The sequence below is a fragment of the Desulfobacterales bacterium genome (assembly GCA_034003325.1).
Classification (GTDB): Bacteria; Desulfobacterota; Desulfobacteria; order Desulfobacterales; family JAFDDL01; genus JAVEYW01.
The window spans coordinates 1-115,343 of the sequence record JAVEYW010000005.1; the positions used below are offsets into that span (position 1 = coordinate 1).

A 115,343-nucleotide genomic window follows, 5' to 3' on the forward strand; every position below is an offset into this window, starting at 1 on the left:
TTTTGAGCATTGTTCTCTCCTTTTTTTGAATTTTTTACTGATACAAAAGAACAATGTATTTATAGCATAACAGATTGTATTTTTAAAGTATTAACGCATTTAAGTTCCTTAAGGAAACGGCATTGAGAATAGCTATACTGCAAATTCAAATCAGAGTTGATGCTAGTTGGATGCCACATTCTATTTGGCGGGTAGAAAACGGAGGTAAATGATGAAGATGGGACAAGATAGTTATTATCGGGGCGGCTTAACAATAGCACGTCTGACTGTGCGGTGCCAATTGCTTTGTGTCGTAGTTTTGGCGATAGCCATATGCACCGGCTGCATAAGTTCACATGTGCATCAAACGCAAGCACGTGAATTGGTCGGCGCGATTGATGATTTGCTTGTTTCGGAGAAATTGTGCAGAGATAGGAATGATTGCACACATAAGCAATATTTTTTTATACGCCCTTCGACAGTCATTGAGATCACCGTATACGGCATCACGGACCGATCAATAGCAAAAAAGATAATTGGCCTGTGTATCGATGCACATGCAAAGTACCCAGAAATACGATATGAGCTAGAAATGTATACTCAAACGAAAGAGGAAACCCTCAAAGGGGAACCCAAAACAACAATACTTCAACTGATCTTGAAAAAGGAGAAATAGTTATGCCGCAGATTCAAATTAGAGCTGATGCTGAGGTGGTGCCACATTCTTTTCTTATGGCTTGCTGCTCCGACGGTAGCGAAGATGGCTTTGGGCTGATATCCCTACACGTCAACGTACCCGTCACTTCATCTCCAACTAGAAGAAGGTGCTACTCATTATTTGGTGAATGATTTAACATTCCGAATTAATTTGGCAATTACAAGTTGACGGAGAAATTAAATGATCGCTATTCACAAAAAGGTATTTCATCAACTATTACTATATTTAATTTTGGTGATTGGGCTTACAGGATGCGATGCATTCAGCGGAATCCCTAAGCCGCCGTTGTCCGTTCTTTTTGCCGTCGAAAACGCCGGCAGTCGTATTTCTTTTAAGTTCGATATCTCCAAAACAGACTTCTATGCAATAAAACTCCGGTATTTTTGTGATAAAAATTTACGTGACGATGTTTGGAAAAATATTGGGGGGCCAGTAGAAGATAAATCGGGAAAACGGGTTGAGCCCGGTGCGCCAATCATCATCCGAATTCGATTGGTTCAAGAAAGCAGCACGACGGACTCCGGTTTAATTGATAAGGAATTTGCAGCGCCGAAGCTTCATTCTTGGGGCGATTGCGAGTTCGATGCACGCCTTACATACCTTAAACTCGCCCCGGGGCGTTATACCTTAACTGCTGAAAGCTTGAAGGATGCTCCGGGGCTTAAAGAGATTAGAACTGAACTTCAAATTACTAAGGCCTATCTGGGCAAATAAAGGAGAAAAATTTGCATGGCATATACAGTAACGGTTTACGTCGCAATTGCCGGTACCCCGCTCAGTGATGGTACGGCATCTCGCTATGATCATATAATGGAGGTATATGATGAAAACAGGGCAAGATAGTTATTATCTGGGCGGCCTGACTATTATAGCCCGTCCCAACGTACGCTGCCAATTGTTGTTGGCCGTAGTTTTGGCGATAGCCATATGCACCGGCTGCATAAGTTCACATGTGCACCAAACGCAGGCACGTGAATTGGTCGATACTATTGAAGATTTGCTAGTTTCGGAAAAACTGTGCGGTGATAAGAATGATTGCGTAGATAAGCAATATGTTTTTATACGCCCTTCAATGGTTATTGAGATCACTGTATATGGCGTCACGGACCGATCAATCGCAAAAAAGATAATTGGCTTGTGTATCGACGCGCATGCAAAGTACCCAGAAATACAATATGAGCTTGAAATGTATACTCAAACGAAAGAGGAAACCCTCAAAGGAATACCCAAAACAACAATACTTCAACTGATCTTGAAAAAGGAGAAATAGTTATGCCGCAGATTCAAATCAGAGCTGATGTTGCCTGGATGCCACATTCTTTTCTTATGGTTCGTCACCCTGACGGTAGCGAAGAGGGATTTGGACTTGTTCCTCGCGATGGCTGGCCCATTGACGCGGGTCACATCCAAGATGATACTAAACATCCTTACAACAAAACATCTCCATGGATGGATATCAGCGACAAACAATACAGCGACTTGATGGATCGCATTAACCATGATCGGCAAGATCCACCTAATTATAACTTTTTTACTGGCGATCAGTGTAACACATGGCTTAAAAGTTTGCTGAATGATGCTGGAATAAGTCCCGAACCTAATACAATTGCATTTCTTGCCACTCTTCTAAACAATCCTTACATCGATGCCGCAGCTTTTGCGATGTTAGACTACTATCTCAATTCTTTCAACGCCTCCAACCTCCTTGTAAGCCCTATTGTCCTTGATCTTGACAAGGACGGCATTGAGACGAGGGCACTTACCGGAGGCGCATACTTCGATCATGACAAGAACGGTTTCGCGGAGAAGACCGGCTGGGTTTCCTCCGATGATGGGTTACTGGCGCTGGACAGGAACGGAAATGGAACTATTGATGATGGAGGGGAAATTTTCGGCAACAACACTCTTCTTGGCAACGGCCAGAAGGCGACAAATGGCTTTGCGGCACTGGTGGAGCTCGATGAGAACCTTGATGGTAAAATCGACAATAGTGATGCGGCATTTTCTCAACTAAAGGTTTGGCAAGATACTGATGGTAACGGTTTATCGACATCTGACGAATTAAGAACCCTGACCGATTTGGGCATCAAATCGATTGGTACTGGGTTTACAGCATCTACTTCCGTCGATGCAAACGGTAATACGCTCGGACAGACTGGCAGCTTCACCTGGAATGACGATACCACATCCACCGCCACCGACGTTTGGTTTGCTAACGACCCTTTGTTCACTATAGCCAACGAATGGCTTGATGTTCCCGGCGACATCGCGGCTCTGCCCGAACTCCAAGGCTTCGGGAGTGTTTACACGTTACGCCAGACGATGGTACGGGATACGAGCGGGCAGTTAAAATCTCTTATTCAGCAGTTCGCGTCGGCGACAGACATCACGGCATGTTGCTCCCTAATGGAACAAATTGTCTTCAAATGGGCTGGAAGTGACGGGGTAAATCCAACGAGCAGGGGGAGTAATATTGATGCCCGACGTCTTGTTGCAATGGAACATCTTTTCGGACAGGTTTTTGTCGGCCCTGCAGCTTACGGCTCTGGTGGCTCTGGTGTCGGGATCACCGATCAGTCTTTAATTGATGCCGCAAATCCCGGCCCTAATGCCGCTAATTCCCTCGATCAGACTTTCAAGGGCCTTCTTGACTTATTCTACGCCCAATTGATGGCGCAGACGCAACTGAAGGATCTGTATGATGATATTATCTATACCTGGGATGATACCACGGATAGTATCACCGCTGATGTGGCAGGGGCCGAAACGGAACTGCTTAATCGCCTCAGCGCCGATCCGGTATCCGGGAAACACTTGCTTGAAGAATTCGTGCGTTCCTTAACAATTTTGAATACCAATGGACATTTCAACATCCCTCAACTTCGCGCGGACTTGGGCGCAATCAACTCCGAATATTTTACAATCATAGACGGCGCGGGGAAAACCAAAATTCAAGGCACGGTAAATGACGATATTCTCTCCGGAACTGCTCAAGAAGAATATTATATTAATGGTGAAGCAGGCCATGACAGTCTCACAGGAGCTTCTTTTGCTGACTTTCTGGTGGGCGAGGACGGCAATGATGTCATCAATGGTGCAGCAGGCAACGACCTTTTATACGGTGGAGCGGGCAACGATTCTATTTATGGCCAAGACGGCAACGATACGCTGTTTGGCAATGAGGGAGATGATATTCTCGATGGTGGCAATAATGATGATACGCTTTCAGGCGGAGACGGAAACGACATCCTCAAGGGAGGAACGGGCAATAACCAAGTAAATGGCGGTGCTGGAGACGATAGCATTAATTGTGATTCCGGAAATGATCAGATAACAGGTGGCCAGGGCAACGACACGATTTGGGGCGGCCGTGGTGATGATTCGTATATTTTCAACAAGGGCGACGGTCAGGACACGATCTATGATTCTTATTACAATTACGAAAGCAGCTACAACAGCTCTTTTAAGGCCGGGAGCGACACGCTCAAATTCGGAGAAAACATAACACCGGAAGATGTTGTTATAGGACTTTCAGAAAACAAGAATCTGATCGTACAGTTTATAAGCAGTCCTGGAGACCGGATAACGATCAGGGATTGGATAAATGGGAGCAACCGGATAGAGAAATTTGTATTCAGCGACGGCACGGAATGGGGAATCAATCAGATAGCGGCAAGAGTAAACGGAACGGAGGGTGATGATTCGATATCCTGGTCTGTATCCGGGGCAACTATAAAGGGGCTCAGTGGAAACGACATCATAACGACCGATGCGTATGACGACACATTGGAAGGCGGCTTCGGTAACGATGTAATCTGGGGCGGCCGTGGTGATGATACGTACATTTTCAACAAAGGCGACGGGCAGGATACGATCTATGATTCTTATTACAATTACGAAAGCAGCTACAACAGCTCTTTTAACGCCGGAGCCGACACGTTGAAGTTCGGGGAAGACATAACCCCGGAGGATGTTTTCGTGGGGCTTTCAGAAAACAAGAATCTGATCGTACAGTTTATCAGCAGTCCTGGAGACCGGATAACGATCAGGGATTGGATCAATGGGAGCAACCGGATAGAGAAATTTGTATTCAGCAATGGGACGGAATGGGGAATCAATCAGATAGCGGCGAAGGTAAGCGGGACGGAGGGTGATGATTCCATATCCTGGTCCGTATCCGGAGCAACTATAAAGGGGCTCAGTGGAAACGACACCATAACGACTGATGCGTATGACGACACATTGGAAGGTGGCCTCGGCAACGATGTAATCTGGGGCGGCCGTGGCGATGATACGTACATTTTCAACAAGGGTGACGGGCAGGATACGATCTATGATTCTTATTACAATTACGAGAGCAGCTACAACAGCTCTTTTAATGCCGGGAGCGACACGCTGAAATTCGGAGAAAACATAACACCGGAAGATGTTTTCGTGGGACTTTCAGAAAACAAGAATCTGATCGTACAGTTTATCAGCAACCCCGGAGACCGGATAACGATCAGGGATTGGATCAATGGGAGCAACCGGATAGAGAAATTTGTATTCAGCAACGGGACGGAATGGGGCATCAATCAGATAGCGGCGAAGGTAAGTGGGACGGAGGGTAATGATTCCATATCCTGGCCCGTATCAGCGGTAACAATAAAGGGGCTCGGCGGGAACGACACCATAACGACCTATGCGTATAACGACACATTGGAAGGCGGCCTTGGCAACGATGTAATCTGGGGCGGCCGTGGTGATGATACGTACATTTTCAACAAGGGCGACGGGCAGGACACGATCTATGATTCTTATTACAATTACGAGAGCAGCTACAACAGCTCTTTTAATGCCGGGAGCGACACGCTGAAGCTTGGTAATGGGCTTGTAAAAAATGAAATAGGCATATTTAACAGCGGAACAAATCTAATAATTAGTTCTGGTGAAGATTCCACGGCAACAATACGCAACCAGTCAAATGCCAACAATGCTATAGAAAAATTCGTGCTTTCAGATGGTTCGTATCTGACTTCCGCTGATGTGAACAGAATAATTCAGGATATAACAGCTTTTGCAAACAGTTATGGGATTTCTATGGCAAATGTTGATGACGTAAGAAACCATCCGGATCTGATGAATATTATAACGGCAAGCTGGAGAGCTCCGCAGGCTTAATCAGAAAATATTCTAAAAAAAAAGAGGGGGCTTTAATCCTAATAGCAGTATAATCAAGTCCCTTCTTTTTTAGCTGGAATTTCAGTGTTTATTAGATCACCATGATATGGTAATTTTTCAAAACTCATGGCATGTTGTTCACGAAAATGGATCAATCCTTAAAATGCCATATGTATTCAGTTGGTTGAAATTTAAATTCACTTGACCTTGGCCGAACTGAAACGGTCTGAAAGAGGCTCAACGGACTAAAGAAATAAATATGTCGCCTTATTTACTGATTGTTACAGCTGTAAAAGAAGAAGCCGCCTTGCTGGCGGCCACCATTGAGTCGCCGCGAAGCGTTCGGGCCGGTCAAAGAGAAATGACCGCTGGTGTTCTGGTTGATACGCCGGTAAACCTGCTGGTTGCCGGTCCCGGGCAGGTCAACACGGTTCAGGCACTGACATCGGCCATAGAATGGCAACGACCGGCAGCAATTCTTCAAGTTGGTTGCGCGGGCGGATTTAAACAGGCGGGGATTAATATCGGAGATATCGCAATCGCCTCCGAGGAAATCGATGCCCATCTGGGGCTTGAGCCTGAGAGGCCGACGGAAATACCGGTCGATCCGTTGCCGTTTTCGATCGGGTGTTATGGTGGATTTGAAATCAAGAATCGCTATGCGATAGGTGTTGAATTGACTCGAAAGGCACAGTCCGTTATCAGTCGGAAAATGGCCGGGATGAATATTACGGTCAATCTCGGGCCTTTTTTGACCGTTTCCACCATTACAGCCTCGGACCGGCGGGCTGAGCAGTATTTTGATGCCTACCAGGTGTGCATGGAATCCATGGAAGGCGCAGGCGCTGCCCATGTGGCCCTGCATTATGGCATTCCGTTTTTAGAAATCAGAGCCGCCGCTAACGTTGTGGGCAAAAGAGAGCGGAATCACTGGAACTTGCCTCTGGCATGGGAAAGAAGCCAGGCGGCGGTAATGACCTTGCTCAAAGGGGGCATTTTTTGATGAATCGACCATTGACGCTTGGCTATTCCACCTGCCCGAACGACACCTTTATTTTTTATGCGCTGGCGCACCAAAAAGTGAATCTCAATGAATTGACCTATCAAATTACCCTGGCGGATGTGGAATCGCTCAATCAGCGGGCAGCCGCCGGACAATTGGATATCACCAAGTTATCCTTTGCCGCGATCGGGCATTTGCAGGAAAGTTACGGCCTTCTTCATTGCGGAGCGGCTCTGGGGCGCGGCTGCGGACCCTTGATTGTGGCAAAGCCGGGAGTAGAATTGGCGCAACTGGGCGATACGCCGGTTGCCGTGCCCGGCGCATGGACCACCGCCTGCTTATTGTTGAATTTGTTTTCCCCGCATCCGGTCCGGACGAAGGCCATGACCTTTGATCAAATTATGCCGGCGATCAGAGCGGGCGAAGTTGAGGCGGGGGTGATCATTCATGAGGGCCGTTTTACCTATCGGGAATACGGGCTCACTTGCCTTCTGGATCTAGGGCAGTGGTGGGAAACGCAAAGCGGTTTTCCCATTCCCCTTGGTGGCATCGCGGTGCATCGAAGTTTGCCCGAGGCGGTGATTCTTAAGGTGCAAAATACGTTGAAAGCCAGCATTGACTATGCGAAGGCAACCCCCGAGAATGCGGCGGATTACATCACCCGGCATGCCCAGGAGATGGCGCCGCAGGTAATTTCCCAGCATATCTCACTCTATGTCAACGAGTTTACACAGGATTTGGGGGCAGAAGGCCGGCTTGCCATTAAAACGCTGTTTCAAAAAGCCGCTGAAAAAGGGTTGATGCCTTTTCCCACGTTGCCGCTGTTTGCCTGTTAAACTATTTTTTAATCGGTCAGCAGGTCCTCCAGAATTGAAGAAACCTGGAGCATGTCGATTTGCGGCCGCAATTTCCCCCTTATCGAGTCTTTTCTGCTAAGAATCAACAAGCCCATCTGTTCAGGCGTTTTCGCCGGTGCCCCGTGTGATCCCTTAATCAGGGAAGTATTCAAGGGGATCGATTTTGTCTTCGGATCAAAGAAAAGCTCAAGGGGGTCGTATCCCGGTTTGCGGTGAATATCGACAGTTCCGGCGAAATCGGGCGCTTTTTCGAGGGCGTGCCACCAGTAATAGGCAAACCACCGGTCTGAAGCGGATACGGCAATCAGTTCCCCAGATCGGGAATGATCCATATGATAGGTTGGTTTATGCGCCGCATCGATAACAAAGTCGACACCGGGGGTGCCAGCCAGAAGATTGTAAACAGCCGGTTCATCCGCCATATCTTTAATGTAAATATGAGCAATCTGGTGATCCACCATGGCAAAGGCGCGGCTCATCTCTATATCCAGATACTCCCCGCCTTCTATGTCACGAACCGCTAAAAACCCGGCATCCCGCAACAGCCGGTTGGGCAAAATGGCTTCGGAAACATCGGTTAATGCATACTCCGACAAAACCGCGACAGTTGAATCTTCGGTTATCCCGAGGTGGTCCATTTCATCCAGAAAACTTCCGATCAGTTGATCGGCGACTTGAAGATCCCGGTAGACCGCATCATGTTCCGGGCCGAATCGCTGGCAGGAATAATCTAAATGCGGGATGTAGATCATCATCAGATTGGGCCGATGTTTTTGCAGAATGGAAATGGCGGCTCGCGTGATCCATTTCGAGGATTCAGGCGAGGCGAGCGGTCCCCAATAATTCATCAGGTTGAAAGGCCCCAATTCCTCGGCCAGGGCCTCATACAACCCCACGGGCTTGGAATAACACCACTGAATCATTTTATGTTCCGCATGAATCGGTTTAGGCGTCACTACGAAATCCGCCTGCGCATGAAGGGTGTTTTGCCAGAATAATACGGCGGTTTTAAGGTCCGGCGATTTTGTTTTGATTCGCTCCCATACCGGAGTCGCCTGAAGCAAGGATCGATACTGGTCCCAGAACCCGACTTCCATCCGCTCCCGGTCATAAAGGCCGTTTGCGATCATGCCGTGATGATTTGGGAAAGTTCCGGTGACCAGACTGGCTTGCCCCGGCATGGTGAGGCAGGGAAAAACGGGATTAAGCGTTGCGGTGATGCCGGTCGTCATCAGACGGGAAAACGCGGGCAGTTTTTCAAGATAAGGCAAATATTTCTGAGAAAGACCAACGACATTGAACACAAAGAGATACTTGGACATGAATCACCTCGAGAAATTTTCAGTTTAAAACCGGCTCACGTCATATAGAATTTTCTTGAAACATAGAGCCCTGGTGCGATCAATAGCCAGACCACCAGCGCCTCGTGAAACGGCCGAACCCCGGTGACGAGAATGCCGTCCAGAACAATCAGGGAAACGAGCAGCCATTTCATGGTTTGCTGATAATCTTTCGGTGTCTGCCGAATCAACAGCCGCAGAACCGCAGTAGAAAGGACAAGGATCACCGTCAGCATCGAATAAAGTCCGGCCGGATTGGGAAGTACGCCCATAGCGAACAGAATCTTATAAATGGCAAAGACACTTGCGATGCTAAGGGATGACACAATGACCGCCAGGGGATTTTTTCCGCTTGATTCGCTGCCGCTCAGCACCGTGACGCCGAAAATATAAACACCGGTTAACAGGGGGATCGCCAGGGACGTGCCATTCAAGGGCAGTACGCTGAATCCCAACAGGAGATTGAGGTACCGGCAAAAGCCCATGTTTGCCGGCGCTACCCAAGGAATTTTTTTTACCCCGCCGTCATACGCAACAATGGCCGATGCCAGCAGAACGGCAATCAAAAAACTTGTCCGCCGCGCGGCATAGGCAAACAAAAGGCCGCAGCCCAAGCATGCGATTCCCGTTATCAGGGCCACTTGCAGGGGAACCTGGCCCGAGGGGATGGGCCGATCCGGTCTTTCAATGGCATCGACGCGATAATCAAAAAAATCATTCAGCGCCATACCCGCGAAAAAGAAAAACGAGGTGCTTAACATGAGAAGCGCGAGAACCGGTAAATCTGACCAACCCGCCCCCGCCATCAGAAAGCCTGCGACAATATCGGCATGGGCCGTAAACACCCCCGGCAACCGGACCAGCTCAAGGTAGCTGCAGAACTTTCTATTCATATCCGCAAACGTCTTTAAGATACTGCCGGGATTTCCGGGCGATTTGCGGCGCGCAGTCCTGGTAGGTGTAAAGTTCCACCGTTACGAACCCCCTATAGTCAATTTGCTCGATGGCTTTCAGCACCTGCTTGATGTCGATACCACCTTCGCCGAACATCATATGCCGGTGCTCGCGGCTTGCAGGAATGTCCTCGATATGAAAATGCCCGATGAATTCTTTCAACGCGAGCACCTTTTCGACCGGATTTTCTCCGACACAATACGCATGGCCGATATCAAGATTAAGGCCGATGCGGTCTTTTCCGAAAGCGTTCGCAAACGCGAGAAACTGGTCCGAGGTCTCGATCAGCAGGTTCGGTTCAGGCTCGATCAGCACCCGAATGCCTTTTTCTTCCGCATACGAGACGGCGCGGGAAAGGCCCTCCATGAAAATTTCCGTGGCGATGGCTCGATCCATGCCGTCCAGCGGGCCGCCCGGCTCGGTGGAGATGGTCCGGGCGCCCAATGCAGCCGCAATATCGATGCATTTTAAGGTATGAGCCACCCGAAGCGCCCGGTAGGATTTGTCCGGTTCGATCCAGGACGGGTGCAGAAAATCCTGAATTGCGCACATCATAAAGGCGCTGATGTTGGACACGGCCAGCCCGTTTTCATACAAAAGCGCCCGAATCGATTTCAGCTCGTCCAGCGAGACATCTTCCGGCCACAGGTGTGGCCGGTCGCACATGATCTCGATTCCCGAATAGCCCGCATTGGAAATAAAGCGAATCGTTTCCGATAAGCTGTGTTTTTTAAACGCATTGGAACTAAAGGCGAAATTCATATTCAGTCAGAAATCCTTACCATTAGATACAGTATCTTGCCGCCGGACCTCAGTTCACCTTTTTTAAGGGAATTATATTGGGTTTTTGCTCTGATGCCCGGTGAGACGCGGCATATTCAATCAGCATCTGGAATTGTTTGTGCATATCGTATTGCTCAACCCCTTCCGGCGATTTGAAAAAGCTGGCCAGATGTTTCATCAGTCCGGTCTCATGATTTTCTTTTGCAAAAATGCCGAGCCGGATCAGATCGAGCACCAATGGGGCCGCCAGTGCGGAATCGCATCCCTGCCAAGTGAACTGAAGGCTCATTTTTGTATTTAAAAAACCTTCAAAGTGAATGAAATCCCATGCCGTTTTACGGTCGCCCAAGGACGGGACAAAATCGATAGCGACTTGAGAATGAGGTTTATAGCCGAGAATTTTTGACAACACCTTGTCCTTGCTGGTTACCTTGCAGGACTTGTTTGAGGGGTTGGACAACACCCGTCCATCCATGTTTCCGAGCATGTTGTATCCCTGCCAGCTCATTACTGAGAGGTTCCGGTAGGCAAACATGGGAGCAAGAACGGATTTGACAAGGGTTTCTCCGGTCTTACCGTCATTGCCCATTATCGGAACCTTTCGGTTTTCGGCCAGCTCAATTAAGCCTGGTACCATTGCGCTGGCCGAAGGGGTGAAATTGACATAACTACACCCGGCATCGATGGCGGCATAGGCATAGAGCGTTCCTGCCCGAATAGCCTCAAATTCATTGTTTTCGATAATCTCCGTTAAGCGGGCAAGCGTGATGGTGCTGCTGTCAACCGACAAAAGCGGCTCGGTGGAGGATAGGTTAACAACTGCAATGTGTTCAAGTCCGTGCCGTTGCTGAAAATTTGAGATATCACGTTTCAGGCGTCCGATGGTTTCTCTGATGCTTTCCGATGGTGCTGTAATGTTGGGATCCGCCAGGTCGGAGATTGCCTGGCCGCTGTTCAAGGTTGTGCCGGCGAAGATATTGGCGGAAATCAAATCCAACGCATTTTCGATGTAATCAAGATCCCGTCGGGCGATCGGGCCGATATCGGACAGAATTTGGTGGATGATTCCGGGTGCTATGTTGCCTCGGATATCCCACCCTCCGAAAACGAGATCTTCCGGCGGTGTCAGGTTAAGATGTGAGAACGCATCCAACGCCGTGACCATGCCGGTCGGCTGGCACAACCTCTTTTTGATGGCAAGGGTACCAACCATCAATGTGGTAGACAAGTGGCCACGGGCTCCGATAATCAAAACGCCAATTTTTTTTTTCAAAACAAACTCCTAAATAGTGCTGATTGGGATAGTTGCCTCTTCGGATAATCTGGTCAATCTTAAAGTTGTAAAGATGGTCAATCTTAAAGTTGTAAAGATGGTTAAGAGAATATTCTACGACAACCTTAATCCACGCAACGATTTGTTTGCAAGCAAATGCACCCCAAGTGCATTGCTCGTAGCCGGAGAATTTTAGGGGGATAGGGGGGTAATACACAGTGGGGATGCTGTGTATTACCCTGAAAAGGGAACTGCCAAATCTTAAAAGCAATAACTGTGCCTGCATTCATAAGAAAATGGGCGAAAATCATTCCGGGATATTTAACTATAGTCTCTCTAACAATAAAGAAAATTATAACCAACTGTTATTTTAATAAATAAGTAAGTCTTTGGGACGGTGGTTGGCGCACCCGGCATCCTGTTCAGTTATAGAGCCGGAAATTAAACCGTACTCTCGAAAATAAATATGTGAATAAAAAGTGTCAGTAAATGGGCAAATAATGTCATTTATTATGAGCCGGTTTTAAAAAAAGAGAAGATGGATCATATCATCCACCATGGCACGGCAAGAAGGTGCCCTTTCAGTTTCATTGGTTTTTCAGTCGTGCAGCGGACTTTCACCGAACTTTTTCAAGCACCCCATGCCCGTTCCTTTTCGAGGGTCGGTCTCAGGTGGAATTTCGGGTTTTGGCCGAGAAAATAACACGGATTGTTATAAAAAACGGTTTCGATATGGGACGCTGAATGCCCTCTTTTTCGCATTTCAAAAATAGCATCATGCAAGGTGATCGGGTCCGAAGGGCCCCAGTCACCGGATGCATCCACCATTATTTTTTCAAGGCCGTAGATTTCAATGGTGTCCACCACGCGGGCCGGAGAGTTTTTGGTGACCGGGTAGATCGTCATGGATGCCCAAAAACCGGCGTCCCTAACCATACCGATCGTATGTTCTTCGCAATGGTCAAAGGCCACTTTTTCTGGATCGACCTTTCCATGGCCGGTCAGGTAGTCGAGCATCATCTTGGTGCCTTTTAATTTATCTTGCAGATGTGGCGTATGAATCCAGATAAGCTGGTCCAGTTGAAGGGCCAACTCCACCTGCTCGGCAAAAACGGTCATCTCGTTGCGGGTGTTTTTGTTCAGCCCGATTTCACCGATGCCAAGGGCGGTGGGTTTGCTCAAAAATTCGGGGATAAAGGCGATCACTTCTCTGGCAAGAGAAAGATTTTCCGCCTCTTTCGGGTTCATGCAGATGAAGCAGTAATGTTCAATGCCGTATTGAGCGGCGCGGGTTGGCTCAAAAACGGAGATATGCGTGAAGTAATCGTGAAAGGCCTGCGCGGAGGTCCGGTCGTAACCGGCCCAGAACGATTGCTCGCAGCAAGCCACGGTATGCATTCTGGCCATCCGCTCGTAATCCTGCGTGGTTCGAGCGATCATGTGAATATGGGGTTCAATGACTTTCATATTATCCCTCTTTCCAAAAGGTTAATGCCAGTCTAATCTCGGCATGGCTCAGTGACCAATGGCGCGTGAGGTCCGCTGAACCGATTGGTTAACTGAGAATGTTTTTTGTCTGCGTTTCCCTGCGCTTGAATTGGCAAGGGAAAGGCAGACCCGCCTTAATTCATTAAGTTAGCCCGTTGAGATACCAACATCGGGCCACAATTTTTTCTCACACCTGGTCCGAAAAAAGCTTAAGGAACTGCTCTGACCGGTTTCTGGTACCGTGTTTGAGAATTTCGCATGCAGCGATCAGTTGTTCAATTCTAGGGTCTGCCATGGCGGCGGGTCCGCCTTGCGCCCTTTCGATTCGATCTAATATTGCCGCTGTTTCGAGTAGATGGGATCTGGCATTTAGAAAGTACATATCAAGAAGCTTTGATGCCGTGTGTGGGGAACCGAGTTCTGATATTGTTGAATTCGTCGTCATGTGCTCCCTCCATTTTTCATAACGCGGTTGTTTTTCGCTGATGTAGAATTGCTCTTATAGGTACCCTGACTCTGTTGTTACCATTCTTTCCAAATATACGATAATCCGCCGAAAGGCAAATATTGAGCGCGCAACGATCGCGCAACAAGAAGCACTCGTGACTTGATTCATATCGCCTCCCAAATTGAAATATTATCACCCACATTACATTGGGAAAAAAAGTAAATAAAAAGCTATGGAATAAAGTTCATAATAATGATTAACGGAGATGGAAGTTTTTTATAAAATCAAATAATATAAATAAGTTATTATTTTTTTAGTTGGAGGAGAATGTGGCACTAAAATTGCTAATAGCCAAAGTATCATTCAGGAATATATCGGTTTATTGGCAAAAATAACAAACCGATAGCGGGACGGAAAAAGTTCAAAAAGATGCAAAACTTGGCTTTGAACGATAAGGGGTTTTGATTGGGGGTGATAAAGAAAAACCGGGGATGAATGTATCGATATGGTTCTATCAGTTTGACTTAGACAAGGGGGTCTATGTTTTTTGGCCGAGCAACAGGGGTATAAAAGAAAGGGGAACTGCATATGAAAATTAAAAAAGTTTTTTTAGCAATCACAGTGGTCATGCTGTGCCTCGGTATGACGCTTCCTGCCATGGGAGTTGTCACCAACTTTAGCCAGGATGTGAATACGGCAATTGACCGGGGGCTGGCCTGGCTGGAACCCTACTTTATAGCGCCGCAACCAGGTGGCGGCTTCTCATCAGAAGGAACGAGTGCCGTCGGGCTGGTCTGTTTGGCGCTTCTTGAAAAGCGAGTAAGCAATGACCAAAATGCTGAGGCACAGGGATACGCGAATGCAAATGCGGCGGATAAGGTCCGGATTGACAATCTCATTCAATACATCATAACCAACCATACGAATGTCGGGTTTTATGCTTATCGTGATGGTGGCAACATGATGGCCCTGTCAGTTTTTTTACGCACAGGAGGGGGCCTCACAGGAGAAGCAGGAAAGCCGTCCCAGGCCGCTGCACTGAACAGCCTAAATATTATATTTGACAGAGTGAAAGTTGTACAAAATGCTGCGGGTTACTGGTATTATTATGGTATTGGCGGCAATGATTCATCGACAACGCAGCTTATTGTTGCAGGGCTTGCAGCGGTGCGGGCGGTCTATAGCGATCCCCTGTTTGCGGATGCAGGGCGCCTTGCCGAATTGAACGCGCTGACCGCAAAATCAAGAACGGCTTATATTACCAATGCACTGCCGGGAAGTTCCTTAGGCGGCCCGCTTACCCCTGACGAACTTGGGCACTCATATAATTCGGGCGGATATTCTACACCACAACAGACCGCATCCGGACTCTGGATTCAACTGGTCGGAGGCGCGGATCTCAATGACCCCACAGTTCAGTCTTATTTGCGTTGGTTGTATAATCGCTATAATTATCAAACAACTGCAGCCTACAGCCCCTGGGGGTCGCATTCTTATTATTATTTCCTGTGGTCTTCATCAAAGGCCTATACTTTTTTGGAAACCTCGGGTGTGGTGCCCAACTCTCCAAGCAGCCTCACGCCTGCCAGCATGGGCACTTTGCCTGCGGGTGATTACCCCGCCTATGCCCCCAGATTGGTTCATCTTGATCCGGCGACTGTTCCGCGGCCCGCTGTTTTTGGTGCAGGGGGGGCAGGCTATTATGCCGATCCGAACGAACAACCCCGCTGGTATTTTGATTATGCCTATTCGCTTATCGCTAGCCAGAATGCTGCTGGGCAATTGTACCTCGGACAAACGTACTGGAATAATTACAGTGCGCAAGCGTATGCCCTGCTTGTATTGCAGCGCTCCGTCGGCGGCGGGTGTCTGGACTCTGATGGGGACACGGTCTGTGATGCCGACGACAATTGTGTACAGGTAGTAAATCCCAATCAGGAAGATGCGGATGCCGATGGCGTAGGCGATGCCTGCGACAACTGTCCTGATGTTGCCAATCCGGATCAGTTGGACTCCGACGGAAATGGCGTAGGCGACGCGTGTGAATTGATTCAAGCGATCTGCGATGTGGATGGTGACGGTGATATCGATCGTGAGGATACGAATGCGATTATGAGGATGCGAAACCAGCCGGCGAGCGGTCCGGGTGATCCGATGGATGCGGACGGCGACGGTATCATCACCCTTAAAGACGTCAAGCTCTGTATCCGCCTGTACACCAACTAAAACCGCTTAACCACGGCCGCAAATCGATTTCGCTCAGCATGACGGGATTAATTTGCGGCCGTGCAAAGATAAGCAATAACGCAACAAACGGAATCAGGAGGTATAAAATCATATGAAAAAACTAAGCATGGTATTATTAACGTTGTTTTTAGTCATCGGGTTATCCGGCACGGGTAATGCGGCACTGATGGGGGATTTGTTGAACGGCACTTCAATCACGGTCGGGGATAAGCTTTTTGATAATTGGGCCATCGAGGTGCTGATTGATGACGCTGGTACTTTCGATCCGACGGGCATTGAAGTTATCGGGATTAATGATAACCCCTTAAACCCGGGGCTTAGCTTTCTATCAAACGGTGCTTTTTATGTAGAAGATGGCGATTGGCTTGATATTGAAATCAGCTTTAAGGTGACCGTCCTGAATCCCTCTCTTTTTATTAACGGCGTTACTCTCGATTTTTCGGGTATTATGACGATATTGGGTGATGCGACTTGGGGCTCTCTGGCAATCGGGGAAGATATAGCCACTGATGCATCATTACTGAGCCCCTTTGGTGGTGATGTGACATCCTTTGATCCATGGGTTGAATGGGATCCAGGGCTAGGGATTCAAGATTATCCAGATTCAGCGAATTTTAATCCGCTATCGGAAATTTGGGTACGGAAAGATATTTTTCTGATCAGTTATGAGGGCGGTACGGTTGACCTAATCGATTTTACGCAGCATTTCTCACAAACTCCGGTTCCCGAGCCGTCCACCATGTTGTTGCTGGGTTTCGGTTTGGTGGCGCTGGGAGGATATGTGAGAAGAAAAAGACAATAAATTCTTTTTGCAGCCAATTGCTACGATTTCAGAAGGGATGTGGTTGAAAATCCGCATCCCCTCTGGTTTTTTTAAGCAACGAATTAAGGACCGCGATTTTCAGCCATGACAAGCCACCAGCCTGCCCGACGCCGCCTATTAATTCAGATCTTGATGCTTTTAAGCGCCATTTCGCTTTTTTGTTTGCCGGCGCACAGGGGAAGCGCGAGTGCCTCCTCGCTTGGTATCGAAGTGAAAGGGGCTCTTATCGATATTTAGGCGGACCATATGCCGGTGATAGAAATCCTCAAATCCCTCTCCGACAAGATGGGCCTTCAGGCGGCGGATCATGATTTCGCTACTTGAATCACAGTCTTTCCCAGGCCGGAGCACCGCATCTTTCGGCAAAGGAGCTTAAAGCCACTTTAGTCGATCATGCCGCCGGAAATCTCAGCCTGCTTAATGCCATGGCCGCGCAACTGCGGGTCGTTGCGGCTTAAAAAAGAGCTGTCTGTTCTGGGCGGAAAATTGTTTTTAGAGGTCTTTTCGAGGCAGCCATCCAAATGAACTTTGATTTTAAAGAACTCAAATCGAAAATCGCTATCGATCAAGTCCTTCGGGCTTACGGGCTTAATCGATCCATTCGGCGAACGCGGCGGCGATGGTGTCGGCATAGAGCATGCCTTTCGGCGTCAGGGCGCAGGTTTGGTTTGTGATGGAGAGATAGCCTTCGATCGACATTTTTTCAAGAACGGTGCGGAATTGGTCGGCGAACCGGACATTAAACCGGCGGTTGAATTCTTCCATCTGCACGCCATCCGATTGTCGCAATCCCAGATATATCGTCTCGATCATGAGTTGCTCGCCGGAAAGCGTCTCGGCCTCAAATGCCGGCGGCTGACCGCTGTTAAGGCGCTCGATATAGCCGGTTACATGTTTGAGATTCCATTTGCGTTGCGGTGGTAAGAAGGAATGCGCGGCAGGTCCGAAACCGAGATATGGCGCATGAAGCCAGTATTTTTGATTGTGCCAGGAACGGCGGGTTTTTCCTTTGGCGAAATTGGATATTTCATAATGTTCATAGCCGGCCGTGCTCAGCGTCCGGTGCGTGACACTAAACAGTTTAGCGGCAAGGTCTTCGGATAGGGGATGAACCCTGCCGTCGCAACGGTATTGGTCCAGCGGTGTTCCCGGCTCAAAGGTCAGCAGATAGCAGGAGAGGTGGGCCGGTTCAAAGGCCAGGGCGCCGGCGATTTCATCTTGCCATTCTGTTTCGGATTGCCCGGGCAGCCCGAAGATCAGATCCAACCCGATGTTGTCAAACCCGGCGGATATGGCCCTTTTAATGGCGAGCCGGCCTTCGTCGGCCGAATGCACGCGGCCCAGAAATCGAAGGTTGTCCTCGCAAAACGATTGAACGCCGATATTTAGCCGGTTGACGCCGGCATCCCGGTACATTCGAAAATGGTCGTGCGTGAGGGTGCCCGGGTTGACTTCGATGGTTATTTCAGCTTCGGGTTGAAGGGGGAGCGTCTCTTGCACCGCTTCGATGAGTGACGCGATGGCCGCCGGCGGCAAAACGGATGGCGTGCCGCCGCCGAAATAAAGAGTGTCAAATAAAAGTGAATGGTTATTGGCCAGTTTGATTTCCCGAATCAGGGCGGAAACAAAGCGTTCCATGTCATGCCGGTCCGTGATGGAGTAAAAATCACAGTACCGGCATTTTTGAATGCAAAAGGGAATGTGAATATATATGCCTGCCAGGGGGGGGGGAGTGCCCATTTTTATTTATAGCCCTCGAGGATTTTTCGGCTTCGCTTTACTGCGCATAAATCCCCGCACATGGTGCATACTTCCCGGTCAATCGGTTGGGATGATTCCCGGTAGGCGCTTGCCTTTTCGGGGTCCATTGCCAGCGAGAGCATTTTTTCCCAGTCGAGATTCTTTCGGGCCTCGCTCATTTGAATATCCCAATCCATGGCGCCGGGAATGCCTTTGGCGATATCCGCTGCGTGGGCGGCGATTCGGGTGGCGACAATGCCTTCCTTGATGTCGTTTAAATCCGGCAGACGCAGGTGTTCCGCAGGGGTTACGTAACAGAGAAAATCCGCGCCGGCCGATGCCGCCAGTGCGCCGCCGATGGCCGAGGTGATGTGATCGTATCCGGGCGCCACATCCGTGACCACGGGGCCCAACACATAAAATGGTGCGCCGTGGCAGAGCTTTTTTTCGATCTGCATGTTGGTCACCACTTCATTTAGCGGCACATGACCCGGGCCCTCGATCATGACCTGCACATCCCGTTCCCATGCCTGCAGGGTCAGCTCTCCCAGAAATATAAGCTCCTGAATTTGCGGCGCGTCCGTTGCGTCTTTGAGGCAGCCCGGGCGAAGACCATCGCCCAGACTCAGGGTAATGTCGTATTCCCGGCAGATCTCAAGCAGCCGGTCAAAATGTTCATAAAAGGGGTTTTCCCGTTGGTTTTCTTCCATCCATTCGAGCAGCACGGACCCGCCTCGGCTGACAATATGGGTCAGACGGGGGTTTTTCCGAATTCGTTCCACCGCTATTCGGTTGAGTCCCGCATGAATGGTCATAAAGTCCACACCGTCCTGGGCATGCGCCGTCACCACATTGAAAAAATCATCCACCGTTATGTCTTTGACAGTTTTCCCGTAACGGGCTACCGCGTCATAGACCGGCACCGTGCCGATCATGACCGGGCAGAGCTCAACCACCTTTCTTCGAAACGCCCGGGTATCGCCGAAGGTGCTTAAATCCATGATGGCGTCGGCCTTCATGTCGATGGATGCCTGAACTTTTCTTAGTTCCAGATCAATATGGCAACAGTCTTCGGAAACGCCGAGGTTGACATTGATCTTAGTGGTCAGCCCCAACCCGATACCGCCGCCGATAAGCGAGGCATGGTTTTTATTGGCTGGAATCGCGATCTTGCCGCTCGCCACCCGTTCCAGCAGGTCGGTTTCCGTGATTTTTTCTTTTGCCAGGACATCCTTCATCTGAGGGGTAAGAATGCCCTTCCTGGCGGCATCCATTTGGGTGGTGTATGTCATGATGGTTTTTCTCCTTGATTGTGGACTTATTCCAAATCCGTCCGAATTACGATTGGTTGCGAGTGCATCAATTTCATTTCGCGTTTCTTGGCGCGGGGGTGGTCTTTGGCGATAACATCAGTCCTCGGACATCGCCGAGATGAGCCCTTTTACCTTGCCGCTGATATCCGCCGCGCCGACGATGTCCGTCACCAGGCAGACTGTCCGGGCGCCCCGGCGGCGAACCTCGCGTATGTTCGTTTCTTTTATGCCGCCAATCGCCACAAAGGGCATGGGCACATGGGTGACGACCCATTCCAGATACTCAAGGCCCACCGGCGCACATACATTGTCCTTGGTATGGGTTTCATATATCGGCCCGACTCCGATATAGTCCGCGCCATCGGCTAAGGCAGCCCGTGCTTGCACCGGAGAGTGGGTGGACAGCCCGATCACCTTATCGCCCACCAGTTTTCGGACCTCGGCCACGGGCAGGTCATCTTGACCCACATGCACGCCGTCGGCATCCACCAGCATGGCGATATCGATAAAATCGTTGACGATAAACATGACCCCATGATCCCGCGTTATTTCGCGGAGCCGGCGGCATTCCTCGTAAATCGTCCGAATGCTTTTATCGGCATGCTTTTCCCGATATTGAAGTACCGATACGCCGCCTCGAATCATCTCCAGGGCGACCGCCACATTGGACCTGCCGTTGGAGAATTTTTCGGCGGTAATTCCGTAAATTCCGGTTGGTAATGGTGTTGGCATGCTTACTCCCAGCTATATTAATTCCCAGTCCTTAAATACCGGTTGAAACCCCTGATCTCGGATGGCCTGAATGATTTGCGCCGCATCCCGCTGGTCCGTGATTTCAAACTGGGCCGTGCTGCTTTCCATGGGTTTGGTATAACCGCCTACGTCCGTTCTGGAGCCGGCGGACATGCGGGTAACGCCCAGGAACATAAGCCGGTCCCTGAAAGCGGCGGACTCCCGGGTAGAAATGGTGATGCCCGCCCGGGGCAGAAACAGCCGATAGGCCAGAATAAATTGAACAAAGGTCTTATCGTCTACCGAATGGGACGGAATGAAACCGCCTTCTGCGGTGTTCATGCGCGGCAGCGACAGGCTGATCTCGGTGTTCAGGAAGTTGTCTTCAAGGTATTTGGCGTGCAGGCCGGCCATAAAGGCTTCACGCCGTATTTCACCCAGGCCGAAAAGCGCGCCCACGTTGATCATGCGAAAACCGGCCTTCGCGCCTCGTTCCGGTGTATCCAGCCGGTATTGATAATCCGTTTTTTTCCCGGCCAGATGGACCTGTTTATAGATATCGCGATCATAGACTTCCTGGTAAATTGTCATGCCATCCACGCCTGCGGCCTTCAGGCGGATATATTCGTCCGTATCCATGGGAAACATTTCGATGGATACCGAAGAAAAGCGTTTTTTAATGATCTGAATGGCCGCTTCAATATAATCGATGGGGGTTATTTCCCGGTTTTCACCCGTCAGCACCAGAATATGCCGCATTTCAGTGCGCGAAATGGCCTCGGCTTCCGCTTCGATTTCATCCAGGGTCAATTTTTTCCGACGAATGTTGTTGGTGCGATTAAACCCGCAATAAACGCACTCGTTGCTGCAATAATTTGAAATATACAATGGAATGTAAAGCTGAATGGTCCGGCCGAAATATTGAATCGTCAGTTGCCTTGCCTTTTGCGCCATCGGCTCGAGATGGGGGAGGGCGGCGGGCGACAGCAAGGTTAAAAAATCCTGCCAGGTCAGCTTGTCCTTTGACAGGCTTTGCACCACCTGCGTATCGGACACGCTGTTAAAAAAGCCTTTAAAATCAAAAGACTCAAATTGTAATACCCTGCCATAAAATGACATTTATAGTTATTCCCTTGGTTGCACGCCGCATTTTTATAAGGATAAAAAACCGGTCAGGGGCGAAGAGGCCACCGCGGTCTTGCGCGCTTCTCTCATTTTGGCCAGAAAGGCCATTCGGCCGGCCGCAACTGCCATGGAAAAGGCTTTGCCCATGGTCGCCGGATCCTCGGCGGAAGAAATGGCCGTATTGACCAGGACGGCATCAGCGCCCATTTCCATGGCGGCGGCCGCATGGGATGGGCGCCCGATGCCCGCATCCACAATAACCGGTACCCGGCAGTTTTCAATCAGCATTTCGATCAGCGCACGGGTCTCAAGCCCCCGGTTGGAGCCGATGGGCGCGCCCAGCGGCATGACCGCAGCCGCCCCTGCGTTTTCCAGCTGCCTTGCCAGCGGCAAATCCGGCAAAACATAGGGCAGGACCGTAAAGCCTTCTTTTGCCAGGATTTCGGTAGCCAGGAGGGTGGCATGATTGTCCGGCATGAGGTATTTAACATCCGTGATGATCTCTATTTTAATAAAGTCGCCGCATCCGGCTTCTCTTGCGATGTGGGCGATTCGAACGGCTTCCTGCTCATTGCGCGCGCCTGACGTGTTGGGTAGTACGGTTACATAGCCGGGAATGAAATCGAGAATGTTTTCGGTTTCAGAGTTGAAATCAATGCGCCGCAAGGCCACGGTGATCATTTCGGAGCCGCTGGCTTCGAGCATTTTCGGAATCAGCGATTTGGCGGCGAACTTCCCGGTACCAGTCAGCAGTCTGTTCTTAAGGGTTTTGTTCCCGATTTTTAACAGGTCGTTTTCCATTCTATTCATTGATCAGCCGCCCCCGACAAAGCTTAGTACTTCCAGGTTATCGTTTTCTTCAAGCCAAACGGTATCCCAGTCATCTTTTTTTATAATGCGGTAATTGTGCTCCACGACCAAGCCTTTGCCGCTGAGCCCCTTGAGTTGAATAAACGCAAGAAGTGAGCAGGGCGTTATGTCTTCAGGGCTGCCGTTTACCGTCACCCTCATTCGGCGTCCTCCTGTAAAATAAAAAAGCCGTTCACCTGCAAAGGCGAACGGCTTTCAACTATTTTAAAGCATATCGGTGTTGAATTAAAATAATTTAAATAGCCGCTTCCCTTCGCCGGCATTACCCGGATCAGGTTCCAAGGGTTGAATTCTTATCAAAAATTCTTCTCAGCTTTCCAGCACCCCTAGCGTGTCTTGCTTCTTCCTATGAAGTCCTTCGGTGTTTGTCAATGATTGATTTTTTTTGCCATGAAAATTTCTTGACAATTGAAAATAAAATTAGGTAATGTCGCATTTGCTACACAAAACGTTGAGGGAGCGACATACTATCTCTGAAACAGCGGAAACAAAGGAACGCAGAATGCAGGAAGCCGTCATTGTCAGTGCCGTTCGAACGCCTATCGGCAGTTTTAATGGAAGTCTAAAAGCCATGGGTGCCACTGATTTGGGCGGGATTGTTATTGCTGAGGCCGTGAAGCGGGCGGGCATTGCAAAAGAGGTGGTCAATGAGGTGGTCATGGGGCAGGTTTTGCCGTGCGGCAGCGGGCAGAACCCGGCCAAGCAGGCAGCGGTCAAGGCCGGTATGCCGGATGCTGCCGAGTGCCTGACGGTGAATAAGGTATGCGGCTCAAGCCTTAAGGCCGTGATGCTGGCCGCTCAAGCCATTGCCGTGGGAGATGCGGACGTAGTGGTGGCCGGTGGCATGGAAAGCATGACCAATGCCCCGTATTATCTTGAGAAAGCTAGATTCGGTTATCGCATGGGCGCGGGTGCTCTTCAGGACCATATGATTCATGACGGGCTCTGGGATATTGTGAATGATTTTCACATGGGCATGAGCAATGAGTTGTGCTCGGAAAAATACAACATCTCGCGCGAGGATCAAGACCGCTTTGCCGAAGAATCCTACCGCCGGGCGGTGTTGGCGGTTGAGTCCGGCATATTTGACGAGGAAATCGTTTCGATTGAGATGGCCCGCCGAAAGGGTGAAATAAAACTGTTCAGCCGGGATGAATGCCCCAAGCCGACCAGTTATGATGCCCTGGCCGGAATGAAACCCGCCTTTAAATCAGGGGGTGTGGGTACGGCCGGAAATGCTTCGATCATCAGTGACGGCGCGGCAGCAGCTGTGGTGATGTCCCGGGCCAAGGCCGAAACGCTGGGGTGCCCCATTTTAGCCACGATCGGTGCGCAGGCATCGGCGGCGATTGAAATGAAATATGTACTGGTTGCGCCCATTTGGGCAATACCCAAATGCCTTGCAAAAGAGCGCATTCACAAAGACGATATCGATTTATACGAAATTAACGAAGCGTTCAGTGGCTCGAGCGTGGCGGTGCTTCGAGAGTTGGGCCTCGATCCGGCAAAGGTCAACGTCAACGGTGGTAGCGTTGCGCTGGGTCATCCCATTGGCGCCAGCGGGTGCCGGGTTCTGGTGAGCCTACTTCATGAAATGATTCGACGGAATAAACGCACCGGCCTTGCCTCTTTGTGTCTCGGGGGAGGGGAAGCGGTCGCGCTAATTATAAAAAGATGAAACCAAATAAATACGGGGACGGTTGAAAACAATGGATGTTAAAACATTTGGGGTAATTGGTGCCGGTCAGATGGGCAATGGGATTGCGCAGGTTGCGGCGATGAGCGGACTGGCCGTAATCATGAGCGATATCAAGCAGGAGTTTGTGGACAAAGGCATCGATACCATTGCCAAGAACCTTGGCCGCAGTGTTGCCAAGGGGAAGATGGCGGAAGCCGAAAAAAATGAAATCCTGGGACGAATCAAGCCAACCGTCGAATTGAAGGATATGGCGGACGCGGATTTCGTGGTGGAAGCCGCGACGGAAAACGAACCCGTCAAGTTTAAGATTTTCCGCGATCTAGAAGTGATTTGCGCGCCGCAGGTGATTCTCGCCTCCAACACCTCTTCGATACCCATTGGCCGGATTGCGGTTCAGACCCGTCGACCCGATAAGGTGATCGGCATGCATTTCATGAACCCTGTGCCGGTGATGAAACTGGTGGAAGTGATTCGCGGAATTGCCACGTCGGATGACACCTTTCAGACCACTTTGGATTTGGCGCTTAAATTCGGCAAAACACCGGCGTCGGCCAACGACTATCCCGGCTTTATCGCCAACCGGATTTTGCTGCCCATGATCAACGAGGCGATTTTTGCGCTTTATCACGGTGTGGGGACCAAGGAAGACATCGATACGGTGATGAAGCTGGGAATGAATCACCCCATGGGCCCGCTGGCATTGGCTGATTTGATCGGGCTTGATACTTGCCTGGCGATCATGGAAACTATCTACAACGGATTTAAGGATTCAAAATACCGGCCCTGTCCGCTGCTGGTGAAATATGTCGAAGCAGGATGGTTGGGACGCAAGACGGGAAGAGGGTTTTACGAATATAACGAATAAGCCGGTGCTGATTCGGCTTTTTTGAAAATAAGTCGTTTTTTTTAACAAGAGATCTCGTTTTTCTAAAAAAGTTGTGTTAAGGTCGCAATTCGCCTCATACGATGGGATGAATTACGGCCTTTTTTTATTTGGGCGAACCAAAGTGGATTGCCTTTTTTTTCAGATAGTTGTCTAATTACATGGCCATCGGTGGAAAGGCCCGCGATATAAAATGAGCGAACGCTCGGTTTGGTGGATATAGAAAGGAGTCAGGCAAGATGTCGTTTAAGCACAGCATTGATGGGTTACGATGCAAGGGCTGCGGCTTGTGTGTCGAGATATGCCCGAAACACGTTCTGGAATTATCCAAAAAGGTCAATATCAAGGGATATATGCCGGCCTATCAGGCGCGGCCCGAAGATTGTATCAAGTGTTCGGCTTGCTGCATCATGTGCCCGGATGTGGCCATTACCATTGAAGAAATAGAGGATGAGACTGCGGAATAACCGGAAGGAAACACTATTTATGGGCAAAGTATTGATGAAAGGAAACGAAGCGATCGCCGAGGCGGCCATTCAAGCGGGGTGTTTGAATTATTTTGCTTATCCGATCACCCCTCAATCCGAGGTGGCGGAATATCTTTCCAGGCGGCTGCCGGAAGTGGGGGGGCGCTTTTTGCAGGGAGAGAGTGAAGTGGCGGTGGGATATATGATTTTTGGCGCTTCCGCTGCCGGAGAAAGGGTGTTTACCACTTCCTCGAGCCCCGGCATCAGTTTGATGAGCGAGGCCATCAGTTATATTGCGTCGGCGCAGTTGCCGGCGGTGTTGGTCAATATTGTCCGGGGAGGTCCGGGGCTGGGTGGCATATTGCCTTCCCAGGCCGACTATTTTCAGGCAACCAAGGGCGGCGGACACGGGGACTATCGACTGATTGTCCTGGCGCCGGCGAGTGTTCAGGAAGCTGTTGACATGATGATGGTGGCTTTTCCATTGGCGGAAAAATACCGTAATCCCGTAATGCTGCTGGGTGACGGGCTGATCGGCCAGATGATGGAGCCGGTATCTTTCCCGGACGGTCCTGCCGTTGCGCCGAGCAACAAGGACGAATGGGCCACCAACGGCATGGAAACCCGAAATAGCGATAAACGAAACCTGGTCAGAACTCTTTTTCTTGAGGCAGAGGCGCTCAGTGCGCATAACGAGATGCTTCGGGATAAATATAAGCTGATTGAACAAAACGAGGTTCGGTATGAACTCTATAATATGGACGGGGATTATCGATTGCTGGTTGTGTCTTTCGGTACCATGAGCCGGGTTTGCCGGACAGCCATTGATATTCTCAAAGAGGCCGGAATTGAAGTCGGCATGCTACGTCCGAAGAGTTTGTGGCCGTTTCCAGTTCAGGCCATTCGTGAGGCTGCAAGCAAGAAAAGTTGTGTGGGGGTTGCCAGTATTGAGATGAATATGGGTCAGATGATCGAAGACGTGGATCGTAGTGTGCAGGGCCGGTGCCCGGTCAAATGGTTCGGCAAGGCAGGGGGGGATATCCCTACGCCCGAGCATGTGGTGGATTTTCTGAAGGGAATGCTCGATTAAGGCGCATTTCGGTCTCCACCGAAGGGAATAGATAAAATAAGGAGCATGATAAGATGGGCAAAGCATTTCATAGACCGCAAACCCTCACGGAAACCCCTACCCACTATTGCCCGGGCTGTACCCATGGCATAACGAACCGGCTGGTGGCGGAAGTTATCGATGAGCTGGGGATTCGAAAACGCACGGTAGGAGTTGCACCCGTGGGGTGTGCGGTATTGATGTATAATTATCTGAATTGTGATTTTCAGGAAGCGGCCCACGGCAGGGCGCCGGCCATGGCCACGGGGATCAAACGGGTGCGACCGGATTTGATGGTGTTTACCTACCAGGGCGATGGGGATTTGGCCAGTATCGGGTTGAGCGAAATTATTCATGCCGCCAACCGGGGGGAGAAATTCACCACCATTTTTATTAATAACGCCGTGTATGGCATGACCGGCGGTCAGATGGCCCCCACGAGCCTGCCCAACCAGAAAACCACCACGTCGCCATTGGGGCGCGATACTCGGGATATCGGAATGCCGCTGCGAGTGTCCGAACTGCTCGCCACCCTGCAAACACCAAGCTATATAACGCGCCAGGCTGTTTTGCGACCCAAGTACATCGTTAAGGCGAAAAAGGCCATTAAAAAGGCCTTTACCTATCAGATGGAGAATCGTTGTTTCAGCCTGGTGGAAGTTATCAGCACCTGCCCCACCAACTGGGGCCTAACACCGGTGAAAGCGCTTGCGTGGGCCGAGGAAAATTTACTGCCCTACTATCCCTTGGGTGAATTCAAAATGCCGGAATAACAGGAGGACAAACGTATGCAACAAGAAGTGATGTTCGCCGGATTCGGCGGTCAGGGGATATTGCTTATCGGCAAAATTCTGGCATCTGCTGCCATGGAGAGCGGTTATCAGGTGGCCTGGGTCCCTTCTTACGGTCCCGAGATGAGAGGAGGAACCGCCTATTGCACCGTGGTGATCAGCGACGGGGTGATCGGGTCTCCGGTCATCAAAAACCCGAGCCATTTGATCGCTATGAACCGGCCGAGTCTGGAAAAATTCATTCACACGGTCAAGCCGGGCGGCGTGGTCTTGATTAACAGCTCGATTATCGATATTGGTGCGGGCAGGGCGGATGTGGATGAGTTAAAGGTGCCCACCAATGAGATTGCAGCGGCTGCCGGCAGTCCTCAGGCCGCTAATATCGTCGCATTGGGTGCCTTTGTCGCCAGAAGTAAGATTATTGAGTTTGAAGCCATAAAAAAGGCGGTCAAAAAAGAGTTTTCGAAAAAGGTCAAATTGATTCCGATGAATATGGATGCATTGGAACGCGGCCGCGAGGTTGCATTGCAGGGGAAATAACGCGTTTATTGCGTTGTATAAAAAGGCAAGGCTAACCCGGCTGTCACCCTGGCGGCCGGACCGGGCGTATGGGAGAATCGTTATGAGTGTGCAACTGACCAAAGAGCAACTCATGATTCAGTCGATGGTTCGGGAGTTTTCCAGAAAAGTTATCGCTCAAACCGCTGCGGAGCGGGATCAAACCAAAGCCTTTCCGGCAGAAAATATTAGGCAGATGGCTGAGTTGGGGCTGATGGGAATGATGGTGCCCGCAGCATATAACGGCGAGGGCGCCGATACCGTCAGTTATGTGCTGGCCCTGTCCGAGATTGCCTATTCCTGTGCTTCCACGGCGGTTATCATGTCGGTTCATAATTCCATTGTCTGTGATAGCCTTTATCGTTACGGTACGCCCGAGCAAAAAGAGCGGTTTCTCAAACCCATGGCCAATGGCGAGATTATCGGCGCTTTTGCGCTGACGGAGCCCACTGCGGGTTCTGATCCGCTTCGGCAGGAAACAACGGCCGAGCCGGCTGGCGATATCTATGTGTTAAACGGAACGAAACGCTTCATTACCTCCGGTAAAAACGGTGGGCTGATTATTGTGACGGCCAAGACAGACCCGAACCTCGGTCATAAGGGAATCAGTGCCTTTCTAGTTCCGCAGGGGGCGCCGGGAATGAGCGTTGGCCACATGGAAGATAAAATGGGGCTTCGGGCTTCGGATACGGTGGACTTGATTTTTGATAACTGCCGCATACCCGCGGAAAACCTGCTGGGCAAAATCGGGGATGGATTTAAAATTGCCATGACCGGTTTGGACGGGGGGCGTATCGGTATTGCGGCTCAATCCGTTGGTTTGGCGCAGGCCGCTTTTGACGAGGCGGTCAAATACGCGAAGCAGCGTGAGCAATTCGGGCAGAAAATCTCCAAGTTTCAGGCGCTCAGGTTTATCCTTGCGGATATGGCCGTTGACATTGAGGCTGCCCGGCAGCTCATGTTTTTGGCGGCTGCCATGAAAGACAGGGGTGAAAACGTAACCCTTCAGGCGGCCATGGCCAAACTTTACGCATCCGAGATGGTCAACCGAATTACCGCCAAAGCGATCCAGATTCACGGTGGGTACGGTTTTACCAAGGATTATCCGGTGGAGCGGTTCTACCGGGACGCCCGGGTATTTACCATTTATGAAGGAACATCGGAAATTCAACGGGTTGTGATATCCAATCACCTATTAAAGGATAAAAGGGGATAGCGGTCAGGCGCTTATGTTGATGACGGCATCATGTAAAATCGCAGATAACCGGAGATATTTTTAGAAAATAAGCGGGATGCAAATTGTTGACAACTTGTTTATAACGCTTTTAACGTATTGATTCGATTTGTTAAATTTTTCATAGGCGCCCAGTGGCAAATTCTACAGGCCATTGGAAGGTATTGATTAGAAAATATATATAAAAAAACAATTAATTGCGATATGTTTAAACCAATGTCGTTAACGTTTCATAACGGTCATTATTAGGGCTTGACTGAGAAACGCCTTTGGCTTATCTACTTCTCGAACACGATTCGTTGAATCGTGGTTGCCCATCCAGCTCCACCAGATCCAGATAGATATAGATTTTTTTTCGGTTAATTGGCCCAACGGGATATTTCCCGCTTTCAGACACAGCATCAATAGTGTGCGCCGTTCGGGCAGAGGGCTTCTCCCCGGGCGTTCTGATCCGCTATGCAGGAGAGTGTCACGGGATAGTGCAGACAGATGGATTTCCACTAGCTCTTTTTGGTCAGTTCCTATTATGTGAAGTCGCAGACGACCCGGAAATATGATTTTGTTGATGTTTTTTGAGGCTGAAGCAGCCGCACCAGCGTGAATGGATCGACCGACGACAGTCACCGATTTCCTGCAGAATGCTCAAAATGCCAATCGGGCTTCAATACCGCAGACACCCGGATGGCCCGAACGGCGCCTTTACTTAACCCCGCTGATTATTTTTAAACCTATGGCGGGCTGAACGCCTTTGCTTCTCACCGGCGATAGACGGCATTGATCATCATCCCTCGGAAATAATTCTATAGATTCTCTTGCTGTTTCATGTTAATCGAAAAGCGAAAAAATCATTTTTAAGCGCATTGAAATTGAAGCGGAAAGCGCCGTCAACGGGCGACGAAGATGTATATCATGGTTGACTTGGGTGTTGATATCGGCGGACTTAAACTGAAAAACCCGGTGATGAGCGCCTCGGGAACATTTGGGTACGGCCGCGAGTTTGAAACGCTTGTCGATTTAAATCGATTGGGCGCCATCATTGTTAAGGGGATTTCCTTGTTGCCCGCAAAGGGGAATCCGCCGCCGCGAATCGTGGAAACCCCTTGCGGCATGTTAAATGCGATCGGTCTTGAAAATGTCGGGCTTGAAGCGTTTATACAAGAGAAGCTACCGTTTCTGAAAACCATTTTCACCCCGGTAATTGCCAATATTTACGGCCAAACAGTGGCGGCTTATGCCGAATTGGCCGAACGGCTTGATGCTCAGGATGCAGTCGCGGCAGTTGAAGTCAATATTTCATGCCCGAACGTCAAAGCGGGCGGTGTGATCTTCGGCGTTGATCCGGTTGCGGCCTATGGTGTCATTGCTGCGGTTCGGAAACAAACGAAAAAGCCTGTTATCGCCAAACTTTCTCCGAATGTGACCGATGTGACGGAAATTGCGCGCAGGGTGGAAGGTGCCGGCGCCGATGCAATTTCCCTCATTAACACGCTTACCGGCATGGCGATTGACATTTATTCGAGAAAGCCGGTGCTGGCCAACATTACGGGTGGGCTTTCCGGTCCGGCCATTAAGCCGGTAGCGCTGCGAATGGTCTGGCAGGTTGCTCAAGCGGTTAAGGTGCCGGTGATCGGCATCGGTGGCATCATGACGACCCGTGACGCCCTGGAGTTTATGATCGCGGGCGCCAGCGCGGTGCAGATCGGTACTGCGAATTTTATCAACCCTCGGGCAACGATGGAAATACTTGATGGGATCACCTCCTATCTGATACAAATGAATATAACAGCGGTAAGGGAGTTAGTCGGTACGCTCAGCGTGTAGCCATCCGGAATACCTAATTGAAAGGAGATGGGGATGAATTTCAAATCATTTAAGGATATCATAGAGTTCGCGGTTGAAAGGGAAAAGGAAGCAGAGGCCTTTTATCTGGAGGCTGCCGAGATGGAGTCTATGAGTGGTCTTAAAACGCTGCTGAAGGAGTTTGCGCTTGAAGAACGAAAACATCAGGCCATGCTTAAAGGAATCGAAAAAACGAATCTTGCCGGGTACAAATGGGAGTGGATACCGGACATCAAACGCAGTAATTATCAGGTGGATGTCCCTTACGAGAAGGGAATGTCCTATCGGGATATTCTCATTCTGGCCGGAAAGCGCGAAGAAAAAGCCCTTGCGCTGTATAATGAGCTACAGGACCGAGCGGAGTCGCCGGATGTGAAAAAGGTTTTCAAGGCCCTGTGTCAGGAGGAGGCCAAACATAAACTCAAATTCGAAACCCTGCTGGATGATTATATGGCCAAGATGGGTGATTAGCAACAGAATGTAATCATACAAAATCCCCGGTTTCCCGGGGATTTTGTATGATCTTGCCGGTTACAACCCTTGCAGGTCGCTTACCGGATTGGCTTTTAAATATTCCATACGGTTTAACCCGTTAATATAGGCCTTGGCGCTGGCGATGATAATGTCTTCATCGGAACCGCGCCCTAGGGCAAGAAGCCCATTTTCTTTCAAGCGGACAATAACTTCGCCCAGTGCATCCGTCCCCTCGGTGAGTGCGCGAATCGTAAATCGAAGCATGTCTGATTTCGCACCGGTAAGTTCCTTGATGGCGTTGAAGACGGCGTCAATGGGACCGCTGCCGAACTTCGCCCCCTTTACCGAATGCTGATTAACGCGCATTTGAACACTAGCCATGGGCATCACGGTCGTACCGCTGGTGATGTGCATGTATTCGAGTTGAAAGGCATCCGTGGTTCGCAGAATTCCTTCGGTGACGAGCGCTTCGAGATCCTCGTCCATGACATGTTTTTTCTTGTCCGCCAGATCCTTGAATTTTTTAAATACGATTTTCAGTTCCTCATCGGAAAGATCGTAGCCCATCTCCTTGAGGCGATTTCTCAGGGCATGACGCCCCGAGTGCTTGCCCAGAACCAGCCTGTTCGTGCTCAGACCAATCGTTTCCGGTTTCATGATCTCATAGGTCATGGGATTTTTGAGGACGCCGTCCTGGTGAATTCCGGACTCATGTGCAAAAGCGTTGGCACCCACGATTGCCTTGTTGGGCTGAACGATCATGCCGCTGATCATGCTCACCTGACGGCTGGTGGGATAGATCAGTTCCGTGCGAATATTGGTGCCGATCGGGAAGAAATTGGGCCGCGTGTGAAGCGCCATGACGACTTCCTCCAGGGAGGTATTGCCGGCCCGTTCTCCGATGCCGTTGATCGTTACCTCGGCCTGCCTCGCGCCGGCTTGAATGGCTGCCAGTGTATTGGCGGTGGCAAGTCCCAGATCGTTATGGCAGTGAACACTGAGCACCGCTTGATGTATATTGGGTGTGTTAGCGATGACATATTTGACCAGATTGCCGAACTCTTCGGGAATGGCGTAGCCAACCGTATCCGGCAGATTGACCGTGGTGGCGCCGGCCGCAATGGCCGCTTCAAACACGCGGCAGAGAAAATCCCGGTCCGTTCTGGAGCCGTCCTCGGCGGAAAATTCGATTTTGTCTGTGAAGGATTTGGCGTATTGGACCGACTCCACGGTGGTTTTCATCACCTCTTCACGGGTCATGTTTAGCTTATACTTCATGTGCAACTCGGAGGTGGCCAGAAAAACATGAATTCCAGGATGTGCTGCATGTTGGACTGCACCCCATACGCGATCGATGTCCTCTTTTGAGGTGCGGGCAAGGCCTAGAACGCAGGTTTTTTTGAGTTTTTTGGCAATCTGGGAGACAGCCTCGAAGTCGCCTTCGGATGCCGCCGGAAAACCGGCTTCTATGATATCTACGCCCAGTTTTTCCAGTTGGGCGGCGATTTGCAGTTTTTCCGCGGTATTCATGTTGGCGCCGGGAGATTGCTCGCCGTCTCTTAATGTCGTGTCGAAGATGATGACGCGGTCTTGGTTCATGCTATTTTGTCCTTTCGATGGGGTTGCTGATCAGCGGTGCCGACCTGTATTTGACTTTGTTTCAATATCCGGTATTCGACCTTCCATTATCGACCGCATCGTGGAAGCATCGGCCGCAAAGGAAAAAGGACTTTTCCCTTTGCGGCGTAGGACCTCTCTTTGACTTTCGTCGTGCTCATGTGGGTTTCTGCTCTTTTGTGATCGGCCTCTGCGCCGCTCATCATATCAAGCGGGCGGAAAGCCAGGGTTAACATCATTGGCCCTGCGTTTTAAGAATTTACCAACGATGGCGATTCAACTGCCGATGAGTTTTCCACAGCCAGCAAGTCTTTGGACAGCTTGTACTGAAAACTGTCTGAAAGTGCCTGCCAGCTGGCCTCGATAATGTCGGTGGAAACGCCCGTGGTGGTCCAGATATCTTCGTGATCTCTTGAATCGATAATAACCCGAACCTTGGCCGCTGTGGCGTCTCTGCCGTCGATAACCCGCACCTTGTAGTCTACCAGTCGAAGGGCATCTAACCCCAAATGTGGATAAAATTTCTTCATGACTTTTCGTAAGGCATTGTCAAGCGCGTTGACCGGCCCGTCTCCTTCGGCGGTTGTCATTTCCTTCTGGCCTTCGACCGAGACCTTGGTAATGGCATGAGCCCAGGCGTGCTCATCCCGGTCTTTTTCCATGGAGATTCGATAATTTTCCAGCGTGAACAGCGGCTTGAATTGGCCCGTCAGCTTTTGAAGCAGAATTTTAAGGGAGCCGTCTGCCACGTCAAACTGAAACCCTTCCTGCTCAAGCCGCTTTATTTCATTGACGATTTCACGACTGTCCACGCCGTTGCCTTCCAGCGAAACGCCCAGCTCGCGGGCTTTGTATTCCACATTGGTTTTGCCGGACATATCCGAAACGAGCACCCGTCGGGAGTTTCCCACGATGCCCGGCTCCATATGCTCATAAGCCTTTGGCTGCTTGACGATGGCGCTGACATGGATGCCGCCTTTATGGGCAAAGGCGCTACGGCCGACAAAGGGTCTCGAATTCAGCGGCGTCATATTGGCGGTTTCGCTGACATATCGGGATACTTTTTTTAAGGTGGCCAATTGGTCCAAGCTAACGCACGGTCGATTCATTTTACAGCATAAAATCGGAATGATAGAAGTCATGTCGGCATTTCCGCACCGCTCGCCGTATCCATTGATGGTGCCTTGAACCATGACCGCGCCGGCCCGTATCGCTGAGATCGTATTGGCGACCGCAGAAGCGCAATCATTGTGCGCGTGAATGCCGAGCCGCACCCCGGCGCCGGGTTTATGGGGTGTTTGGTGGTCGGCCAGGGCGGCATGAACCCTTTGGACGATTGTTTCGATATCATAATGCAGCGTGCCGCCGTTGGTGTCGCATAGCACCAGAAAATTCGCGCCGCTCTCAATGGCCGCGGCCAGGGTTTGCATGGCGTAGTCCGGATTTTCCTTGTACCCGTCAAAAAAGTGCTCCGCGTCATAAATGACTTCACGATCCTGATCTTTCAGGTAACGGATGCTCTCAGAGATCATTTTCAGGTTCTCTTCAAGCGTGTTGTTCATGATCGCCACATGTAAATCCCAGCTTTTTCCCACAAGGGTGACCGCTTGCGTACCGCTGGCGATCAGTGCTTGGAGGTTTTCGTCCTGTGCGGGGGTGATACCCGGTCTTCGGGTCGCGCCAAAGGCGGTGATGCGGGCTTGGGAAAAAGCGGTTTTTCGCGCCAGTTCAAAGAATTGCATGTCCCGGGGGTTGGAACCCGGCCAGCCGCCTTCTATATAATGAATCCCCAATTCATCCAGTCGCTTAGCGATATTGATTTTTTCCTGAGCGGAAAAGTTGATGCTTTCTCCCTGAGTGCCGTCTCTCAAGGTGGTATCGTACAGAAAAATCGGTTCCATTGCTTTCTCCCGATGTTGATTTCCCGATCAGGCCAATAGGCCGGGTCGGACTTGCCGTGAAAAAAAAACCGTTATCAACTGAGGGGCTGATAACGGTTTTGGTCTTGTTCGGTCGGTATTAATTTTAAGCCATTATCAACCCGTTTCCCCGCAGCAAATAAGATCCTTTGCCGCGAGGTAACTAATAAGGTTAAGCAGATTAATAATGACGATGGCTTTTTTCATCCCATTTTTCCAAAGTAATTAATTTTTTGATCAATACCACGTAAAGCGATAATGTCAAGTTGTTTTTAATGAATACGTCCGCCGGCGAGAAGATGGACATTTGTTCGGTAAAACGATATAGACCAATCGCTGCACAGGAATGGGGTAACGCTGAAATTTGCGGGAGTGTCATGACGGATTGGGACAACATTGATGCGGGTGAGATTGCAAAGTTCGAATCGATGGCGGCGTACTGGTGGGATACGAACGGCGTTCTTAAATCCCTGCACGATATTAACCCGCTTAGATTGAAATACATCGATGATCGCTCACCGTTATACGCAAAACGCGTCTTGGATGTCGGTTGCGGCGGCGGCATTCTGGCTGAAGCCATGGCCCGGAAGGGAGCGCGGGTAAAGGGTATTGACATGGCCGAGGGCCCGCTTCAAGCGGCCCGCGATCATGCCGCATGGGGTGGTTTCGAAATTGGCTACCGGCAATCAACGGCTGAAGCCTTTTCCCGGAAGCATGCGAATGAATTTGATATCGTTACCTGTTTTGAACTGCTGGAGCATGTGGAGAATCCGACTTCCATTGTGGCCGCCTGTGCTCGGTTGGTGAGACCGGGCGGGGATGTGTTTTTTGCCACGCTGGATCGGAATCTCATTGCCGGGCTGTTTGCTATCATTGGCGCGGAATATGTGCTGCGGTTGATTGCCAGGGGAACCCATCAATATAGAAGGTTTGTGAAGGCCACCGAACTTAAGCACCTGGCCGGGGAGGCGGGACTAACATGCCGGAATTTGACCTGGATGAATTATAACCCCTTTACAAAACGTTATTTTCTCGGCAAAACGGGCCGGGTGAACTATCTTATCCATTTTACGAAATCATTCTGAGCCAGTTTCAAAACGCCCCATTTCGGCCGACCTCTGCGTTGCGCTCAAATTTCAATCCTCAAAAATACTTCATGTATTCCTCCGGTTGAAATTTTCGCGCGCCTTGACCTCGACCGAACTGGAACGTTTTGAAAATGGCTCATTCTGAATTCAAAATGTTAGCTATCTTTGGATAAAAGCTCGGCAAGTGCCTTGCCTGAGGCATAGGCTTCCTGCAGAAATTCCGGGTAGCGGTTGATTTCCCCTTCTGAATCGATGCCGCGATAGGTGAGTGCACGCCAAAGCTCCATATCCAGGGTGTCGAAGAAATATTTCATGGACAAAACAAGACCATCGAAGAGTTTTTTCCCCTTGGTGGCGCCAAGGCTGATGACGAGCCCTTTTCTTTTAAATTTCCGTTGGCTATAAGGCATTTCATCAATCCAGTATTTCCTTACCCATTGGGACTGGAATCGATCCATCATGGCCTTGGTGTGCGCACTGACGGAATAGAAAAAAACCGGCGAGGCGATCATCAGGCCTTTGGCCGAAATAATCTTATCGCGCAAGGCTTGAAAGTCATCTTTGATGGCGCATTCCCCCTCTTTTTTACAGGCATAAATTTCAAGGCAGGGGGAGATCTTAAGATCCCGCAGCACCACTTCTTCAACGGATGCGCCGGCATCCCTGGCGCCCAGGACGGCTTGTTTCAATAAAGCCGCTGTGTTTCCTTTTCGGCGCGGGCTTCCATAAACGGCAACGAGCAACGGGGGCATCGATTTTTCCTCAAGTTTCAGATCATTTTTCCGATAACGCAATCGACCGTATGGCCGCTTTTGTTACTTTGTTGTTATTTTCTCAAATTCCGTGCAAACGTTCAAGAAGATTTTCCCACTTGTTTTGTTGAGGCTTGACAAAGCTTGCTGAATATTGGAAAAATCCGCAATTGGAAGCGTGAACGCTGTAACGCGGCGCTGTTGTGACAGGGCGTATCTTGGGGATTGATTGAATCCGCGGATTTCGGAAGTACCGATCAAAACGCTTCGTCATGCGGATATAGATAGGGCAGCCGAATAGAAGGGGTGTTTACCGGGTCAACGTGCGTGATGGAGATTCCCTCATAGGCTTTGATGCCATAATTTCAGATGTTTTTAATGTGATAAGATATATGAGGTGTAAATGTCCCCGGAAGCCGGACGTCGCAGAAAGAGGACGGGACAATTGATCAATGGAGATCAGGGCAAAATCCTTTTTGTGGATGATGAAGAGAGTATTCTTGAAATCGCCAGGGAGTATTTTGAACAGAAAGGGTACCCCGTCATAACCGCCGGCAACGGCTTTGAGGCGGTAAACATCCTTGATCATGAAAAAATCGCCTGCTGTTTTACGGATATCAATATGCCCGAGATGGACGGACTGGAACTGGCCGAACGTATTCGGGCTGTGGATAACACCATTCCGGTTGTTGTCATGACGGGTTATCCCTCGCTGGACAACACCATTCGAACACTTAGAAACGGCGTGGTTGATTTCCTGGTTAAGCCGGTCAGTCTGAATCAAATGGAGCTCTGTCTGCGACGGGTGCTCAGGGAGCGCCGGTTGTTCGTGGAAAACCTAATCCTGAAAAAAGAGGTGGAAGGAAAAGAACGGCTCGAAAAGCTGAATCAGGAGTTGCTCTATAAAGTTGAGGGACTCAACATTTTGAATAAGATACTCAGTGATCTTGCTGTTGTGGGTTCCAACCAGGAGGTGTTCAGCCGGGTTGTCGATATGACATTGGAAATTACACGCGCGGATGAAGCCCGGTTCTACGTAATCAATTGGGCTTTAAATACCCCGGTTGAGGTGGCGGCCGCTTTTTCGCCTCGCAGGCGCAAAGATGGCGGCGTGGGTTTAAGCGAGTTCCCCGGTAATGAGTTGAATTTGTCTCCGGGGACTGACGAAAAAAACGAACTCTCTCAACTAATCGTGGAGATTGCCGCAGATGAGATTCCCCTTCTGATCTCTGAGAATACGGGCGCGCGCGGGTTGCCCGCCGACATCCGCTCCTTTATGATCGTGCCGCTTAAGATCCGAGAAAAAATATTTGGTGTTCTGACTGCCGCCATCACCCACAGGGCGCGCCGGTTCACCGAGAAGGAACTCTATTACCTTTCTTTTTTGACGCAGAATGCGGCTCACAGTATCGAAAATATAGCGCTGTATGAGAATATTTATAGCAATTTATTTGCCACGCTGTACGCCTTTGTAAAGGCCATTGAGGTTCGCGATCCATACACCAAGCAGCACTCTACACGGGTGACGGAGATTTCCCTTCGTCTGGGAAAAGCCATGGAATGCAGCCCCGAGGAGCTGGACATTCTGAAATTTGCTTGTCCGCTGCATGATATCGGAAAAATCGGCATTCGGGATGCCATTCTGCTGAAGCCGGGCCGGTTAACGCGCGATGAGTATCAGAAGATCAAGGAGCATCCTTTGCTCGGCGCGGATATCGTCGGTAGATTGGGTATGTGGGGTCGGGAACAGCAGATTATTCGATACCATCACGAACGCTATGACGGTACCGGATATCCGGAGGGGCTTCGCGGTGATACGATTCCGCTGCTTTCCCGAATTCTTTCTGTTGCAGATGCGTATGATGCCATGGCATCGGACCGCGCTTACCGCCAAAAAATGGATCCCGAGCAAATTTTGCGGATTATTGAAAGCGGTGCCGGCACTCAATTTGACCCGAAGGTAGTTTCGACTTTTTTGTTGCTTCATCATCATGGGAAATTGGAGGATATCACCGGTGAATCGGATTTATAACGCCGGCTGTATGTTGGGACATGCCGTTACCGGTCTTTCACGACAGGTTGCCCTCCTATTGATTAAATGAAAACATTCTTAAGGATTTACAGAACAAACGCTGAATGATATAGACGCGAACAGCGCTTGAGCGCATCTTGTTTGTTATTTTTCTTGTGAACTGAATTGATAGCGGCTGCTCGCCATCGCACACTGTGCCATGGGCGAGAAGGCAATTGCCGGGGATGGATATGGCGGATACCGTTAGACGTGAGCGAAGAGAATACGTCCGGGCAATGATTTCCACCAAAGCGAGAATCACGCGCGTTGACCCGTCCCGGGTGGGTGCTGTACCGGGGCTTGCCGCGGTTCTGCCCGATGAAAGCGTGGTGCGCCCCGGGAAAAAGGGCGAGGATTCATCGGCTGCCTCACCACCTGCCTGGGCGACTCAAATCGCCCGATATCTTCTCAGAATTGATGAGAAGCTCGATCGGATTATTGAAAAACTGGGGTGTCAAGCGCCGGAAGCGTTGGGCCCGGCCATTGTCGATACCGTCAATATCAGCGGCTCCGGAATCGTTCTTGTTCTTTCCGAGGCGGTTGAGATCGGCCAGATACTGGAAATTTCGATGAATTTGCCAGGCTTTCCGTTGGGCGTTTTTGAAGCCTATGGTGAGGTGGTTCGGGTTGAAGATAGAAAGGGTAAGGATAAAGGATTGTTTGACGTGGCCCTCAAGTTTCTTTATATTGGCGAGACAGATCGCGAACAACTTATCGCCTGCTCATTTGCGGCGCAACGGAAAGCCATTCGACAAGTTTGCGACCTCGACTGACGTGAATTAACGCCACAAGCCTTTTTTTGCTTAACATGACTGGAATTCGAGAGAGGAGTCGGAAATGATACCCGTGGCGGAAATGAACAAGCGAAGGAGAGTCAGGGTCGATTTTGCGACGCGAATCCTAATAGACTTTGATCACTCCGGAATTCAGCTGACAGGAGACTCCAGAAACCTCAGCACGAAGGGGATTTACATTTCGACGACGGAGAATGTGCCGTTAAATGCAACGTGCCGTGTTCAGGTGTTTCTGACGGGAACCATCGCGCCCCATTCGCTCACCATGGCAGGTACTGTCGTTCGTAAAGAGTCCGAAGGGGTCGCTATCCTTTTTAATTCAATTGAATTAGATAGTTATATAGAGTTGAAACATATTGTTCGTTATAATACAGAAAATCCCGATGAAGTGGTTTGAAACGGCCTGCGTTTCCAAACCGTTGAACGGTATTTCAGCGTGCCACCGGCCCGCGAGGAATCCGCTGCGGATCGAGTCGAGTTTGATGCGGATATAAAGGAGAATGTCCAATGGATGCTGGTCTGATCAATCCGTTTATTAACGCCACGTTGAACGTTCTTGAGACCATGGCTTTTATTAAAGCACAGGCCGGAAAGCCTTTCTTGAAAAAAGATGATATCGCCAGAGGGGATGTCAGCGGTATTATCGGTATTACGGGTGAGGCGCATGGAACCATGGCGGTAACATTTGATGAAGGCGGAATCCTGAAGGTTGTCTCCAACATGTTTGGAGAAGAAATGACGGAGCTAAACGCTGAGGTGGCTGATGCGGTCGGCGAGTTGACGAATATGATATCCGGCCAGGCCAGAAGAGAGTTGGAAGAAAAGGGGCGAATGTTTGATGCCGCCATTCCTTCCGTGGTTACCGGGAAGGGCCATCGGATTGTTCATATTACACAAGGGCCCAAAATCGCGATTCCTTTTAAGGTTGAGGGTGGGTCTTTTACCATCGAAATTTGTCTGGATGTCGCATAATACACCGTGCCTCCCGGTCGGGTTATTGCCGGTGCATGTTGATAGGATAGAAATAAGATTCGGAGCTGTGGCTCCAACAGTGAAGGGGAGGACCCATCTATGGATTTGTCCATGAAAGTTCTTATTGTGGACGATTTTGCAACAATGCGTCGAATTATGAAGAACATATTGAAACAGATTGGTTTTACGAACATCATCGAGGCGGATGACGGCACGTCGGCGATAGAGGAGCTTAAGAAAACCTCCGTGGATCTGATTATTTCAGACTGGAACATGCCGAAGATGACCGGTCTTGAATTGCTCAAAACGGTTCGAAGCATGGATGGACTAAAAGACCTTCCTTTTCTAATGGTGACGGCCGAAGCGCAAAAACAAAATGTAATTGATGCCGTACAGGCCGGAGTTTCCAATTATGTGGTCAAACCCTTTACAGCAGAGGCTATCTCTGAAAAATTAAAGAAAATTTTTGGGTAAACCGATTTCTTGAACGGAATACCGGCTGCACCTTTCCGTTGTTCCGTGCTACCTTTTTATCTGCAGATACCCGAAGGAAGACATGCCTAATATTCTTGTCGTTGCGGATGCCGATACGGTTGCGCTTATAAAAGGGGTCTTCAGCGAAGAATCTCATCATGTGGTGGGCATTCGGGAAAAAGACCGTGCCATCGGCTTGCTGGATGATGATGCGTTCGATGTGGTTATAACGGATTGTTTAGATTTTTCCGGCGCTGGATCGTTCGGCCCTTCCTTGTTGGATGATTTGGTTTCGAATCATCCTGACATTCCTTGTATTGTTTATGCAAAAGACGTTTCTGTCAGGCATTCCGTGGAAGCAATAAAACGGGGTGCTTTTGATTATCTTACTACGCTAGACCCCCGGGAGGCGATTCGGTCGGTTGTTGATAAGGCGACTTCTCGCAGCGGCGTCGCGGGGTTGCGGCGTCGAAAGGAAGATCAAACACCCGGCTATCGGTTCGGTGAATTGGTCGGTGAGAGCCCGGAGATGCAAAAGGTATTTAAGACCATTGATAAAGTGGCAAAATCCGAAAGTACCGTTCTGATCACCGGAGAAAGCGGCACCGGTAAGGAATTGATTGCCCGGGCCATTCACTACAATAGCCATCGGCAACACAAGCCGCTGATTGTCATCAATTGCGGGGCGATTCCGGGCGAGTTGCTGGAGAGCGAATTATTCGGTCATGAAAAGGGCTCCTTTACCGGTGCGCACCGAATTCGTATCGGACGGTTTGAACTGGCCAATGGCGGCACTATATTCCTTGATGAAATCGGGGATATGAGCCCGGATTTACAGGTGAAGTTGCTGCGGGTGTTGCAGGAACAGACCTTTGAGCGGGTCGGCAGTACCAAAACCATACAGGTGAATATTCGCGTTTTGGCGGCCACGAACAAGGATCTGCTCAGTTCCATTGATGAAAAGAAATTCAGGGAAGATCTTTACTATCGCCTCAATGTCATTCCGATAAAGGTGCCGCCGCTTCGCAGCAGAAAGAGTGACATTCCCCTTTTGATCAATTTTTTTCTCGCTCGGCTCGGGGGACGGCGTCGATATGATAAGAAACGGGTGAAACAGTTTTCAGAACAAGTCCTCGAGGCCATGATGAAATATGACTGGCCGGGAAATGTCCGAGAATTGGAAAACCTCATGGAGCGACTTTCCGTGCTGGTTGAAGGCGATATGGTCGAGTTTTCCGATCTGCCGGAAAGTATTCGGGGGGCTCAGACTTGCCTGTTCCCCTCGCTGACTTCCACGCTGGAAAGCGGGTTGGGGTTTAATGAGGCCGTTGATGAATATCAGCGAGGGCTCATCCTTCAAGCATTAAACCACACCCATTGGGTGAAGGCCAAGGCTGCAGAGCTGCTGAAAATCAATCGCACCACCTTGGTTGAAAAGATTAAAAAGATGAAGATCGAACCGCCCGATATCAGCCAATTCCCTCAGTGGTAAAGTAGCATCCACTCATTGTCAATTGTTTGACGATATGCGTCGGAATGGGGCGTTATATCAGCGAACCATCTGCGCCTGCTTCTTTCCCCGTTATGCGACAGCTTTTTTAAAAGCTATGAATTTAATAAGTTAAACCTTAAGTGAGCCGGATGAAAACTTTCGGTTCCCGGTATTTATTGGGCTTTAACGTTTTGGCCTGCAGTTTGCATACCTGCAGTTTGCATATTGGCTCCATGCATATCAACCATCATGGTCTCTGGCATGACTTAAATGACTTATTTCACCAAAGTGGATCAATCAACCCCTTGCGGCAAATTGCAATTCAACGCTTGTATGCGAAGTGGATTGTTCGCGTTGGCATTGGCGTTTTTCTGCCTGTTTGCCGGAACGGGCCGGGCGACTGTGACCATGCCGACCATCTCGCAGATCAGCATAATGCCTAATTCTGCCGGAATAAAAGTGGTGCTGGATAGGCCGGCGCCATTTCGGGCGGTGTTGGTGGATTCGAAGGAAGCCTTAATTGCATTTAAAAACGTGCAACTTTCGAAAAAGGTTCAAGAGGTTGGGGAAAACGGGGCACTGCATAAGCCGGTGAAAATCGATCGTTTGCCCAATGATGTTGTGGCGCTTGTTGTTGTTACCACTCGTGAAATGCGCGAGATTCAGGCGTCGTGGGACAACAATGCCAATACCATGATAGCGCGGTTTATTTTTGCAGGGGGCGAAATGCGACTGCCGGATAAGGTAAGAAAAAAGGCTTTTAAGAAGCCCGAAAATTTAAAGAATAAAAAAAAGGAATGGGTCGTGCCGGTGAGCGATCTCCTTGGAGCGGGCCAAGAAACCGGGGCAATCGATCCTTCAAGCGTCTCGGAAGTTAACGCAACATCCACCGCGGATGCCGAAGTCGCGCCCGCGACGGCGGTCGACCGGAGATTCGAACTGAATGTGCCCGTCGCGCAAATCCTGGCCAAAGAACCGGCGTCCGATATAGATGTCATGAAGGGCGATATGGACGATTTGCTTTTGATGATGACGGATTCACCCTGCGGGGGAAAGCTGGACATTCAAGGGGCGTTACGAATGTGCAAGCAAAAGGATTGGCGGCAGGCGTTTGATCTTTTAAACGAGGGGATTTTCGCCATTAAAGAAGACGCCTGCCTTGAGCGGGCATACTTTCTTAGGGCTTATGCTTTTTATTTAATGAATCTGGGCGTGAATGAGGGATTATATCCTGAAGTGCTCAATCTTTTTCAGGAGTCTCTCAGTTATTATCCTTCCTCTGTTTATGCGCCTTTCGCCCTGACAGGCATGGGAAAAACCTACAAGGCATTAAAAAATTTTGAGGAGGCCAAAGGGTATTTCAAGATTATCCTTGATACCCACAAAGAGTATTCGGGGAAACCGGAAGTGTTATATGAGTTGGGCCGAATTTATTATGCTGGTAACAAGCCGGAATTGAGCATTTCGATTTTTAAGGAATTTTTAGCTGAGTATGCTGAAAATCCGTTAGCCCTTGATGTTACGCTCGAACTCGGGACAGCCCTTTATGATTTAAATCGCTATTCCGATGCGTTGGAAATGCTGAACGCAGTGTTGGCGAAAGACGTCCGAAAAGCGTTTGAAAATGAAAAATTATTGTGGCTGATCGGAAACTGTTACTATCAATTGGGTAAATTCGAGGATGCTAGAAACGCTCTCACCAAGGCGGTCAATCTTTTTCCCGCCGCCGAATCCAATTCGACCAGCCTCACTCGAATCGGAGACACTTATCGGGATACCGGGCAGCCGGAAAAGGCGAGCAAAATTTACCAACTTGCGATGGATACCTATCCAAAAACGGACGGGTTTATTATCGGCGCTATTCGCAAAGCCGAACTGCTATCGGATCGCTCTGAAAAGCAAAGCATTTTCAGAATGATTATTGAAGGGTATTCGGCGCATCCCATGGCGGACCTGGCCGTGGTGAAGCTGGCGGATTTGTACCAAAACGCTGGCGAATATCGAAACAGCATAGAAACCATTCGGCCGTTGGTGATCGCTCGGCCCAACGCGTTGATTGAAGAGGCCGTTTTTATCATGCAGGCCGCCTTTGAGGGGCTGCTGTCGGAAATGCTCAAGTCAGACGCTTATCCTGAAATAGTGGTGTTGCACCAAAAAGATGGGGCTTTTTTTCGACGGTTTAACAATCCGAATATCTTTAAAATGCTTGGAGAGGCGTATTTAAATGGACATCTTCACACGGAGGCGGCAACACTTCTCAAGAAGGCGGCGAAATTGTACGGCGAAGACGCGCCAGCCGAACTCAGCTATGAATTGGCAGTGGCCCTGCAAGCGGCCAATGAAACGGACCTGGCGCTAACCGAGCTGAATAGATATGCCCAAAATGCTCCTGAAGGAGACCATGTGGCCGATGCCTTTTGCCGTATGGGGCGAATACTGATTGACCGGGGTGAGCCGGAAAATGCGTTTTTGGCATTGAATGCGTTTTATCGGCAAAACCTGCCGGCATCGGAAAAGATTCGGCTTCTGCGCTTGCTTTCTGAAACGCATCGTTTGCAGGGGCAATACGAACAGGCAGCAGATAAGTTGGTTGCCGCAACCGATTTGCTTACAGCCGCCCCGAATAAAGATTCCGATGCGCTGGCCGATATATTCCAGCAGCTCGGCGAGGACTATCTGCAGATCAAATCCTATCTGAAGGCGATTGATGCCTTTACCTCGGCCCTCAAGTATGGGGGGAAAGCCCCCTCTTCTAGAATTTTGGTTCAACTCGGCGAAGCGTATCAAAAAGCGGGCGACACGAATAACGCCAAGCAAATGTTTGATCAGGTGCTAACACTGGAGGACGATTTTTGGAAATATCAGGCAAAAGAGCGGCTTCAACGCCTGGCGATCGAAAATAGAATCGGCTTTTAGGCGTGCGTTGACCTTTTTCTTCTGGGGAATCCGAAGCGGGTTTGTTGAAATGGTTAAAAACCGAAACATACTCATCGTTGAAAGTGATCCAATGGTGCGCCGGGAATTACATCGGGCGTTGGAAGGGTGGGGGTATGCCGTTTTTTCCGTCATTGCCGGCGCGGAAGCCCGCAAAAAACTTCAGGACAGTGCAATTGACATGGTGATAGTCGGCTTTGAAACCCCGGGGGTAAACGGTATTGATTTGTGTCATTTGGCTGCTTCAGGCCAGACCGAGACCGGTGTGCTGTTTTTATCCAATGAAGCGCCCATTGCGGAAGCCGTCAATGTGATGAAAGCGGGCGCCTTTGACTTTGTCATGAAACCGATTAGCGAAGAGCAACTTTATCATTTGGTGCAGCGATGGTTTTGCCGGTCATTGGACGCAGAGAGCGGGCGCGGGCATCAAAACCGGGGTCGCGATATTGTCACTCAGGATCCCGGCATGAAGAAGCTTCTGGCCTTGGCCCGCCAGGTCGCAGACAGCCGGGCTTCGGTGTTGATTCAGGGAGAGAGCGGAACGGGGAAAGAGCTTTTTGCCCGTTACATTCATGAACACAGCAGTCGGCGAGGCGGCCCCTTTATTGCCGTAAACTGTGGCGCCTTACCGGAAACCCTTCTTGAAAGCGAGCTGTTCGGCCATGAAAAGGGGGCTTTCACCGGCGCGATTTCCAGAAAACCCGGGAAATTTGAATTGGCCGACGGCGGCACCATTTTGCTGGATGAGGTCACGGAGATGCAGGCCTCGCTTCAGGCCAAGCTGCTGCGGGTTCTGCAGGAACGGGAGGTGGACCGATTGGGTGGACGCATGCCGGTTTCCGTGGACATTCGCGTGGTGGCGACGACCAATCGGGACATAAAAACCGCTATTGAGGAAAAACAATTCCGCGAAGACCTTTATTACCGGCTCAGTGTTATTCCCCTCCGAATCCCCCCGTTGCGGGAGCGCTGCGCTGATATTCCGTTGCTGGCGCATCATTTTATGGAGAAATACAACGCGATTGACAGGCGAAACGTCAAAAGTTTGGCGATGAATGCCGTTGAAAAACTGGCAACACTCCCGTTTAATGGAAATGTCCGGGAGCTTGAAAATATGATCGAACGGGCCGTGCTTCTTTCCGATGGGCATTGTATTCAGGAAAAAGACCTTTTTATTGAGCAGTTTGAGGCCGGCAATGGGCCGGTATTGGCTGCGATACATGATGTTGAACGCGCGCAAGCTCCGCTTCCCTTGCGGGAAGTTGAAAAAAAGATGATATTCCAGGCGCTTGATGAAACGAGCGGGAACCGGACGCACGCCGCAAAATTGTTGGGAATCAGTGTTCGAACGTTGCGAAACAAGCTCAATGAATACAAGGATGGTTTTGAGGCCGAATGACCGGCACGCTATTTGCTTTCTTTTTTATCAGACGGCCCACCATGTTCAGCTTAAAGACCCATGAACGGAGAAAGACACATGGCAAACTCGCTTGTAACCGACAATACCATTAATTTTTTAGGTAAGGCCTTATCCGCCGGCACCAAACGCCATGGCCTGATCAGCGCCAATGTCGCCAACATCGATACCATCGGATATAAGGCCAAGGATATCGATTTTAAAAAAATGCTGACCGAAGTGTTGGAAGGCGAAACGCCCGGCGTACTCGAGCAGACGCAACCCCGGCACTTTCCTCGGGGTACACCCCTGACCCTTTCCGGTGAAGGCGAAGTTATAACCACTGGGGAAACGGTCGATATCGACCAGGAGATGACCCGGCTTGCGGAAAACAATATTAATTATCGAACCAACCTGGAGATGCTGCTGAGAAAAATGAATCTGATGAGAACCGCCGTTACTGAAGGAGGCCGATGATGGACTTGATTCAAATCATGCGAATCAGCGGTACGGGGTTGGCTGCCCAACGCGCCAAGATCAATGTTGTCACCGATAACCTGGCCAACGCGGAAACGACACGGTCTGCCGAAGGCGGGCCTTATCGAAGAAAAATGGTGGTATTTGAAGAAGCTCCGGTCTCAAAGGATTTCAAGGCGACCCTGGCCGATGAGGAAAAACAGGCCAATGGGGTGGTTGTGTCCGAGACCGTCAGATCACAAGAGGATTACAGGTTGGTGCATAACCCGACTCATCCGGATGCGGATCCTTTGACCGGGTATGTGGCCATGCCGAATGTTGATACCATGACCGAACTGGCCGATATGATGGTGGCCAGGCGCGCCTATGATGCGAATGTGACGGCCATGAGCAATACCAAAAGTATGATACTGAAAGCCCTTGAGATCGGCAAATAATGAGAGCCCTTTCGAAAACGTTTTTTGTCTTCGAATCGGCGCGTAAAGGAGAAAAAAAATGAACGGACCGAGCATTGAAGGGATCGCCCCCTTGCAACCGGTTGAGATCGCCCCGAAGGCCAAGCCCGAAGCCGGAGGATTTGCCGATGCACTTAAGAGTGCAGTGGGAGAAGTAAATCATCTGCAGCACCTGGCGGATAACGCCGTTACGGATGTTGCAAAAGGCAATCTCGGTATTCATGAGGGAATGATGGCCCTTGCGGAGGCGGATCTGTCCCTTCGGTTGCTGATTCAGGTACGAAATAAGGTGATGGATGCGTACCGGGAAATCAGCCGCATGTCATGATAACACGTAGGAAAAAACACAGGTAGCAGGAAAATATTATGGGTGCAGCAACGGAACAGATCGGGAATATTTTCAGTAAAATTCCGCTTCAGCGAAAGTTGGCGATGGGGTTGGTGCTGTTACTGGTAATCGGTGGATTTTGCGTCATGTTTATGGTGGGAAGCAAAACCGAGTACCAGCCCCTGTTTGGAAAACTGACCCCCGAGGATGCGGCCGGGATAGTGGATAAGCTCAGGGAACAGCGCGTGCCTTTCCGGATTGAAGGCGGTGGCAGTATGATCCTTGTGCCGGCGGACATGGTCTATGATGTCCGATTGTCCTTGGCCGGTTTGGGAATACCCAAGGGCGGCGGCGTGGGCTTTGAGATTTTTGATGAAACGGACTTCGGTACGACTGAATTTGTTCAAAAGCTCAATTACCAGCGGGCGCTGCAAGGGGAACTGGCTCGAACCATCAAAGAGTTTTCGGAAGTGGCCGATGCCCGGGTGATGATTGTTATGCCGAAGGATTCGGTTTTTATCGATGAAAAAAAGCCGCCGTCGGCTTCCGTTTTGTTGAAACTTCGCAACGCGTTATCCAAATCGAAGGTGGCTGCCGTTGTCCACCTGGTGGCCAGCGCCGTGGAGGGACTTACCCCGGACCTGGTGACCGTTGTGGATACCGACGGAAGGGTGTTGTCCAAAAAGACACTTGAAGAAGATAAGGTCGGAGAGCTTGCGGATTCTCAGCTGGAATATAAAACCGGCTACGAGGGAAATTTGGTTCGAAGAATTCAGTCCATGCTGGAGCAGATCGTTGGACCCGGAAAAGCCATTGTGCGCGTCAGTGCGGATATGGATTTTAGCCGGGTGGATATTAATGAAGAACGCTATGACCCCGATGTGCAGGTAATCAGAAGCCAGCAAAACAGTACGGAAGCACAAGAGGGCAGCAAAGGTGCCGCCAACGGTGTTTCCAGTGTCAACCCCGCGGCCGGAGGGTCTTTGGCAAGCCAAAGCGCCGAAAAGAGCCAACGCCAGAATCAAACCATTAATTATGAAATCAACCGAACGGTAAAGCGCATCGTAAAGCCGCTTGCCGAAGTCAAACGGTTGTCAGTGGCGGCCGTGTTGGACGGAAAATACACGCCGGGCACCGATAAAGACGGCAATCAGACAAAGACCTATGTGGCCCGGACCCAAGCCGAGCTCGATCAATTCGCCAACATTGTCAAACAGGCCATGGGCTACAGCGCGGACCGGGAAGATCAGGTGACGGTAGAATCTCTTCCCTTTGCGTTCATGGAAGAGATGAGCCTGGAGATGAACCCCGGCGTGGACTGGCTGGCCATGATTAAGCGCTTCGGGCATTTGGCTGGATATGCGGTGTTGCTGCTGATTTCTTTTGTCTTCATCGTACGGCCGATGACGCGGGTGGTTAGCGATGTTTCGGTGGCGGTTGAGCAACAGACGCTCCGGTATGGCGCCGGTGCGCAGCAGCAAGCCCTGCCGAGTCCGGATGGCCGCCAGGCGTTGCCGGAGCCCAAGGCGATTAGTCCCCGGGAAAGGGCCGTTCATCTGACAAAGCAAGACCCGGATATGGCGGTGGAGCATGTGCGCAGCTGGTTGAGTGAGGCGTCGTGATGGGCGAGAAAAAAATCGATTTAAAAAATATGAGTGGGCCTGAAAAAGCGGCGGTGTTTCTTCTGGCCATCGGAGAGGTGGAAGCTTCCAAGGTGTTTAAGAAAATGAACGATGAGGAGATCAAGAAAGTCGCCGGCATCATGGCGGATCTTGATAAGGTGGCGCCGGAGGTGTTGGATGCCGTTTCGGAAGAATTCGTTGGTAGGCTTGAAGGTGGCTCAAGAGGGTCTGTTAAGGGCGAAGCGTTTTTTAAAGCGCTTGTGGGAAGCTCCCTCGAAAAAGGCAAAGCAGAAAAGCTTCTTCAGGAATTGGAAGAAGAAAGGAAGGAAACGCCCTTTGAATGGAGCAGTGAAGTGGACCCATCGGTTTTTCGAGATCACCTGATGGGGGAGCATCCTCAGACCATCGCCATGATCCTGGCCTATTTGCCCCCGAACGTTTCGGCTGAAATTTTATTCGGACTACCCGATGATAAAAAGGGGGATATTGCCATTCGAATCGCCCGGTTGGGTCAGGTTCCCAAGGAAATTGTTCGTCAAGTGGATGAAACATTGCGAAATGAACTGAAGAAAGTCGGCACCAGTGGGGAAAAAGTCGGCGGTATTCAGGCATTGGTGGATATATTGAATAATCTCGATAGGGCCAGCGAAGATATTATCCTGGAGACCATTGAAGAAGAGCATGCTGAGATGGTCGTGGAAATCAGGGGTATGATGTTTGTGTTTGAAGATCTGATCAAGGTAGATGACCGGGGTATGCGCGAGATCTTGAAGAAGGTGGAAAACCAGCAGTTGGTGTTGGCCATGAAGACCGCCAGCGAGGAGATGAAGCAGAAGATTGTCGGCAATCTCTCGACGCGCGCGGCCGAAATGCTGATGGAGGACCTTGAAGTCATGGGACCGGTGCGCTTAACGGAGGTGGAAGAAGCGCAACAAGCCATCATTCGTGCAGCCAAGGAACTGGAGGCCGATGGTACCATCACGCTTGGCGGCAAGGGAAAGGAGGATGTCCTTGTCTGATCAACCAAAGGACGCCACTTTTCAAAGGGTTCATTGGGCAGCCGCCGTTTCGGCAAAGACGCCGAACCAATCGGCGGGCGCAGGCGCTGCCGGTGCTCAATTTGCCCATATGGCGCCTGTTGTCAAAAAAGCGGCTGAGGCATCGTCTTTTGAATCCCCTTATATCAGTGAACACAAGCTCAGAGAGATTCTTGAGGCGGATCGACGCCAAAAACGCCCGGCGGAGCCCGATGCGGAAGAAGTCAAGCGCTTGGCCTATGCGGAAGGATTTGCAAAGGGAGAGGCGGACGGATTCAATGCCGGCAAACAACAGACCAAACCGATTCTCGATCAGTTGCAGCGGGTTCTATCCGATGTGAATGGGTTGTGGCAGCTAATGGTTACCCGCTACGAGCGCCAGTTGATGGATCTGGTTTGCCGGGTAGCCGAGAAAATCGTGCTCGGTCATGTTGAAATCGAACCTGAAACGGTTAAACGCGCTATTCTTGATGCATTTTCCGTTGTTCCTGAGCCAATTAACGCAACCATTGAGGTCAATCCAAAAGATTATGAATATATAGAAACAATCAAGGAAGATTTTTTTGATTGCATTGCTTCCTTGAAGGATGTTGCCGTGTTGAGTGATCCGTCGGTGGCGCGCGGTGGCTGCAAAATTCGAACCACCTCGGGCGAGGTGGATGCCACCATACAATCCCGGCTGGAATCGGTTCGAAAGTGTTTTATCGAGGCAAATGGATCCAAAAATATGGACTGAGCATCCCCGGTCAATGACCGACCAACCCAAAGACGACCAAACCCTATGAACTCAAAAAACCCCATAGCGACTTCTGATTTGAACATCCACTGGGATTCCTATCTCAAAGCGGTGGAAACCGGACCACGGTTGCGGCTTCAAGGCCGTATCGTTAAGGTCATCGGACTGATTGCCGAGGCCGAAGGCGTGGGGGCGAGTATCGGCAGCCGGTGCAACATTGAAAATGATCATGGGCGAAGTATTATGGCCGAGGTTGTGGGATTTAAGGATGATCGGGTGCTGCTCATGCCTTACGGCGATACGCGGGGGATTCGGCCGGGCAGCCGTGTTTCTCTTATGGACGAAACGCCGCATACCGATGTGGGCGATGCATTTTTAGGTCGGGTGGTGGATGGCATGGGGGAACCGTTGGACGGAAAGGGGCCGATTCGGGGAACCGCGCAGTACCCGCTTTACGGCAACCCTATCAATCCGTTGGACCGTCGATCCATTAGACAGCTGATGGATGTGGGTGTCGCCGCCGTTAACACCATGATTCCGCTGGGTCAGGGACAGCGAGTCGCCATTATGGCTGGTTCCGGCGTGGGTAAAAGTGTTCTGATGGGAATGATGACCCGCCACACCGCGGCGGATGTGACCGTAATCGGGTTGATCGGTGAGCGGGGCCGGGAAGTAAAAGACTTTGTAGAAGGAAATCTCGGCGTGGAGGGAATGAAAAAAGCAGTCCTGGTGGCGGCCACTTCGGACGCGCCGCCCCTGGTGAGAATGCGCGGCGCCTATCTGGCGACAACCCTTGCGGAATACTTCCGGGATCAGGAGAAAAATGTTCTTTTGATCATGGACTCCATTACCCGGTTTGCCATGAGCAGCAGGGATGTGGGGCTGGCGGCCGGCGAGCCGCCGACCAGCCGCGGGTACACCCCGTCGTTTTTTGCGCAGATACCGGTTCTGCTCGAAAGAGCCGGCAGTGTGCAAGGCAAAGGAAGCATCACCGGTATTTACACGGTGCTCGTCGAAGGGGATGATATGAATGATCCGGTGGGCGATACGGTGAGATCCATTGTGGACGGGCACATCGTCCTGTCACGGAAACTGGCCAATCGGGGACATTACCCCGCCATTGATGTGCTTCAGAGTGTCAGCCGGGTTGTTCGGGATGTATCCAGCGCGGAGCATTTGGCCTTACGGGATAAAGCCGTTGATATTCTGGCGGTTTACGGGGATGCGGAAGATATGATTTCCATCGGTGCTTATGTGGACGGGTCTGATCCGCGCATCGACTATGCCAAGAGGATGATGCCGAAAATCGTTAATTTTTTAAGACAATCGGTAGGTGAAAAATCACCCTACCCGTTGGGACTGAATAAATTAAAAGCGATATTTGCTGAAAAGTAGAACCGGGCGGAAGCAAATGAAAAAGTTTAAGTTCAAACTCGATCCCTTGTTGCGGTATCGTGCATTTCAGGAGCGTCAGCAAAAAATGGCGGTGGCGGCAGCGCATGCCGCCGTGGTCGACTGTGAAACGCGGATTCGATCGATGATTCAGGAGATGCGTAAGACCAAAATAACATTTGATGTGCGCTTGACCACGGGAATGAATGCCGAACAGATTCGATGGTTCGACCATTATCTGAACGCCCTTGCCGCTCAACGCGTCTCCGAGGAGGCGCGGCGGGAGACATTGGTAACTGAATTGATTCACCAGCAACAGAAACTGAGCGAAAAAACGGTGCTTAAAAAAGTGGTTGAAAACCTTAAAGAACGAAAAAAAGAAGCGTATTATCACCAGGCATACCGGACGGAACAGCAGATGCTGGATGATCTGGTGATTCTCAGAAGTTCACGGGGTGCCAACGGATGAGACTTGTTCCCAAATACAGAATAAAAACGCTGATTTTCGGGTTTGTACTGGCGAAAATGATGATTGCGGGTTTTTACTTGGCTGGTGGGTTTCAGTTGAAACCGATTGCCCGAGTGGCGCCGCTTATCTCTGTCGCGCAGGCGCAATCGGGCCCCGAGGAAATCGCGGCCACCGAAAGTACAGTGAATGCCGCGCCCGCAGCGGAGCCGCCCGTGCTTCTGCCTGAAGATATGCGGGCAGTGATGAATACGCTTGAAAAAAAGAGAATCGCACTTCAGGAAGAAGAAACCCGGATCAAAAAAGAACGGGCTCAACTGGATCTTCTAAAACGGGATATTCAGGAGAAAATTGATGAACTTTCGGGCATTCAGAAAAAGATAGAAGAAGATCTGAATCAGAAAGCGGCCCTGGCATCACAGGCGGAACAGAAGAAGGCGATGGAAGAGGATAAAAAAATAAAACAATTGGTGAAGGTGTACAGCAGCATGAAACCGAAAAGCGCTGCCGAAATCGTGGACAAGATGGACTTAACCGTTGTTCTTCAGGTGTTCAGCCATATGAAAGGCGAGCAGGTGGGAGAAATTCTGACCTATGTTAATAAGGATCGCGCGGCCAAGATCAGCGAACAGTTGGCAAGCCGGTCTATAGATTGATCCTCTCCGCCGAATGGCGGTTTTTGATCAGCAGAAAAAACCTTCGAAGAAATTCGAGGGTTTTTTTATTGGGTTCGATCGGCCTTGCCGGGTTCGGCAATATTTTCCCGATTCATGAATCGGGAGAAGGAAAAAACTGCTTTGCGTAACCTGTTTTAATAAATTCAAGAGGCCTTGAAGATTTGCAACTTCCTGTTAATACAATTATAAATAAATATAGAATTGTTTGGCACGAGCCTTGCTATACACATGAACAGAGAAACAAGCGAGTTAAATTCCAACCGTCTGTGAGAACGGAATATGATATCACCCAATATGTTGCAGTCCTTGTTTGACTTAACCGCAGTGAAAAGGTCACAGCCCTTGGCACGAATCGCTTCGGGAAAGAGCGGTATCGCTGCGAATTTTTCACTACTTTTGGGAGAAGCTCGTTCGGCCCTAAACGGCAAGCCGAACGGCGGTGTTCAGGCGGCATCACCCCCCTTAAAGGGGCATGCGCTGATGGCGCAATTGAAGCAATCGTTGCTTTCCTCGGGTCTCACGCCGGACCGGTTGATCGCAGATGGCGAAGCGCTGGCTGCCTTTGAAAAAGTCCTTGTCGGCGCGGGGTTTGATTCTGAGCAGGTGCGAAATCTTTTGGCGGAACTAACGGCCAATACCGAAGCAAAAGGCATTAAGCTATCCACGCTTTTTGAGGGGATTTCGAAATTGAAAAATCCGTCACCCACCGTTTCCGAACCAAAATATCTTGAGATATCCGCGTTGCCGTATCTGCAAACCTTGCTGGCCGAATTCGGGTTGACACCCGAGGATGCCGACTCGGTCCTAAACAAGGCAAAGATCGAAGGAAAAGGGATCGATGCCGCAAAGCTGGCATATGAATTAAAACTTATGTCTTCAGGCGCCGGATCGGAAGCTCAATCCTTGAAAGCGGCTGTCTCTTCCGAAAAAATGGTAGAGATGCTGCATAGAATCGGGCTGAGCGAAGCACCCCGCAATGGCGATGCGTTCGACCTGAATGGGTTGATCACGGCACTGGAAAAATTTGCCGATCAAAAAGGTTCAGGCGGGAATAAACGGCTGTTGACTGCGGATGAAAGCGCGTTGGCTGCTGCCATGGCCTGGGCGCCGGTCGCGCAGATTGCGAAACAAGAAATTCATGCGGCGCAAACCGGGGGTGAAATTGGTCTGAATGAAGAGCAGGTGCCTTTCAAAAGCAACCGGCTGGCGCAATTGGCACGCAATAACGGCATCACGGCGGTTGACGGTTCCAGCATCCCGCAGGCGCAAAAGGACTCAGCAGGCCAAGAGAACGGCCGGATACCGGTGGCGCAGGTTGCGGCCGTCCTGGAAGCCAATGCCGGTTTGCGTAATTCAGTTGGTATTCAATCGAATGTGACCGGTGATTGGGATTTATTTGTCAAAAAGCTGCGATCCGCTTCTTCGGAAAAAGAGTCGGGCACTGAAGCAAAAACCGGGGCTCGTTTTTCAGAAACGGAGAAATTTGCGATGGCTTCCTTATCCAGGCGCTCTTTCGTATTGTTCGAGAATAAAACGGATGCAGGGGTGAATAATGGGTTGGCACCCAACACGAGTGCAAACGCAAAGACGCAACGAGCAGGCTTCGACAACGGGAAGGTAAAAACGGATGGCGGTTTTCAGGTTGAAGCGCCCCTGTCTTCGGCAGTGGCAAAGGCGAGCGATCGGGGTCCGGAAAGTTCCATAAAAACAGTCCATTCATTTGCCAAACCGGAGGACTTCTCCGGAATCGTTATGGGCGACAGCGTGGCGCGACGAGCCGAAGCCGTTGACCCAATCTCAAAAACCGCTACGCAATCAGGTTCCCCGAAAACCCTGCCGTATTATGTGCTGGATCAGGTCAGTCGCCAGATTCTTCGCTCACGCCTTGCAAATGAAAATGAGATACAGCTTCGGCTGAATCCGCCTAACCTGGGTCGATTAAAAATGACGATTGAAAATACCGCCGATGGGCTGAAGGTGACTATTGTTGCGGAAAACACAGCAGCCCGGGATATGCTGTTGTCTAATTCCGGAGAGTTGAAAACCGCCCTGATGGATCAGGGACTGCGTGTGGATCATATCGATGTGGAGACTCAGTCCAATTTTGATCAGGCAATGGCCGATGCCCACCAGGGGTCGGACCGGTCGGACGGACGCAAAAGAATGGTCGGCCGTGCCCGTATCGCATCCGCTGACGACACGACGGATGCAGCGATCCTACCGGTGATTGAGAACGGCCAAGGTGCCTTGAATTTGGTGGTCTAAGGCGAATCAGACGGGGGAAGCAAGAATACATTTTGATGTCAGTGATTTAGAGCTCTGGGGTAAAAAAATTACAGGTGAAAGGATATGCATGATGTCAGTAGGATCGGTAACAACCAATAGCAGCGGCTACAACGCCTTTATTGAGGACAATGCTGCCCGTGCGACCACGGAAAAAGATCCTCTGGGCCGGGATGCCTTTTTAACCATGTTGGTGGCGCAGCTTAAAAACCAGGACCCCCTCAATCCGATGCAGGGATCGGATTTTTCGGCCCAGTTGGCCCAATTTTCCTCACTGGAGCAATTATTCAATGTCAACGACAACCTAGAGACACTTCAGGGCAGCTTTGATCAGGGCAATGAGGAGAATTTTCTCGATTATATCGGAAAGCAGGTTTCGGTAAAGGACAGCTCTCTGGCTCTGGCCGATGGAGAAAGTATCGGCGGCGCTTATGCGCTCGATGAGGCAGCTTCCGTTGTCATCAACATATATGATGCCGATGGCCTTCAGGTTGCGCAGCTTACACCGGGGAGCCTGGATGCCGGAATACATGAAGTCGGGTGGAGCGGCAAGGGAGAAGCAGGCGAGCTGTTCCCAGACGGAAAGTATACCTACGAAGTGTATCGTCTGGACAACAACGGTTCATTTACCCAGTTGGACACTGGGTTCAACGGCAAAATTACGGGCGTTACCTTTGAACAGGGTACCCCCTATCTGCTGATGGGAGATCGACTGGTGACGCCTTCAGCCGTGACCAGGGTATGGCAAGATGGATAGTATACGAAGCATTGACGGTGTCCGGCGCTGAAAGCCGGGCGTCGTTGGGTGATATGAGCAACCATAATGATATAAAACAACTAATTTAATTCATTCAGTAGGCGGGAGGATATACCATGGGCTTAACAAGCAGTCTTTTTTCGGGCGTTAGCGGGTTGTCAACGTTGGGGAATGCCATGACGGTCATTGGTGATAACATCGCCAATGTTAACACGGTGGGGTTTAAATCAAGCCGGGTGGTGTTTCAGGATATTTTGAGCCAGGCGGTGGCTACCCAGTCGGGTACTGCCCAAGTGGGCCGAGGGACCGCGTTGGCCGATGTGACGGCCGCTTTTGACCAGGGGTCTTTTGAGTCGACGGAATCCGCCACGGATCTCGCGATTGGTGGCGATGGTTTTTTTGTCGTCCGACATCCCGATGATACGAATAATAAGTTCTACACCCGTGCCGGCAGCTTTCGGTTTGATAAAGAGGGAAACTTTACCAACCCGGCGGGCTACGTCGTCAATGGGTGGGTATTGCGTAGAAATGATACCACAGGTGATGTGGAAGATGTCGGGACGATTACGGACATTAAATTGCAAGGATTCACCTCACCCCCGGAGCCCACGGACAGTGTGACCTTGATCACGAATCTCGACTCCGACGGCAAAGACAATACAACTGCGGTTGCAGGTGGCCTGGTGGCGGCCTGGGACGGAACTGCTTCCCCCCCGATGGCCGATACGGCCTATGAATACCAGAGTACGTTGAAGGTGTATGATTCCCTTGGAGATACCCATGATGTTACGATCTACTATGATGTGGCGGACAGCTCGCTAAGGACATATGAATTTGTTATAACAGGCAACCCCAGCGAGGATTTCAGAAGCGATGGCGCCGGCGGTACGGTGGCGGAGACTTTAGGCGGTGGGCTTTTCGGCAAAGGCGAGTTGACCTTCAGTCAAGCGGGGAAACTGACGGATATTACTTTTTCCAGCTTTGACGGGGTGGGGGACCCGGCGGACCCGGCGGATTTTACAGCTGTAGCGTTGGGTGCAGCGGACCCCTACTTCACTTTTACTCCGGATTTTCTCGGGGCAACGCCGCAAGAAATAGAACTTAATTTTGGCGCCAGTTGGAATGGCACTAATTTCGTGTCGGATTCCCTTGCTACCACAATGTTTGCCACTGCGTCCACGACGATATTCCAATCCTCCACCGGTTATGGTGCCGGTGATTTGCAGAGCATATCCGTGGATGCAGACGGGGTCATTACCGGCCAGTATTCCAATGGGCAGGTGACCCCGCTTTTCCGTGTGGCATTAGCGAAATTCCAGAACACTCAAGGACTTTTCAAGGAAGGGGGCAACTTGTTCCGGGAAACCCGTACCAGCGGTCCGGCCATTACCAACAAGCCTGGAACCGCCGGACTCGGTTCGATCGCCTCCAACTCCCTGGAGCAGTCGAACGTGGATATTTCCAATGAGTTTGTAAAAATGATTACCACGCAGCGCGGATTTCAAGCCAACTCCAAGATCGTTACGACGGTGGACACCATGCTCTCCGATGTTATCAACATGAAACGATAAAAAATATGGAGCATAGGGCCTAGAGCATAGAGCCTAGAGCATAGAGCGTGGGGGGAAGGCGTGTAGCGGCCTTTTCCCCACGCTCCATGGGCACCGTTTCCCGTCGACTCGTCATTTCCTTGACGCCCGGCCAATATTTATGCCATCTTTCCGCCGGTCATTCCCCATTTGTTTGTGATATTGTTGTTTTATTCAAATAAGTTATAATTATATTGCCTGTTGGGCCGATGACATTACCGCTTGGCACGCTGGTTGCTATATGCTATAAGCATTGCGAATAATTCGGCCGTAATCGGCCGGGTTTTACTCGCACGCCGTTAACCTTTTCAATAACCTCAAGAGATCCGAAACATATGGACCTGGCAACAATTCTCGGTATTTTTTCCGCGTTCGGGCTGGTCGTTGTATCCATCCTTATGGGCAGCGGGCTGACGCTGTTTATCGATGTTCCTTCCGGAATGATCGTGTTTGGTGGAACCGTCGGCATCACCATGATCAATTACCCTTTGAAAGAGGTATTGGGCTCTATCGGGGTCGCCAAGAATGCGTTTTTTGCCGGCGCGGTTCCGGCAGCGGATCAGATTATCAAACAGTTTGTCGATTTAGGATCCAAGGCCCGGCGCGAAGGAATTTTGGCGTTGGAATCCGATGTGAAGGATATCAAGGATGAGTTCTTGAAAAAGGGATTGCAAATGGCCGTCGACGGTTTGGAACCCCAGTCGATTCAGGAGATTATGGATACCGAGCTTTCCTATCAGCGAGAGCGTCACCAGGTGGGGGCCGAGGTGTTTTCCACCATGGCGATGTTTGCACCGGCCATGGGCATGATCGGTACCCTGATCGGGCTCGTTCAGATGCTTCAATCCATGGATGATCCCAGTAAAATCGGCCCGGCCATGGCGATTGCCTTGCTGACGACATTTTATGGATCCATCCTGGCCAACTTAATCTGTATGCCCATTGCCGGCAAACTTCGCGGGCGAAGCAAGGAAGAAGTGCAGGCCAGAGAGATGGTCATCGAAGGGGTGCTGTCCCTGACGCGCGGCGAAAATCCGAGAATTCTGGAGCAAAAGATGCTCGCTTTTGTACCGCCCAAAATGCGAAAAAGTAATTTTTAATTAACCCTTATCTGCCGGTTAGCTTTTTATGGGGACAAAAAAGAAAAAAACGGATGCATCGGGTGGCGGGGACACCAATCAGGCGATGACGGTTTCCCTGTTTATCATTATTCTTGCTTTTTTTATTATGCTCAATTCCATTGCCGTGGTGGATGAAAACAGAAAACGCATCGCGTTGGGGTCGCTCCTGGAAAATTTCGGAATTCTATCCGGCGGCCCGACAGTGGTGGAAGGATCGGAGGAGGATATCAGGCCTGACAATGTCTCACAAATTTTAGGGCTTATCGATTTCAGTGAGATGTTTAAGGAAAATGACGATATAACGCAGGCGCTGATGATATCCGGGGATAAGCGGCGCAGCACGTTAAGCATTCCCGAGCGACGCCTTTTTAAACCCGGCGGGGCAACGCTTATTCCTGAAAGCCATCCCCTGCTGAATAAGCTGGGTGAAATTATCCGAAACAACCCATATCCGGTAGATATTATAGGAAATGTGAACAGGACCGATGAGTTGTCGGCGCAAAGAATGCCGCCGAGAGAACTGGCCACTTTGCAGGCGATGGCGCTGCAAGTGTTTTTGATTCAGAACGCCGAGGTTTCCCCAAACCGGCTGACTGCCTATGGATGGGGTGAATTCAGGCCAGCTGCGTCGAATTCGACGAGGGAAACCCGGAGCCTCAACCGTCGGGTGGAAGTAGTCTTTTTTCATGAACCGAAACAAAAGGAACCCGAGGGTGCTTTTGTTTTCAAGGATTTTTTCTTTAAGGTCCTAGACCGAAAATAACCCGTGGCGGGTTGATTTGAAGCCGATATGAACGCGTTAACCATTATTTTTGTTAAAAGACGCAATATTTTTTTAACCATACGGGCAATTCGCCGGTGGTTGCCTTTTTAAACACATCGGTTATTTTGTTATGGCGAGCAAAGGCAAAGAGAGCGGGCCTGAATTCAAAGCGGACTCCAACGCATGGATGGCCACATTTGCGGATTTGGTGATGTTGCTGCTGACTTTTTTCGTATTGCTGCTGACCATGAAATCGATGGATGCTGGAAAGGTCAAGGAGATGTTCGTACCCACTTACGGACCACTGGATTTTATTCAGGAAGCGGATCAAATGGGGGACGCACTTGAATTTGATCATTACATCAAGTCCGTTGTCATTAGTTCAACAGAAGCCCTTGAGGAAGCCATCGACTTATTGGACGGGATGAATCCGACACCCGCAAAAGAGCGGCCGATGGTTCGCCTGCGGGATATTATGGAAATGACGGACACCGAAAGGGGCGTTTCCCTCGTGCTGAGGGCGGATAACCTGTTTGAATCCGGGGAGGCTGAAATACGGGTGGACCGTTTGCATATTCTTGATGAGATCGGACGCTTGTTTCGATATGCGGCCAATGACATTCTGGTTATGGGACATACGGATAATGTTCCGCTAACCGGGGGGCGCTTTGCCGCCAACATGGAGTTATCTGCTTATCGGGCGTTAAGCGTGTTGTATTATTTGACGGACAGCTTGGGGCTTAAACCGGAACGCCTAGCGGCAGGCGGGTACGGGGAGTTGCTTCCCCGATATTCAAACGACAATCCGGAAAACCGATCCAAAAACAGACGGGTTGAGTTTTTACTGAAAAAAGCGATTTAAGACGAGGGAGAACATTTTGGCGGAGGAAAAAAAGAAACCACCCATGAAGCTGATTATTATTCTGGCGGTTGTGGTCTTGTTGGCCGGCGGTGGAATTGGGGGATGGTTGGTGCTTAGTAGTGGCGATGATTCTGCGGCGCCTGTCGCCGGGAAAGAGAAAACCGAACCTGAAACCGCGTTGGGCTTGATTTTTAATATGGAAACCTTTGTGGTGAATTTAAATGATCCCGGGGGAAAGCGGTATCTTAAAACGAAAATCGATCTTGAATACACCCGCGTGGAATTGGCGGAAGAGTTGACGCAGCGGTTACCCCAGTTGCGGGATGTGATTTTACTTTTGCTCAGCAACAAATCCCTGGATGAAATTCAGGGTGTTGAAGGTAAAATTGCGCTTCGCAGGGAGTTGATTATGAGAATCAACCAGGTACTTAAAGGCGGAAAGATTCGAAATCTGTATTTTACTCAATTTGTGATTCAATAAAGGTGCCATGGGCGAAATTTTAACTCAGAATGAGGTCGACAGTCTTCTCTCCGGGCTAAGTGCCGGTAAGATTGAAACAGAGACCGATGTGGCGGTCGATCTGGACGCGGTAGCCGGTTATGACTTCGCCAGTCAGGAACGGGTCATTCGGGGCAGAATGCCCACCTTTGAGGTCATTAACGAGCGCTTTGCCAGGGAGATGCGCGTGAGTATCTCCAATGTATTGCATACCACCATCGATATTGCCGCGGAATCCATGGAAACGTTGAAGTTTTCGGAGTTCGGGCGGTCTTTACCCGTGCCTACCAGCCTGCATGTCTTTCGCATGGAACCGCTTCGAGGGTACGTGTTGCTGGTGTTGGAAAGCGAGTTGGTATACAACCTCATCGATACCTTTTTCGGCGGACAGGGAACGGGAAAGACGAAAATCGAGGGCCGTGAGTTTACAGCGATTGAAGATGTGATGATTCGAAAGGTTGTGGCCGCCTGCCTGAAGGATCTGGAGACCGCCTGGTCGCCCGTGGAGCCGATTCAGACCGTTTATGTGCGTGCCGAGGTTAATCCTCAGTTTGCCACGATTGCGCCGCCCACAGACCTGGTCATTGTCTCCAAGTTCGAGGTGGAATTGGAACAAAGTTCCGGAACCATCTCGCTTTGCCTGCCTTACAGCATGATTGAACCGATTCGAAACAAACTCACCGCCGGTTTTCAAAGTGATGCCCTTGAAATTGACCATGCCTGGCGAAAGCGATTGACATCGATCATTCTCTCCTCGCAAATTGAATTAAGGGTGGAGTTGGGAAGAGCCGAAATCACCGGCGATCGATTGATTAACCTCAAGGTGGGCGATATTATTCAGCTTGAAAAGGATGCGGAGCAGACCCTTTACGCGCATGTGGAAGGGCTGGCAAAATTCAGGGGGTATGCCGGAATACAGCGCGGATTTCAGGCCTTTCGTGTGGAAACGCGTCTTCCCCGAGAATAATATAACGACAATGGGCTTTTAATGAATCGTCAAGGATGAGTGAAATGAATAACGACGAAAAAACCGCCGGCGACGATGGCGTCGCGATGGAAGAGGGAACCCGGGATCTGGATTTTATTCTGGATATTCCGCTGGATCTGACCGTGGAGCTGGGGAGAACCAAGATGCTTGTCAATGATCTTCTTCAATTGGGACAGGGTTCGATTGTTGAACTGAACAAAATAGCCGGTGAGCCGCTTGAAATTTATATCAACCGAAAACTGGTGGCCCGGGGGGAGGTGGTTGTGGTCAATGAGAAATTCGGCGTGCGCCTGACCGACATCGTCAGCCCTCTGGAGCGTGTCAAAAGCCTTGGATAAGAAGGGAAGGCGGCCATAATGGATGCAGTATCCGCCGAACCGGTGGTGACTCTGATGCCCGAACTTTGGATGACACTGCTGAAAAGTTTTGGAATGCTCTGCGTTGTGCTGGGGGTACTGATCACGGTCTTGTGGCTGTTGCGGCGGCTGCATGATCGCGGGTTATCTGGTCAACCGGGTCTGATTCAAGTCGTGGCGAGCAGTTACGTGGGGCCCAAGGAGCGCATTTCGCTGGTGGATGTTCTGGGCGAAAAATTTCTGATCGGTGTTACTTCTCAGGAGATCAACCTGCTGGCTAAAATTTCGGATAAGGACAATGTGTGCGCGGAGCGGTCTGCCGCGCCGGAGGGGCTGTTCAAATCGCTGTTGCGGCGGCAATTCGATGCAAACGCCGGCGCCGGTGAAAAAGGAAAAAAGGGCTCGTCCGCAGGATAATCATCACGGAAATGCCGCCATGAAAAGTAGCGCCACCATTCTGATCTATGCAACCATCATCGGATGCCTGCTTTTTGCGCAACCCGGCCATGGGGCCAATTTGCCGATTCCCGCTTTTCAATTCGGCGTCGGTGAGGCCGAGGGTCCGGAAGACGTGGCGGTGGTGTTGCAGATCGTCGCGCTCATGACCGTATTGTCCCTTGCCCCCGCCATTATGATCCTGATGACCTCCTTTACCCGTCTGGTGATTGTGTTTCATTTTCTGCGTCAGGCCATCGGTACGCAACAAAGCCCTCCGAACCAGGTAATTGTGGGACTCGCGCTCTTCATGACGTTTTTCATCATGACGCCGGTATGGCAGGAAGTCAATGAGCACGCGCTCGCCCCCTACCTGGCCGAAGAGATTGCCTTTACCGACGCCCTTGAAAAAGCCAAGGTGCCGTTGCAGAAATTCATGATGGCCAATACCCGGGAAAATGATCTGGCGCTTTTCATATCGGCCTCAGGCCAAAGCCAACCCCGGAACAAGTCCGAAGTTTCCTTATTGACGCTGATTCCGGCCTTCGTGATCAGCGAGCTTAAAACGGCGTTTATTATCGGATTTGTTCTATACGTGCCGTTTCTCGTGATCGATATGGTGGTGGCCAGCGTTCTGTTGTCGATGGGAATGATGATGCTGCCGCCGGTGATGATATCTCTGCCGTTTAAGTTGATGCTCTTTGTTTTGGTGGACGGATGGCACCTGGTGGCCGGCTCCATGATCAAAAGTTTCGGGGTGTCCCCATGACGCCCGAATTTGTCGTCAGTTTCGGCAAGGAAGCCATTGAACTCACCATTCTGATTTCCATGCCGTTGCTGGGGCTGGGGCTCATCGTGGGGCTGGCGGTGAGTATTTTTCAAGCCACCACCTCTATTCAGGAAATGACCCTGACCTTTGTCCCAAAAATACTGGCCGTTTTGCTCGGCTTGCTTTATTTTGCTCCCTGGATGCTTGAAAAGATAACCCTTTACACGGAACACGTCATATCTCAGATACCGCTTTACATCAGATAGCGATCTATTCTTATCACTCACTTTATGGAAATACTGAATTTTCCCATAGACCAGTTCAAGGTCTTTTTGATGATCCTGATTCGGGTCAGCGTGGTGCTGTATATGTTCCCCGTGTTTTCAAGCGCCATGATACCGAACCTGGTAAAGGCCGGGTTCGCCATGGTGATCGCATTGGCGCTTGTTCCGGTGGCGCCGGTGGATCCGGCGCGATTTCCCGACACGGTTGTTGATGCGGTAATTCTCGGGATTTCAGAGCTGTTTCTCGGTATGGCATTGGCACTTTCGATTCGCATTTTTCTATCGGCCGTTGAGTTGGCCGGGGAAATGATCGGGTTTCAGATGGGGTTTGCCATCATCAATGTGCTGGATCCGCAATCGGGTATTCAGGTATCGATCATGGGGCAGATTGGCAACCTGATCGTGCTGGTGATATTTCTGGCGCTTAACGGTCATCATGCCCTGATTAACGGCATGGTGGAAAGTTTCAAAGTGGTGGATATCGGCTCGTTATCTCTGAAAAAAGAGTTTATGTTTCATATGCTGTCTCTTATGTCTGATATGTTTGTCATTGCCGTGCAAATGGGGGCGCCGGCGATTGTGGCGCTGTTATTTACCAGCGCCGGGTTCGGCATCGCGGCCAAGTTTGTTCCCCAGATGAATATTCTGATCGCCGCTTTTCCGGTAAAGATCGTTGTCGGTCTGATCTTTTTCGGGCTTTCCATTCAGATTATGGCTATTGTTACGCAAACCTATTTGAACCGGTATCCGTCTATCGTTTCCGCTCTGCTTAGGTGGATGGGGGGCGGATAGCAGGCTGGCTGGGCCGCTGGGCAGATGGAAAACCGGGAAAGCAACGAAGCCACTGCGACGCCAACGGGCATAGAGAGTTAAAAGAACCCAAACAACTAACGGATTAACATGGCGGAAGAAAGCGGTCAGGAAAAAACCGAGAAGGCCACCAGCAGAAAGCGTTCCAAGGCACGCGAGGAGGGCCAGGTCGCCAAAAGCCAGGAGATCGCTTCCGTGCTGGTGTTGCTGGTTGGTATGTCCGTTCTCTATGTTTTCGGCTATCTGTTCTATCCCCAAGCCTTGAAACTCCTGGAACAACATCTGAGCTTTGAGCCCATCTCGAGCTTTGGCAAGGAAGACTTCCTTGCCATGCTGAAGCATAACACCGTCAGTTTTTTTTTACTGCTTCTGCCGGTCATGGGGGCCGTGTTTGTCACCGCGTTTGCCGCCAACCTGTTTCAGGTCGGTTTTCAAGTCAGCACCAAGGCGATAACACCCAAGCTGAGTAAGGTAGACGTCATCAAGGGGTTTGGACGATTATTTTCGCTCAAGTCTTTGATGGAGTCGCTTAAATCCATGGTGAAACTGACCGTTATCGGCACCGTGGTTTATTTTGCCATCAAAGGGGAGATGGGCGCATTGATCAAGCTGCACAATGCGACTGTCGCCTATATTTTTCTTTATATATTGCAAGGTATATTCAAGATCTTCATCTGGGTGCTGCTGATCATGATTATCGTGGCTATTCTCGATTACAGTTACCAGAAATGGCAATTTGAAAAAGACCTGAAGATGACCAAACAGGAGGTGAAGGAAGAACATAAGGAAACCGAAGGCGATCCGCAGGTCAAATCGCGAATTCGAAGCATTCAACTCCAGGCCGCCCGCAAACGCATGATGCAGCAGGTGCCGAAGGCCGACGTGGTGGTGACCAACCCCACCCATCTGGCCGTGGCCATCAAATATGATCCACTGGCCATGGCCGCGCCCACGGTGATAGCCAAAGGCGCCGGTCTTATTGCTGAACGCATCAAGACGATCGCATCTGAACATCACATACCCGTGATGGAAAATAAGGAGTTGGCCCGAAACTTGTATAGGCTATTGGACGTGGGGGAGCAGATCCCCTCCGAGTTTTTCAGAGCCGTAGCCGAATTGCTGGCCTATGTTTATAAATTAAAAGGTAAAACAGTACGTTAACAAGTTCGGCCCTCCGGTGGCAAGACAACGGCAGAAGCCAGGGCGTCAAGGGCTCAACAGCCGATGCCAAAAGATTGGCAAACCGGGGTGTAACGTCACCGCATCATTATTCGGGATTGCGATATGGAAACAAAAGCAAAAGGTATTCTTCAAGGCCTGTTCAAGGAAGCATCGGATTTTGGAATGATTCTGGCCGTTGTCGGCATTCTGGTGGCCATGGTGCTGCCGATTCCGTCCTTTATGCTCGATTTTCTGCTGGCGCTGAACATTACCATTGCCATCATCGTCCTGATTACGGTGATGTACGCTCAGTCCCCCCTTGATTTTTCAATTTTCCCTTCCATGCTGCTGATACTGACCCTTTTTCGCCTGTCCCTGAATGTCGCTTCCACGCGGCTGATTTTGCTGCGCGGCAACGAGGGGCCGCTGGCAGCCGGCGCCGTCATCAAATCGTTCGGCAGTTTCGTGGTGGGCGGCAATTACGTGGTGGGTATGATCATTTTCATCATTCTGGTGCTGATCAATTTCATCGTCATCACAAAGGGCTCGGGCCGTATCGCCGAAGTGGCGGCCCGATTCACATTGGACGGCATGCCGGGCAAGCAGATGGCCATTGATGCGGATTTGAACGCCGGCATCATCGATGAAAATGAGGCCAAAGCGCGTCGGGAGGAAATTGCAAACGAATCCAAGTTTCACGGCGCCATGGATGGCGCAAGCAAATTTGTTCGCGGGGATGCGATCGCGGGCATCATCATCACTATAGTGAATATCGTTGGCGGGTTTATCATCGGGGTGTTCCAGAAAAACATGAGCATGATGACGGCCGCCCAGAATTATACATTGCTGACTGTTGGGGACGGGCTGGTATCCCAGATTCCAGCCCTGATCATTTCTACCGCCGCGGGCATTCTGGTTTCCAGAGCCGCTTCGAATGATCGAATGGGAAAGGAATTCAGTCGTCATATTTTTTCTAATGCCCAGCCTATTTATATCGGTTCCTTTGTCGTGTTCCTGTTCGGGTTGGTTCCCGGTTTGCCGGCTGTTCCGTTTATCGGACTGAGTCTGCTGTTGGGTGGCTCGGTGTATTTCTTTCAAAAGCAGCGGGCCGCGCATCCGGAAGTGCTGCCGGAAAGCACCGAAGGGGGCGAAACCGAAGCCTCTCCGGGTCCGGAAGATGTAGAACATCTGCTTTCTCTGGACACCATGGAACTGGAGGTGGGCTATGGCCTGATACCGCTGGTGGACCGGGACCAGGACGGAAGCCTGCTGGGTCGCATTCGCGGCATTAGACGTCAGTTTGCCAGTGAAATGGGAATTATTATTCCCCCCATTCATATTCGGGATAATCTCAAGCTAAAACCCTCCGGTTATCGTATCGTGATCAAAGGGGTGGAAGTCGCTCAGGGCGAGCTGATGGTGAATCATCTGCTGGCCATGGATCCCGGCGATGCCGTTCAGAAAGTGGAAGGGGTGCCCACCAAGGAACCGGCTTTTAATCTGCCGGCCATTTGGATTCCCTCGGCTCGGGAGGAAGAAGCGAAGTTTTCCGGTTATACGGTGGTGGATAACGCAACCGTCGTGGCGACGCATCTCACCGAAGTCATTCGCGAAAACGCGCCGGATCTCATGGGTCGTCAGGAAGTTCAGCAATTACTGGATAATCTGGCGAAAACCAACCCAAAGGCGGTAGAAGAGCTGGTGCCGGGATTGCTGCATTTGGGCGGGGTTCAGAAGGTGCTTCAGAATTTGCTACGGGAACGGATTTCGGTTCGGGATCTGTTGTCCATCGTGGAAACCCTGGCTGATTATGCCCACATGAGCCGTGATCCGGATCTTCTGACCGAATATGTCCGACAAAAACTATGCCGCTCCATCATCAGCCCGTTTTTGCAATCGGGCAGTGTTCTACCGGTCATAAAGCTGGACGGCAAAACAGAGGAAATGCTGACCAATTCGGTACGCCATACGGAGCAGGGCTCTTATCTTGCGGCGGAACCCGGTACCGTGGAGGCGGTGGTGTCAAGAATAAATGATGAGGTCCGTAAATGTGCTCAGACCAATTTGCAACCGATTCTTCTCACAACGCCCGTCCTGCGGCGCCATTTGAGAAAACTCATTGAACCTGTGGCATCCAGCGTGATGGTGATCTCACACGCTGAAATCGTGTCAAACATTCGCGTTCAGGCGGTGGGAAAGGTAGCGATTCGGCATGACGGCTAAAACCTATCAGGCAAAAAGTATTCAGGAAGCCATCGGCAAAATCAAGGCCGAAATGGGTGCCGATGCGATGATTCTATCGACGCAGCGGTTGCCTAAAGGGCCCCGAAATCCTTATGGGACGAATATATTTGAGGTGGCGGCGGCACCGCCAGGTGTTGATGTAGCCGCAGTGAAGAAACCGGCGTTCGGTGAGTCGATCGGTGGGGGGGACCATTGGCTTAATAGGGATTCCGGGGACAACGCTGCCGCCGGAGAAGCCGATATGGGATGGGATGAAATTCGATCGGAACTGGTGACCATCAAAGACATGCTGTTTCTCTTCAATCAGGTAGGGGCAATGCCGGATTTTGTTCAGATGCACCCGGAGTGCCTCAACCTTTATGCCCGGTTGGTCAGAGCCGGTATTTCAGAGCAACGGGCGCGCGGGTTCATGAAAAATGCCGGCGCCTTCTCCGGTCGGACAAGTACTCGGGAAATTGCGAAAAACGTTCTTCGGGAAATTTTATCCAAGATTGAGATACTTGATCCGTTTGCTGAAGAAAGCGGCGGGCGGCGGGTGGCCGCCTTTATCGGTCCCACCGGCGTGGGGAAAACCACGACCATCGCCAAGCTGGCCGCGGAACTGAGCTTGAAACAAAAAAAGCGGGTCGGCATTATCTCCATTGACAGTTACCGTATTGGTGCGGTGGAGCAGCTTAAAACTTATTCGGACATTATGGGCCTGCCGTGTTTGCCGGCATTTTCAGCTGAAGATTTTCAACTCGCCCTCTCACGCATGGAAAGGCGAGAAATTATTCTGGTGGATACCGCAGGGCAAAGCCATCTGGACATGGACCGCATGCGGGAGTTGGGTCGCCTCATGGCCGGTGGCGATTCGAAAATCAGTAACCACCTGGTGCTCAGCGCCACGGTAAAACGGGAGGACATGCGGGAAGCGGCCGAAAATTTCGCCACCTTATCTCCTGAAACCTACGTGTTTACAAAGGTGGACGAAACGCGCACTCGGGGTGGATTGATCGATCAGTTGATGGATTTGAAGCTGCCGGTATCCTTTGTCACCAACGGCCAGCGGGTGCCGGAGGATATTATGAGCGCGACGAAAAAGCGGATACTGCAGCTGGTGCTGGGAGACAGTCAATAAGGATATAATAACCGTCTTCAAGCTTTCCAGCTTCAAGCCTTCAGCCTCCGGCGAAGCCGGAATAGGGGAGATTTACAGTGGATCAAGCAAGCAGCTTAAGAAAAATCATCAGTGACAAGGTTTCGCAGACCAAACGACGCAAGCCCGGCTCATCGGCGCCGAATCGGAACCCCAACGTTATTCATCGGGTCATCTCGGTTACCAGCGGAAAGGGGGGGGTCGGAAAGACAAATATTGTTGGTGGGTTGGCAGTGGCGTTGACCGAGCTCGGCCATAAGGTTCTGATTCTGGATGCGGATTTGGGGCTGGCCAATATCGACATTATTTTTGGCGTAAATCCCCGGTATAATATCGGCCATGTGTTGAGCGGTGAAAAAAGCCTGAAGGATATCATCGTGGATGGCCCTGGCGGCATACGGATTATTCCGGCTGGCTCCGGGTTTGTCAACCTGACGCACCTTACTGATGGGCAGAAGCTGAGTCTTATCGGGGAGTTTGATGCGCTTGAGGACGAGTTTGAGTTTTTTCTGATCGATACCGGTGTCGGTATTTCGTCCAATGTGACCTATTTTAACCTGGCTGCCGATGAGTGTATTATCGTCGTGACTGCCGAGCCCACCTCGGTTACCGATGCCTATGCCATGATCAAGGTGATGGCGAAAGATTACGGTGAAAAACGTTTCAGGCTGCTGATGAATATGGTAAAAGATGAAAAAGAAGCCAAAACCGTCTATTCGAGCCTCTGCAACGCGGCGGATAGCTTTCTGAAAGGGGTTGTGCTTGAGTATTCGGGGTTTATTCCCATCGATGAAAATGTGCGTCACGCGGTTCTGAAACGAAAGCCGTTTCTGAATCTTTATCCTCAGAGCGCGGCGAGCCGAAATATGCGGGAAGTGGCGGCGGATCTTTTGGAGAACCACCGGTGCGTGAATATCAACGGCAATATCAAGTTTTTCATGAAACGATACATGGCATGCTGGGAATAGACAACACAACGCTAAATGGTCCGGGACGGCTTGATGAGAAGACGCGAGAAGCGTTGATTATCAAGTATGCCTATCTGGTCAAGTACATTGCCGGCCGTATCGCTATAAAAGTCCCTTCCTCCGTTCAGTATGACGAGCTGGTCAGCGCCGGATGCATGGGGTTGATCAACGCAGTGGATCGATTCGACCCTTCCCGCCAGACCGATATCAAAACCTATGCCGAATACCGGATCAAGGGGGCGATCCTTGATGAATTGCGCCGCATGGATTGGTATTCCAGATCCATGCGCAAGAAAGTTCAGGAAATAGAGGCCGCCGTTAGGGAGGTTGAGGCGAAAAAAGAACGCCCTTCATTGGATTCGGAGGTAGCGGAGGCGCTCGGGATTTCCCTGGCGGACTATCACACGCTTTTAGGGCATATTTACAGCGCCACCGTCTTGAGCCTGGATGAATTTCTAAGGGGAAGTGAGGGAGAAAATTCCCGAAAGCGATCCTTTCAGGAGCGCATGACCAGTCCGGATGATCCGTCCGATAGCATCACGAAGCAGGAATTACGGCAGGTGGTGGCCCGGGCAATTGCGACATTGAGCGAAAAGGAGCAGATGGTCATTTCTCTTTACTATTATGAGGAGCTGACCCTCAAGGAAATCGGTCAGGTGTTGGACCTGACGGAATCCAGAATCTGTCAGATTCATACTCAGACCCTGATTAAGCTCAAAGTGCGCCTGCGTGCCTACTATCATATGGAGGCGTAACAGCAATTCAGAGATTTTAAAAAAAGAGCGTGGTACGACGCGATGGCGAAGAAAAAAGAAACTTTCACAGTGACCGAGTACGTGAGCCAGGAAGATATTGACAGCGTCCTGAACGCGGCATTTGAAGAATATGCCGAAGCGCAATCCGAACTTGAACTGTCGGATACGGATCTGGTAGCGGCCGCGGTTGATGATTTTGAGTTAGACGATGACGATTTCGGGCTCATTTCCAATGAAGACATTGAAGCCTTGTTGAAAGGCGCAGCGAATTTTGACAGACCTGCGCCGCCTCGTATGCCCTCGGGCGCAAAAGCCGGGAAGACGCCGTCTTTCGAAGAGGAAGGCAGCATTGTCAGTCAATGGGATATCGATGCGCTGTTAAGCGGGGAACTAACCGGCGCGTCCGCCTCGCCGGCCGCAGCGAAAAAGGTGCCGCCTGAGGAGGCAGAAGACGTTGCGGGCGGTCTGATATCTCAATCGGATATTGATGCATTGCTTAATGCGGATATGAATGCGGAGGCGGCTTCGGTTACCGAAGCGGCGCCCGGAACTTCAACCGAAAAAGATACGGGCGGTCTGATCGCCCAGTCGGAAATTGACGCATTGCTCAGTGGGGCCGGCAGCCGGGCCATGGATGTCGGTAAAACAGTTCTGTCCTCTGCCTCGGAAGAAATTTTTGAACCCAAGGAAAGAAATGAAGACGGCGAATTGATATCCCAGACGGATATCGATGCGTTATTGATGGAGGCGCTAAATTCCGAGGAGACCTCTGATGCATTTGAACCCGAGGCGCAGCGTGACGCTGTCGCGGAAAAAACCGAATCAGAAAAGGCAATCAACGATTTGGCGGAAGATCGCTTGGACGAGGATGTAGCCGCAACGACCGTCATATTGGCCGTGGATGAGGAAGCGAATGCGCCTGCTGTGTCCATCCCATTTACCGTTTCGTTGGCGTCCTTTCGCTGGTATCTGAGGAAAGGTTATCAAATTAGCGCAATGGCTGCGCTGGTCCTGATGTTGTCTTTTTCGGTTTTATTCGTACGGTTTCGTTCCCCGGAGGCAAACCCTCAGCCCGTTGTGCTTACCTTTCCGATGCCGAAACCCGATGCAAAAGCCCCGGCGCTTGTCGGCGGGGGGGCAACGAACATCACCATGCCGGGCTTTGTGGTATTGGCTTCAGACGACAACAGTAGCGTCACCTATGTGACGGCAGACCTTTTGCTTGATTTTTCAGATGCGACGATGGCGGCGATGATTAAAGATCATGAGGCCTTTGTCCGAAATATAATCTATGGCGTGATACATAATGCCTTGCTTTCTTCCGATAAAGGGAAATTTAATAAAATAAAGGTGGCGCTGTCGGTGCGGGAGGCGTTGGCTCGCTTGGTGCCCGGAGAAACCATTCGCGTTGTTTCGTTTGAGAAATTTGAAATGATTTAATTGTTGAGGCAACGGATATGTCAGGTATTGCCAATCTGAATATGGTGGTCCAGCAGGGAAACAGCGCGCAGGAAATGCAGCCGGCTCGTCACTTGAATCCCGAGCAGAACCAGATGGTTGCCTCACAACAACAGGGGGAGAAGGCACTCAGGGAGCACACCACGGTTCAAGCGTCAGGCGACATGGAAAAAAACACGCTGAACGGTGACGGCGCTGCAAAAGGGCGTTATTTGCTTCGGCAGAAAAAGAAACGGAAAATCAGTGACGCGGAACAGGAGTTGCGGCCTACGGGCAGACTGTTGGATACGGTCGCTTAAGCCGGCAAAGCCCGTAAGCTGGGCGGCTTGAAACTGGAAGGCCATAGGGGCTCAAGAACAAAAAAAACATTTGAGAGAATTGAAAGGGCATGGAATTTACTTATATCAATTTCTGGATCATTTTTCAGCTGGTGATTGATTTGGCCTTGGTAGTGCTGATACTGTTGCTGATCCGAAATATGAAAACGATGCTTCGCAAAGAAGCGGCCCGGGAAACATCCCGGGAAGTTATCGAGTTGATGGCGCCCTTCATCAAAGAGACCCGGGCTGTCGCTGTTGCCTTTGAAGACCAGTTAAAAAAGAAAAAAAAGTTGGTTTATCAACTGAACCAGGACTTGGACAACCGCATTATCAGCTTGAACATGTTGCTGAACCGCGCAAAGGCCTGTCTGGATGATCCGCTCGGCGCACTCGTAACCCCGGGGCAGGTCTGTAAACAAACCGAAGCGATTTTGGAACTTCACCGTCAGCATCTGGATGTTGAAACCATTGCCAAAAAGCTGGCCATGCCCAAGGGTGAAGTCGAACTGGTGATTGATCTGAAAACCAAATTTCAGCCGGCAGAGTAAAAAAAGGCTGTGAATATGCCCATTATTCCTCGATACTCACAGCTTTTCGCTTCTCTTTCATCCCTCACGTCTCATTTCTCGACGCTCAAATCCCCTCCTATTCTAATTTCGTCCGCCGAGTTTATTCTTGACGGAAAAACAAGCGACAAACAGCCTGCCTTTCAATTTGAAAAAGGGCAGTTGTTCAAGGCCCGGGTATTGGACGTGCTTTCTCCGCGCCAAGCCCTTTTGTTGATTGATGGCAAGAAAGTGCAGGCAAAAACCTTCGTGCCGCTGAAACCGGGGCAGGAAGTTCAGGTTCGGGTCTCCCAATCAGGGGATCAGCCCGTTCTTCGGCTGGTGCAAACCGCTGAGGGAAAATTGCCCGAAGCCTTTCAGGGGTTGTTGAAGTCCTGGGGCGAATCCGGGCCGTTCGGTCATCTGGATTTGCTTCTGAGCCGGAGGATGATGAGCGCGGGCAACCGGGAGGGCAGCCTCGGGACGTTGGTGTTCTCGCGGTTACAGCAGATGGTGACCGCGATCTCGCTAAAGTCCGGCGATGCGGAGCCGCGGTTTTTAAGTGACCTGATTCGTGGCAGTGGGTTGCTATGGGAGAATAAACTGCTTTCTCTGTTATCATCCAGTGGGGGCATGCAAATGAGCGGTCTGGCGCCGCTGATAGAAAACGATATCAAGGGGCTTGCCCTTCAGTTGCTGGCTGCGGAGCCCGGCGGCGGGCCGGTGCCCGATGGCCTGAAAGCTTTTTTGGAGGGCCTTGAAAATCTGCAACTCTTCAACAAATATGCCGATGAAGAATCCGGCCGCTATCTGTTGCCGTTGCCGGTATTGCTCGACGGAAAATTAACGTTCGGGCAGATGCTGCTGATTCTCGGGGATGGCCGGAACAACAGCGAGCGTGGTGAAAACAGGTTGGTGACTGTTTCATTTCTTCTTACCTTATCCCGGCTCGGCGAGATTAGAGCGGATTTTTCAGTTTTGGGCCGAACCGTAACCGGTGCCTTCAGCGTGGCGACGGAAGAAATTAGGGCATTTATCTCGCACCACCTGGGCGAATTGGGCCAAAAGCTTCAGTCAAACGGATATGAAGTCATCGATATCGGTTGCCGGGTTGTGGGGCTGGAGGTTCTCGCGGAAACGGCACTTTTCGACAAGGCCATTGAGGGCGCGCATAACGGCGTTTTGAACCTTGTCATCTGATCCGACAATGGCCGTCATTATTTTGACTGAATGGACGAATTGACCCATGAAAAAAAAGCAACCCAAGAAAGCGGTGGCGCTTCAATACCGTCACGGCCAGGATTCCGCGCCCAAAGTGACCGCCAAAGGCAGCGGATATGTGGCAGAGCGGATTATCGATGCGGCCAGGGCTCATGGCATACCGGTAAAAGCGGACCCCGATCTGGTGGCCGTGTTGTCCAAGCTCGATATCGAGGCTCATATTCCCCCCGGTGTTTATGTGGTTGTCGCAGAATTACTGGCATTTGTGTATTCCCTGAACCGGAAAAAAGAACCCGCCTAGGCATATTTTTCCCTTCGTTTCAGCTTGCGCTGATTCACGGAACATTCACTGAATTCGCTCGCCTTCTCCCGGATACCTGTCATGCCGCGGCCATGGTGGAAATCAGCGGCAATCGGTTATGATAACGTTAACCTGCTGTATATTAATTCGAATATAGCTGTTGCGGGGTTCCGGACGAAGGGTTGCGTTCCGCGGCTCCCGTGTGCCAATGTCATAAGAGAACAAAGGTGTTCTCCATTGGCATTTTTATTGCATTTATAGTGAAAAACACCTGATTTTCAGCTTAACCATTAACGGGAGATGGCAGCGTGATTGTTGAAATGAGCAAAGCGGTACAAGGCGCTCTGCGATTGGACAAGAAGTTCGATGTGATCGCCAACCACTTGGCCAATGCGGGAACTGCCGGATACAAGGCCGAGACCCTGTCGTTTGACGGCCTGTTTCAGGCGCAAATGCGGATTGATATGAGCCAGGGCAGCGTTCAGCCCACCGGCAACCCCCTGGATCTTGCCATTACCGGTGACGGCTTTTTTAAAGTTCAAACCCCCAACGGGGATCGATATACTCGAAACGGAACGTTTTTGCTGGATAAGGATAACTATTTGATTACCCAGGAGGGCTATCGGGTGTTGGGGACGAACGGGCCGCTGAACCTTGAAGGAACCCGGGTTACGGTCAGTGAAAACGGGGACATTATAGTGGATGGATCACAGGTGGGCACGTTGAATATTGTAACGCTTGCCGACCTCGGGAAGCTCGAAAAAGAAGATGCGGGCCTTTTGATTTACAAGGGATCCCTTGCGGATGAACGCGAACCGGAACGCAAATCGGTTCAGCAGAATGCGATTGAACAGTCGAATGTGTCGGCTGTTGTGGAAATGGCAGAGATGATCACGACGAGCCGGCACTTCGAGTCCTTTCAAAAACTGATACAAACCTACGATGAAATGGACGCCAAGGCGGTCAGTGAAGTCGGGTTGGTAAGATAGGTTGGCGTTAATCATTGAGAGACGGGCTTTGGCCTATACAACCAATTCCGGCCTAGCCGGCATAAGGGAGACAAGAAATGATTCGAGGATTATGGACGGCGGCATCGGGCATGACGGCCCAACAGCTCAGCGTTGATGTCAGTGCGAACAATCTGGCCAATGCCAGCACGGCCGGCTTTAAAAAGAGCCGAAATAACTTTCAGGATTTAATGTACCAGACCCTTCAAATTCCCGGAGCGGATGCGCCGGGCGGCGGACAGGTGCCTTCCGGTATTCAGGTCGGTATGGGGGCTCGGCCCGTCAGCGTTCAGAAGATCTTTACGCAGGGCGATTATGAACAGACTGGAAACCAGTTGGATATGGCCATTGAAGGAGATGGGTTTTTCAAGGTGATCAGCGGGGATGAAGAACTCTACACGCGTGCGGGGAATTTTTCCCTGGATAGCGAGGGGTATGTCACTACGTCGGCCGGAGAACGATTGCAACCGGAAATAACCGTTCCGGACGGCACGACACTCATTACGATTCAACCCGATGGCACGTTGACCGCTTACGGGAGTGGAGAAGAGGCCTTGGCGACGGCGGAAATCACCATTCACAGATTCATGAACCCGGGGGGGCTTTACGCGATGGGTCGAAATCTGTTGCGAGCCACCGAAGCTTCCGGAGAAGCCACTGAAGGAACCCCAGGCGAGGAAGGGTTCGGGACGATTGCCAATCAAATGCTCGAGATGTCCAATGTGTCCGTTGTGGAAGAAATGGTAGCGCTTATTGTGGCGCAACGGGCCTACGAGGCAAACTCCAAAGCGCTTCAGACGGCCGATACGCTGCTTCAAATGGCCAATAACGTGAAACGATAATCAAGCAGGCCGATGGCTGAATGGGTAGTAAACGGGTGATAACGCTATGCGGGACGAGCGACCTAATTTTTTGAAAGCACGTATGATTTATTTTAAATGGATGGTGGGCGTTTTTTCTTTGCTTTTCTTCCACTCCGGAAGCGCTGTGGCGTTGGATTCGATCAGCGTTCGGATTGACGCTGCCGGTCGGGTCGCGGGGGAGAGTATTTTTCTGAAAGACATTGCGATGATTTCGGCGCCGGCCGCTTTAAAAGATAAAGTAGGCGACATTCGACTGGGACGCGCCCCTCAGCCTGGAAAAGAGAAAAAGATATCCGGCCGGCGCATTATGGCCATCATCAAGGCCGCCGGGGTGCTGCCGGCTGATGCGGCGGTGTCTGTTCCGGACACGGTTTGCATTGAGGGTGCTTATCAACGCCTTCAGGAAGCGCTCCTGAGAAAAACGTATGATGGATTTCTTTCCAATGCGCTTAAAGGAACGCAGTTCGAGGTGCGCCGATTCAAGGTGCGGGGTGCGAACCGGTTCCCCCTCGGCAAACTGGCGTTGACGATTGCCCCGTGCGGCAAGCAAGCGCTGATGGGAAATGTCAGTTTGAGCGCCACCGTTCGAGTGAATGGAAAAAAATGCGGAAAATTGACGCTGCTGGGCTGGGTGGACCGATTTGCCCGGGCGGTTTGCGCCGCTCGGGCCGTTGCGCACCATGCGATTCTCACGGAAGCGGATTTGACAGTGAAATCTGTGAATTTATCTGAATATCCACCGGGTGTCCTTGTCGATATCGCAGAGGCAGCCGGGCAATTGGCCAAGGTTTCCATTCGGCCGGGCACGCCCATTCGTTCCGCCATGCTGGAGGTTCCGCCGCTGGTTCAGAAAGGAAATCGGGTCAAAATACTGGCCGGCTCGGGGAAACTTAAAGTGACGACCATGGGGATCGCGAAATCCTCCGGTGGCATGGGAGAACAGGTTCGGGTGGAGAATCCTACGTCCAACAAAATCATCATCGGACGGGTTTCAGGGGAATCCACTGTGGACGTATTATTTTAGGGGTCTGAATATGAGAAAGAAAAAGATGACACGATATTTGGTTGGGGTGCTGGCGGTAATGGGAATGGCCGGATGCGTTACGAGCCGGGTGGCCGCTCCGATGGCGGTGTTGAATTTGAACCAACCGGCGCCTTCACCGGTAGTTGAGCAAATGGTTGCCCCTCCCGATGAAGGCTCATTGTTCAGCGCTTCGGCAGCGTCTCTTTTTGTTGATCCCAAGGCCAGGCAGGTAGGGGATACGCTCACCGTCGATATCGTTGAAAACACCTCCTCCGAGTTGGAGGCGAACACCAACACCAGCCGCACCTCGGATATTGACGCCGGTGTGGAGCACATGCTCGGCTACATGCGGGCTTTGGAGGCCAAGAACCCGAATTTAAACAAGAATAGCAAAGGCGCATTAACCGATACCCTCTTGAAAGCCAGATTGAGCAACAGTTTTGACGGGGAAGGCACCAGCGATCGCTCCGGCAGTGTCACTGCTTCCATTGGCGCACGTGTGGTACAGGTGCTGCCGAACGGCAATCTGGTGATCGTGGGGCGCAGGGAAATGAAAGTGAACCGCGAAACGCAAATCATTGCACTTTCCGGCATTGTGCGGCCCATGGATATTGATGGCGCCAATCGCGTCAAATCGACTTACCTGGCCGATGCCCGGATCGAATATTACGGCACCGGCGTTTTAGCGGACAAGCAGCAGCCGGGGTGGTTGACGCGGGTGGTTGATTTTGCATGGCCGTTTTAATGCATTCAAAACCGTAACGGTCTTTTTAGCAGGGGATGCGGACACATGATGTATCGAAAAGGAAAATCGATGAAGCGGATTTTTATGATCATTGGCATGATCGTGGGGGTCGTGGGCTTTTTGGCGCAGCCGGTGATGGCTGCGCGTATCAAGGAGTTGGCCGCGATTAAGGGCATTCGGACCAACCAACTGGTGGGGTACGGGCTGGTGGTGGGGTTGGACGGAACCGGCGATAAATCCGGTACCGAGTTCACCATTCAGTCTCTGGTAAGCATGATGGCCCAAATGGGCGTTCGTGTGAGCGCCAATGATGTGAAGGTTAAAAATGTGGCCGCCGTCATGGTGACCGCCAAGATGCTTCCCTTTTCAAGAATCGGTAACCGCATTGATGTGATGGTCTCTTCCGTGGGAGATGCCAAAAGTCTGGTGGGCGGCACCCTGCTGTTAACTCCCCTGAAGGCGGTGGATGGTCAGGTTTATGCGCTTGCGCAAGGCCCGGTTTCCGTGGGCGGCATCGGTGCGGCCGGAGCCGGTGGAAGTGTGACGAAAAATCATTTGCTCGTGGCCAGAGTAGCGGACGGCGGCAGTATTGAACGGGAAGTGCCGGTTCAGCTCAACGGCAAGGAAAGTCTGACCATGACGCTCTTTAACCCGGATTTTACCACGGCCCTTCGGGTCGCTGATCGTATTAACATCGCACTGGGCACTCGGGTCGCCCATGCGATTGATTCCGGCACCCTGACCCTGAATGTTCCGGAAACGCAGCGGGACGATGTCGCCGGATTTTTGGCGCGTGTGGAGACCCTGGATGTTGAGCCGGACGTGGTGGCTAAAATTATCGTGAATGAAAAGACGGGTACCGTGGTGGTGGGTGAAAATGTGCGTATCTCCACCGTGGCCATTTCCCATGGCAATTTGAGCATCACGGTTCGTGAATCAGCTGATGTCAGTCAGCCTGAAGCCTTCGGACGGGGCAGCACCGTGGTGACGCCTGTGACGGACATCGAGATCAAAGAAGAGGGTAACAAGCTGATGCTGATCGAGTCGGGCACGACCATTCGGGAACTGGTACAGGCACTTAACGCGGTGGGGGTTACCCCCAGGGATCTGATCAGCATTTTTCAGAGCATCAAGGCCGCCGGTGCCCTTCAGGCGGAATTGGAGATCATATAACAACGGTTGCGCGTTAAGAAGGAAGGCGGATTGTATGGATATGGAAGAATTGGCGGGCGCCGTCGAGAAACCGGTTGCCTCCGGTTCCCGGAGCGCAACGCTCAAGGGGCAATCCAATAAGGATTTGAAACTGCGAAAGGCCTGCGCGGATTTTGAGGGTATCATGCTTCAATACATGCTCGAAGCGATGAGAAAGACGGTGGGGGAGGGGGGGGTGTTTGCGGGCAGCCCTCAGAAGCAACTTTATGAATCCATGTTCATTCAGGAGGTCAGCGCGACCCTGGCAAGCGAAAAGAGCCTTGGGTTTGGGGAGGCGCTTTATCGACAAATTAAAGGACCAGGGGATGCGCGGGAAGCGGTTTCCGGTATTCCTAATCCGGCAAAGCCGGATGCTGGAAAGCTGAGACGCCGGGAGGCATAAAAGCCATTTTTCACCCTTGGCGAATATACACGCGAAAGCGGTCATGTTTCTGGTGTAGGGTCTAATAACACAGCGGCTAAAGAAGTCGACCGGGTCGACCGATACAAGTAAAAGAGATCGTGATAAGGAGCGAGGTTATGGATACAGCGGCACTGGTTTTTTTGTTCCAGGAAAAGCTCATGCTTTACCATGAGTTGATCGAGGTGTTGAAGGCCGAGAGAGAGTGGATTGTCTTGGCGGAAACAGACCGGTTATGGCAGGCTTCCGATAGAAAACAGCGAATTGCGTGCGGTATCGAGGATATTCGGCAACGTATTCTTGAAGCCCTTATCCATGCGGGCATTTCCCATGAAATGAAAAAAGCCTCTTTCCGATCCGCCGAAGTCATTCGCCTGGTACCGCTGGCGGTGCGAATCGCGTTGCGGCCGCTTCAGAACAGCCTGATTCTGTTAAAAGAGGAGATTCAGCAGCGTACCCGCGAAAATGTTGCGTTTGTAGAGGAGTATTTAAGCACGCTGGATGATTTGATCGGTATTTTCACCCGGGATAATTCGGGCGGCGCTTTTTACGATCGAAGTCGGCAGGTTGACCATACCCGGTCCCGCTCTCTGATGCACCGGGAGGTATAGCCATGTCCGGAATCAACATGGTGCTGAATACGGCCAAACAGTCGCTTGCCGCCAACCAGATAGGACTCAATGTCACCGGCAATAATATCGCCAACGTCAATACGCCGGGCTATAGCCGACAGACCCCGGTATTTGACAACCGGGATCCGATTTCACTGAGCCGGTTTACCATGGGAACGGGCGTTGAGATAGACGGAATTGTCCGTTCCAGCAATTTTTTGATTGAAAAACAACTGATGAATCAGAAGTCGGAGCTGTCGCGCTATGATGAAGCGCAATCGTACATGACGGTGTTGGAAAGCCTGTTTAACGAAACCTCCGAAAACAACCTGAGCGAGCAACTCAGCGATTTCTGGAATTCCTGGCAGGGTCTTTCCAACATGCCGACCGGATATCCGGAACGGATAGCGGTTTATGACTCGGGCGCTCGTTTGGCCGAGCAGTTTCAGTGGTTGTCCGACGGCATGCATCACATAGACGTCGATCTTGCGCATGAATTACAGGCGGGGATTGATCAAATAAATGCCTTATCAAATCAACTCGCTGAAATTAATGTCGATATTATCAGCAGCTCGGTCAACGACAATCCCAATGACTTGCTGGATAAACGAAACACGCTGGTGAGCGATTTGGCGCAGCTTATCGACATACAAACCTATGAACAGCCCACCGGCAGCCTGACCGTGGCGACCAACACCGGCCATATTTTGGTTTACGGCGCGGACACCTTTCAACTTCAATTGCACGCAGGCCAGGTGAGCTGGGTTGATTCCCAGGGCAGCGATGTGGATATTACCGACAAGATCAAAGGCGGCAAGCTGGGCGGGTGGCTTGAAATGCGGGATGAGATCATTCCCAAGGTTCGTCAGGAGTTGAATACCTTGGCGGAAGAATTGATCTGGTCGGTCAATTTGCAGCACAGCCAGGGGGTGGGGCTTAATTTTTTTTCAAGCGCCCTGACCGGAACCTACCGGACCGACGCCACTCAGATGCTTAGCACGCTCGAGTTCGGGGACCGTATTGATGATACGGGTGAGTTTAAAATATGGGTCAGGGACGCGGGCGTGGTTTCACCCGTGCCCGTCGATATCACGGTTGACATGAATGGTTCCGATGTCACGGTGAGCAATTGGGCGGGGGCTGCACCAGGCTCTTTTCAATACAAGATGACCGTGACGACGGGCGGGGATGTGGGGCCGGCGGTATCGGATCCGGTGATCTCCTGGGAGAAATTCAACCCGGACGGCTCTTCGACGGGCGAGACCGGTACGGTTACCGTGACGGATGTCAACACGCTGGTGGGCACGGTAGATGGCTTGACCTTTGATATCGGCGCCGGTGCCCTGTATGAAGGAAACACCTTTTCGATTCATACCGATGCGGCGGGAGCCGAGGACGCTTTAACGTTCAACGCCGTGTCCGGCACCGCGAAAAGCGTCCAGGATACCTATGTCTTTACTGTCAAAAACAGCGGTGGAATCGGAACCGACCCGATCGATATTGAATGGCGCAACGGCGCGACATCCGGCACCTTTACCGTGGATCCGACAAAACCGGCCGTCACCGTAGACGGCATGACCCTTGATTTTGCAAGCGGTACCCTGTTCGGTGGAGAAACCTTTACCGTATCAACTGATAGCGCCGGCACTCCGACAGAACAGATGCCCACCCAATGGCACTGGACCCTTTCATCGTTCGCCACCGCGTTTAACAGTGCAGCGGATGCGGTCGCAGGCGCTGGTCCGGGCAGCGGTTTTGTGCAAGCGTCGATCACCACGGATAACAAGCTTACCTTTTCTCCTACCGGGACGTATCAATTTGCCTTTTCGGATGATTCTGTTCAGGATGCCGGTTTGGCCGCTGCGTTGGGGTTTAATACCTTTTTTACGGGCGCAAGCGCTCTTAACATGGCGGTTAACAGCGTATTAGAGAATAAAGACCATATTGCCGCGGCCAGACTCGATGATGCCGGTGCATACGGCGCGGGCGACAATAGCAACGCCATTGCCGTTGCCGATATTCAGTATGTCTCTCACTCGATGACCCAATGGACCTACGACCGGAGCAGTTCTGATCGGTCAGGCACAACGAGCAACACCCTGGAAGGATTTTATCAGGGCATGATCGGTGCTCTTGGCATTAAATCGGCCAGTATCAATCGAAACGCGCAATTCAGCCAGGTGATGGTGGAGAACATTCAAGGGCAACGGGACGCGCTGTCCGGGGTGAACCTGGATGAGGAAATGGTCAATCTGATGAAATATCAGCATGCATTTGCCGTGGCTTCAAAGCTTTTGACCACCGCGGATGAAATGCTACAAACCTTGCTTTCGGTAAAATAGAAAGCCACGTCGCCCCAAGAGGATATATGCCATGAGAGTTACGCACTCCAGCCTTTACGATGCTTCCAAGACCCGGTTGGGAACGCTGGTTGAAGAATTTAATAAGGCCAATCAAGAGGTCTCGACCGGGAAAAGAATTAACAACATATCCGATGATCCGGTGGGACTCAGCCGTGTGCTTGCGTTACGCTCCAGCCTGGCGAACCTGGACCAGGTGACGGAGAATATCAGAACCGCCAACACCTGGTTGACCGAGGCTGAGACGGCCCTTGGTAGCATTGAGGGCGTGTTGGGGGATGCCAAAGTACTTGCCATCGCGATGAACAACGCTTCGATGTCCAACGAAGAGCGTGCCAATGCGGCGGTTCAGATACAGGAAATGCTCGGTCAGATATTGGATCTTGCGAACACCCAGGTCAACGGGCAATTTCTATTCAGCGGCACCAAGGTCGATACCAAGCCCTATGCTTATGATGATCCCGAAACCCCCTCGGAGGCTATCTATTCCGGGAACGAGGCGGCCTTTACCCTTAAAACGGGAAGAAACACGAATATCGTGGTCGGTTATGCGGGGGACGATATTTTTGACAGCAAAAGGCTGACCGTGGATGATACCAATCATAAAATCGATTTTACGGAAGATGACGGCAGCGGCATGGGGGCTGAAATCACGGCCACCATTCCTGCCGGCACCTATACGCGAGAAGAAATCGCCACCATCATCGGCGCGGCCATGACGGATGCGTCCGCAGCGGGAATGACTTATACCGCGACCTACAACAGCGACAAAACCTACACCTTTCATCACGACGGCGCGGATATGAGTCTGTTATGGGGCTCCGGGTCGAATGCGGCGCAAAGCATCGCACCGGATATCGGCTTTGACCCGGTGGATGTTTCCGGCAATGATCTGCCGAGTGATAACCCGGCGGACTGGAGTGTCTATAAAACCCTGATTGATTTGAAACAGTATTTACAAAGCGGCAGCTCGAGCGGCATTGAAAGATCCATGACCCGTCTGGACACGCAATTTAACAACATGGTCAACGCCGTCTCCCAGATCGGTTATAAAGGCGTTTCCCTGGATATTAAAACAAGCGTGGTCGAAGAATTGAAGCTTAGCCATAATACGCAAAAATCCGATATTGAAGAAGCCGACATCATCGAGGCTATCAGCCGATTGCAGGCAAAAGAAAATGCCTATAAAGCGGCCCTCTCCGCCACATCGCGCATCATGCAGCTTAGCTTGGTGGATTATCTGTAACAGCCGGCAGTTGGTTTTCCCCCGGTTTCTCCCACCCGAGATTTCCTATAAACAGATTTTCTATAAACACAGATTTTCTATAAACCTTGACATGGCTGCAAAACGACTTTATCTTCTACACTTTTTCATCTCAATAATTGCAACCGATTGACAGGGAGGTACCGATGTTTAATGCCTATTCGAAGAAACTGGCGATGATCGCCATGGTCATAGCGGTTTTTTTTGTTGTTGCCGGTGTTAGTGAACTGGCTGAAGCCCGTTCACGGTCCGGCGGTCGATCTTTCAGCAGAAGCACCAGACCTTCGGCGCCTTCCCGGCAAGCAGCGCCGAGCCAATCCATGAACCAAAAGGCGCCTGGCGCTTTTTCCAGCCCCTTTGCCCGGGGGATGGCCGGCGGGCTGCTGGGAGGAATGCTCGGCGGAATGCTTTTCGGCGGTATGGCCCACGGAACGGGAATGGGCGGGCTGGGCGGCAGCGGCATCGGCTTGGTTGAAATCCTGTTGCTGGCCCTGCTGGGATATTTTCTGTATAAAAAATTTCTCAGACCGCAGGCATTGGTTACGAATAAAGGCCCCGCCCCGGTTTTTGCCCGCAGCATGCCGGAGGCGGTATCAGTCTCGGATTTTGAGCCGGATTCTGAAACGGTTCCACCGCAATCCCTTGTGGATGGGGTCAAAGAAATCTGGCGTGTGGATAATGAGTTTAATCCGGAGGGGTTTAAAGAAACCGCTCAGGACTTATTCTTCAAGATTCAGGCCGGCTGGACCCGTAGGGAAACTGAAGGGCTGAACGATTTTGTCGGGCAGGAATTATTGAATGAATACGCCGGGCATTTCGCACAGATGAAAGAGCAGGGACAAATTAATCGATTGGAAAATATCGCTGTACGCAAAGTCGATCTGATGCAGGCCGGCGTGGAGAACGGGGAGATTTTTGTTACCGTACGGTTTACTGCCAACCTGCTGGACTATACCGTGGATGAAAAGTCAGGCGCCACGATCAGCGGGGATATGCACAACCCGATAAAGTTTGAAGAATTCTGGACTTTTGCCAAGCCGGTCGGCGGTTCACGTTGGAAACTGGAGGGGATTGAACACTAAGAATCTATCCTTTCTTGTGACGGGAGCGGCCGTCCTGCTCCGGTAGCGCAAGACCGATTTTTTTTATCCTGCGAAATAGCGTGGTTTTGTGAATGCCGAGCGCTCGCGCCGCCGCCTGCCGGTTGAACCCGTTTCGTTCGAGTGCGGCGCGGATGGCTTGCGCATCGAGAATGTCGTGGGCGGATCGCATATCGGTATTCGCGCTTTTTGCTGTGCCGTGGGCTGTCAACTCCCCAGGCAAGTGCGTGATGCCGATCTGCCCATTGCCGCAGAGAATGAAAGCGCGCTCGATGGCGTTTTCCAGCTCGCGAATATTTCCCGGCCAATCATGGGCCATGAGAAGGGATAGGGCTTCCGCGGCAATTCCCTGAACGGATTTTTGTTGCAACTGGTTGAACCGCGAGATGAACTGGTCCACCAGGAGGGGGATATCCTCTTTGCGCCGGCGTAACGGGGGAAGTTCGACGCGCACCACGTTGACACGGTAGTAGAGATCTTCCCGGAAAAGCCCCTGGCGCATCTGCTCGGCCAGGTCTTTGTTGGTGGCCACGATCACCCGAACGTCAGCGGTCTCGGAACGGGTCGCTCCCAACGGCTCGTATATCCGCTCCTGCAACACGCGCAGGAGCCTGACTTGGAGCGCCGGGCTGACCTCGGCGATTTCATCGAGAAAGAGGGTTCCGCCCTTGGCCAGCGCAAAGCGGCCCGGTTTGTCCTTGGTTGCGCCGGTAAAGGCGCCGGCTTTGTAGCCGAATAACTCCGACTCCAGCAGCGTGTCGGGTAAGGCGCCGCAGTTTACCGCGATAAAGGGATTCTGATTGCGAGGGCTGAGCGAGTGAATGGTTTGCGCCACCAATTCCTTTCCGGTGCCGGTTTCCCCGAGAATGAGAACCGTGCTGGGGCTGGCGGAGATGGCGGGAAGAACCTCAAACAAGCGTTGCATCAGGGGGCTTCGGCTGCTCAGATTACCAACCTTGAATTTGCCCGCCAATTCCTGGCGCAATGCCTCGAGTTCCGATAGATCGCGGAAAGTCTCCGCCCCGCCGATCACGCGGCCCTCGCCGTCCCGCAGTACTGCGGTGGAGATGCTGATGGGAATGCGGTTTCCGTCGGCGTCGATGATGTATCCGGATTGGCCGATGATGGGCTCCCCCGTCCTCAAGGTTTGCTGAAGCGGGCAAGCGGCGCCGCACATGCTGGAACGAAATACATCCGCGCAACGTCGATTAATGGCTTCCTTGCGCGACACCCCCGTAATTTCTTCGGCGGCCCGGTTGAAAGATGTGACACGCCATTGCAGATTCACCGTAAAAACGCCGTCCGAGATGCTCTCCAGAATGACTTCCGTCGGTGTTCGAATTATTTTCGTTGCACTCTTGCTGCGGCGCATTTCGTTGCACTCCTGAAAAGTCTTTTCCGGTCGCTTCCAACCAACCATCAGGACCTATTATGCAACGCGAATGCAATAATGCAAGCATAAAGCAACATCATCGATTCGAGTGAAAACCCATATTATCGGGTCGCTTTCCGGTCATTTGAGAATTTCCTCAGATAGAAGATGTGGTCGTGGTACCTTATTTCCAATAGATCCCCTCGGGTTACCAGCCGATCAACCACCTGCCACGAACATTCAGCCCGGGACAAAAGCTCGCCGACAGCCTCTTTTCGCATCGGGTGAACAGCGGTTATGCTCAGAAGGTCTTTTTCAATATCGCCGGTAAAGGCAAAGGCGTTGCCTTCATAACCGATCAGGTATTCCACCCGGTTAACCTTGCCGGAAAGAAGTTGATATGCCCGGTTCAGGGTTTCTTCATTTGGGACACGCGCCCATTTCTCCGCCGGGGGACGGGTCGGAATACTCAGATAGGCCGCAACCGGCTGCAACTGATAAAGAAAATCGGCTACTTCCTTCATGCGGTCCTCGTTGTCGTTGACTCCTCCGAGGAGCATCGTTTCCGTTACCAGTCGGCCGGTGAAAGACTTGGCGAAGGCGCGTACTCCCTCCAGAATCAGGGACAGCCGCAACATGCTATGAGGCCGATTGATGCGTCGCCAGATGGCTTCTTGAACCGTATCCATTTTTAGTGACACCCAATCGGCCATGCATAGTTCTTCTCTTACGTCATCGCGCCATAAAAGCGAACTGTTGGTGATGACACCGACAGGAACCCCCAACGTCTTTAAGCGCTCGATTTCCTTACCCAGGTTCACGTCCAGGGTGGGTTCGCCATCCGGGACGAAGGTAAGGAAATCGACGTGTTCCGAAACGGCACTTGCTGTAGCCAGTTTACGCTGAACTTCTCGAAAAATGTCTTCAGGCTCATAGAAGGAGCAGCGATCGTGTTCCAATCGCGTGGTTCGTCCCACTTGGCAGTAGATGCAGGAATAGGAGCAGACCTTAGCCGGAATGTTATTAATTCCGAGGCTTTTCCCCAAGCGCCGTGATGGAACGGGCCCATAAGCGAAATGGATACTGCTTTCGGTCATGATTCTCCTTTGCCTGATTATTCCGCTTCGGCTTCGTTTAGGATTCGGCTCAAACGCTTCTTGATATCATCCAGTTCCGACTGCAACGCCTCGGCTTGCTGCTTAAGTGCATGCTTTTCCAGTGTGGGATCGTTTTGCTGATACGGCATGGCAGATCCGCCATATCGCATCCAGCCTGGTTGGCCGGTGGCATAGAACATATTTCGCCACCCCCTGCGGCCGCCTCCACGCGCCGCGAATCCCGGGCCTCGCCCAATGCCTATACCAACATCTCGTCCCGGCGCAAAATTTGAATATCCGGGTGTACCAAACCCAGCGCAGAATCCGGCTGCGCGTCCGGTCATGGATCCCATTCCCCTGGGACCTGTTCCATCGCCTCCTGGCATTGTCGCATCCTCCTATATTAAAGGTTCATTGTGATTGCCTTGTCATGGTGCTGCCGCACTTCGGGCATTTGCACGCGATACAAGGCACGCCGCGTTTATGCGGCTCTCTTTGTCCGCATTGCGGGCAAACGCAGTAACCGATAGGGCCGGCCGCCGGCGAGAGGGTCATGCGGCCGAGTTTTTGGTTGCCTTGACGTCTCCGGCTGCGGCAACCCGGCATGGCGAAGGTGGTTTGCGCCAAATTGTCATGAAGCCAAGCCTGAATGACCTCGCTCAGATCGCCGGCCACGAAGGGAACCACCTTGATTCCGTAAGCAAGAATCAACTCGTGCATCGGTCTTGAGATCGCACCACATACCAAGGTGGTGATGCCCAGCGCCACCAGCGTAAGCGTTTTTTGCACCGGCAGATCTTCCGGTAGCGTTGCCTGTGTCTCAGCAACAATCCGCCCCGCTTCGCTTTCAACAAGATGAAGCTGCCTTGCCGTGTCAAAAACAGGCGCGATTCGATTTTCCCAGTATGGGAAGGCTGTTTTCATCGTTAGCGTCATGAAATCATATAATGGCGTAATGCTTCTTGAACCGCCGCCGCGGCAAGATCCGCACAGTGCCGTTCCGATGGCGGCAACCGTCCGATCTCCTGAAGCACGGTTTCACCGGTAATGTCCGCCAAAGCGTCCGGCTCCTTGCCTAAGGTGAGTTCCGCTGCAAAGGAACCGCAGATAGCGCTCGATGCGCAACCATCCGTAAAATAGGACGCTTCTGTTACGCGATTGCTTTCGAATTTGAGGTAGATTTCCATGCTGTCGCCGCATGTTCCCGTCACACGGGCATGAGCGTCGGCATTTTCCATTCTTCCCTGATAGCGGGGATTGCGCCAACGCTGAAACCCCTTTTCGCCATAGGCCTCTTTCGCCTCGTCAAAGATCTGCGCTTGCAGGTTGTTTACAAAATCGTCGAGGTTTCCCATGCATCGTCCTTCTTCGCTTATTCAAGGCTTTTGATTTTGGCTTGAATGGCTTCCATCTGCCGCTGCAATTCTTCCGCCTGTTGTTTAAGCGTCGCCAGCGCATCTTCGCGCGGTGCAACCGGTGGGATGGGGCCACCCGAACCCGGAAAGGCGACGCCTGAGCCAACCCCCCTACCCCTGCCGCCCCCCATACCACGGCCTCCGCCCATCCCCATGCCGCGGCCGGATCCGCCACGGCAGCGGCCTATTCCCATGGGGGAAGCCGCTCCGGCTCCAACGGCAGAGACGCCGGCTTTTTCAGGCACGGTGGGTTGCGTTGACGATTTAAGATTGCCGGTTCTAAGGCGATTAATGGCTTCTTCGACAGTCCCGGTTTGTCCGGTATAGACGGTAACGCCTGCTGCTGAAAATGCCGTCATCGCATTCGGGCCGCAATTTCCCGTCAGAATTGCCTTTACGTCTTTTGAAACCACAAAAGCGGCTGCCTGAATGCCAGCGCCGCCGCCAAGGGTTTTGTTTTCATTGTCATAGGCATCAAAGCGCATGTCGTCGGTTTCCACGATGATGAAACAGGCGCATCGGCCAAAGCGAGGATCAATGGGTGAATCCAGGGTTTTTCCTGTAGAACTGACCGCTACCTTCATTATAAGACTCCTTTAAGATGGTTGTATCGTTTTAACCTTTGAAGAAGCAGGAGCCGTGCCAAACGCGACAGACTGTCCGTAATAAATGATAACGATTAGGAATATAAACAAAAAAATATAATAGGCGGCGGAAGGCGTGAGGGCTAAAAGTAGCTAAAGCGCAACTGTGAGTCCTTTTTAATGGGTGCTGAAACGCTACTGTAGTTTTTTTGATGGTATGAGATTCGTCGGATTCCGGGTGCAGCCCTTTGGGTTGTCGACGCGTTGCTTCTGGGGCTGCAAGGTCTTACGCAAAAATGAATGCAACTGCAAAGATACTGCAAATCGCCCGGCTTGCGAAAAATCATGCAGCACCTTAAACGAAGGCTCAAGGCCCGGCGATCGCGGTTCTATCCGTGTTTCCATGCCGGGTAACCATAAATTCACTTGCCGCTTTTTTATTGTTTTGCTAATAATTCAAAAAGGCGTTTATCGGGCCCTGAACCCATAAATCCCATGAACCATGGCGCCTGAATGAAATAGCCCATAACCGAAAACGAACCCGAAAAGGAGTACGTTTCATAACAGCCTTTATCGGCGGTGTAACTGTTTAATCTCGTATCCTCCATCTGTGATTTTCTTCACTGCTTCAAACGGAAAATGTGTGGTGCCGGTAACCAAACCGGGCGATATCACTCAGGCCCGGCAAAACCTAAAGACAAAGCAAGCAATGTTGTAACCCCATTGACGAAACCTGTCCATGGGGCGCTCAAAACCATATCATCAGAAATTAGCGAACCGGTTTTTTTTCAGTATCGGGTATCAAAAAGCATCCATCGCCAATCCGGTAAAGGCGCCGTTCGGCCGGGAGCAGCGATTTAGCGCATGCCTTGACGCAGGGCGGACTTGGCTGCGTTATAAGCTTATTCGCGGTGCCATGTTCCACTTAAAGGCGATACGGGCGCTTGTGCGATAAACCAAAGCCTGCCGTATACGATTGGACAGGCATTGATGAACCCGAAGCCGTGAAACATTATGAAACCATATGCGGATACCTGAAAGGGGGTGAGATCGATCGAAGGGTAATGATAACGCTCGGGACAGGTTTTTATAGCATGGTTTGGGGGGAGAAATTTTTTCAGCAACATCATCACATGGGAGGGACATGCCGTGGAGCAAAACGATTTGAAGGGCTACTGGCGTCAAAATTTAAAATATGTCTCAATTCTTTTGGCGATATGGTTTTGTGTATCGTATTTGTTCGGAATCATCCTGGCCGATGCGCTCGATCACATTAAAATTGTGGGCTTCCCTTTGGGGTTCTGGTTTGCGAACCAGGGCTCGGAGGTCATTTTCGTCATTTTGATTGCCGTATATGTCAAGCTCATGAACGCATTGGATATCAAATATGACGTTCATGAAAAAAATTGAATTCGAGGATGGCGCTTATTGATCTGACGGATATTCAAAAGGGAGGAACATCGTATGGGCATTTTAGCATGGACTTGGATTATCGTCGCGATTTCTTTTGCTCTCTACATCGGGATCGCGTTTTGGGCAAAAGCAAAGACGACTGGAGATTTTTATGTTGCGGCAAAACAAGTGCATCCCGTGTTAAATGGGATGGCAACCGGTGCCGACTGGATGTCGGCAGCTTCCTTTATTTCCATGGCAGGCCTGATATCGTTCATCGGCAGGGATGGGGCCATGTATCTGATGGGGTGGACCGGCGGGTATGTGCTGTTGGCCATGTTGCTGGCGCCGTATCTTCGTAAATACGGTAAATACACGGTGCCGATGTTCGTGGGGGAGCGATATTATTCAGACACGGCCCGCATTGTCGCCGTCATCTGCGCCATTTTCGTTTCCTTTACCTATGTAGCGGGTCAGATGCGCGGTGTCGGTGTTGTCTTCGCCCGATTCCTGGAGGTGCCGATCAACACGGGTGTTCTGATCGGCATGGGCATCGTCTTTATTTATGCGGTGATGGGCGGCATGAAAGGAATTACCTATACGCAGGTGGCGCAGTACTGCGTGCTGATTTTTGCTTATCTGATTCCCGCGATATTTATCTCGATCATGCTTACCGGCAACCCGATTCCGCAACTGGGCTACGGGAGTGCGCTCAGTGAAAACGGCATGCGATTGCTGAACACGGACAGCGGATATCTGCTTGAAAAGCTCAATCAGGTTCAGATGGATCTCGGCTTTTCCGCCTATACAGCGCGCGGTGCCAAAAGCATGATCGATGTCTTTATGATCACCTTTGCGCTCATGGTGGGAACCGCCGGGCTTCCGCATATTATCATTCGGTTTTTCACTACCCCAACCATCAAGGGCGCCCGGGCATCCGCCGGATGGGCATTGCTCTTTATCGCCATTTTATACACGACGGCACCGGCAGTGGCCGCTTTTGCGCGGCTCAACATGATCAAGACCTTGCATAACGCGGAATATGTTAACGCGCCGAGCTGGTTTAAGAACTGGGAAAAAACCGGTCTGATCAGTTGGGCCGATAAAAACAGCGACGGCAAAATACAATATGCCAAAGGGGCGGCCTTTACGGGCGGCAAGCCGAGCAAAACAAAAGACAATCCGGACGCCACCAACACCAATGAACTTTATGTGGACAACGATATCATGGTGCTGGCGAACCCTGAAATCGCAAAACTGCCGGCGTGGGTCATCGCACTGGTGGCGGCCGGCGGACTAGCGGCCGCGCTTTCCACTGCGGCTGGACTGCTGCTCGTTATCGCTTCGGCATTTTCTCATGATCTGTTGAAAAATGTTACCGCAAAGAACCTGACCGAAAGGCAGGAACTGCTGGCCGCCCGAATCGCAGCGGGGTTTGCCGTGGTCGTGGCCGGCTATTTCGGCATCAACCCGCCCGGATTTGTCGCGCAGGTGGTCGCGTTTGCCTTCGGTTTGGCGGCCTCATCTTTCTTCCCGGTTATTCTGCTCGGGATTTTCTGGAAGCGCGCCACCAAGGAAGGGGCGATTTTCGGCATGCTTTCGGGGTTGGCTTTTACAGCGGCCTATATCATTTACTTCAAGTTTGTAAACCCGGCCGCCAATGTATCGGCCAACTGGCTGTGGGGCATTTCGCCGGAGGGCATCGGCACGATCGGCATGCTGATCAATTTTATTGTCATAATCGGGGTGTCCAATGTGACCAAAGCCCCGCCGAAAAAGGTTCAGGACATGGTCGAAAGCCTTCGCTACCCGCGGGTAATCGCTTAACCGACTTCCCTTAAACAAGAGGCATCCCGGAAAGGGGTGTCTCTTGTCCTCCTTTTGACTGAATTACATGGATGAAACGCTTTGAATTTTCGAGTAAAGCCCAAAGCCGATTTTGTCTGGTTTGTCATCGTATCGACAACTGTCAATATCATCATCATCGCCACCACGATTTTCCTGTTGAGGCGAGTCATGGGCACGGCGGAAAAAGCGCTTATTGCCGACCTGTTCACCCGTTATTTTGCTTATTTTTTTATCCCCGCGGCCCTGCTTCTAGCAGGGTATGCGCTTGTCCTGGAATGGTTTTATAACTTTTTTATTCGACCGCTGAATCGACTCAAGGAAGAAACCGACCTGATCCTCACGGTCAACCCCTCGCTACGTGTTCAGGTTGACGGTAGCCGGGACATCGCCGGTCTTGCCGAAATGATCAACCGCAATATCGATCTGTACGAAGCACTCAAGACAGACGTTCAAAAAAAAATCGATCACGCCAGAGCCGAGACCGAAATAGAGAAAAACATCTTTGCCGCCATTGTCAGTGAATTGACGGAAGGCGTGGTCATTTGCAATGCCAAGGGCCAGATACTGCTCTGCAACCAACAGGCCAAAAGGATCTTATCGAGCCTTCGCCGCGGCAGGCCAGAATACAAAGACGCGGACGAAGAGGCGGATCAATTTGTCAGCATCGGCCGTTCCCTTTTCAGCGTGATTGACCGCTATCTGCTGCGGTATGCCATCAATGACATCACCACCAAACTGCGCAGCCGGCAGCAGCCGGCCGTCACCAGTTTTGTGATGGTGAACAAACACCAGCAAATGTTCCGTGTCGAAGTGGTTCCGATTCTCAATTCCATTCGGGAATACGGTGGATTTGTTTTCATCATCTATAATATAACGGCGGAGTTGGAAAATGACGCCCGTATCATTCTGCACCTGAACTCATTAATCTCCAATGTCAGAAGAAAGGTGTCTGCCATCCGTTCCTCGGCGGAATTGATTTGTGAGTATCCCGATATCACCGAGACGGAAACCCAACAGTTTTTAAACATTATCCTGAAAGAATCCAAGCTGCTCAGCGGCATCATCAACAATCAGAGCGACTTCAATTATTCCGTGAGGATTAAAAGCGGATGGCCCTTGATCCCCACGCCGGTCGTGGAACTACTCAGGGCGATCCGCGGCAAGGTGGAAAAACCCTTCCAAATCGCATTGGACTTTGAAGAAGCGGAGGTTAAGGAAAGCGTTTGCGTTGACGGCTATTCGTTCACTCTGGCGGTAAGCTTTGTGTTGTATCTAATTGCCAATGAGGCACAGTGCAGGGAATTTGTCTGTAAAACCGGCATCCGGAATTCATCCGTCATTCTGGCCGTCGAATGGATGGGCCATCCGCTCAAAACGGAAACCCTGCAAGCCTGGATGGCCCGATTCCCGCTCGTCGGCAAGGAGAGGTTGCCTTTGACGCTCAAGGAAATTTTTGATAATCACGATGTGGAAATGGTGCCCGCTTCGGATCGTCAGGCCCGGGATGTCGCTTATTTGCACATTTTCCTTCCGAGACACGAGAACCTGCATACCGCCATCGGAAGGGAAATATCCATCGTGGCTGAAAACCGGCCGGAATTTTATGATTTTGACCTGTTCAACCAACCCGCCGAACACCCGGAGTTAAACGAGCGGCTGTTGACGGATATCACCTATACGGTATTTGATACCGAAACCACGGGACTTGAACCCCGCAACGGGGATGAAATCATCTCCATTGCGGCCGTCAGAATCGTGAATCTGCGGTTGCTGAAAAACGATTATTTTGACCAACTTGTCAACCCCGGAAAGCCGCCGAGCCGAAAATCCATTCAGGTCCACGGCCTTGAACCGGAGATGCTGACAGGCCGGCCGATAATTGCCGAGGTGCTGCCGGTTTTCAAGCGCTTCGCAGAAGACACGGTGCTGATCGCGCATAATGCGGCTTTTGATATGTGTCTTCTTAACATGCAGGAAGAAAAAACCGGCGTGAGAATCGCCAATCCGGTCCTGGACACTATGCTGCTTTCGGCCGTTGTTCACCCCACCCAATCGGATCACAGCCTTGAAGAAATCGCCAAACGGCTGGGGGTGGAAATCATCAACCGCCACACTGCGCTGGGCGACGCGATGGCGGCCGGTGGAATTTTTATCAAACTGGTGAAGCTGTTGTCCGCGCAGGGAATCAACACCTTGAAAGATGCGCTGATCGCCTCGAAAAAAACTTACCTGGCCCGGATGAAATACTAAACGACCTATAATTCGCCATGGGGTAGGGGGCTGCGCTGATGAGCAATACCGTACACACGATAGAAGACAGTCAACATTTATTTGCCTTTCTATCCGGACTGCCCGCCTTTTCTTCCCTTCCCGAGACGGAGCTGATACGCCTGTGTCAACACCTCGCTGTGGAAGCGCATTCAAAGGGGACGCTCCTATCTGTGCAGGGGAGAACCCGGTTAAAAAAAGTAATTATCATCAAGGACGGCGTGCTGGAAGCCTTTTTCGACAGGGATGGGCAAAAAACCGTCCGGGAAATGCTGCCCAAAGGGTCCGTGCTAGGCGGTATTTCAATTCTGATGAATGACGGCATCGGGCTCAGATCGGTTATGGTCAAAGAAGACGCCGTACTGTATGTGATGTCCAAAACTGTTTTTAAGGATCTGTGCGATCGATTCGATCCGTTTCGCGCCCACTTTGCTGAAGCTTTTCATCGCCGAATGCTTGATAAATCTTACGCGGCCATGGTGCAGGCGGCGCGGGCGTTTAACTTTCTGTCCGGCGTCCCCCCCTTTTCCTTGCTTCCGGAAGCTGAACTGCTCAACATTTCTTACGGCATACCGCGGGTGAGCTATTCCCGGGATACGCCCCTTTTTTATCAGGGAGAAACAAAGGTCGAGAACCTGTATATTTTTCAAAAAGGCTCAGCCGAACGCTATTTTGAGCAGGACGGCGTCAAGACGTTGCGTGGCACGCTGGGGCCGGGCGATACCTATGGCGGCATTTCCATATTGATTAATAACGGTATTTCGGTGCGAACCATTCAGGTCGGCGCTGGCACCAGCTTTTATATGGTGCCGAAATCGCAATTTTTGAATCTTTGTCAAAAATACAGCGCATTTGCCGATTACTTTACCGATGCCTTTGGAAAACGAATGGTGGATACCACCTATGCTTCCATGGTTCGTAAGGCGGCATTGCCGCAGCAGGAAACCACCGCCTTTTTTAATCAGCAGGTTAAAAACTTCTGCCAGTCCAGCCTGTTATCCTGTAGCGAAACGACCCCCATTAAAGATGCCGCCATTAAAATGAGTCGAAAAAATTGCAGTTCCATCTTTATTAAGACGGCTGATGGCGATTATATCGGCCTGGTTACGGACAATGATCTTCGCCGTAAGGTCGTGGCGTTGGGCCGAGATGCTCGAAAGCCGGTATCCACCATAATGTCCTATCCCTTATATGGTATTTCGATCAATGCAACGGTATCGGAAGCCCTGTTGAAAATGATCGAGTCCAACACCAAACACCTGGCGGTGACCGGTCCCGAGGACAAGGTCATCGGCGTGGTGACCGACAGGGACCTGATGGCAGCGCAGGGCCAATCGCCATTTTTCATCATTCGTGAAATTTCCGCCGCCACCAGTCGGGATGAGATTAACACCATCCAACACCGGCTGCCGCGCTTGATTCAGGCCATGAAGAACAGCGGCGCCAATTCAAGGGTAATCACCAAGCTGATTTCCGCTATCTCCGATGCCGTATTGAACCGGTTGATCTCCTTTGCCGTGAGCATCGTGGGTTCTCCGCCGACGGAATTTGCCTTTCTGGTGATGGGCAGCGAAGGCAGACGGGAGCAAACCCTGAAAACCGATCAGGACAATGCCATTATCTTCGCTGATGTCCCCGAATTGGAACTTGAAGCGGTCCAACATTATTTCCTGAAGCTCGGCGACACGGTGTGTGAATGGCTCAATGAGGCGGGCTATGCCTTTTGCAAAGGGGAGGTGATGGCCAAAAACCCGAAATGGTGCCAGCCGCTTTCAAAATGGAAGGAATACTTCAATTCCTGGATTCGTGTGTCGACCAACAAGGATTTGCTTCAGGCCGCGGTCTTTTTCGATTTCAGATGCGGGTATGGCCATGTGGAAATGGTGGATGAATTGCGGCTGTACCTGTTTGAGCGACTGGCCGGATGGTCGCGGTTTTTCAGGGATCTGACCCTCAATGCGCTGCGGTTTAAACCGCCGTTGGGTTTTTTCAGAACCTTTGCAGTCGAGACCAAGGGGGTTCACCGCAACAAATTCAATATCAAGAATGCGATGGTACCCATTGTTGATTTTGCGCGGATCTATTCGCTTCGCTACAATATTGCCGAAATCAATACGCAGGACCGGTTATACCGGCTCTATCTGGAAAAGATGATCACCCCTGAAGTTTATGAAGATATGAATCAGGCCTTTGATCATTTAATGGAACACCGGCTGATGTGTCAGATTCAGGATATCGACAATGGGCGGCCACCCGATAATTATCTTAATCCGAAGCACTTATCCCGCATTGAGCAAGCGTTGTTAAAGGAAATATTCAAACGGATTGAAGGACTGCAAACCCTTATGAAACTCGAATTTACGGGGGGCGCATGACCTGTAAAGGGACACGGAGGTTAACACATGCCGGAGACGATTCTGATAGTCGAGGATGAAGAGAATATTGTGGTACCGCTTGATTTTCTGTTACGCCGGCAGGGCTACGAAGTACTTGTGGCCTGTAACGGCGAAGATGCCATAGATCAAATCGCCAAGAAAAAGCCGGATTTGCTGCTTCTGGACATCATGCTGCCCGGCATGGATGGCTATGAAGTATGTGAGAAGATTCGGCTTAAACCGGAATGGAAAGACATTAAGATTGTTTTTCTGACTGCGAAAGGACGCGAAGTCGATATTGCAAAGGGAATGGTGCTGGGGGCCGACGAATACATCGTCAAACCGTTCTCGAATGTGGAAATTATTGAAAAGGTAAAAACCCTTCTGAAGGCGGAAAGTTGAAAATAACAGGCAGGAAAAATCAATCCGATACCGGCAGCGTAAAGAAAAAAGTGGCGCCCTTTCCCTCGCTGCTCTCCACCCATATTTTTCCGCCATGGCGTTCAATGATGCTTTTCGAGATGCTCAGCCCCAGGCCACTGCCCGGCGGACGGCCCCGCGTACTGTCTTTTACCTGGTGAAACTTTTTGAAGATCGCCTGCTGGTCTTTGGGCGCGATGCCGATCCCGTTATCCATAACGGAGATCAACAGTTCCCCGTTTTGAATGGCCAGCCTGATGTGGATAAAATCCTCGGCTTTATCACTGAATTTCACGGCATTGGAAATCAGGTTGACCATTACCTGAATCAATAGATCCCGGTCACCGACAATGAAAGGTGCGCGGTTGGGTAACGCCACATTCAGGCGCAGCTTTTTTTCCTTGACCAATTGATGGGTTGCCGTGACGGCGTCTTGAATCAGACGCCGCGAATCGATTTTCACGGACTGAAATCCCATGCGGTCGGATTCAATTTTTTCGATGTCCAGAACCTGACCGATGAGCCGCGTCAGACGCTCGCTTTCCTTGATAATGATGGCGGTAAAAGAAGCGTGCTGATCTTTTTCCAGATCCGGCGTGGTGTTCAAAATTTCCGCCAATGACCGAATCGAGGTCAACGGTGTGCGCAACTCGTGCGTGATGGTGGAGATAAACTCGTCTTTTAGCCGATCGAGTTCTTTCAGGCGCTCATTGGCCGCCTTGAGTTCGCTGGTGGCCTTTTCCAGTTCACGGCTGTAAGCGATCACCTGGCGGGTTTCATCCAGAATGCCCAACACTTCTTCAAAGCCGAACGGTTCCTCCTTAATCACGGAAGCTACCAGAATGTGCGCCGAGGCGGCCCCGATGGTGCCCCCAAGCAAGGTTTCGACATAACTCACGAGGTTTGCGTCCGCGGTCAAATCCTGGCTAAAGGAAATATTATTTTTTCCCAGATATTGGCTTAGCGCTTCTTCGGCTTTTTGCGGGCCGATAAATCGCTCCAGCAAAGACCCTAAATCCGGTACCAACGCGGTGCCCCGGCAAAGAGCGGTTTTCCCCATTTCACCGGAATGCTTGAAGACGTCCACAAACAAGTTCGCCTGAATCTGTTCGATTAACGATGGCCGGCTGAAAAGAGAAACGCCGACATACATCGTCACGTTGGCCAACATGCTCCAGAAAACCGCATGGGATATCTGGTCAAAGGACTCAAGCCCGAACAGATGAAAGGGCCTTAACAGGCGAATCCCAAAGGGGCCTTCGGTCAACAAGGAAAGCGGCATCAACCCGGCCTGCACGAGCGAGGGCAGAACCAGGGTGTATGCCCAAACGAAAAATCCGGCCAAAAGCCCAGCCATGGCGCCGGAGCGGGTACCGCCTTTCCAGAAGATTCCCCCGATAAATGCCGGCGCAAATTGTGCCACTGCGGCAAAGGATACCAACCCGATGGAGACCAGGGCATAAAACCCGCCGGTGAGCAGAAAATAGGCATGGCCCAGAAGCAAAACCACCAATATGCTGACCCGCCGAATCGTTAATAACAGGAAAATCATGTCCTTGCGCTGAGCCAATTGGAACCGGCGGATTCGCAGTAGAACCGGCATCACGAGCTCATTGCAAATCATGGTGGAAAGCGCGATGGTTTCCACGATGACCATGCCGGTGGCCGCGGACATTCCGCCGATGAACACGATTAACGTCAACCCCATCTGATTCTCTATCATCGGAAGCGCCAGAATAAACCAGTCCGCATCGATACGGGTGCCCTGCAGCCTAAGCAATCCGCTAAAGGTTACCGGAAAAACGAAAATGTTGATGGCCAGCAGATAAAGCGGAAAAAGCCAGATGGCTTTTTGAATATGCGCTTCATTGACATTTTCCACGACCGCTACTTGAAACTGCCGGGGCAACATCAGAATCGCCAGCATGGAGAGAAATATGTAACAAAACCATCGATTATAAGGGCTGCTCTGGGTGTCGATCAAAAAGAGTTTGGATATTTCGGGAACCGATTGGGCCTTGCTGAAAAGATCGCCAAAGCCATTATAAAGACCGTAAGTCACAAATACACCGACGGATAAAAAAGCGAGCAGCTTCACAATGGACTCAAACGCGATCGCGGCCACAAGCCCTTCATGCCGCTCTGTAACATCCAGATGCCGTGTTCCGAACAAAATGGCGAAAAGCGCCAGCAACAGGGTGACGAATAGCGGGGTATGCTGAAAGGACGACAACGCCTTTAAATCGGATGAAATCGCTGTGGCCGAATATTGCTTGATCAGAAAAAAGCTCGTTGAAATCGCCTTGAGCTGTAAGGAAATATAGGGGATGATGCCAATCACGGCGATAATCGTGACGATGCTGCCGAGCAATGCACTCTTGCCGTATCTGGAGGAAATCAGATCGGCGATGGAGGTGATGCGGTGAATTTTGCTGATTCGAACTACCTTGCGCAAGACAAAGAGGCCCAGCGTCACCATTAAGGTGGGACCGATATAAATGGTTAAAAATTCAGCTCCGTTTTGGGCGGCCCGCCCCACACTCCCGTAGAAGGTCCATGCCGTGCAGTAAACCGCCAGGGAAAGGGCGTAAATATAGGGGTTACTGATGATACTGCGCCCCGCATCCGCGCGTTTATCACCATAATAGGCGATCGCGAACAACAGCCCGATATAACAAATTGAAATGGTAAATATAATACCGGCAGCCGGCATCACTGGTACGCCCCTGTTAAGGTCCAACCGGTTCGGGTGCTTTTCGTGAAGGGTCTATCGCCGCAACGTTATTCTCGACTTGATGTCGAATTTGTGATTAAGCCGCATGGTTTTCCCCTTTTAATACCATCATCCCCCTCAGGCTGCCCGGCATCGGCATGTGAAGCGGTAATCAGGCCGACGAGCAAAATCAACACGGCCCATATGAAGAAGATATAAAAATAGAGCAAGGGAAACCCGAATACCATCACCGGCCGGCTGAAGAGAGAGAGAACCGGATAATTGAACAACACCACGGCAAGCAGGAATAAAGAGATCAGCCGATCATGGTTATGATCTTCAGCCATTGTCTTAGAAACACCTTTTAACCCATGGGCGAAATATGGGAAGCAACCCCTATACCCCGCTCCCCCAAGGTTTGCCGAAAATGCGTGAAAGGGGAATAATCAAGGAAATGATGTTCTTAGATTAACTCGGCCGCCGAATAAATGTCAACGGTCTTGTTTTACCATTCCTATCTGTTTTGACCCCGTAAAGAGCGATTTTTATTCTTTACAACTTGGCCGATCTTGGTGCACAAATACAAATAAGCAGGCAATTGAGGCCTGCCGTTTCAGGCAAACCGGCAGCCCGTATGTTGTCAATCATCCACTTTTTTTTCGCCCGTTAGGCTCGCCATGACAGATAACCGGACTTGTCATGATCGAAATAATCGCACCACGGCCGGCGAGCGCCGGTTGAGCCTTGCCCTTTTGGGGATACTGGCCCTGATTGCGGTTATAATGATTTTTATTCAGGGTCGCTACGATTCAGGCGCTTGGCGGGAGCAGGCACAAACCGTCGAAACGGGCGCACCAACACCGCAGCCAAAAGCGACACCAGCCGCCGAGGATACGGATATGGCGGTTGGCCTGATCCCCCTTTCATCGGCTGAGATCTATACCGCTGAGACCCTGTCCGATAAAATTAACGGCAAGGCAGATCTTTATTTGAGTGCGGGGTTTCAGAAACTAACGAGCCGACGCTTTGCACTTACCGCTGAAAAAAATCGCTGGATGGAACGCTATGCCTATGACATGGGCTCCCTTCGCAATGCCTATGCCGTGTTCAGTGTCCAGCGGCGACAACAGGTTCAGCCCGTTGATGTGACTGCCCACGCCTATCTGGCCAGCAACGGGCTGTTTTTCGTACACGGTCCCTTTTATGTGGAAATTATTGCGGCTGAAGCCGCCACCGAGACACAGCAGGGCATGACATCTCTGGCCCGCGCCTTTGTTTCGGCCCATGCCGTACCCACTGAAGACCTGCCGGAGCTGAGCCTGCTCCCGGCCGATCACCGCATCTCCGACTCGGTCAAATTGGCGGCTCGAAGCGCTTTTGGCATCGAAGGGCTGAATGGGGTCTTTACGGCCGGCTATGCTGCGGATCAGGCCGAGGCAATGGCGTTTGTTAGAAAATGCGCGTCCCGGAACGAGGCGAAAGCCCTGGCCGAAAAATTCCATGCCTTTTGGCTCGATTTCGGTGGAGAAACCATGGCTCCGCCGGAAAACCTGCCGGAAGTCCGTATTGTTTTTATCCTGGATAATTATGAAATTTCTCTGGTAGAGGGCGATTATCTTCTCGGCGTGCATGAGGCCACCCATCTCGAATTCGGGCTTGCACTGGTGAAACAACTTCAGTACCGGATTATCGAGGGTGCCGAATGAGCGCTGAAGCACATACCAATCGCCGGGAGTTTCTTCGCAGGTTACTGGGCGCGGCCCTTACGGCCACCGGCGCGGGCGCGTTGGGGCTCTCTTTTTGGGACAGGTGGGGACCCCGGGGTACTATTTCCCATACCCAAAATTTGATTCTGCCGGATTTTTCCATTCCGGGGCAAACGGGTAAAATCAGTGTGGCCCACGGCAGCGACCGGGCTCAAACCGTCACGCTGGCGCTTAACGCGTTGGGCGGCATGAAAGCCTTTGTGCAACCCGGCGACAAGGTGCTGCTCAAGGTCAATGCCGCCTTTGCCACCCCGCCCGCGCTGGGCGCCACCACGCATCCCCAATTGCTTTCGCAGGTGGTGGCGCTTTGCCTGCAAGCCGGTGCGGGCCAAGTGATGGTCACCGACAATCCGATCAATGATCCGGCCAGTTGTTTTGAGCTTACCGGCATTGGGCCTGCGGCCCGAAGCGCCGGCGCCGGTGTGATGTTGCCGGCTTCGGAGCGCTTTGCCGCTTACTCCTTGCCGGGCGGCCATCTGATTCGCAACTGGCCGGTGCTGTGCAACCCCTTGTTATGGGCCGATAAGCTTATCGGGCTGGCGCCGGTCAAAGACCACCATCGCAGCGGCGCCTCCTTGACCATGAAAAACTGGTACGGCCTGCTGGGCGGGCCGCGCAATATTTTTCATCAGCAAATTCATACCATCATCGCGGAACTGGCCGGAATGATCACCCCCAGTCTGGTGATTCTGGACGGCACCCAGAGCATGATGGCCAACGGGCCCACCGGCGGGTCCCTGAATGATCTGAAAGCAACCCATACCGTGATTGCGGGTACGGACCCGGTGGCTGTGGACACCTTGGGGGCCGGCCTGCTCGGCAAGACCGTGGCGGATTTGCCCTATCTGGCCTTAGCTGAAAAGGCCGGGGCGGGAACCGTCCGTGTTGAGGCATTGCACCCCGTCGAGGTGAACGGTCCCCTGTAAACGCCTGCGCTCTTGGCGCTTGAACAAGGAATGACGGAAAAACCATGACCCTGATCACCACCCGGCGGATCACACAGATCTTCTTCTTCGGGCTTTTTATCTGGTTTTGTATCGTCTCCACGCCGGGAACCCACTGGTGGCAATTGCGCGGCTGGCCGGTCAACTGGTTTTTGCAGCTCGACCCCCTGGTGGGACTGGGCGTGCTGCTTACCACCCACACCCTCTACGCCGGTTTGCTCTGGGGCATGACCACGCTGGTGCTCACCCTCTTTCTGGGACGCTTTTTTTGCGGCTGGGTCTGCCCCATGGGCGCGCTGCAGCAATTCGTGGGCTATCTGGGGCAACGAAAGCAAAAAACGAGCGACAGAGTTTCTGTCAACCAGCCGCATCGGGCACAACGGATCAAGTACTGGCTCTTGGTCTTTCTTTTGGCCGCGGCCGCGGCAGACCTTTTGCACTTTCTTCTGGCGGCCCCCTTGCAACACACCGTTTTTTTCTGGACACTGGTGCTTCTTGTCGCGGTGTGGGCCGCAGTGATGACGGCCTTTAACTATTTACAGGTCAAGCCCAAAACCATTCTGTGGGTCGTTGGCCTGCTGGCTGCCAGTGTCGCCCTGCAATGGTGCGTCGATGATTCATCGCTCTTTCTGGCGACCACTCTGCAAACCGGCCTGCTTGATCCCATTGTGCTGATCCACCGGTCCGTCAATCTTGTCATTCTGCCGCTTTTGGATGCGCCGGTGCAGATAACGGCCGTCAATCCCCGTCTGTATCAGGGGGGAGGCGTGATCGGGGTGTTCTTTTTAACGGTGTTGCTGCTCTGCCTCAGGGTGCCTCGGTTTTATTGCCGATTCATCTGTCCTTTGGGGGCACTGCTGGGCTTGTTCAGCCGCTGGTCCGTCTGGCGCATCGGCAAATCGGAAAACCACTGCCGGCAGTGCCGTCAATGCGAAGCCCATTGCGAAGGCGCCTGCGCGCCTTCAGGAGTCATTCAAATCAGTGAATGCGTCCTGTGTTTAAACTGCATGGATCAATGCCGGCATGGGCTTATGGGCTATCGGGCCAAGCCTTCGGCTGCCGGAGAAGCGCTTGTGCCCGATCTTTCCCGGCGTCAGGTGATCTCGGCGCTGGTGAGTGGTCTGGCCCTGGCACCCGTGTTACGCATCGACGGCATGCTGGCCGGCAACTGGAACCCGAAACTGATAAGGCCGCCCGGCGCGTTGCCGGAGGCGGACTTTCTGTCGCGCTGTATCAAGTGCGGCCAGTGTATGCGGATTTGCCCCACCAATGTGATTCATCCGGCCGGGTGGCAGGCCGGCCTCGAAGGCCTTTGGACGCCGGTCCTCAATTTTCGCATCGGCACCAGCGGATGCCAGCACAATTGCGTGGCATGCAGCCATGTTTGTCCCACCGCCGCTCTGCGGCCCATGACAGTGGGGGAGCGAATGGGCCGGGACCGGTTTACTGTTAACGGGCCGATACGCACCGGCATGGCGTTTGTGGACCGGGGCCGCTGCCTGCCGTGGGCCATGGATACGCCCTGTATCGTATGCCAGGAAAATTGCCCGGTGAGTCCCAAGGCCATCTTTACCCGCACCGAGTATCGGCCCGTGCGCGATGGGCAGGGGGTGGTACAATCAGCCGAAGGCACAACCATCGAGATCGCCGGTATTCAGTGGTCCGATCGCAACCTGGCGGGAGGTGATTTTTTCCTGCGTTGGGGAAATGCAGCGCCCGAGCGCATTGTGGCGGTTACGGCCCCGCGGGTAACCCTGGCCGCAACGAAAAAGGAAACCCTTTTACCGGAAACTGGCGATATTTGCCGAATTGAGGTACGATTGCAGCAACCCTATATCGATCCGCAGCGCTGTATCGGCTGCGGGGTTTGTGAGCACGAATGTCCGGTCCAGGGCCAACGCGCTGTTCGCGTATCGGCGGAGAACGAATCGCGCCACGCCCGGTATCAAATGGTGGTATCATATCAAGGAGAATTAAAATGACACCCAAATCCAACGATTGTTCCAGACGGGAATTTTTTAAGGTTACCGGTGCGGCCGGTGTGGGGGTCTTATTAGGTCCCTTGGCCGCCAATGCCCGGAGCGAGGAGAAAGGAAGCGCCCTCCTGGCGGCCGCTGGTCAGTCACGGGTGCCCACCCGGCCCTTTGGCAAAACCGGCACCCGGGTTTCTACTCTCGCTTTGGGGGGAATGTTCGATATCGGCGCCAATCAGATCATGCTCAGGCAGGCATTGAACTGGGGCGTGACCTATTGGGATACGGCCGACTGTTACGGCAACGGGGAAAGTGAAACCGGTTTCGGCAAGTACTTTGCCAAATACCCGGAGGATCGGGAAAAGGTGTTTCTGGTTACCAAATCCGATGCCCGTGATCCGGAAGGCATGAGCCGCCTGTTGGCGCGTTCCCTTCAACGTCTGAATACCCCCTACATCAATCTATATTTTATCCATGGTGTCAAAAGCATGGATGAACTGAATGACGATACCCGGCGATGGGTGGAAAAAGCCAAGGTGGACGGCAAGATCAAATTATTCGGCTTCAGTACGCATAAAAATATGGAAGAACTGTTAACCCGGGCCGCCGCCCTGGGCTATATCGACGGCATCATGCTGTCCTATAATTTCCGCATCATGCATACGCAGGCGATGAAAAACGCCGTCGACGCCTGCGTTCAGGCGGGCATCGGGCTGACGGCCATGAAGACCCAGGGCGGCCGGTCGTGGTTAAAGTCGGACCCGGCCGACAAGGTGGCCACCGAATTGATGGAATCTTTCATTCAAAAAGGATTGACGGAACAGCAGGCCAAGCTTAAAGCCGTCTGGACCAACCCGAACATCGCCAGTATCTGCTCGCAGATGCCGGACATGACCCTATTAAAAGCCAATGTGGCGGCAGCGGCGGATACCACGCTCCTGACTTCCCGTGAGATGCTACTTTTTGAACAATATGCCCTTGAAACCGCTGACCAGTATTGCGCTGGCTGCGGCCACATCTGTGAAACGGCCGTGAACGGCTGCGTGCCCATCGGCGACATCATGCGCTACCACATGTACGAAAAATCCTATGGCCGGCTGGATTGGGCAAGAACCTATTTTCGGGATCTCGGAGCCGAGGTGCATCAATCCATGGCGCAAATCGACTTCAGCGCAGCCGAACAGTGCTGCCCGCAAAAAATGCCCATCGCGAGTCTTATGAAACGGGCGTTAATGGATTTTGCATAGAAATAGATTGTCGAAAACGCCTCAGCCATCAATTTTAAATCGGGTGTAACTGCTCAGTAGCCAAGAGACAGAATCCAGAATTCAGAATAAAAACAACTGAAAGCAGCCGGATTAATATTGTTGAATGAAAATTCAGGCGGTTAGTGCATTATTCTGAATTCTGTATTCCTGAGTAGTTATAATCGGGTTAAAGTGGATGGGGGGCAAGTAAACGGGAGTAATCATGAATTGGATTTACTATGAAGATGTCGTTGTCGGGGAAAAAATAACCGAAGGGCAATATTCAATCGACAAGACGGAGCTATTGGAATTTGCGCGGAAATGGGACCGCCGGCCTTTTCATATAGACGAAGAGGCTGCCAACTCATACCCTTACGGGGGGCTTATTGCACCGGCGCCCTATCTCTTGTCCGTGGCGGCAAGAATGCTGACGCCACTCGATAAACCAAGGCTTGCGGTCATCGGTCTTCTTGAGTATGAACATGTACGGATACTGAGACCGGGCAGGCCCGGCGATCTGTTGACCGTTACCTCCGAGACGATCGAAAAGCGAGAATCAAAAAGCAACCCGCGTCAGGGAATCGTTCGCCACGAGATCGTTCTTAGAAACCACCGGGATGAGGTGGTCGCCAGCTATTTGGCCGCGTTTATCATTGAAAAACGGCCATTATAAAGGAAACGGCCCGAACTCGAACCTGCCCGCTGGACAAAAGGTTTCCATGGAGACGCTTAGCGGGTTGTGGGATTGACGTCCTTCAAAAAATTATCATTCGGAGGAAATAGGATGTTATGATCAGATTCTGTTTCAGTAATAGCAGGCGGTTTTTGTTTGTCTGTTTAGTATGTTGGGTTTTTTTTGCAAGCAATTCCGTGCTCCAGGCCGATGAGGCTGCACGGCAAGACTGCTCTTTGTTTAAAAAAGGGGGGATGTCCATGCAACTGGCCGCCGGGGGGTTCGAATCTCCGTTTTTGATTCGTACCAACCGTCCGGAAATGGATTATGTTCAAACCAACCTCAGAATCGGCTGGATGCTGGATGATCCGGGGCGGCCAAAATATTTTTTTCGCGGCAATTGGGAGGGGCTTCTGGAGTTTACCGGTTCCCATGTGGATGCGAAGACAGATGGCTTTTTTACCGGTGCCGCATTCCTGTTGCGATATAATGTTCTATCAATAGAGCGCTGGCGGCTGTTTCCTTATTTCCAGACCGGTGCGGGGCTTATCTATAATGATGTTTATAAGGATAAGTCTCAGTCGGTTATCGGTCAGGCAATCGAGTTTACGCTTCGCAGCGCGTTGGGGTTCCGGTTCATGATGACCGATTGCTGGTCAATTGACCTGGAAGGGGCAGTAGAGCACATATCCAATGCCGGCTTTTCGAATCGGAATTCGGGCCTGAACGCCGGGGGTGGTTTTGTAGGCATCAGCAGGTTTTTTTGAGCAATGCCTTTGAGCACGGTTCATTTGCGATAGCCCATAACAACCGTCTGCTGCCGGTTTCGACATCACGGCCCCGGTGCGGAAGAAAGGCCGCCGACTAACGGCGGCCTTTCCTTTGGCGGGAACCCACAGTGACAAGTGAGTGAAAGGAGAGCAACACAAGGGGTTAAACCCTTTACCAGAATCATGCACGCTTTTGCGTGTATATTCGCCGAAGGTGAAAGATGGCTTTTATGCATCCCAGCATCCCAGCATCCCAGCATCCGGCTATGCCGGATTAGGTTAACGGCTCAAAATGCGTTCCATTTCAAAAAACAAATCCTGCTCGCGGATAACGCCGACCAACTCCCCCTTGGCAAGCACGGCCAGGCGCCGGGCATTTTTATCCAGCATCATAAAGGCTGCTTCCATCAGATTGGCGCTGGCCAAGATTGTGTCCGGGGCGGGGGACATGACGGTTTTGATCTGCTTATCGGCCAACTGCATGATCTGGTGCGTGAACATATCACTCCAGAACATGGGTGAAAATTGCAGAGCATCCGCTGTGGAAGGTTTTGGTGCCGATAAATAGGACGGCATAATGGCCTTTAATAGGCCACGAATGGAGAGCAACCCGGCCAGAACGCCGTCGTTATCAATGACCAAAACGGACCGGTGGCCGGTTTCCATCAGACGGCTGGTGGCCATTTTGGATGTAAAGGATTCCTTTAGCGCGCCGATGGCATCCCGAACCGTCATGTCATGCCGAAGGACCGTATACTCTTCGATCGGCACCATCACGGCGGCCACCTGCCTTTCGCCGGGAGGCGCGTCTTTACGGGCGCGTTGATACGCATCCCGTATCTTTGAAGACAATAGGGAAATATCGCACGGTTTGGTGAGATAATCAAAGGCGCCTTTGACCAGGGCTTTTCGCGCGGAGGGAAGCGCCCCATGACCGGTCAGCATGATGATCGGCAGGTCCGGGTGATTCTCGCGAATTTTATCGAGGAGCTCATGGCCGTCCATTCCCGGCATTTTAATATCCAGAATGGCGACATCCGGGTTCTCTTTTAATTTGTTGAGCGCTTCGGGGCCGGATTCGGCTAAAATAACTTGAAATCCCCGGCCCTCAAGGATTTTCCGGGTAGTTTCGCGAAACCGTTCCTCATCATCCACCATGAGTACTTTAATCACATGGTCCATAGTTTATCCTCCTATTCCACTATACGTAATGGAAGTTTTTGTGGTTTTTGAGTTCATTGCACGAACAGCATAAGGGACCAGAAAAAAAGAATCGTCAGACCGATGGAGCCTGCGATGACTACGAGGGCCTGGCGCCATAAGAGCTTGCTGCCCCGGGTCAACCCGATGCCGATGAGACACCATTTCCAGCTCTCGGATGCCAGAAAGGAACCGGGAAGCCATGAAATCAGCATCGGCAAGCTGCCGCTGAATGCGTAAATGCTGAAAAGACGCCCGAATGAAATGGGCGCTTCCTGCGTCAGCCGCATGGTCAGAAATCCGAATGCAGCGGAAATCAGAATCATGCCGACGCCGTTGAAGATGAAAATGCCGCTGCTGAGCCATGGCGCGGAAGGTTTAATAAGGAAAAAAACCGCACACGAGGCCAGAAGCGCCGAGAGGAATATCAGGCAGAGCGCATGGCCCCAGTGGGCCGTTTTGCCTTCTTTACTGAAAAACCGACCGGGGGTCAGCAAAAGCCTCCAGACGCTCTTGCCTAAAAATGAAACACGGATATATTCAGATAACATCTTCGTTTCCTTTACGGAAGGGCAATCTCACGAATGAGCGCCAGTACCGCCATGCCGACGGTCAGCACCAGGAAAAACAGGCGTTCTACGGACCGGGTGAAATAGAGTTTGCCCGCCTTAAAGGCAAAAGGTTTTCGTTTTTCATCTTCTTCCTTCGGCAGTCTGTTCATTTTTTTTCTCCTCTTTATCACGGAGGTTACTTAAAAGCCCGGCAATCCGCTGAAGCCTCTGAACTGCCAGTAAAATGCGGCCAGCGCCAGCAGGACGATCTGCGCCAGTATCCACAGGGGAACGCCTATGCGCAAAAAGTCCTTTCCCGTCACATACCCGCTGGAGTAAATGATGGCGTTCGGCGGCGTGCCGATGATCATGCAATAAGCGAACGAAGAGGCGGCGGCCGTGGACATGGCGATAAAGGGCAAAAAGGTGGAACCCGGATGCGCGAGGGCGGCGATATTCAATGCAACGGGGCCGACTGCCGCGGCGGCGGGGCCGTCCGCCATCAGGTTTGTCATGACTGCGGTGATACCGTTACTGACCGCCATCAGCGGCAGCCCGGAGTTAATTCCCAGGGGCGCCAGCGCATCGGTGACGGACCTCGCGAGCCAGTAAGCGGCGCCGGTGCTGTCCAGGACGCGGCCGAAAATGATGGCGCCCGCATACAGCCAGACAACGCCCCAGTCGACTCGCTGTTGATAATCTCTCCAGTTGACGACACCTGCCAGCAGGTAGGCCACGGCGCCGCCGACCGCCACGACACCGACGCCCAGGCGAAAGGGGAGAATACCGGCTTCGTATATGGTTTTTTCCGTGAACCAGAGGGACATCATGACGACGAAGATGACGAGCGCCATGATCTGTTTGCCGTTCCATCCGCCCATTTTGGCGATTTCATCTCTTAATTGATTCATGGCAGGCGCCAGGGAATGAATGCGGGGTTTAAACAGCCAGTTGACCAGCAGCCAGGTCAGAGGTACCATGACGATGAGAAAGGGAAAGCAGTAGGTGACCCACTGAAAAAACCCGATATCATAGCCGAACATATCCTGAAGATAGCCCATCATGATGACGTTTCTGGCGCCGCCGGACGGGGCGCCCGGCCCGCCGATGTTGCAGGCCATGACGATGGCCATCATGAGCAGTTTGGCGAGCTGCGGATCTTCGGGTATTTCCTTGCTCAGGCTGTTTTGATAGAGCAGCATGCCGATGGGAAGAAACATGGCGGCCAGCGCGTGATCCGAAACAAAGGCGGCCATCGGCGAAATCACGAGAAAAAATCCGAGCGTGATCCAGCGGACGTTCGGTGCTGCGAGCTTATTGAATATCATGAGGCAAACTCGCTTATCGACGCCCGTTTTTACGAAAGCTGCCGCGAACATGAGACTTCCCATGATGAACCAGACGGAATCACTCCAATACTGGCTCGGCGCCTCATTATAGGGGACTACTCCCGTAAATATAAGAATCAGGCCGATACAGAAGGCCACCCCCGGAAGCGGAATGCATTCGGTTAGAAAACAGACGACGACGAATACGGCCATGGCGATGGCCACCTGAATGTGCCAGGCCCCCTTGTCCGCCGCCTTTTTGTCCTTTTCAGCGAGGGTATTGTAGTCGAGCACCTTTGTGCGCAGATTGAATACCTCCTTCATGAGCGTCAGGTATGCCTCGTCCGTGATGTTTTCCGCTATATAGGTCGTTGCCCGTTGAAGGTTGGTTTCATCCACCGCGATCTTGTATTTGCCGCACCATTTGGCATCGCGTTTTAAAAATCGGGCTTTATTAAAAGCACCCATGCGCATGTTCTGTTCCATGATATTCGCGGTCAGCAATTGCCACTGGTCCGCATCCGATAGCGCAACATTGAAAAATGTTTTGATAATATGCGATTTGACAGCGTTGGGGCCTATCTGATACTCGGTTCCGACATCCTTCATGGCATTGGGGGTCGGCATGAATAAGAGGCCGAAAAAGAGAATCACCGGAATGATGAAAATTTTCCAGTCGATGTACTTGTCGTATCCGGTTGCGGGTTTCTTTTTTTCCTGAAGGGCCTGTTCCTTTTCAGGGGGCATTTTGACCCCGATCTTCCCCGAAATGGGTTTAGAAGTATGCTCTGTCATAAGTTAAATCCTTTATCCGTCAAAGGGTTAGAGACTCGTCCATAGCGCCATGCCGGCCTTGATTACATCGTTTCGACCAATTTCCCATGGCAGGGAGGCCGCGCCAGGGTGTTTTTGGAAGAGCGGCAGGCTGTTTGAGCGATAGCGAGTTTCTGCCGGTCTGGAAAAAATACCCTGGCGTGGCCGAAACCATGATCATGGCCGCCATGCCGCGGGACATGACACGATAGTTATCCACCTGAATCCTGAATGATGTTATTTTCGGGAGGGACTGATTTTTTCGCTTTCGCGATTCGTATCTTTTCATCCATGTGCTTTCTTTTCAAAAACGCCGATAGCGCCTTTTCAATCAGAATTTCCGGATCCACCGGTTTCATCAAATAATCCGTGGCGCCTGATTGCAGCCCTTCAATCGCGGAGTCCACCGTGGCATGACCGGTCAGCATGATAACCTCCACCAAAGGGAATCGGCGTTTGATTTCTTTTAGTGTGGCGATGCCGTCCATGCCGGGCATTTTGACGTCCAACACCACCACATGAATTGCGTGGTGCGCCAACAACGCCAAGGCCTCGGTGCCGCTGGACGCGATTCGAATATCATACCCGATTCTGGTCAGTAACTTTTGTGTGGTCTTAAGGAATCGGTCTTCATCGTCCACTAAAAGCAGTTTAAGATCATGCATGGTTGTTTTCACCTCCCTCTGCGACGCCTGCTCGCTGATTCAATTAACTTGTAATGGTTGTATATGTATGCCGCATTACACCATGGTTGCACCTGCAGTGGCCCGGGGGGTGGGCAGGTTCAGGAAAAAAGCAGTTCCCTTGCCGGTTTCACTCCAGAAATCCATGGTGCCACCCATGCTTTCAATAATGCCGTAGCACACGGAAAGCCCTAGTCCCGTGCCTTTCCCGACGGGTTTGGTGGTAAAAAAAGGAGAAAAAACCCGCTTTTTATTCTCTTCTCCGATGCCGCAGCCGTTGTCCCGAATGGTCAGGCGGACCAGGCCGTTTTCCGCGGGCTGCGCCTCGATTCGAATCTGACCGCCATCGGCTTCGTGGGCCTCACGAATCGCGTGCATGGCATTGTTTAAAAGGTTTAAAAGCACTTGTTGCAGTTGACCGGGGTCACCGAAAATTTCGGGAGCTGCCTCGTCTATGATGTGAGAAATCTGAATATTGTTGACCATTGCCTGTTTGTTGACCATGCCGATGATCTCCGGAATGAATTCATTTAGGTGGATGGGCTGCGGCGTTGGTTCGGATTGGCGGCCGAACTTTAAAATTCCTTGCGTGATCTGACCGCAGCGGTTGATCTGAAGCTGTATCTGGTCCAGGCAATCGGCGAGCTGGGCCGTATTTTCATCGCCCGGAAGCGCGTGTTCCAGAGTTATATCGCGCCACACCATCTGAATGAGGGCTATCTCGGACTTCATGATTTGCAGCGGATTGTTGATTTCATGCGCAAAGCCGGCCGACATCTCCCCCAGTTCCGCCAGTCTGCTGGCTCGGACCAGTTGCTGCCCCAATGCGCCTTTTTCCCGATCGATTTTCTCCATTTTTCGAACCAAATAGGAGGAGAGGCTAAAGGCGATGAGGATGATGAAAACGCCGCCGATGGCTGCTATAATAAGGATTTGTTTGGTTGCGGAGAAAAGGGCATGAAAGGCGTCCTCTTTTTCCTGGCGGACTACCAGCAGCCAGTTCTTTTCCTTCAATGTCATGGTGGCGTAAAGAAAGTTTTTTTGTGCCGGATCTTGCAGGATAAAGGTCCGTGCGGCTTGGGAGGGCGCTGGG

General features: G+C 51.4%; 110 protein-coding genes and 1 riboswitch (1 of these 111 running past the window's edge). Of the genes, 81 read left to right on the forward strand and 29 right to left on the reverse strand.

The features are described 5' to 3' along the window. Positions 1-208 precede the first annotated feature (208 nt). The 6 genes from RBT11_06255 (at position 209) to RBT11_06280 (ending at position 7,696) form a co-directional block, all read left to right on the forward strand. Complete coding sequence (locus RBT11_06255) at positions 209-655, forward strand: hypothetical protein (GenBank protein ID MDX9786355.1); 447 nt, start codon at positions 209-211, stop codon at positions 653-655. Between the two features lie 222 nt (positions 656-877). Then, the gene (locus RBT11_06260) at positions 878-1,411 is read left to right on the forward strand and encodes a DUF5625 family protein (GenBank protein ID MDX9786356.1); all 534 of its coding nucleotides are present in this window, start codon (positions 878-880) and stop codon (positions 1,409-1,411) included. Positions 1,412-1,517: 106 nt separating this feature from the next. Further along, the gene (locus tag RBT11_06265; protein MDX9786357.1) at positions 1,518-1,967 is read left to right on the forward strand and encodes a hypothetical protein; all 450 of its coding nucleotides are present in this window, start codon (positions 1,518-1,520) and stop codon (positions 1,965-1,967) included. Positions 1,968-1,969: 2 nt separating this feature from the next. Continuing rightward, positions 1,970-5,857: a calcium-binding protein gene (locus RBT11_06270; GenBank protein MDX9786358.1), complete on the forward strand. Its 3,888-nt coding sequence runs from the start codon at positions 1,970-1,972 to the stop codon at positions 5,855-5,857. A 259-nt stretch (positions 5,858-6,116) separates the two neighbouring features. After that, complete coding sequence (gene mqnB / locus RBT11_06275) at positions 6,117-6,860, forward strand: futalosine hydrolase (protein MDX9786359.1); 744 nt, start codon at positions 6,117-6,119, stop codon at positions 6,858-6,860. Then, positions 6,860-7,696 carry a 1,4-dihydroxy-6-naphthoate synthase gene (locus RBT11_06280; GenBank protein MDX9786360.1) on the forward strand — a complete coding sequence of 279 codons (837 nt, stop codon included), beginning with the start codon at positions 6,860-6,862 and terminating at the stop codon, positions 7,694-7,696. The genes mqnB and RBT11_06280 overlap by 1 nt, the downstream gene beginning before the upstream one ends. An 8-nt stretch (positions 7,697-7,704) precedes the next feature. On the opposite strand, the gene RBT11_06285 is transcribed toward RBT11_06280, so the two are convergent. The 6 genes from RBT11_06285 to RBT11_06310 form a co-directional block, all read right to left on the reverse strand. Continuing rightward, positions 7,705-9,039: an alkaline phosphatase family protein gene (locus tag RBT11_06285; protein ID MDX9786361.1), complete on the reverse strand. Its 1,335-nt coding sequence runs from the start codon at positions 9,037-9,039 to the stop codon at positions 7,705-7,707. 35 nt (positions 9,040-9,074) lie between these two features. Further along, a complete protein-coding gene (locus tag RBT11_06290; protein MDX9786362.1) occupies positions 9,075-9,950 on the reverse strand; it encodes a UbiA family prenyltransferase in 876 nt (291 codons plus the stop codon). Further along, entirely contained in the window at positions 9,943-10,773 is an 831-nt protein-coding gene (locus tag RBT11_06295) for a sugar phosphate isomerase/epimerase family protein (protein MDX9786363.1), read from the reverse strand. The genes RBT11_06290 and RBT11_06295 overlap by 8 nt, the downstream gene beginning before the upstream one ends. 49 nt (positions 10,774-10,822) lie before the next feature. Then, positions 10,823-12,067: an inositol-3-phosphate synthase gene (locus RBT11_06300; GenBank protein ID MDX9786364.1), complete on the reverse strand. Its 1,245-nt coding sequence runs from the start codon at positions 12,065-12,067 to the stop codon at positions 10,823-10,825. 630 nt (positions 12,068-12,697) lie between these two features. Continuing rightward, positions 12,698-13,534, reverse strand: coding sequence for a TatD family hydrolase (locus RBT11_06305; protein ID MDX9786365.1), 837 nt, complete (start codon positions 13,532-13,534; stop codon positions 12,698-12,700). Positions 13,535-13,742: 208 nt separating this feature from the next. Continuing rightward, complete coding sequence (locus RBT11_06310; GenBank protein MDX9786366.1) at positions 13,743-14,000, reverse strand: hypothetical protein; 258 nt, start codon at positions 13,998-14,000, stop codon at positions 13,743-13,745. A gap of 591 nt (positions 14,001-14,591) precedes the next feature. Here RBT11_06310 and RBT11_06315 point away from each other — a divergent pair. From RBT11_06315 to RBT11_06325, 3 genes are all read left to right on the forward strand, one after another. Next, positions 14,592-16,229, forward strand: coding sequence for a hypothetical protein (locus RBT11_06315; protein ID MDX9786367.1), 1,638 nt, complete (start codon positions 14,592-14,594; stop codon positions 16,227-16,229). A 112-nt stretch (positions 16,230-16,341) separates the two neighbouring features. Beyond that, positions 16,342-17,052 carry a PEP-CTERM sorting domain-containing protein gene (locus RBT11_06320; GenBank protein MDX9786368.1) on the forward strand — a complete coding sequence of 237 codons (711 nt, stop codon included), beginning with the start codon at positions 16,342-16,344 and terminating at the stop codon, positions 17,050-17,052. 341 nt (positions 17,053-17,393) lie between these two features. Further along, on the forward strand, positions 17,394-17,531 hold the full coding sequence (locus RBT11_06325; protein MDX9786369.1) for a hypothetical protein: 138 nt from the start codon (positions 17,394-17,396) through the stop codon (positions 17,529-17,531). A 130-nt stretch (positions 17,532-17,661) separates the two neighbouring features. On the opposite strand, the gene hemW is transcribed toward RBT11_06325, so the two are convergent. From hemW to thiS, 6 genes are all read right to left on the reverse strand, one after another. Next, positions 17,662-18,813, reverse strand: coding sequence for a radical SAM family heme chaperone HemW (gene hemW / locus RBT11_06330; GenBank protein ID MDX9786370.1), 1,152 nt, complete (start codon positions 18,811-18,813; stop codon positions 17,662-17,664). 2 nt (positions 18,814-18,815) lie between these two features. Beyond that, a complete protein-coding gene (gene thiC, locus RBT11_06335; GenBank protein ID MDX9786371.1) occupies positions 18,816-20,105 on the reverse strand; it encodes a phosphomethylpyrimidine synthase ThiC in 1,290 nt (429 codons plus the stop codon). A gap of 117 nt (positions 20,106-20,222) precedes the next feature. Next, a complete protein-coding gene (thiE, locus tag RBT11_06340) occupies positions 20,223-20,858 on the reverse strand; it encodes a thiamine phosphate synthase (GenBank protein MDX9786372.1) in 636 nt (211 codons plus the stop codon). 12 nt (positions 20,859-20,870) lie between these two features. Further along, positions 20,871-21,977 (reverse strand): 2-iminoacetate synthase ThiH, encoded by a 1,107-nt coding sequence (thiH, locus tag RBT11_06345; protein MDX9786373.1) that lies wholly within the window; start codon positions 21,975-21,977, stop codon positions 20,871-20,873. Between the two features lie 33 nt (positions 21,978-22,010). Next, positions 22,011-22,793: a thiazole synthase gene (locus tag RBT11_06350; GenBank protein MDX9786374.1), complete on the reverse strand. Its 783-nt coding sequence runs from the start codon at positions 22,791-22,793 to the stop codon at positions 22,011-22,013. A 3-nt stretch (positions 22,794-22,796) separates the two neighbouring features. After that, the gene (thiS, locus tag RBT11_06355; GenBank protein ID MDX9786375.1) at positions 22,797-22,994 is read right to left on the reverse strand and encodes a sulfur carrier protein ThiS; all 198 of its coding nucleotides are present in this window, start codon (positions 22,992-22,994) and stop codon (positions 22,797-22,799) included. A 90-nt stretch (positions 22,995-23,084) separates the two neighbouring features. After that, positions 23,085-23,191: riboswitch (TPP riboswitch) on the reverse strand. A gap of 164 nt (positions 23,192-23,355) precedes the next feature. Here thiS and RBT11_06360 point away from each other — a divergent pair. The 9 genes from RBT11_06360 to RBT11_06400 all read left to right on the forward strand — a co-directional run bounded on the left by RBT11_06360 (position 23,356) and on the right by RBT11_06400 (position 31,903). Then, entirely contained in the window at positions 23,356-24,531 is a 1,176-nt protein-coding gene (locus RBT11_06360; protein ID MDX9786376.1) for an acetyl-CoA C-acetyltransferase, read from the forward strand. A 31-nt stretch (positions 24,532-24,562) separates the two neighbouring features. Next, positions 24,563-25,417, forward strand: a complete 855-nt coding sequence (locus tag RBT11_06365; GenBank protein MDX9786377.1) for a 3-hydroxybutyryl-CoA dehydrogenase — start codon at positions 24,563-24,565, stop codon at positions 25,415-25,417. A gap of 257 nt (positions 25,418-25,674) precedes the next feature. Then, positions 25,675-25,902 carry a ferredoxin family protein gene (locus tag RBT11_06370; GenBank protein ID MDX9786378.1) on the forward strand — a complete coding sequence of 76 codons (228 nt, stop codon included), beginning with the start codon at positions 25,675-25,677 and terminating at the stop codon, positions 25,900-25,902. A gap of 19 nt (positions 25,903-25,921) precedes the next feature. Next, positions 25,922-26,992: a 3-methyl-2-oxobutanoate dehydrogenase subunit VorB gene (gene vorB, locus RBT11_06375; protein MDX9786379.1), complete on the forward strand. Its 1,071-nt coding sequence runs from the start codon at positions 25,922-25,924 to the stop codon at positions 26,990-26,992. Between the two features lie 53 nt (positions 26,993-27,045). Then, positions 27,046-27,783, forward strand: coding sequence for a thiamine pyrophosphate-dependent enzyme (locus RBT11_06380; protein MDX9786380.1), 738 nt, complete (start codon positions 27,046-27,048; stop codon positions 27,781-27,783). A 15-nt stretch (positions 27,784-27,798) separates the two neighbouring features. Then, the gene (locus tag RBT11_06385) at positions 27,799-28,341 is read left to right on the forward strand and encodes a 2-oxoacid:acceptor oxidoreductase family protein (GenBank protein ID MDX9786381.1); all 543 of its coding nucleotides are present in this window, start codon (positions 27,799-27,801) and stop codon (positions 28,339-28,341) included. Positions 28,342-28,423: 82 nt separating this feature from the next. Continuing rightward, positions 28,424-29,575: an acyl-CoA dehydrogenase family protein gene (locus RBT11_06390; protein ID MDX9786382.1), complete on the forward strand. Its 1,152-nt coding sequence runs from the start codon at positions 28,424-28,426 to the stop codon at positions 29,573-29,575. Positions 29,576-30,493: 918 nt separating this feature from the next. Continuing rightward, positions 30,494-31,414 (forward strand): dihydroorotate dehydrogenase, encoded by a 921-nt coding sequence (locus tag RBT11_06395; GenBank protein ID MDX9786383.1) that lies wholly within the window; start codon positions 30,494-30,496, stop codon positions 31,412-31,414. Positions 31,415-31,447: 33 nt separating this feature from the next. Continuing rightward, entirely contained in the window at positions 31,448-31,903 is a 456-nt protein-coding gene (locus RBT11_06400; protein MDX9786384.1) for a ferritin family protein, read from the forward strand. Between the two features lie 60 nt (positions 31,904-31,963). On the opposite strand, the gene RBT11_06405 is transcribed toward RBT11_06400, so the two are convergent. Both RBT11_06405 and cimA read right to left on the reverse strand, forming a co-directional pair. Next, the gene (locus RBT11_06405) at positions 31,964-33,505 is read right to left on the reverse strand and encodes a 2-isopropylmalate synthase (GenBank protein ID MDX9786385.1); all 1,542 of its coding nucleotides are present in this window, start codon (positions 33,503-33,505) and stop codon (positions 31,964-31,966) included. A gap of 269 nt (positions 33,506-33,774) precedes the next feature. Next, positions 33,775-35,424 (reverse strand): citramalate synthase, encoded by a 1,650-nt coding sequence (gene cimA / locus RBT11_06410; protein ID MDX9786386.1) that lies wholly within the window; start codon positions 35,422-35,424, stop codon positions 33,775-33,777. 395 nt (positions 35,425-35,819) lie between these two features. On the opposite strand from cimA, the gene ubiG reads away from it, so the two are divergent. Continuing rightward, complete coding sequence (ubiG, locus tag RBT11_06415) at positions 35,820-36,527, forward strand: bifunctional 2-polyprenyl-6-hydroxyphenol methylase/3-demethylubiquinol 3-O-methyltransferase UbiG (protein MDX9786387.1); 708 nt, start codon at positions 35,820-35,822, stop codon at positions 36,525-36,527. Between the two features lie 158 nt (positions 36,528-36,685). Here the strand turns inward: ubiG and RBT11_06420 are convergent, their stop codons facing one another. Beyond that, positions 36,686-37,282 (reverse strand): flavodoxin family protein, encoded by a 597-nt coding sequence (locus tag RBT11_06420; protein MDX9786388.1) that lies wholly within the window; start codon positions 37,280-37,282, stop codon positions 36,686-36,688. A 403-nt stretch (positions 37,283-37,685) separates the two neighbouring features. Between RBT11_06420 and RBT11_06425 the strand changes: the two genes are divergently transcribed. The 50 genes from RBT11_06425 to RBT11_06670 all read left to right on the forward strand — a co-directional run bounded on the left by RBT11_06425 (position 37,686) and on the right by RBT11_06670 (position 86,800). Further along, on the forward strand, positions 37,686-39,314 hold the full coding sequence (locus tag RBT11_06425; protein MDX9786389.1) for a response regulator: 1,629 nt from the start codon (positions 37,686-37,688) through the stop codon (positions 39,312-39,314). Positions 39,315-39,544: 230 nt separating this feature from the next. Beyond that, on the forward strand, positions 39,545-40,126 hold the full coding sequence (locus tag RBT11_06430) for a PilZ domain-containing protein (GenBank protein MDX9786390.1): 582 nt from the start codon (positions 39,545-39,547) through the stop codon (positions 40,124-40,126). A gap of 64 nt (positions 40,127-40,190) precedes the next feature. Beyond that, positions 40,191-40,544, forward strand: coding sequence for a PilZ domain-containing protein (locus tag RBT11_06435; GenBank protein ID MDX9786391.1), 354 nt, complete (start codon positions 40,191-40,193; stop codon positions 40,542-40,544). 110 nt (positions 40,545-40,654) lie between these two features. After that, complete coding sequence (locus RBT11_06440; GenBank protein ID MDX9786392.1) at positions 40,655-41,119, forward strand: chemotaxis protein CheX; 465 nt, start codon at positions 40,655-40,657, stop codon at positions 41,117-41,119. A gap of 99 nt (positions 41,120-41,218) precedes the next feature. Next, entirely contained in the window at positions 41,219-41,593 is a 375-nt protein-coding gene (locus tag RBT11_06445; protein MDX9786393.1) for a chemotaxis response regulator CheY, read from the forward strand. An 82-nt stretch (positions 41,594-41,675) separates the two neighbouring features. After that, complete coding sequence (locus RBT11_06450; protein MDX9786394.1) at positions 41,676-43,085, forward strand: sigma-54 dependent transcriptional regulator; 1,410 nt, start codon at positions 41,676-41,678, stop codon at positions 43,083-43,085. A 270-nt stretch (positions 43,086-43,355) separates the two neighbouring features. Then, complete coding sequence (locus RBT11_06455) at positions 43,356-46,001, forward strand: tetratricopeptide repeat protein (protein MDX9786395.1); 2,646 nt, start codon at positions 43,356-43,358, stop codon at positions 45,999-46,001. Between the two features lie 49 nt (positions 46,002-46,050). After that, complete coding sequence (locus RBT11_06460) at positions 46,051-47,418, forward strand: sigma-54 dependent transcriptional regulator (GenBank protein ID MDX9786396.1); 1,368 nt, start codon at positions 46,051-46,053, stop codon at positions 47,416-47,418. Positions 47,419-47,496: 78 nt separating this feature from the next. Then, entirely contained in the window at positions 47,497-47,892 is a 396-nt protein-coding gene (flgB, locus tag RBT11_06465; protein ID MDX9786397.1) for a flagellar basal body rod protein FlgB, read from the forward strand. After that, positions 47,889-48,329 (forward strand): flagellar basal body rod protein FlgC, encoded by a 441-nt coding sequence (gene flgC / locus RBT11_06470; protein ID MDX9786398.1) that lies wholly within the window; start codon positions 47,889-47,891, stop codon positions 48,327-48,329. Before flgB ends, flgC begins: the two co-directional genes overlap by 4 nt. Before the next feature lie 58 nt (positions 48,330-48,387). Further along, on the forward strand, positions 48,388-48,675 hold the full coding sequence (fliE, locus tag RBT11_06475) for a flagellar hook-basal body complex protein FliE (protein ID MDX9786399.1): 288 nt from the start codon (positions 48,388-48,390) through the stop codon (positions 48,673-48,675). 38 nt (positions 48,676-48,713) lie between these two features. After that, positions 48,714-50,297: a flagellar basal-body MS-ring/collar protein FliF gene (gene fliF / locus RBT11_06480; protein MDX9786400.1), complete on the forward strand. Its 1,584-nt coding sequence runs from the start codon at positions 48,714-48,716 to the stop codon at positions 50,295-50,297. Then, the gene (fliG, locus tag RBT11_06485) at positions 50,297-51,316 is read left to right on the forward strand and encodes a flagellar motor switch protein FliG (GenBank protein MDX9786401.1); all 1,020 of its coding nucleotides are present in this window, start codon (positions 50,297-50,299) and stop codon (positions 51,314-51,316) included. Before fliF ends, fliG begins: the two co-directional genes overlap by 1 nt. Next, positions 51,309-52,070 (forward strand): FliH/SctL family protein, encoded by a 762-nt coding sequence (locus RBT11_06490; protein MDX9786402.1) that lies wholly within the window; start codon positions 51,309-51,311, stop codon positions 52,068-52,070. The genes fliG and RBT11_06490 overlap by 8 nt, the downstream gene beginning before the upstream one ends. Positions 52,071-52,115: 45 nt before the next feature. Further along, positions 52,116-53,465 carry a FliI/YscN family ATPase gene (locus RBT11_06495; GenBank protein MDX9786403.1) on the forward strand — a complete coding sequence of 450 codons (1,350 nt, stop codon included), beginning with the start codon at positions 52,116-52,118 and terminating at the stop codon, positions 53,463-53,465. 16 nt (positions 53,466-53,481) lie between these two features. Next, positions 53,482-53,931 (forward strand): flagellar export protein FliJ, encoded by a 450-nt coding sequence (fliJ, locus tag RBT11_06500; protein ID MDX9786404.1) that lies wholly within the window; start codon positions 53,482-53,484, stop codon positions 53,929-53,931. Next, positions 53,928-54,584 carry a hypothetical protein gene (locus RBT11_06505; GenBank protein ID MDX9786405.1) on the forward strand — a complete coding sequence of 219 codons (657 nt, stop codon included), beginning with the start codon at positions 53,928-53,930 and terminating at the stop codon, positions 54,582-54,584. The genes fliJ and RBT11_06505 overlap by 4 nt, the downstream gene beginning before the upstream one ends. Before the next feature lie 300 nt (positions 54,585-54,884). Continuing rightward, positions 54,885-56,870 (forward strand): flagellar hook-length control protein FliK, encoded by a 1,986-nt coding sequence (locus tag RBT11_06510; protein MDX9786406.1) that lies wholly within the window; start codon positions 54,885-54,887, stop codon positions 56,868-56,870. Between the two features lie 88 nt (positions 56,871-56,958). Then, complete coding sequence (locus RBT11_06515) at positions 56,959-57,645, forward strand: flagellar hook assembly protein FlgD (GenBank protein MDX9786407.1); 687 nt, start codon at positions 56,959-56,961, stop codon at positions 57,643-57,645. A gap of 116 nt (positions 57,646-57,761) precedes the next feature. Further along, complete coding sequence (locus RBT11_06520; GenBank protein MDX9786408.1) at positions 57,762-59,216, forward strand: flagellar hook protein FlgE; 1,455 nt, start codon at positions 57,762-57,764, stop codon at positions 59,214-59,216. 353 nt (positions 59,217-59,569) lie between these two features. Then, the gene (locus RBT11_06525) at positions 59,570-60,334 is read left to right on the forward strand and encodes a motility protein A (GenBank protein ID MDX9786409.1); all 765 of its coding nucleotides are present in this window, start codon (positions 59,570-59,572) and stop codon (positions 60,332-60,334) included. A 28-nt stretch (positions 60,335-60,362) separates the two neighbouring features. Continuing rightward, positions 60,363-61,118, forward strand: coding sequence for an OmpA family protein (locus RBT11_06530; protein MDX9786410.1), 756 nt, complete (start codon positions 60,363-60,365; stop codon positions 61,116-61,118). 130 nt (positions 61,119-61,248) lie between these two features. Further along, on the forward strand, positions 61,249-61,980 hold the full coding sequence (locus RBT11_06535) for an OmpA family protein (protein MDX9786411.1): 732 nt from the start codon (positions 61,249-61,251) through the stop codon (positions 61,978-61,980). A 16-nt stretch (positions 61,981-61,996) separates the two neighbouring features. Next, positions 61,997-62,461: a flagellar basal body-associated FliL family protein gene (locus RBT11_06540; protein ID MDX9786412.1), complete on the forward strand. Its 465-nt coding sequence runs from the start codon at positions 61,997-61,999 to the stop codon at positions 62,459-62,461. A gap of 7 nt (positions 62,462-62,468) precedes the next feature. Then, entirely contained in the window at positions 62,469-63,446 is a 978-nt protein-coding gene (gene fliM / locus RBT11_06545) for a flagellar motor switch protein FliM (protein MDX9786413.1), read from the forward strand. Between the two features lie 44 nt (positions 63,447-63,490). Beyond that, positions 63,491-63,805 carry a flagellar motor switch protein FliN gene (gene fliN / locus RBT11_06550; protein ID MDX9786414.1) on the forward strand — a complete coding sequence of 105 codons (315 nt, stop codon included), beginning with the start codon at positions 63,491-63,493 and terminating at the stop codon, positions 63,803-63,805. A gap of 18 nt (positions 63,806-63,823) precedes the next feature. Then, the gene (fliO, locus tag RBT11_06555; protein MDX9786415.1) at positions 63,824-64,240 is read left to right on the forward strand and encodes a flagellar biosynthetic protein FliO; all 417 of its coding nucleotides are present in this window, start codon (positions 63,824-63,826) and stop codon (positions 64,238-64,240) included. A 19-nt stretch (positions 64,241-64,259) separates the two neighbouring features. Beyond that, a complete protein-coding gene (gene fliP, locus RBT11_06560; protein ID MDX9786416.1) occupies positions 64,260-65,027 on the forward strand; it encodes a flagellar type III secretion system pore protein FliP in 768 nt (255 codons plus the stop codon). After that, a complete protein-coding gene (fliQ, locus tag RBT11_06565) occupies positions 65,024-65,293 on the forward strand; it encodes a flagellar biosynthesis protein FliQ (protein ID MDX9786417.1) in 270 nt (89 codons plus the stop codon). Before fliP ends, fliQ begins: the two co-directional genes overlap by 4 nt. A 24-nt stretch (positions 65,294-65,317) precedes the next feature. Beyond that, positions 65,318-66,103 carry a flagellar biosynthetic protein FliR gene (gene fliR / locus RBT11_06570; protein ID MDX9786418.1) on the forward strand — a complete coding sequence of 262 codons (786 nt, stop codon included), beginning with the start codon at positions 65,318-65,320 and terminating at the stop codon, positions 66,101-66,103. Between the two features lie 108 nt (positions 66,104-66,211). Next, entirely contained in the window at positions 66,212-67,282 is a 1,071-nt protein-coding gene (flhB, locus tag RBT11_06575; GenBank protein ID MDX9786419.1) for a flagellar biosynthesis protein FlhB, read from the forward strand. Between the two features lie 123 nt (positions 67,283-67,405). Further along, entirely contained in the window at positions 67,406-69,505 is a 2,100-nt protein-coding gene (gene flhA / locus RBT11_06580) for a flagellar biosynthesis protein FlhA (GenBank protein MDX9786420.1), read from the forward strand. Next, positions 69,495-70,646, forward strand: a complete 1,152-nt coding sequence (gene flhF / locus RBT11_06585; GenBank protein ID MDX9786421.1) for a flagellar biosynthesis protein FlhF — start codon at positions 69,495-69,497, stop codon at positions 70,644-70,646. The genes flhA and flhF overlap by 11 nt, the downstream gene beginning before the upstream one ends. A gap of 77 nt (positions 70,647-70,723) precedes the next feature. Then, on the forward strand, positions 70,724-71,632 hold the full coding sequence (locus RBT11_06590; protein MDX9786422.1) for a MinD/ParA family protein: 909 nt from the start codon (positions 70,724-70,726) through the stop codon (positions 71,630-71,632). Beyond that, positions 71,620-72,387 (forward strand): FliA/WhiG family RNA polymerase sigma factor, encoded by a 768-nt coding sequence (locus tag RBT11_06595; protein ID MDX9786423.1) that lies wholly within the window; start codon positions 71,620-71,622, stop codon positions 72,385-72,387. Before RBT11_06590 ends, RBT11_06595 begins: the two co-directional genes overlap by 13 nt. Before the next feature lie 42 nt (positions 72,388-72,429). Next, on the forward strand, positions 72,430-73,827 hold the full coding sequence (locus RBT11_06600; GenBank protein ID MDX9786424.1) for a hypothetical protein: 1,398 nt from the start codon (positions 72,430-72,432) through the stop codon (positions 73,825-73,827). Positions 73,828-73,844: 17 nt separating this feature from the next. Beyond that, positions 73,845-74,144 carry a hypothetical protein gene (locus tag RBT11_06605; protein ID MDX9786425.1) on the forward strand — a complete coding sequence of 100 codons (300 nt, stop codon included), beginning with the start codon at positions 73,845-73,847 and terminating at the stop codon, positions 74,142-74,144. Between the two features lie 89 nt (positions 74,145-74,233). After that, positions 74,234-74,713, forward strand: a complete 480-nt coding sequence (locus RBT11_06610) for a hypothetical protein (protein MDX9786426.1) — start codon at positions 74,234-74,236, stop codon at positions 74,711-74,713. Positions 74,714-74,728: 15 nt separating this feature from the next. Next, a complete protein-coding gene (locus RBT11_06615) occupies positions 74,729-75,910 on the forward strand; it encodes a hypothetical protein (protein MDX9786427.1) in 1,182 nt (393 codons plus the stop codon). 46 nt (positions 75,911-75,956) lie between these two features. Then, entirely contained in the window at positions 75,957-76,232 is a 276-nt protein-coding gene (locus RBT11_06620; GenBank protein ID MDX9786428.1) for an EscU/YscU/HrcU family type III secretion system export apparatus switch protein, read from the forward strand. A gap of 308 nt (positions 76,233-76,540) precedes the next feature. Beyond that, complete coding sequence (locus RBT11_06625) at positions 76,541-77,221, forward strand: flagellar hook-basal body protein (GenBank protein MDX9786429.1); 681 nt, start codon at positions 76,541-76,543, stop codon at positions 77,219-77,221. 77 nt (positions 77,222-77,298) lie between these two features. Beyond that, positions 77,299-78,081, forward strand: a complete 783-nt coding sequence (flgG, locus tag RBT11_06630; GenBank protein ID MDX9786430.1) for a flagellar basal-body rod protein FlgG — start codon at positions 77,299-77,301, stop codon at positions 78,079-78,081. 82 nt (positions 78,082-78,163) lie between these two features. Next, entirely contained in the window at positions 78,164-79,126 is a 963-nt protein-coding gene (gene flgA / locus RBT11_06635; GenBank protein MDX9786431.1) for a flagellar basal body P-ring formation chaperone FlgA, read from the forward strand. A 10-nt stretch (positions 79,127-79,136) separates the two neighbouring features. Continuing rightward, positions 79,137-79,871 carry a flagellar basal body L-ring protein FlgH gene (locus RBT11_06640; protein MDX9786432.1) on the forward strand — a complete coding sequence of 245 codons (735 nt, stop codon included), beginning with the start codon at positions 79,137-79,139 and terminating at the stop codon, positions 79,869-79,871. A gap of 45 nt (positions 79,872-79,916) precedes the next feature. Next, positions 79,917-81,044, forward strand: a complete 1,128-nt coding sequence (locus RBT11_06645) for a flagellar basal body P-ring protein FlgI (protein MDX9786433.1) — start codon at positions 79,917-79,919, stop codon at positions 81,042-81,044. Positions 81,045-81,078: 34 nt separating this feature from the next. Continuing rightward, positions 81,079-81,465 (forward strand): rod-binding protein, encoded by a 387-nt coding sequence (locus RBT11_06650; GenBank protein ID MDX9786434.1) that lies wholly within the window; start codon positions 81,079-81,081, stop codon positions 81,463-81,465. 137 nt (positions 81,466-81,602) lie between these two features. Beyond that, positions 81,603-82,094, forward strand: a complete 492-nt coding sequence (gene flgN / locus RBT11_06655; GenBank protein ID MDX9786435.1) for a flagellar export chaperone FlgN — start codon at positions 81,603-81,605, stop codon at positions 82,092-82,094. 2 nt (positions 82,095-82,096) lie between these two features. Beyond that, entirely contained in the window at positions 82,097-84,436 is a 2,340-nt protein-coding gene (flgK, locus tag RBT11_06660) for a flagellar hook-associated protein FlgK (protein MDX9786436.1), read from the forward strand. Positions 84,437-84,467: 31 nt separating this feature from the next. After that, on the forward strand, positions 84,468-85,700 hold the full coding sequence (gene flgL / locus RBT11_06665) for a flagellar hook-associated protein FlgL (protein ID MDX9786437.1): 1,233 nt from the start codon (positions 84,468-84,470) through the stop codon (positions 85,698-85,700). Between the two features lie 164 nt (positions 85,701-85,864). Further along, positions 85,865-86,800: a Tim44 domain-containing protein gene (locus tag RBT11_06670; GenBank protein ID MDX9786438.1), complete on the forward strand. Its 936-nt coding sequence runs from the start codon at positions 85,865-85,867 to the stop codon at positions 86,798-86,800. Between the two features lie 4 nt (positions 86,801-86,804). Here RBT11_06670 and RBT11_06675 read toward each other — a convergent pair whose 3' ends face one another. The 6 genes from RBT11_06675 to RBT11_06700 form a co-directional block, all read right to left on the reverse strand. Continuing rightward, positions 86,805-88,190, reverse strand: coding sequence for a sigma 54-interacting transcriptional regulator (locus RBT11_06675; GenBank protein ID MDX9786439.1), 1,386 nt, complete (start codon positions 88,188-88,190; stop codon positions 86,805-86,807). 122 nt (positions 88,191-88,312) lie between these two features. Next, entirely contained in the window at positions 88,313-89,287 is a 975-nt protein-coding gene (locus RBT11_06680; GenBank protein MDX9786440.1) for a radical SAM protein, read from the reverse strand. 17 nt (positions 89,288-89,304) lie between these two features. Continuing rightward, positions 89,305-89,673, reverse strand: a complete 369-nt coding sequence (locus RBT11_06685) for a DUF5320 domain-containing protein (GenBank protein MDX9786441.1) — start codon at positions 89,671-89,673, stop codon at positions 89,305-89,307. A gap of 25 nt (positions 89,674-89,698) precedes the next feature. Then, positions 89,699-90,211, reverse strand: a complete 513-nt coding sequence (locus tag RBT11_06690) for a NifB/NifX family molybdenum-iron cluster-binding protein (protein ID MDX9786442.1) — start codon at positions 90,209-90,211, stop codon at positions 89,699-89,701. Positions 90,212-90,219: 8 nt separating this feature from the next. Beyond that, positions 90,220-90,642 (reverse strand): iron-sulfur cluster assembly scaffold protein, encoded by a 423-nt coding sequence (locus tag RBT11_06695; GenBank protein ID MDX9786443.1) that lies wholly within the window; start codon positions 90,640-90,642, stop codon positions 90,220-90,222. Between the two features lie 17 nt (positions 90,643-90,659). Beyond that, positions 90,660-91,286, reverse strand: a complete 627-nt coding sequence (locus RBT11_06700) for a NifB/NifX family molybdenum-iron cluster-binding protein (GenBank protein ID MDX9786444.1) — start codon at positions 91,284-91,286, stop codon at positions 90,660-90,662. Positions 91,287-92,025: 739 nt separating this feature from the next. On the opposite strand from RBT11_06700, the gene RBT11_06705 reads away from it, so the two are divergent. From RBT11_06705 to RBT11_06730, 6 genes are all read left to right on the forward strand, one after another. Next, positions 92,026-92,241: a hypothetical protein gene (locus RBT11_06705; GenBank protein ID MDX9786445.1), complete on the forward strand. Its 216-nt coding sequence runs from the start codon at positions 92,026-92,028 to the stop codon at positions 92,239-92,241. Positions 92,242-92,435: 194 nt separating this feature from the next. Beyond that, positions 92,436-92,696 carry a DUF4212 domain-containing protein gene (locus RBT11_06710; GenBank protein MDX9786446.1) on the forward strand — a complete coding sequence of 87 codons (261 nt, stop codon included), beginning with the start codon at positions 92,436-92,438 and terminating at the stop codon, positions 92,694-92,696. 54 nt (positions 92,697-92,750) lie between these two features. After that, a complete protein-coding gene (locus RBT11_06715) occupies positions 92,751-94,505 on the forward strand; it encodes a sodium:solute symporter family protein (GenBank protein ID MDX9786447.1) in 1,755 nt (584 codons plus the stop codon). 81 nt (positions 94,506-94,586) lie between these two features. Then, the gene (locus RBT11_06720; protein MDX9786448.1) at positions 94,587-96,776 is read left to right on the forward strand and encodes an exonuclease domain-containing protein; all 2,190 of its coding nucleotides are present in this window, start codon (positions 94,587-94,589) and stop codon (positions 96,774-96,776) included. A 38-nt stretch (positions 96,777-96,814) separates the two neighbouring features. Beyond that, entirely contained in the window at positions 96,815-99,169 is a 2,355-nt protein-coding gene (locus tag RBT11_06725; protein MDX9786449.1) for a DUF294 nucleotidyltransferase-like domain-containing protein, read from the forward strand. Between the two features lie 27 nt (positions 99,170-99,196). Then, on the forward strand, positions 99,197-99,571 hold the full coding sequence (locus tag RBT11_06730; GenBank protein ID MDX9786450.1) for a response regulator: 375 nt from the start codon (positions 99,197-99,199) through the stop codon (positions 99,569-99,571). Between the two features lie 19 nt (positions 99,572-99,590). On the opposite strand, the gene RBT11_06735 is transcribed toward RBT11_06730, so the two are convergent. Together RBT11_06735 and RBT11_06740 are read right to left on the reverse strand one after the other, a co-directional pair. Further along, positions 99,591-102,302 (reverse strand): sensor histidine kinase, encoded by a 2,712-nt coding sequence (locus RBT11_06735; GenBank protein MDX9786451.1) that lies wholly within the window; start codon positions 102,300-102,302, stop codon positions 99,591-99,593. A 68-nt stretch (positions 102,303-102,370) separates the two neighbouring features. Beyond that, a complete protein-coding gene (locus RBT11_06740) occupies positions 102,371-102,649 on the reverse strand; it encodes a hypothetical protein (GenBank protein ID MDX9786452.1) in 279 nt (92 codons plus the stop codon). Positions 102,650-102,979: 330 nt separating this feature from the next. Between RBT11_06740 and RBT11_06745 the strand changes: the two genes are divergently transcribed. The 6 genes from RBT11_06745 (at position 102,980) to RBT11_06770 (ending at position 109,672) form a co-directional block, all read left to right on the forward strand. Continuing rightward, complete coding sequence (locus RBT11_06745; GenBank protein ID MDX9786453.1) at positions 102,980-104,008, forward strand: hypothetical protein; 1,029 nt, start codon at positions 102,980-102,982, stop codon at positions 104,006-104,008. Continuing rightward, the gene (locus RBT11_06750; protein MDX9786454.1) at positions 104,005-104,994 is read left to right on the forward strand and encodes a DUF362 domain-containing protein; all 990 of its coding nucleotides are present in this window, start codon (positions 104,005-104,007) and stop codon (positions 104,992-104,994) included. Before RBT11_06745 ends, RBT11_06750 begins: the two co-directional genes overlap by 4 nt. A gap of 44 nt (positions 104,995-105,038) precedes the next feature. Further along, positions 105,039-106,994: a 4Fe-4S binding protein gene (locus RBT11_06755; protein ID MDX9786455.1), complete on the forward strand. Its 1,956-nt coding sequence runs from the start codon at positions 105,039-105,041 to the stop codon at positions 106,992-106,994. Continuing rightward, positions 106,991-108,232 carry an aldo/keto reductase gene (locus RBT11_06760; GenBank protein ID MDX9786456.1) on the forward strand — a complete coding sequence of 414 codons (1,242 nt, stop codon included), beginning with the start codon at positions 106,991-106,993 and terminating at the stop codon, positions 108,230-108,232. The genes RBT11_06755 and RBT11_06760 overlap by 4 nt, the downstream gene beginning before the upstream one ends. A 223-nt stretch (positions 108,233-108,455) precedes the next feature. Then, positions 108,456-108,905, forward strand: a complete 450-nt coding sequence (locus RBT11_06765; protein MDX9786457.1) for a MaoC family dehydratase N-terminal domain-containing protein — start codon at positions 108,456-108,458, stop codon at positions 108,903-108,905. 260 nt (positions 108,906-109,165) lie between these two features. Then, positions 109,166-109,672, forward strand: coding sequence for an acyloxyacyl hydrolase (locus RBT11_06770; GenBank protein MDX9786458.1), 507 nt, complete (start codon positions 109,166-109,168; stop codon positions 109,670-109,672). A gap of 282 nt (positions 109,673-109,954) precedes the next feature. On the opposite strand, the gene RBT11_06775 is transcribed toward RBT11_06770, so the two are convergent. From RBT11_06775 to RBT11_06800, 6 genes are all read right to left on the reverse strand, one after another. Next, positions 109,955-110,857 (reverse strand): response regulator, encoded by a 903-nt coding sequence (locus tag RBT11_06775; GenBank protein MDX9786459.1) that lies wholly within the window; start codon positions 110,855-110,857, stop codon positions 109,955-109,957. A 53-nt stretch (positions 110,858-110,910) separates the two neighbouring features. After that, complete coding sequence (locus RBT11_06780) at positions 110,911-111,426, reverse strand: hypothetical protein (protein ID MDX9786460.1); 516 nt, start codon at positions 111,424-111,426, stop codon at positions 110,911-110,913. Positions 111,427-111,437: 11 nt separating this feature from the next. Beyond that, a complete protein-coding gene (locus tag RBT11_06785) occupies positions 111,438-111,596 on the reverse strand; it encodes a hypothetical protein (GenBank protein ID MDX9786461.1) in 159 nt (52 codons plus the stop codon). A 30-nt stretch (positions 111,597-111,626) separates the two neighbouring features. After that, complete coding sequence (locus RBT11_06790; GenBank protein MDX9786462.1) at positions 111,627-113,501, reverse strand: DASS family sodium-coupled anion symporter; 1,875 nt, start codon at positions 113,499-113,501, stop codon at positions 111,627-111,629. Positions 113,502-113,779: 278 nt separating this feature from the next. Beyond that, positions 113,780-114,232, reverse strand: a complete 453-nt coding sequence (locus RBT11_06795; protein ID MDX9786463.1) for a response regulator — start codon at positions 114,230-114,232, stop codon at positions 113,780-113,782. A 75-nt stretch (positions 114,233-114,307) separates the two neighbouring features. Then, positions 114,308-115,343, reverse strand: partial view of an ATP-binding protein gene (locus RBT11_06800; GenBank protein MDX9786464.1) — the 3' portion only. 686 nt of this gene lie beyond the right edge of the window; the window shows 1,036 of its 1,722 coding nt (coding positions 687-1,722); the start codon falls outside the window, past its right edge; the stop codon is at positions 114,308-114,310.

Bases quoted from the DNA above. Each gene is read 5' to 3' on its own strand.
- RBT11_06395 (MDX9786383.1), top strand. From the start codon at position 30,494: ATGTATATCATGGTTGACTTGGGTGTTGATATCGGCGGACTTAAACTG.
- RBT11_06680 (MDX9786440.1), bottom strand. From the start codon at position 89,287: ATGACCGAAAGCAGTATCCATTTCGCTTATGGGCCCGTTCCATCACGG.
- fliE (MDX9786399.1), top strand. From the start codon at position 48,388: ATGAACGGACCGAGCATTGAAGGGATCGCCCCCTTGCAACCGGTTGAG.
- RBT11_06790 (MDX9786462.1), bottom strand. From the start codon at position 113,501: ATGCCCCCTGAAAAGGAACAGGCCCTTCAGGAAAAAAAGAAACCCGCA.
- fliF (MDX9786400.1), top strand. From the start codon at position 48,714: ATGGGTGCAGCAACGGAACAGATCGGGAATATTTTCAGTAAAATTCCG.
- fliP (MDX9786416.1), top strand. From the start codon at position 64,260: ATGAAAAGTAGCGCCACCATTCTGATCTATGCAACCATCATCGGATGC.
- RBT11_06400 (MDX9786384.1), top strand. From the start codon at position 31,448: ATGAATTTCAAATCATTTAAGGATATCATAGAGTTCGCGGTTGAAAGG.
- RBT11_06440 (MDX9786392.1), top strand. From the start codon at position 40,655: ATGGATGCTGGTCTGATCAATCCGTTTATTAACGCCACGTTGAACGTT.
- RBT11_06775 (MDX9786459.1), bottom strand. From the start codon at position 110,857: ATGGACCATGTGATTAAAGTACTCATGGTGGATGATGAGGAACGGTTT.
- RBT11_06610 (MDX9786426.1), top strand. From the start codon at position 74,234: ATGGAATTTACTTATATCAATTTCTGGATCATTTTTCAGCTGGTGATT.
- RBT11_06290 (MDX9786362.1), bottom strand. From the start codon at position 9,950: ATGAATAGAAAGTTCTGCAGCTACCTTGAGCTGGTCCGGTTGCCGGGG.
- RBT11_06640 (MDX9786432.1), top strand. From the start codon at position 79,137: ATGAGAAAGAAAAAGATGACACGATATTTGGTTGGGGTGCTGGCGGTA.
- RBT11_06380 (MDX9786380.1), top strand. From the start codon at position 27,046: ATGGGCAAAGCATTTCATAGACCGCAAACCCTCACGGAAACCCCTACC.
- RBT11_06405 (MDX9786385.1), bottom strand. From the start codon at position 33,505: ATGAACCAAGACCGCGTCATCATCTTCGACACGACATTAAGAGACGGC.
- RBT11_06695 (MDX9786443.1), bottom strand. From the start codon at position 90,642: ATGGGAAACCTCGACGATTTTGTAAACAACCTGCAAGCGCAGATCTTT.
- RBT11_06530 (MDX9786410.1), top strand. From the start codon at position 60,363: ATGGGGACAAAAAAGAAAAAAACGGATGCATCGGGTGGCGGGGACACC.
- RBT11_06605 (MDX9786425.1), top strand. From the start codon at position 73,845: ATGTCAGGTATTGCCAATCTGAATATGGTGGTCCAGCAGGGAAACAGC.
- RBT11_06795 (MDX9786463.1), bottom strand. From the start codon at position 114,232: ATGCATGATCTTAAACTGCTTTTAGTGGACGATGAAGACCGATTCCTT.
- flgC (MDX9786398.1), top strand. From the start codon at position 47,889: ATGATGGACTTGATTCAAATCATGCGAATCAGCGGTACGGGGTTGGCT.
- RBT11_06420 (MDX9786388.1), bottom strand. From the start codon at position 37,282: ATGCCCCCGTTGCTCGTTGCCGTTTATGGAAGCCCGCGCCGAAAAGGA.
- RBT11_06645 (MDX9786433.1), top strand. From the start codon at position 79,917: ATGATGTATCGAAAAGGAAAATCGATGAAGCGGATTTTTATGATCATT.
- RBT11_06600 (MDX9786424.1), top strand. From the start codon at position 72,430: ATGGCGAAGAAAAAAGAAACTTTCACAGTGACCGAGTACGTGAGCCAG.
- RBT11_06520 (MDX9786408.1), top strand. From the start codon at position 57,762: ATGGGCTTAACAAGCAGTCTTTTTTCGGGCGTTAGCGGGTTGTCAACG.
- RBT11_06750 (MDX9786454.1), top strand. From the start codon at position 104,005: ATGAGCGCTGAAGCACATACCAATCGCCGGGAGTTTCTTCGCAGGTTA.
- fliN (MDX9786414.1), top strand. From the start codon at position 63,491: ATGAATAACGACGAAAAAACCGCCGGCGACGATGGCGTCGCGATGGAA.
- RBT11_06370 (MDX9786378.1), top strand. From the start codon at position 25,675: ATGTCGTTTAAGCACAGCATTGATGGGTTACGATGCAAGGGCTGCGGC.
- RBT11_06495 (MDX9786403.1), top strand. From the start codon at position 52,116: ATGAACTCAAAAAACCCCATAGCGACTTCTGATTTGAACATCCACTGG.
- flgN (MDX9786435.1), top strand. From the start codon at position 81,603: ATGGATACAGCGGCACTGGTTTTTTTGTTCCAGGAAAAGCTCATGCTT.
- RBT11_06350 (MDX9786374.1), bottom strand. From the start codon at position 22,793: ATGAATAGAATGGAAAACGACCTGTTAAAAATCGGGAACAAAACCCTT.
- RBT11_06615 (MDX9786427.1), top strand. From the start codon at position 74,729: ATGCCCATTATTCCTCGATACTCACAGCTTTTCGCTTCTCTTTCATCC.
- thiS (MDX9786375.1), bottom strand. From the start codon at position 22,994: ATGAGGGTGACGGTAAACGGCAGCCCTGAAGACATAACGCCCTGCTCA.
- thiC (MDX9786371.1), bottom strand. From the start codon at position 20,105: ATGACATACACCACCCAAATGGATGCCGCCAGGAAGGGCATTCTTACC.
- RBT11_06525 (MDX9786409.1), top strand. From the start codon at position 59,570: ATGGACCTGGCAACAATTCTCGGTATTTTTTCCGCGTTCGGGCTGGTC.
- vorB (MDX9786379.1), top strand. From the start codon at position 25,922: ATGGGCAAAGTATTGATGAAAGGAAACGAAGCGATCGCCGAGGCGGCC.
- flgA (MDX9786431.1), top strand. From the start codon at position 78,164: ATGATTTATTTTAAATGGATGGTGGGCGTTTTTTCTTTGCTTTTCTTC.
- RBT11_06730 (MDX9786450.1), top strand. From the start codon at position 99,197: ATGCCGGAGACGATTCTGATAGTCGAGGATGAAGAGAATATTGTGGTA.
- flgL (MDX9786437.1), top strand. From the start codon at position 84,468: ATGAGAGTTACGCACTCCAGCCTTTACGATGCTTCCAAGACCCGGTTG.
- cimA (MDX9786386.1), bottom strand. From the start codon at position 35,424: ATGGAACCGATTTTTCTGTACGATACCACCTTGAGAGACGGCACTCAG.
- RBT11_06770 (MDX9786458.1), top strand. From the start codon at position 109,166: ATGCAACTGGCCGCCGGGGGGTTCGAATCTCCGTTTTTGATTCGTACC.
- fliG (MDX9786401.1), top strand. From the start codon at position 50,297: ATGGGCGAGAAAAAAATCGATTTAAAAAATATGAGTGGGCCTGAAAAA.
- RBT11_06360 (MDX9786376.1), top strand. From the start codon at position 23,356: ATGCAGGAAGCCGTCATTGTCAGTGCCGTTCGAACGCCTATCGGCAGT.
- RBT11_06365 (MDX9786377.1), top strand. From the start codon at position 24,563: ATGGATGTTAAAACATTTGGGGTAATTGGTGCCGGTCAGATGGGCAAT.
- flhA (MDX9786420.1), top strand. From the start codon at position 67,406: ATGGAAACAAAAGCAAAAGGTATTCTTCAAGGCCTGTTCAAGGAAGCA.
- RBT11_06460 (MDX9786396.1), top strand. From the start codon at position 46,051: ATGGTTAAAAACCGAAACATACTCATCGTTGAAAGTGATCCAATGGTG.
- RBT11_06755 (MDX9786455.1), top strand. From the start codon at position 105,039: ATGACCCTGATCACCACCCGGCGGATCACACAGATCTTCTTCTTCGGG.
- fliQ (MDX9786417.1), top strand. From the start codon at position 65,024: ATGACGCCCGAATTTGTCGTCAGTTTCGGCAAGGAAGCCATTGAACTC.
- RBT11_06455 (MDX9786395.1), top strand. From the start codon at position 43,356: ATGACTTATTTCACCAAAGTGGATCAATCAACCCCTTGCGGCAAATTG.
- flhF (MDX9786421.1), top strand. From the start codon at position 69,495: ATGACGGCTAAAACCTATCAGGCAAAAAGTATTCAGGAAGCCATCGGC.
- RBT11_06780 (MDX9786460.1), bottom strand. From the start codon at position 111,426: ATGTTATCTGAATATATCCGTGTTTCATTTTTAGGCAAGAGCGTCTGG.
- RBT11_06705 (MDX9786445.1), top strand. From the start codon at position 92,026: ATGGGGCGCTCAAAACCATATCATCAGAAATTAGCGAACCGGTTTTTT.
- RBT11_06505 (MDX9786405.1), top strand. From the start codon at position 53,928: ATGAGACTTGTTCCCAAATACAGAATAAAAACGCTGATTTTCGGGTTT.
- RBT11_06650 (MDX9786434.1), top strand. From the start codon at position 81,079: ATGGATATGGAAGAATTGGCGGGCGCCGTCGAGAAACCGGTTGCCTCC.
- RBT11_06445 (MDX9786393.1), top strand. From the start codon at position 41,219: ATGGATTTGTCCATGAAAGTTCTTATTGTGGACGATTTTGCAACAATG.
- RBT11_06700 (MDX9786444.1), bottom strand. From the start codon at position 91,286: ATGAAGGTAGCGGTCAGTTCTACAGGAAAAACCCTGGATTCACCCATT.
- fliO (MDX9786415.1), top strand. From the start codon at position 63,824: ATGGATGCAGTATCCGCCGAACCGGTGGTGACTCTGATGCCCGAACTT.
- ubiG (MDX9786387.1), top strand. From the start codon at position 35,820: ATGACGGATTGGGACAACATTGATGCGGGTGAGATTGCAAAGTTCGAA.
- RBT11_06270 (MDX9786358.1), top strand. From the start codon at position 1,970: ATGCCGCAGATTCAAATCAGAGCTGATGTTGCCTGGATGCCACATTCT.
- RBT11_06535 (MDX9786411.1), top strand. From the start codon at position 61,249: ATGGCGAGCAAAGGCAAAGAGAGCGGGCCTGAATTCAAAGCGGACTCC.
- RBT11_06670 (MDX9786438.1), top strand. From the start codon at position 85,865: ATGTTTAATGCCTATTCGAAGAAACTGGCGATGATCGCCATGGTCATA.
- RBT11_06785 (MDX9786461.1), bottom strand. From the start codon at position 111,596: ATGAACAGACTGCCGAAGGAAGAAGATGAAAAACGAAAACCTTTTGCC.
- RBT11_06310 (MDX9786366.1), bottom strand. From the start codon at position 14,000: ATGACGACGAATTCAACAATATCAGAACTCGGTTCCCCACACACGGCA.
- RBT11_06435 (MDX9786391.1), top strand. From the start codon at position 40,191: ATGATACCCGTGGCGGAAATGAACAAGCGAAGGAGAGTCAGGGTCGAT.
- RBT11_06305 (MDX9786365.1), bottom strand. From the start codon at position 13,534: ATGAAAGTCATTGAACCCCATATTCACATGATCGCTCGAACCACGCAG.
- RBT11_06430 (MDX9786390.1), top strand. From the start codon at position 39,545: ATGGCGGATACCGTTAGACGTGAGCGAAGAGAATACGTCCGGGCAATG.
- RBT11_06675 (MDX9786439.1), bottom strand. From the start codon at position 88,190: ATGCGCCGCAGCAAGAGTGCAACGAAAATAATTCGAACACCGACGGAA.
- RBT11_06620 (MDX9786428.1), top strand. From the start codon at position 75,957: ATGAAAAAAAAGCAACCCAAGAAAGCGGTGGCGCTTCAATACCGTCAC.
- RBT11_06715 (MDX9786447.1), top strand. From the start codon at position 92,751: ATGGGCATTTTAGCATGGACTTGGATTATCGTCGCGATTTCTTTTGCT.
- RBT11_06425 (MDX9786389.1), top strand. From the start codon at position 37,686: ATGTCCCCGGAAGCCGGACGTCGCAGAAAGAGGACGGGACAATTGATC.
- RBT11_06760 (MDX9786456.1), top strand. From the start codon at position 106,991: ATGACACCCAAATCCAACGATTGTTCCAGACGGGAATTTTTTAAGGTT.
- RBT11_06740 (MDX9786452.1), bottom strand. From the start codon at position 102,649: ATGGCTGAAGATCATAACCATGATCGGCTGATCTCTTTATTCCTGCTT.
- RBT11_06285 (MDX9786361.1), bottom strand. From the start codon at position 9,039: ATGTCCAAGTATCTCTTTGTGTTCAATGTCGTTGGTCTTTCTCAGAAA.
- fliM (MDX9786413.1), top strand. From the start codon at position 62,469: ATGGGCGAAATTTTAACTCAGAATGAGGTCGACAGTCTTCTCTCCGGG.
- flgB (MDX9786397.1), top strand. From the start codon at position 47,497: ATGGCAAACTCGCTTGTAACCGACAATACCATTAATTTTTTAGGTAAG.
- fliJ (MDX9786404.1), top strand. From the start codon at position 53,482: ATGAAAAAGTTTAAGTTCAAACTCGATCCCTTGTTGCGGTATCGTGCA.
- thiE (MDX9786372.1), bottom strand. From the start codon at position 20,858: ATGCCAACACCATTACCAACCGGAATTTACGGAATTACCGCCGAAAAA.
- RBT11_06255 (MDX9786355.1), top strand. From the start codon at position 209: ATGATGAAGATGGGACAAGATAGTTATTATCGGGGCGGCTTAACAATA.
- RBT11_06390 (MDX9786382.1), top strand. From the start codon at position 28,424: ATGAGTGTGCAACTGACCAAAGAGCAACTCATGATTCAGTCGATGGTT.
- hemW (MDX9786370.1), bottom strand. From the start codon at position 18,813: ATGGGCACTCCCCCCCCCCTGGCAGGCATATATATTCACATTCCCTTT.
- mqnB (MDX9786359.1), top strand. From the start codon at position 6,117: ATGTCGCCTTATTTACTGATTGTTACAGCTGTAAAAGAAGAAGCCGCC.
- RBT11_06745 (MDX9786453.1), top strand. From the start codon at position 102,980: ATGACAGATAACCGGACTTGTCATGATCGAAATAATCGCACCACGGCC.
- RBT11_06510 (MDX9786406.1), top strand. From the start codon at position 54,885: ATGATATCACCCAATATGTTGCAGTCCTTGTTTGACTTAACCGCAGTG.
- RBT11_06260 (MDX9786356.1), top strand. From the start codon at position 878: ATGATCGCTATTCACAAAAAGGTATTTCATCAACTATTACTATATTTA.
- RBT11_06450 (MDX9786394.1), top strand. From the start codon at position 41,676: ATGCCTAATATTCTTGTCGTTGCGGATGCCGATACGGTTGCGCTTATA.
- RBT11_06385 (MDX9786381.1), top strand. From the start codon at position 27,799: ATGCAACAAGAAGTGATGTTCGCCGGATTCGGCGGTCAGGGGATATTG.
- RBT11_06685 (MDX9786441.1), bottom strand. From the start codon at position 89,673: ATGCCAGGAGGCGATGGAACAGGTCCCAGGGGAATGGGATCCATGACC.
- RBT11_06320 (MDX9786368.1), top strand. From the start codon at position 16,342: ATGAAAAAACTAAGCATGGTATTATTAACGTTGTTTTTAGTCATCGGG.
- RBT11_06735 (MDX9786451.1), bottom strand. From the start codon at position 102,302: ATGCCGGCTGCCGGTATTATATTTACCATTTCAATTTGTTATATCGGG.
- RBT11_06595 (MDX9786423.1), top strand. From the start codon at position 71,620: ATGCTGGGAATAGACAACACAACGCTAAATGGTCCGGGACGGCTTGAT.
- flgG (MDX9786430.1), top strand. From the start codon at position 77,299: ATGATTCGAGGATTATGGACGGCGGCATCGGGCATGACGGCCCAACAG.
- RBT11_06295 (MDX9786363.1), bottom strand. From the start codon at position 10,773: ATGAATTTCGCCTTTAGTTCCAATGCGTTTAAAAAACACAGCTTATCG.
- RBT11_06515 (MDX9786407.1), top strand. From the start codon at position 56,959: ATGATGTCAGTAGGATCGGTAACAACCAATAGCAGCGGCTACAACGCC.
- thiH (MDX9786373.1), bottom strand. From the start codon at position 21,977: ATGTCATTTTATGGCAGGGTATTACAATTTGAGTCTTTTGATTTTAAA.
- fliR (MDX9786418.1), top strand. From the start codon at position 65,318: ATGGAAATACTGAATTTTCCCATAGACCAGTTCAAGGTCTTTTTGATG.
- RBT11_06265 (MDX9786357.1), top strand. From the start codon at position 1,518: ATGATGAAAACAGGGCAAGATAGTTATTATCTGGGCGGCCTGACTATT.
- flgK (MDX9786436.1), top strand. From the start codon at position 82,097: ATGTCCGGAATCAACATGGTGCTGAATACGGCCAAACAGTCGCTTGCC.
- RBT11_06315 (MDX9786367.1), top strand. From the start codon at position 14,592: ATGAAAATTAAAAAAGTTTTTTTAGCAATCACAGTGGTCATGCTGTGC.
- RBT11_06690 (MDX9786442.1), bottom strand. From the start codon at position 90,211: ATGAAAACAGCCTTCCCATACTGGGAAAATCGAATCGCGCCTGTTTTT.
- RBT11_06280 (MDX9786360.1), top strand. From the start codon at position 6,860: ATGAATCGACCATTGACGCTTGGCTATTCCACCTGCCCGAACGACACC.
- RBT11_06725 (MDX9786449.1), top strand. From the start codon at position 96,815: ATGAGCAATACCGTACACACGATAGAAGACAGTCAACATTTATTTGCC.
- RBT11_06765 (MDX9786457.1), top strand. From the start codon at position 108,456: ATGAATTGGATTTACTATGAAGATGTCGTTGTCGGGGAAAAAATAACC.
- flhB (MDX9786419.1), top strand. From the start codon at position 66,212: ATGGCGGAAGAAAGCGGTCAGGAAAAAACCGAGAAGGCCACCAGCAGA.